General features: G+C 61.0%; 100 protein-coding genes, 1 tRNA gene and 6 pseudogenes (1 of these 107 running past the window's edge). 54 read left to right on the forward strand and 53 right to left on the reverse strand.

Features of this window, described 5'->3' with window-relative positions; translation table 11 throughout:
- The 3 genes from MCB86_RS09600 to MCB86_RS09610 form a co-directional block, all read left to right on the forward strand.
- The coding region (locus tag MCB86_RS09600) for a hypothetical protein (protein ID WP_239610729.1) at window positions 1-319 on the forward strand (319 nt) is incomplete at its 5' end.
- Window positions 320-386: 67 nt separating this feature from the next.
- The gene (locus MCB86_RS09605) at window positions 387-1,667 is read left to right on the forward strand and encodes a hypothetical protein (RefSeq protein ID WP_239610730.1); all 1,281 of its coding nucleotides are present in this window, start codon (window positions 387-389) and stop codon (window positions 1,665-1,667) included.
- Entirely contained in the window at window positions 1,664-2,680 is a 1,017-nt protein-coding gene (locus MCB86_RS09610; RefSeq protein WP_239610731.1) for a tyrosine-type recombinase/integrase, read from the forward strand. The genes MCB86_RS09605 and MCB86_RS09610 overlap by 4 nt, the downstream gene beginning before the upstream one ends.
- Before the next feature lie 24 nt (window positions 2,681-2,704).
- Here MCB86_RS09610 and MCB86_RS09615 read toward each other — a convergent pair.
- From MCB86_RS09615 to MCB86_RS09635, 5 genes are all read right to left on the reverse strand, one after another.
- Window positions 2,705-2,780 (reverse strand) — tRNA-Thr (locus tag MCB86_RS09615).
- 92 nt (window positions 2,781-2,872) lie between these two features.
- Window positions 2,873-3,682, reverse strand: coding sequence for a DUF3618 domain-containing protein (locus tag MCB86_RS09620; protein ID WP_239610732.1), 810 nt, complete (start codon window positions 3,680-3,682; stop codon window positions 2,873-2,875).
- Window positions 3,679-4,122: a phage holin family protein gene (locus tag MCB86_RS09625; protein WP_045161241.1), complete on the reverse strand. Its 444-nt coding sequence runs from the start codon at window positions 4,120-4,122 to the stop codon at window positions 3,679-3,681. The genes MCB86_RS09620 and MCB86_RS09625 overlap by 4 nt, the downstream gene beginning before the upstream one ends.
- Window positions 4,119-4,940, reverse strand: a complete 822-nt coding sequence (locus MCB86_RS09630) for a hypothetical protein (protein ID WP_239610733.1) — start codon at window positions 4,938-4,940, stop codon at window positions 4,119-4,121. Before MCB86_RS09630 ends, MCB86_RS09625 begins: the two co-directional genes overlap by 4 nt.
- A gap of 448 nt (window positions 4,941-5,388) precedes the next feature.
- On the reverse strand, window positions 5,389-7,521 hold the full coding sequence (locus MCB86_RS09635) for a glycoside hydrolase family 5 protein (protein WP_239610734.1): 2,133 nt from the start codon (window positions 7,519-7,521) through the stop codon (window positions 5,389-5,391).
- Window positions 7,522-8,041: 520 nt separating this feature from the next.
- Here MCB86_RS09635 and MCB86_RS09640 point away from each other — a divergent pair.
- Both MCB86_RS09640 and MCB86_RS09645 read left to right on the forward strand, forming a co-directional pair.
- On the forward strand, window positions 8,042-8,257 hold the full coding sequence (locus MCB86_RS09640; RefSeq protein ID WP_239610735.1) for a DUF2945 domain-containing protein: 216 nt from the start codon (window positions 8,042-8,044) through the stop codon (window positions 8,255-8,257).
- Window positions 8,254-8,829, forward strand: coding sequence for a DUF488 domain-containing protein (locus MCB86_RS09645; protein ID WP_239610736.1), 576 nt, complete (start codon window positions 8,254-8,256; stop codon window positions 8,827-8,829). Before MCB86_RS09640 ends, MCB86_RS09645 begins: the two co-directional genes overlap by 4 nt.
- A gap of 594 nt (window positions 8,830-9,423) precedes the next feature.
- Here MCB86_RS09645 and MCB86_RS09650 read toward each other — a convergent pair.
- Window positions 9,424-10,218 carry a WecB/TagA/CpsF family glycosyltransferase gene (locus MCB86_RS09650; protein WP_230623580.1) on the reverse strand — a complete coding sequence of 265 codons (795 nt, stop codon included), beginning with the start codon at window positions 10,216-10,218 and terminating at the stop codon, window positions 9,424-9,426.
- Window positions 10,219-10,399: 181 nt separating this feature from the next.
- Between MCB86_RS09650 and MCB86_RS09655 the strand changes: the two genes are divergently transcribed.
- Window positions 10,400-11,446, forward strand: coding sequence for a glycoside hydrolase family 5 protein (locus MCB86_RS09655; RefSeq protein WP_045161234.1), 1,047 nt, complete (start codon window positions 10,400-10,402; stop codon window positions 11,444-11,446).
- A 52-nt stretch (window positions 11,447-11,498) separates the two neighbouring features.
- Here MCB86_RS09655 and MCB86_RS09660 read toward each other — a convergent pair whose 3' ends face one another.
- From MCB86_RS09660 to MCB86_RS09730, 15 genes are all read right to left on the reverse strand, one after another.
- Window positions 11,499-12,479: a phosphoribosyltransferase family protein gene (locus MCB86_RS09660; RefSeq protein WP_045161233.1), complete on the reverse strand. Its 981-nt coding sequence runs from the start codon at window positions 12,477-12,479 to the stop codon at window positions 11,499-11,501.
- Between the two features lie 60 nt (window positions 12,480-12,539).
- Complete coding sequence (locus tag MCB86_RS09665) at window positions 12,540-13,304, reverse strand: glycosyltransferase (protein WP_045161232.1); 765 nt, start codon at window positions 13,302-13,304, stop codon at window positions 12,540-12,542.
- Window positions 13,267-14,511: a hypothetical protein gene (locus MCB86_RS09670; protein ID WP_045161231.1), complete on the reverse strand. Its 1,245-nt coding sequence runs from the start codon at window positions 14,509-14,511 to the stop codon at window positions 13,267-13,269. Before MCB86_RS09670 ends, MCB86_RS09665 begins: the two co-directional genes overlap by 38 nt.
- A 291-nt stretch (window positions 14,512-14,802) precedes the next feature.
- On the reverse strand, window positions 14,803-15,771 hold the full coding sequence (locus MCB86_RS09675) for a GDP-L-fucose synthase (protein ID WP_045161230.1): 969 nt from the start codon (window positions 15,769-15,771) through the stop codon (window positions 14,803-14,805).
- A gap of 2 nt (window positions 15,772-15,773) precedes the next feature.
- The gene (gene gmd / locus MCB86_RS09680; RefSeq protein WP_045161229.1) at window positions 15,774-16,898 is read right to left on the reverse strand and encodes a GDP-mannose 4,6-dehydratase; all 1,125 of its coding nucleotides are present in this window, start codon (window positions 16,896-16,898) and stop codon (window positions 15,774-15,776) included.
- 171 nt (window positions 16,899-17,069) lie between these two features.
- Window positions 17,070-18,299, reverse strand: coding sequence for a glycosyltransferase family 4 protein (locus tag MCB86_RS09685; protein WP_239610737.1), 1,230 nt, complete (start codon window positions 18,297-18,299; stop codon window positions 17,070-17,072).
- Between the two features lies 1 nt (window position 18,300).
- Window positions 18,301-19,692: a lipopolysaccharide biosynthesis protein gene (locus MCB86_RS09690; protein WP_239610738.1), complete on the reverse strand. Its 1,392-nt coding sequence runs from the start codon at window positions 19,690-19,692 to the stop codon at window positions 18,301-18,303.
- A 14-nt stretch (window positions 19,693-19,706) separates the two neighbouring features.
- Window positions 19,707-21,053, reverse strand: a complete 1,347-nt coding sequence (locus MCB86_RS09695) for a UDP-glucose/GDP-mannose dehydrogenase family protein (RefSeq protein WP_045161226.1) — start codon at window positions 21,051-21,053, stop codon at window positions 19,707-19,709.
- A gap of 155 nt (window positions 21,054-21,208) precedes the next feature.
- Entirely contained in the window at window positions 21,209-23,407 is a 2,199-nt protein-coding gene (locus MCB86_RS09700; protein WP_045161225.1) for a polysaccharide biosynthesis tyrosine autokinase, read from the reverse strand.
- The gene (locus tag MCB86_RS09705) at window positions 23,407-23,940 is read right to left on the reverse strand and encodes a polysaccharide biosynthesis/export family protein (RefSeq protein WP_045161224.1); all 534 of its coding nucleotides are present in this window, start codon (window positions 23,938-23,940) and stop codon (window positions 23,407-23,409) included. The genes MCB86_RS09700 and MCB86_RS09705 overlap by 1 nt, the downstream gene beginning before the upstream one ends.
- A 42-nt stretch (window positions 23,941-23,982) precedes the next feature.
- A complete protein-coding gene (locus tag MCB86_RS09710; RefSeq protein WP_239610739.1) occupies window positions 23,983-25,140 on the reverse strand; it encodes an outer membrane beta-barrel protein in 1,158 nt (385 codons plus the stop codon).
- 311 nt (window positions 25,141-25,451) lie between these two features.
- The gene (rfaH, locus tag MCB86_RS09715) at window positions 25,452-25,982 is read right to left on the reverse strand and encodes a transcription/translation regulatory transformer protein RfaH (RefSeq protein WP_230623578.1); all 531 of its coding nucleotides are present in this window, start codon (window positions 25,980-25,982) and stop codon (window positions 25,452-25,454) included.
- A gap of 332 nt (window positions 25,983-26,314) precedes the next feature.
- Entirely contained in the window at window positions 26,315-27,151 is an 837-nt protein-coding gene (locus MCB86_RS09720; protein ID WP_239610740.1) for a S1-like domain-containing RNA-binding protein, read from the reverse strand.
- A 154-nt stretch (window positions 27,152-27,305) separates the two neighbouring features.
- On the reverse strand, window positions 27,306-29,639 hold the full coding sequence (locus tag MCB86_RS09725; RefSeq protein ID WP_239610741.1) for a glucose/quinate/shikimate family membrane-bound PQQ-dependent dehydrogenase: 2,334 nt from the start codon (window positions 29,637-29,639) through the stop codon (window positions 27,306-27,308).
- A 171-nt stretch (window positions 29,640-29,810) separates the two neighbouring features.
- A complete protein-coding gene (locus MCB86_RS09730) occupies window positions 29,811-30,959 on the reverse strand; it encodes a PQQ-dependent sugar dehydrogenase (RefSeq protein WP_275589471.1) in 1,149 nt (382 codons plus the stop codon).
- 149 nt (window positions 30,960-31,108) lie between these two features.
- Here MCB86_RS09730 and MCB86_RS09735 point away from each other — a divergent pair, with 149 nt between their 5' ends.
- The 5 genes from MCB86_RS09735 to MCB86_RS09755 all read left to right on the forward strand — a co-directional run bounded on the left by MCB86_RS09735 (window position 31,109) and on the right by MCB86_RS09755 (window position 34,671).
- Window positions 31,109-31,288 (forward strand): hypothetical protein, encoded by a 180-nt coding sequence (locus tag MCB86_RS09735; RefSeq protein ID WP_025240851.1) that lies wholly within the window; start codon window positions 31,109-31,111, stop codon window positions 31,286-31,288.
- Between the two features lie 106 nt (window positions 31,289-31,394).
- Window positions 31,395-32,117 carry an RNA pseudouridine synthase gene (locus MCB86_RS09740; protein ID WP_045161218.1) on the forward strand — a complete coding sequence of 241 codons (723 nt, stop codon included), beginning with the start codon at window positions 31,395-31,397 and terminating at the stop codon, window positions 32,115-32,117.
- 146 nt (window positions 32,118-32,263) lie between these two features.
- Window positions 32,264-33,025, forward strand: a complete 762-nt coding sequence (locus tag MCB86_RS09745; protein WP_239610742.1) for a transporter substrate-binding domain-containing protein — start codon at window positions 32,264-32,266, stop codon at window positions 33,023-33,025.
- 78 nt (window positions 33,026-33,103) lie between these two features.
- The gene (locus MCB86_RS09750) at window positions 33,104-33,637 is read left to right on the forward strand and encodes a hypothetical protein (protein ID WP_239610743.1); all 534 of its coding nucleotides are present in this window, start codon (window positions 33,104-33,106) and stop codon (window positions 33,635-33,637) included.
- Window positions 33,638-33,795: 158 nt separating this feature from the next.
- Window positions 33,796-34,671: a DUF6279 family lipoprotein gene (locus tag MCB86_RS09755; protein WP_239610744.1), complete on the forward strand. Its 876-nt coding sequence runs from the start codon at window positions 33,796-33,798 to the stop codon at window positions 34,669-34,671.
- A gap of 46 nt (window positions 34,672-34,717) precedes the next feature.
- Here the strand turns inward: MCB86_RS09755 and MCB86_RS09760 are convergent, their stop codons facing one another.
- The 4 genes from MCB86_RS09760 to MCB86_RS09775 all read right to left on the reverse strand — a co-directional run bounded on the left by MCB86_RS09760 (window position 34,718) and on the right by MCB86_RS09775 (window position 37,781).
- Complete coding sequence (locus tag MCB86_RS09760) at window positions 34,718-35,689, reverse strand: SDR family oxidoreductase (RefSeq protein ID WP_239610745.1); 972 nt, start codon at window positions 35,687-35,689, stop codon at window positions 34,718-34,720.
- 80 nt (window positions 35,690-35,769) lie between these two features.
- Complete coding sequence (locus MCB86_RS09765; protein ID WP_239610746.1) at window positions 35,770-36,594, reverse strand: aldo/keto reductase; 825 nt, start codon at window positions 36,592-36,594, stop codon at window positions 35,770-35,772.
- On the reverse strand, window positions 36,594-37,055 hold the full coding sequence (locus MCB86_RS09770; RefSeq protein WP_239610747.1) for a VOC family protein: 462 nt from the start codon (window positions 37,053-37,055) through the stop codon (window positions 36,594-36,596). The genes MCB86_RS09765 and MCB86_RS09770 overlap by 1 nt, the downstream gene beginning before the upstream one ends.
- A 90-nt stretch (window positions 37,056-37,145) precedes the next feature.
- Complete coding sequence (locus MCB86_RS09775) at window positions 37,146-37,781, reverse strand: LysE family translocator (RefSeq protein ID WP_045161210.1); 636 nt, start codon at window positions 37,779-37,781, stop codon at window positions 37,146-37,148.
- Between the two features lie 235 nt (window positions 37,782-38,016).
- On the opposite strand from MCB86_RS09775, the gene MCB86_RS09780 reads away from it, so the two are divergent.
- From MCB86_RS09780 to MCB86_RS09805, 6 genes are all read left to right on the forward strand, one after another.
- A complete protein-coding gene (locus tag MCB86_RS09780) occupies window positions 38,017-38,667 on the forward strand; it encodes a response regulator transcription factor (RefSeq protein WP_239610748.1) in 651 nt (216 codons plus the stop codon).
- Window positions 38,664-39,047 carry a curli production assembly/transport protein CsgE gene (gene csgE / locus MCB86_RS09785; protein ID WP_045161207.1) on the forward strand — a complete coding sequence of 128 codons (384 nt, stop codon included), beginning with the start codon at window positions 38,664-38,666 and terminating at the stop codon, window positions 39,045-39,047. The genes MCB86_RS09780 and csgE overlap by 4 nt, the downstream gene beginning before the upstream one ends.
- Complete coding sequence (locus MCB86_RS09790; protein WP_045161205.1) at window positions 39,044-39,457, forward strand: curli assembly protein CsgF; 414 nt, start codon at window positions 39,044-39,046, stop codon at window positions 39,455-39,457. The genes csgE and MCB86_RS09790 overlap by 4 nt, the downstream gene beginning before the upstream one ends.
- A gap of 19 nt (window positions 39,458-39,476) precedes the next feature.
- Entirely contained in the window at window positions 39,477-40,313 is an 837-nt protein-coding gene (locus MCB86_RS09795) for a CsgG/HfaB family protein (protein WP_080890562.1), read from the forward strand.
- Window positions 40,314-40,446: 133 nt separating this feature from the next.
- Window positions 40,447-40,923: a curli production assembly protein CsgB gene (locus MCB86_RS09800; protein WP_239610749.1), complete on the forward strand. Its 477-nt coding sequence runs from the start codon at window positions 40,447-40,449 to the stop codon at window positions 40,921-40,923.
- A 50-nt stretch (window positions 40,924-40,973) separates the two neighbouring features.
- A complete protein-coding gene (locus tag MCB86_RS09805; protein ID WP_239610750.1) occupies window positions 40,974-42,248 on the forward strand; it encodes a hypothetical protein in 1,275 nt (424 codons plus the stop codon).
- 105 nt (window positions 42,249-42,353) lie between these two features.
- Here the strand turns inward: MCB86_RS09805 and MCB86_RS09810 are convergent, their stop codons facing one another.
- The 4 genes from MCB86_RS09810 to MCB86_RS09825 all read right to left on the reverse strand — a co-directional run bounded on the left by MCB86_RS09810 (window position 42,354) and on the right by MCB86_RS09825 (window position 50,220).
- A complete protein-coding gene (locus tag MCB86_RS09810) occupies window positions 42,354-44,684 on the reverse strand; it encodes a PAS domain S-box protein (protein ID WP_345772243.1) in 2,331 nt (776 codons plus the stop codon).
- A gap of 169 nt (window positions 44,685-44,853) precedes the next feature.
- Window positions 44,854-45,813 (reverse strand): class I SAM-dependent methyltransferase, encoded by a 960-nt coding sequence (locus MCB86_RS09815; protein WP_239610752.1) that lies wholly within the window; start codon window positions 45,811-45,813, stop codon window positions 44,854-44,856.
- Window positions 45,814-45,951: 138 nt separating this feature from the next.
- Entirely contained in the window at window positions 45,952-47,907 is a 1,956-nt protein-coding gene (locus MCB86_RS09820) for a DNA topoisomerase III (RefSeq protein ID WP_239610753.1), read from the reverse strand.
- 315 nt (window positions 47,908-48,222) lie between these two features.
- The gene (locus MCB86_RS09825) at window positions 48,223-50,220 is read right to left on the reverse strand and encodes a TonB-dependent receptor (RefSeq protein ID WP_239610754.1); all 1,998 of its coding nucleotides are present in this window, start codon (window positions 50,218-50,220) and stop codon (window positions 48,223-48,225) included.
- 541 nt (window positions 50,221-50,761) lie between these two features.
- Here MCB86_RS09825 and MCB86_RS09830 point away from each other — a divergent pair.
- On the forward strand, window positions 50,762-52,921 hold the full coding sequence (locus MCB86_RS09830) for a PQQ-dependent dehydrogenase, methanol/ethanol family (RefSeq protein WP_239610755.1): 2,160 nt from the start codon (window positions 50,762-50,764) through the stop codon (window positions 52,919-52,921).
- 16 nt (window positions 52,922-52,937) lie between these two features.
- Complete coding sequence (gene aldA, locus MCB86_RS09835; protein ID WP_045161194.1) at window positions 52,938-54,374, forward strand: aldehyde dehydrogenase; 1,437 nt, start codon at window positions 52,938-52,940, stop codon at window positions 54,372-54,374.
- A 138-nt stretch (window positions 54,375-54,512) separates the two neighbouring features.
- Here the strand turns inward: aldA and MCB86_RS09840 are convergent, their stop codons facing one another.
- From MCB86_RS09840 to MCB86_RS09860, 5 genes are all read right to left on the reverse strand, one after another.
- Window positions 54,513-56,426, reverse strand: coding sequence for a sigma-54-dependent Fis family transcriptional regulator (locus tag MCB86_RS09840; RefSeq protein WP_045161193.1), 1,914 nt, complete (start codon window positions 56,424-56,426; stop codon window positions 54,513-54,515).
- A 216-nt stretch (window positions 56,427-56,642) separates the two neighbouring features.
- Window positions 56,643-57,512: an AraC family transcriptional regulator gene (locus MCB86_RS09845; protein ID WP_239611579.1), complete on the reverse strand. Its 870-nt coding sequence runs from the start codon at window positions 57,510-57,512 to the stop codon at window positions 56,643-56,645.
- Window positions 57,513-57,665: 153 nt separating this feature from the next.
- Window positions 57,666-58,082 carry a nuclear transport factor 2 family protein gene (locus tag MCB86_RS09850; RefSeq protein WP_239610756.1) on the reverse strand — a complete coding sequence of 139 codons (417 nt, stop codon included), beginning with the start codon at window positions 58,080-58,082 and terminating at the stop codon, window positions 57,666-57,668.
- 63 nt (window positions 58,083-58,145) lie between these two features.
- Window positions 58,146-58,745 carry an NAD(P)H:quinone oxidoreductase gene (gene wrbA, locus MCB86_RS09855; RefSeq protein ID WP_239610757.1) on the reverse strand — a complete coding sequence of 200 codons (600 nt, stop codon included), beginning with the start codon at window positions 58,743-58,745 and terminating at the stop codon, window positions 58,146-58,148.
- A gap of 110 nt (window positions 58,746-58,855) precedes the next feature.
- The gene (locus MCB86_RS09860; RefSeq protein ID WP_239610758.1) at window positions 58,856-59,776 is read right to left on the reverse strand and encodes a LysR family transcriptional regulator; all 921 of its coding nucleotides are present in this window, start codon (window positions 59,774-59,776) and stop codon (window positions 58,856-58,858) included.
- Between the two features lie 100 nt (window positions 59,777-59,876).
- On the opposite strand from MCB86_RS09860, the gene MCB86_RS09865 reads away from it, so the two are divergent.
- The 5 genes from MCB86_RS09865 to MCB86_RS09885 all read left to right on the forward strand — a co-directional run bounded on the left by MCB86_RS09865 (window position 59,877) and on the right by MCB86_RS09885 (window position 63,432).
- Complete coding sequence (locus MCB86_RS09865; protein ID WP_239610759.1) at window positions 59,877-60,800, forward strand: pirin family protein; 924 nt, start codon at window positions 59,877-59,879, stop codon at window positions 60,798-60,800.
- A 171-nt stretch (window positions 60,801-60,971) separates the two neighbouring features.
- Window positions 60,972-61,736, forward strand: a complete 765-nt coding sequence (locus tag MCB86_RS09870) for an SDR family oxidoreductase (RefSeq protein WP_239610760.1) — start codon at window positions 60,972-60,974, stop codon at window positions 61,734-61,736.
- A 214-nt stretch (window positions 61,737-61,950) separates the two neighbouring features.
- On the forward strand, window positions 61,951-62,124 hold the full coding sequence (locus MCB86_RS09875) for a hypothetical protein (protein ID WP_239610761.1): 174 nt from the start codon (window positions 61,951-61,953) through the stop codon (window positions 62,122-62,124).
- 25 nt (window positions 62,125-62,149) lie between these two features.
- Complete coding sequence (locus MCB86_RS09880; RefSeq protein WP_239610762.1) at window positions 62,150-62,407, forward strand: Atu4866 domain-containing protein; 258 nt, start codon at window positions 62,150-62,152, stop codon at window positions 62,405-62,407.
- 107 nt (window positions 62,408-62,514) lie between these two features.
- Window positions 62,515-63,432 (forward strand): AraC family transcriptional regulator, encoded by a 918-nt coding sequence (locus tag MCB86_RS09885; protein WP_239610763.1) that lies wholly within the window; start codon window positions 62,515-62,517, stop codon window positions 63,430-63,432.
- A 230-nt stretch (window positions 63,433-63,662) separates the two neighbouring features.
- Here MCB86_RS09885 and MCB86_RS09890 read toward each other — a convergent pair.
- Window positions 63,663-63,854: pseudogene (locus MCB86_RS09890) on the reverse strand (MFS transporter); the annotation flags it as partial.
- On the opposite strand from MCB86_RS09890, the pseudogene MCB86_RS09895 reads away from it, so the two are divergent.
- Window positions 63,853-63,948 (forward strand): annotated as a pseudogene (locus tag MCB86_RS09895) (integrase); the annotation flags it as partial. The pseudogenes MCB86_RS09890 and MCB86_RS09895 overlap by 2 nt on opposite strands.
- On the opposite strand, the gene MCB86_RS09900 reads toward MCB86_RS09895, so the two are convergent.
- From MCB86_RS09900 to MCB86_RS09910, 3 genes are read right to left on the reverse strand one after another with little or no spacing between them, the layout of a single operon-like run.
- On the reverse strand, window positions 63,948-64,868 hold the full coding sequence (locus MCB86_RS09900; protein WP_239610764.1) for an EamA family transporter: 921 nt from the start codon (window positions 64,866-64,868) through the stop codon (window positions 63,948-63,950). The pseudogene MCB86_RS09895 and the gene MCB86_RS09900 overlap by 1 nt on opposite strands.
- Complete coding sequence (locus tag MCB86_RS09905) at window positions 64,865-65,596, reverse strand: hypothetical protein (protein WP_239610765.1); 732 nt, start codon at window positions 65,594-65,596, stop codon at window positions 64,865-64,867. The genes MCB86_RS09900 and MCB86_RS09905 overlap by 4 nt, the downstream gene beginning before the upstream one ends.
- 11 nt (window positions 65,597-65,607) lie before the next feature.
- The gene (locus MCB86_RS09910) at window positions 65,608-66,984 is read right to left on the reverse strand and encodes a saccharopine dehydrogenase C-terminal domain-containing protein (protein ID WP_239610766.1); all 1,377 of its coding nucleotides are present in this window, start codon (window positions 66,982-66,984) and stop codon (window positions 65,608-65,610) included.
- Between the two features lie 511 nt (window positions 66,985-67,495).
- Between MCB86_RS09910 and MCB86_RS09915 the strand changes: the two genes are divergently transcribed.
- Window positions 67,496-67,735 carry a hypothetical protein gene (locus MCB86_RS09915; protein ID WP_239611609.1) on the forward strand — a complete coding sequence of 80 codons (240 nt, stop codon included), beginning with the start codon at window positions 67,496-67,498 and terminating at the stop codon, window positions 67,733-67,735.
- On the opposite strand, the pseudogene MCB86_RS09920 reads toward MCB86_RS09915, so the two are convergent.
- Window positions 67,723-68,054, reverse strand: a pseudogene (locus MCB86_RS09920) (IS30 family transposase); the annotation flags it as partial. The gene MCB86_RS09915 and the pseudogene MCB86_RS09920 sit on opposite strands and share 13 nt — an antisense overlap.
- Before the next feature lie 48 nt (window positions 68,055-68,102).
- Between MCB86_RS09920 and MCB86_RS09925 the strand changes: the two are divergent.
- The 3 genes and pseudogenes from MCB86_RS09925 to MCB86_RS09935 all read left to right on the forward strand — a co-directional run.
- Window positions 68,103-68,382: pseudogene (locus tag MCB86_RS09925) on the forward strand (IS3 family transposase); the annotation flags it as partial.
- 261 nt (window positions 68,383-68,643) lie between these two features.
- The gene (locus MCB86_RS09930) at window positions 68,644-70,098 is read left to right on the forward strand and encodes an MBL fold metallo-hydrolase (protein ID WP_239610767.1); all 1,455 of its coding nucleotides are present in this window, start codon (window positions 68,644-68,646) and stop codon (window positions 70,096-70,098) included.
- 146 nt (window positions 70,099-70,244) lie between these two features.
- Complete coding sequence (locus MCB86_RS09935; protein WP_239610768.1) at window positions 70,245-70,637, forward strand: VOC family protein; 393 nt, start codon at window positions 70,245-70,247, stop codon at window positions 70,635-70,637.
- A 141-nt stretch (window positions 70,638-70,778) separates the two neighbouring features.
- Here the strand turns inward: MCB86_RS09935 and MCB86_RS23025 are convergent.
- Window positions 70,779-72,088 (reverse strand): annotated as a pseudogene (locus tag MCB86_RS23025) (AarF/ABC1/UbiB kinase family protein).
- Between the two features lie 438 nt (window positions 72,089-72,526).
- Between MCB86_RS23025 and MCB86_RS09950 the strand changes: the two are divergent.
- From MCB86_RS09950 to MCB86_RS09965, 4 genes are all read left to right on the forward strand, one after another.
- Window positions 72,527-74,050 carry an ATPase domain-containing protein gene (locus tag MCB86_RS09950; protein ID WP_045161075.1) on the forward strand — a complete coding sequence of 508 codons (1,524 nt, stop codon included), beginning with the start codon at window positions 72,527-72,529 and terminating at the stop codon, window positions 74,048-74,050.
- Window positions 74,037-75,755, forward strand: coding sequence for a response regulator (locus MCB86_RS09955; RefSeq protein WP_239610771.1), 1,719 nt, complete (start codon window positions 74,037-74,039; stop codon window positions 75,753-75,755). Before MCB86_RS09950 ends, MCB86_RS09955 begins: the two co-directional genes overlap by 14 nt.
- Window positions 75,756-75,892: 137 nt before the next feature.
- Window positions 75,893-77,398, forward strand: a complete 1,506-nt coding sequence (locus MCB86_RS09960; protein WP_239610772.1) for a sialate O-acetylesterase — start codon at window positions 75,893-75,895, stop codon at window positions 77,396-77,398.
- 344 nt (window positions 77,399-77,742) lie between these two features.
- Entirely contained in the window at window positions 77,743-79,944 is a 2,202-nt protein-coding gene (locus MCB86_RS09965) for an OsmC domain/YcaO domain-containing protein (protein ID WP_239610773.1), read from the forward strand.
- Window positions 79,945-79,974: 30 nt separating this feature from the next.
- Here the strand turns inward: MCB86_RS09965 and MCB86_RS09970 are convergent, their stop codons facing one another.
- Window positions 79,975-80,895 carry an AraC family transcriptional regulator gene (locus MCB86_RS09970; RefSeq protein ID WP_045161071.1) on the reverse strand — a complete coding sequence of 307 codons (921 nt, stop codon included), beginning with the start codon at window positions 80,893-80,895 and terminating at the stop codon, window positions 79,975-79,977.
- A gap of 292 nt (window positions 80,896-81,187) precedes the next feature.
- Entirely contained in the window at window positions 81,188-81,640 is a 453-nt protein-coding gene (locus MCB86_RS09975) for a PA2169 family four-helix-bundle protein (protein ID WP_045161070.1), read from the reverse strand.
- A 305-nt stretch (window positions 81,641-81,945) separates the two neighbouring features.
- On the opposite strand from MCB86_RS09975, the gene MCB86_RS09980 reads away from it, so the two are divergent.
- The 3 genes from MCB86_RS09980 to MCB86_RS09990 are packed head-to-tail and all read left to right on the forward strand — an operon-like array spanning window position 81,946 to window position 86,098.
- On the forward strand, window positions 81,946-83,523 hold the full coding sequence (locus tag MCB86_RS09980) for an MFS transporter (RefSeq protein ID WP_239610774.1): 1,578 nt from the start codon (window positions 81,946-81,948) through the stop codon (window positions 83,521-83,523).
- A complete protein-coding gene (locus MCB86_RS09985; RefSeq protein WP_239610775.1) occupies window positions 83,520-84,704 on the forward strand; it encodes an HlyD family secretion protein in 1,185 nt (394 codons plus the stop codon). The genes MCB86_RS09980 and MCB86_RS09985 overlap by 4 nt, the downstream gene beginning before the upstream one ends.
- Window positions 84,701-86,098, forward strand: coding sequence for an efflux transporter outer membrane subunit (locus MCB86_RS09990; protein ID WP_239610776.1), 1,398 nt, complete (start codon window positions 84,701-84,703; stop codon window positions 86,096-86,098). The genes MCB86_RS09985 and MCB86_RS09990 overlap by 4 nt, the downstream gene beginning before the upstream one ends.
- Window positions 86,099-86,111: 13 nt before the next feature.
- Here the strand turns inward: MCB86_RS09990 and MCB86_RS09995 are convergent, their stop codons facing one another.
- The 5 genes from MCB86_RS09995 to MCB86_RS10015 all read right to left on the reverse strand — a co-directional run bounded on the left by MCB86_RS09995 (window position 86,112) and on the right by MCB86_RS10015 (window position 91,401).
- On the reverse strand, window positions 86,112-87,500 hold the full coding sequence (locus tag MCB86_RS09995) for a PepSY-associated TM helix domain-containing protein (RefSeq protein ID WP_239610777.1): 1,389 nt from the start codon (window positions 87,498-87,500) through the stop codon (window positions 86,112-86,114).
- A 123-nt stretch (window positions 87,501-87,623) separates the two neighbouring features.
- The gene (locus tag MCB86_RS10000; RefSeq protein ID WP_045161066.1) at window positions 87,624-88,040 is read right to left on the reverse strand and encodes a hypothetical protein; all 417 of its coding nucleotides are present in this window, start codon (window positions 88,038-88,040) and stop codon (window positions 87,624-87,626) included.
- Window positions 88,041-88,168: 128 nt separating this feature from the next.
- Window positions 88,169-89,404 carry an EAL domain-containing protein gene (locus MCB86_RS10005; RefSeq protein ID WP_045161065.1) on the reverse strand — a complete coding sequence of 412 codons (1,236 nt, stop codon included), beginning with the start codon at window positions 89,402-89,404 and terminating at the stop codon, window positions 88,169-88,171.
- Window positions 89,405-89,519: 115 nt separating this feature from the next.
- Window positions 89,520-90,362 (reverse strand): exodeoxyribonuclease III, encoded by an 843-nt coding sequence (xth, locus tag MCB86_RS10010; RefSeq protein ID WP_045161064.1) that lies wholly within the window; start codon window positions 90,360-90,362, stop codon window positions 89,520-89,522.
- A gap of 130 nt (window positions 90,363-90,492) precedes the next feature.
- The gene (locus tag MCB86_RS10015; protein ID WP_045161063.1) at window positions 90,493-91,401 is read right to left on the reverse strand and encodes a LysR family transcriptional regulator; all 909 of its coding nucleotides are present in this window, start codon (window positions 91,399-91,401) and stop codon (window positions 90,493-90,495) included.
- Between the two features lie 115 nt (window positions 91,402-91,516).
- Between MCB86_RS10015 and gcl the strand changes: the two genes are divergently transcribed.
- The 6 genes from gcl (at window position 91,517) to MCB86_RS10045 (ending at window position 99,230) form a co-directional block, all read left to right on the forward strand.
- Window positions 91,517-93,298: a glyoxylate carboligase gene (gene gcl / locus MCB86_RS10020; protein ID WP_239610778.1), complete on the forward strand. Its 1,782-nt coding sequence runs from the start codon at window positions 91,517-91,519 to the stop codon at window positions 93,296-93,298.
- A gap of 173 nt (window positions 93,299-93,471) precedes the next feature.
- Complete coding sequence (hyi, locus tag MCB86_RS10025; RefSeq protein WP_239610779.1) at window positions 93,472-94,269, forward strand: hydroxypyruvate isomerase; 798 nt, start codon at window positions 93,472-93,474, stop codon at window positions 94,267-94,269.
- Between the two features lie 36 nt (window positions 94,270-94,305).
- The gene (locus tag MCB86_RS10030; protein ID WP_239610780.1) at window positions 94,306-95,196 is read left to right on the forward strand and encodes a 2-hydroxy-3-oxopropionate reductase; all 891 of its coding nucleotides are present in this window, start codon (window positions 94,306-94,308) and stop codon (window positions 95,194-95,196) included.
- Window positions 95,197-95,507: 311 nt separating this feature from the next.
- A complete protein-coding gene (locus MCB86_RS10035) occupies window positions 95,508-96,779 on the forward strand; it encodes a glycerate kinase (RefSeq protein ID WP_239610781.1) in 1,272 nt (423 codons plus the stop codon).
- A 64-nt stretch (window positions 96,780-96,843) separates the two neighbouring features.
- The gene (gene pyk, locus MCB86_RS10040; protein WP_239610782.1) at window positions 96,844-98,259 is read left to right on the forward strand and encodes a pyruvate kinase; all 1,416 of its coding nucleotides are present in this window, start codon (window positions 96,844-96,846) and stop codon (window positions 98,257-98,259) included.
- Window positions 98,260-98,342: 83 nt separating this feature from the next.
- The gene (locus MCB86_RS10045) at window positions 98,343-99,230 is read left to right on the forward strand and encodes an urea transporter (protein WP_239610783.1); all 888 of its coding nucleotides are present in this window, start codon (window positions 98,343-98,345) and stop codon (window positions 99,228-99,230) included.
- Between the two features lie 2 nt (window positions 99,231-99,232).
- Here the strand turns inward: MCB86_RS10045 and MCB86_RS10050 are convergent, their stop codons facing one another.
- Complete coding sequence (locus MCB86_RS10050) at window positions 99,233-99,457, reverse strand: DUF2188 domain-containing protein (protein ID WP_045161056.1); 225 nt, start codon at window positions 99,455-99,457, stop codon at window positions 99,233-99,235.
- 285 nt (window positions 99,458-99,742) lie between these two features.
- Between MCB86_RS10050 and hmpA the strand changes: the two genes are divergently transcribed.
- The 5 genes and pseudogenes from hmpA (at window position 99,743) to pncB (ending at window position 103,215) form a co-directional block, all read left to right on the forward strand.
- On the forward strand, window positions 99,743-100,921 hold the full coding sequence (gene hmpA / locus MCB86_RS10055; RefSeq protein WP_239610784.1) for an NO-inducible flavohemoprotein: 1,179 nt from the start codon (window positions 99,743-99,745) through the stop codon (window positions 100,919-100,921).
- Window positions 100,922-101,036: 115 nt separating this feature from the next.
- Window positions 101,037-101,216, forward strand: coding sequence for a hypothetical protein (locus MCB86_RS10060; protein WP_272867636.1), 180 nt, complete (start codon window positions 101,037-101,039; stop codon window positions 101,214-101,216).
- A 227-nt stretch (window positions 101,217-101,443) separates the two neighbouring features.
- Window positions 101,444-101,611, forward strand: a pseudogene (locus MCB86_RS10065) (general stress protein); the annotation flags it as partial.
- Between the two features lie 187 nt (window positions 101,612-101,798).
- Window positions 101,799-101,978, forward strand: a complete 180-nt coding sequence (locus MCB86_RS10070; RefSeq protein WP_080890551.1) for a hypothetical protein — start codon at window positions 101,799-101,801, stop codon at window positions 101,976-101,978.
- A gap of 28 nt (window positions 101,979-102,006) precedes the next feature.
- A complete protein-coding gene (pncB, locus tag MCB86_RS10075) occupies window positions 102,007-103,215 on the forward strand; it encodes a nicotinate phosphoribosyltransferase (RefSeq protein ID WP_239610785.1) in 1,209 nt (402 codons plus the stop codon).
- Here the strand turns inward: pncB and MCB86_RS10080 are convergent.
- The gene (locus MCB86_RS10080) at window positions 103,212-104,399 is read right to left on the reverse strand and encodes a GGDEF domain-containing protein (protein WP_239610786.1); all 1,188 of its coding nucleotides are present in this window, start codon (window positions 104,397-104,399) and stop codon (window positions 103,212-103,214) included. The two genes, pncB and MCB86_RS10080, sit on opposite strands and share 4 nt — an antisense overlap.
- 331 nt (window positions 104,400-104,730) lie before the next feature.
- Here MCB86_RS10080 and MCB86_RS10085 point away from each other — a divergent pair, with 331 nt between their 5' ends.
- Complete coding sequence (locus MCB86_RS10085) at window positions 104,731-106,671, forward strand: autotransporter domain-containing SGNH/GDSL hydrolase family protein (RefSeq protein ID WP_239610787.1); 1,941 nt, start codon at window positions 104,731-104,733, stop codon at window positions 106,669-106,671.
- Between the two features lie 68 nt (window positions 106,672-106,739).
- On the opposite strand, the gene MCB86_RS10090 is transcribed toward MCB86_RS10085, so the two are convergent.
- Window positions 106,740-107,672 (reverse strand): ATPase, encoded by a 933-nt coding sequence (locus MCB86_RS10090; RefSeq protein ID WP_239610788.1) that lies wholly within the window; start codon window positions 107,670-107,672, stop codon window positions 106,740-106,742.
- 370 nt (window positions 107,673-108,042) lie between these two features.
- On the opposite strand from MCB86_RS10090, the gene MCB86_RS10095 reads away from it, so the two are divergent.
- Entirely contained in the window at window positions 108,043-108,324 is a 282-nt protein-coding gene (locus MCB86_RS10095) for a hypothetical protein (protein ID WP_239610789.1), read from the forward strand.
- Window positions 108,325-108,330: 6 nt separating this feature from the next.
- Here MCB86_RS10095 and MCB86_RS10100 read toward each other — a convergent pair whose 3' ends face one another.
- Window positions 108,331-109,218, reverse strand: a complete 888-nt coding sequence (locus tag MCB86_RS10100; protein WP_239610790.1) for a LysR family transcriptional regulator ArgP — start codon at window positions 109,216-109,218, stop codon at window positions 108,331-108,333.
- 95 nt (window positions 109,219-109,313) lie between these two features.
- On the opposite strand from MCB86_RS10100, the gene MCB86_RS10105 reads away from it, so the two are divergent.
- From MCB86_RS10105 to MCB86_RS10115, 3 genes are all read left to right on the forward strand, one after another.
- Window positions 109,314-109,916 carry a LysE/ArgO family amino acid transporter gene (locus tag MCB86_RS10105; RefSeq protein WP_239610791.1) on the forward strand — a complete coding sequence of 201 codons (603 nt, stop codon included), beginning with the start codon at window positions 109,314-109,316 and terminating at the stop codon, window positions 109,914-109,916.
- A gap of 361 nt (window positions 109,917-110,277) precedes the next feature.
- Complete coding sequence (locus MCB86_RS10110; RefSeq protein WP_045161045.1) at window positions 110,278-110,859, forward strand: Fe-Mn family superoxide dismutase; 582 nt, start codon at window positions 110,278-110,280, stop codon at window positions 110,857-110,859.
- A 184-nt stretch (window positions 110,860-111,043) separates the two neighbouring features.
- Window positions 111,044-111,727 (forward strand): SDR family oxidoreductase, encoded by a 684-nt coding sequence (locus MCB86_RS10115; protein WP_239610792.1) that lies wholly within the window; start codon window positions 111,044-111,046, stop codon window positions 111,725-111,727.
- Window positions 111,728-111,826: 99 nt separating this feature from the next.
- On the opposite strand, the gene dcd is transcribed toward MCB86_RS10115, so the two are convergent.
- Window positions 111,827-112,393, reverse strand: a complete 567-nt coding sequence (dcd, locus tag MCB86_RS10120; RefSeq protein WP_045161043.1) for a dCTP deaminase — start codon at window positions 112,391-112,393, stop codon at window positions 111,827-111,829.
- 317 nt (window positions 112,394-112,710) lie between these two features.
- Between dcd and MCB86_RS10125 the strand changes: the two genes are divergently transcribed.
- Entirely contained in the window at window positions 112,711-112,920 is a 210-nt protein-coding gene (locus MCB86_RS10125; protein ID WP_003282211.1) for a cold-shock protein, read from the forward strand.
- A gap of 110 nt (window positions 112,921-113,030) precedes the next feature.
- On the opposite strand, the gene apbC is transcribed toward MCB86_RS10125, so the two are convergent.
- Window positions 113,031-114,125, reverse strand: a complete 1,095-nt coding sequence (apbC, locus tag MCB86_RS10130; protein ID WP_045161041.1) for an iron-sulfur cluster carrier protein ApbC — start codon at window positions 114,123-114,125, stop codon at window positions 113,031-113,033.
- A gap of 192 nt (window positions 114,126-114,317) precedes the next feature.
- Between apbC and metG the strand changes: the two genes are divergently transcribed.
- On the forward strand, window positions 114,318-115,343 hold the 5' portion of the coding sequence (metG, locus tag MCB86_RS10135; protein ID WP_045161040.1) for a methionine--tRNA ligase. The gene runs 1,017 nt beyond the window's last position; 1,026 of the gene's 2,043 nt are visible here — the first part of the coding sequence; it begins with the start codon at window positions 114,318-114,320; its stop codon lies off the right edge, out of view.

Genomic DNA, 115,343 nt, shown 5'->3' on the forward strand with positions numbered 1-115,343 from the left:
AGCGCCCTTGGTGTGCTTTGCTTTCGCCCGCCTCCCTCACGCCTTCGCCGCGCTGCTGGCCGAGCGCCCGCGCCTGTTGCTTCTACTACTGATCGGCCTCATGCCCTGGAGCGCCTGGGTCGCCGCGCTGCCGCCCAACGGCCAACCCGCTCAGCTCGCCCCTCCCTATGAACGCGCCTGCCCTAGTGATCCGTTCGATCACATCTCTGACCCAATGAACTGGATTGAGAAACCTTGGTGCGCGCTGGCCGAGCACTCTCACACGCGCGGAGGCACGAGGCGCGTGAGCGTGCGCAGCCAGCGCGCGCCGCCGCGCTGACGTCCTTGTAACACGTCAGATAACCAGTTGTGGATTCAGTGGCAAAAGCTCAATAAAGGTAAATCCGATGCAAGTTAAAGATTTCATCCGCGTTGACCGAACCACCGGCGAGGAAAGCAGCAACGGCCGACTGTTTCTGGACATTGGCTATACGGGCTTCAAGGACCTGTCAGGCGTTCGCCTGCTGCGCTGCGGCGTCGATACGGTCCGCCAGCTGTACCGCGGGCTGATCCGTCCGGAGATCATGGCGCTGTTCGAGAAGCCGGGCGCGATGGTCGAGTTTGCCGGGGAAATCTGGCACTCGGGCCGTGTAGGCCGGGACTCGGGCTACCAGTACAAGCTGCAGAACGCTGACCTGGGCTTCATCCTGCTCATCAAGAACTTCAACGCCAAGCTGGAGCACATCGGGCCGCACCTGAAAATCGAGGTATCACCGCACGCCATCGACGCGCTGTCGCCGGAACGGCTGCAAGAGCGGATGGACTACTACGCCGCCGCCGTGATGACGCACCGCGAACGTAACCAGTGTGCCGTCCACCTCGCCCTGGACCTGCAAGGCTGGAAGCCTCCGGTCGATCTGGTGGCACGTCTGCATTGCCGGGCCAGGACGCACCGGGATATCTCGGGCATCAGCCAGGTCGAGTGGGCCACCAAGTCGAGCGTCTACGGGCGCGGGGAAACGTCGATGTTCGGCTCGGCTGGTGGCGTGCAGCTCTGCATCTACAACAAGACCGAGCAGGCCCGCGCGACGGACAAGCTCGACTTCTGGGAAAGCGTCTGGCGGCGTCGGGATTCGTTCGATGCGGCGGACCCGGACAACTACGATCCAACCCAGGACGTGTGGCGGGTGGAGCTGCGCTACCACCATTCGGTCATCCAGCAGTTCGCCAGTGGCTCGATTGACGTGAAGACCGGCGAAGCCATCGACACGGACTCCTTCGCCTCCTTCTCGGCCCATCTGGACGGCCTGTGGCGATACGGCCTGCGCCAGTTCAAGCTCATTGCTCGCCCTGGCTACTACGAACCGATCTGGACGCTGATGCGCGATGACGTGCGGGTGGATGTAGCCGTGGATTCGCTGGTGGATGACACCGAATACAAGCGCTACTACAAGACCTCTCGAGGCTTCTCAGGCAAGAACGTGGAGCTGTTCCTGGGAAACTTCGTAAGCCTGCTAGCAAGGGAGCGGGTGGGCGCAAAAAAGGCGTTTGAGACGCTGCAGCAATGGGACTGCTGGCCGGTGATCCGCGATCATTACGCCGCCAAGGAAATGACCGAGCGTGACCTGTACAAGCACATCAAGGCACTGCTCGAGGAGCGCCACGTTCGCTGGGGGCGTGCTGTTTGATCACCAAGGGACCAACCGGCTGGGACGTGGATTTCTGGCTGGATAGAACAGCCGGCATCCGCAAGCGCAAGCGTGGCTTCCGCACCAAGAGCGAGGCTGAACGCTGGGTAGTCGATATGCGCCGGGAGTACAGCCACCGAGGCCGCGACCCGGGCGAACGCCTCGCCGATCTGGTGCAGGTCTGGTACGAACTGCATGGCGCGACACTCAAGGATCAGAAGCGCTACGGGCGCACCCTGGCGATAGTCGAAGCCCTTGGCAATCCGATTGCCTCCAGCTTCACCGCCCTGGATTTCAGCCGCTACCGGGCCGAACGCCTCAAGAGCTGCACCCCGGCAACGGTGAACCATGAACATCGCTACCTGAAAGCCGTGTTCAACGAGCTGATCCGCCTGGGCGTCTGGCATGAAGCCAATCCGATCGCCAAGCTGCGGCAACTGCGGGTCGATGAAACCGAGCTGACCTATCTCACCCTGGACGAATGCCGGTTGGTGCTGAATGAATGCGCCGCGTCGACCAACAGCCACACCCTGCCGGTCGCCAAGCTCTGTCTGGCTACTGGTGCTCGATGGGATGAAGCGGAGTCGATCACCCGAAGCCAGCTGCTGAACGGGCAAGTCCGCTTCGCCAGGACGAAGAATGGCCGCGTGCGGACCATCCCCGTGCCGGATGATCTGGTGGACCTGATGCTTGAGCGTGGCTACCCAGGGTCGGGTCGGCTGTTCAGCTCCTGTCGATCGGCGTTCCGCAAAGCCTACGAACGCACCGACCTGCACACACCCGGCCAGCTGACCCACATCCTGCGGCACACCTTTGCCAGCCACTACATGATGCAGGGCGGCAACATCCTCACCCTGCAACGAATCCTGGGCCACGGCGATATCAAGATGACGATGCGGTACTCGCACTTAGCGCCCGATCACTTCGCTACCGCCCTCACTCATTCGCCGTTCGCATTGCTGAGACAAGAACGGGACACTTGTGAGACACCAGCCCAAATGAAAAAGGGCTAGCCGAAGCTAACCCTTTGATTTCATTGGTGCCGGTGAGAGGAGTCGAACCCCCGACCTTCGCATTACGAATGCGCTGCTCTACCTACTGAGCTACACCGGCATGGAGCGGCGCATTATCGGTTTTCGCCGGTGCGGACTCAAGGCCCGCACCGGTGAAAACGTGCCGCATTCGCTATGCGGTGTCGTGCGGTGTCATAGACCGGCAGATGTGGAGCCGGTCGAAGTCGCCGTGCCGGAGGGCGATCGGCTGGCCTCGCCGTTGCTGGCGCCCTGCTTGACCTGGGTAGCCACCTCTTCGCCCTTGGCAGATACCTTTTGGTATCCCTCCTCGGCCTTGTGGCGGAGCCGATCGGTCACGCGATCGCTCATCTCACCCAGCGCCTCATCTTCACGTCGCGTCGGTGGCACCGAGGCCGCTAGCAGCGCCCCCAGGGCGATACCGATGGCCCCCAGTGCCAGGGGTTGCTCTTGAAGCAAATGATTGAAACCGCCACGCGCCCGGTCGGCCCCGCCCCGCAACCGCTCTGAGGCATGGCGCTTGGAATCACTGGCTCGAGTACGGGCGTTACCGAGTGACTCGGATACGCTGTGGCTCATCTGACTGGCCTTGTCCTTTATCCCCGAGCCCTGCTCTTTGAGGCTCGCGGTCTTGGCGGAAAGCTTTTCACCCATCGAGGGCCCGGTTGATCCATTGCCATAGCCGGTCGTGGTCACGTTCGAATGCGGCTGGCGATTCTGTCCCGCCATCATCCAGAGCAGGCCTATGGATGTCAGCACTGTTGGTACCGGGTTGGCCTTGACCGTATTGCTCAAATTGGAGAAGAACTCGCCGCTGCCGCCCTTCATGTAGCCCAATGCGGTGTCGATGAGCTCGCCCGGGGATAATTTGCTTTCCAACGCATGGACGATATTGCCGATTTCGGCACGCTGCTGGTCGATTTCGCGCTCCAGCTCTGCGGGATCCTTTTGTGCTTCGACATCTATCTGGTTACGTGTGCTCATGATGTATGCCCCTTCACGGCTTCTTTATCCTTGTTAACCGAATGAATAGTGCGCTCGGGCTTGAACGAGGATGCCTCGAACTTCTTCTTGCCGGCGGACACCATGATCAAACCGATCACCACCACCACTCCGCCAACGATCAACGCGGCGAGCCAGGGCTCCATAACTTTGCTCAGTCCATAGACGGCCGACATCAACAGGACGATGAATCCACCGAGCAGGACGGCCCCACCGGTCGCGACGCTCGCGGCGCCGGCCTTGGTGGCGCGAATGGATTCGCTCAGCTCGGCTTTCGCCAGCGCCAGCTCTTTGGTGATCAGAGACGGCACTTCGTGAGTCAGCTGCCGCAGCAGGCCGCCTACAGAGCTATCGCTTTCGGTGCGTAGACCAGGTTCAGGCGTATGCACAGTGGTTGAGGTTGTCTTACGTGCTTCGCTCATGGGAAAAGCCCTCCGTCAGTACCTTTGCCGTCACGGCTGGAAGTGGAACCGAGGCCAGTCCCCGACGTGGAGCCCAAGCCATTGCTACTCGCCCCGGTGCCCGCACCGGTTCCAATACCTGCACCTGTTCCCGTCGTGGAGGTCGTGGAGCGGGAAGCACTAGTTGCAGACGAAACGCCGGCGTTACTGACGCTACCGATGGTTCCAGGCTCGCCGGTATTCAGGCGATCATTAAGCTCTTCCTGATCGGAGCGATACCCATCGCGGGAGGAGCCGTACTGACTTCCCGAGGAAAACGAGGTGGAACTGTCACGATGGCCGTAATCGCCCTGGGCAGCTCGCTTGCTGGATGCGCGGGCAAAACGGGTCAAACCGAATCCCAGCGCGACGCTGCCGGCAATGAACAGACCCGGATTGTTCCGTGCCAACTGATTCACGTCCTGGAACAGCTCGTCCACGCTCTTGCCGCGTAGATCGTCGGAGAGCTTGACCATGCTTTGCGCCATGCTGGAAACGTAGTTGGACAGCCCCAGACGATCCTGCCCTTCCAATTCCTCAGCGGCGGCCTTGGCGCTTTGAGCAACCTTCTCGAGCTCGTCGGCGGCTGTTTCGCGGTAGCCTTCGAGCTGGCTTTTGCCTTGAGTTTTCACCTGATCGGCGGCTTGCCTGGCTTTGGCTTTGGCATCCTCGGCGACATGCCCGGTCGACGCGCTAGAAGTCGACTGACCATTGGTGGAGTTGGATGTCGCAGAAGCGGTATCGGGGCCGGTCTTGGATAGGCCACCGTAACCAGTGATTTCTTCGTCGGGTGTAGTCATTTGATTCACCTTTTATATGGCTTGGCCGGAAGACCACGGTCCGTAGGAACACAGCAACTGCGGGGAACCGCAAACTGTGTAATTTCGGTGCGCACATATAAGGTGACCGGGGCGCTATTTTCGAGTTCCATTATTTCGGCGCGCCATTAATAGCGCGCCTTGGTTGTGAAAGAATGGCAGGAAGCCCGATCCTCGGCACGCTTGATTAGTGGCAAGTTGCCTTCGTACCCCCATAAACCGGCGTCGTTATTGAACTTAAGCGGAACGGTATAACTAACAAGCGAAACGGACGATCTATCGTTAACAAAATGCCCATTAGCCGAGTTTACCGGTTGAAACTAACAGGAAACGAAACTGCAGCCGACGAGCAGCACCGCGATGATGTCTTCAAATAGTTGAAGGCAAAAAAAAAACGGGCCCGAGGGCCCGTCTTTTATACCGGTCGCCGTTACAGCGGGCCGATGGTGGAGCAAGTCTTCTTCGCAGCGGCATGCTTTTGCAGCGGAGCCAGCTGTGGACGGTGCTTACCGCTCGCGACGTCCAGTGCCATGATGTTCTCACCCCAGCGAGGACCGGCTGCCCAGTAGGTGCTCGGGATGCAATTCTCGGCAAGGTACGCCAGCAGCTTGTCGGTGGCGACTACAGCAGACGGAGAGAAGTCCGGGATGCCATGCTCGCCAAGGTAGCCGCGCAGCTTGTTGGCCTTCAGCCACTCGACCCACGGCTTGACTCGCTCTACACCCAGCATCGGGGCGAAGGTTTCGGAGCGCTTGGTGTAGGTGCCCGAGTAGTCGAAGTCGAGATACTGGTGAGCTTCGTAAACCAGGTTGTTCTTCGGATCACGCATCCACGGATCGTTGATCAGCTGGGTGTTGTACTTCTGCCAATGGAAGGCGCTTGAGTAGCGATCACCAGCGATCATGATCCACTTGGTCGGATCGATCTTACGGATTGCCTGCCCAGCGGCTTGCGCAGTTTGCGGCCACAGGTTGTTACCGGTGTTGTACGGCTCGTTCATCAGACCGTAGCCATACAGGGCCGGGTGCTTGGATACCTGCACCGCGATCTTGCGCCAAGTTTCAGCGAACTGCGCCCGCGGAACTTCCGGCGAGTTGATGACTTTGCCGTAGTAACGGTAGTAGTTGTGCATATCAAGGATGACCTTGATGCCGTATTTCTGAGCGTAATCCAGGGACTGCTTGATGCGCGCCAATTCAGCGGCATCCAGTTCGGTACCCAGCTTGGGCTGGATTCGCTCCCAGAGGAAGCCCAGACGCACCAGTTTGAAGCCAAGACCAGCGTGACGCTTGTAATAGGACTCGTCGGCGTAGGTGTAGCCCTTGTTGTAGATGCCCGGAACATTCGCCGGGTCGAACACGCCCGAACCAAAGTTCACGCCGACCAGATCGATACCGCTACCGTCGCTGACCACCGGAGTGGTGGGCGCCGGAGCAGGCGTTGGTGCCGGTGCCGGAGCAGGCGACGAGGTACCAGGAGCCGTCGGCGTAGTCGTGCCGCCGGTGCTGGACACCACGCTGATGGTCTTCGGATAGCCAACGGCGCTGGCGGACAGCGTTGTGCCGCTCAGCATGACGGAGAGGTGGGCGCCCACGTCATAGACGGCGGCAACCTGACGTACCTGGCCGTCTGCCAGTTTTACCGATGCACCTTTAACGAACGAGGCCTTGTTGGCAGCGGTGTCTGGGATCGAGAAGCCAGCGGCCTTGCGATAGATACCGTTTTCCCAATCCGAGTTGGTGAAGCTGTTCAACCCGGCGCTGTACGTCGTGCCGGACGCAGGGGCAGTCGGCGCGGGGGCGGGCGCCGGAGCAGGTGCCGGCTGGGTTACGGAAGGCGAAGTGGTGCCGGTGGCCGCCGCCACACTGACGGACTTCGGATAGCCGACGGCGCTGCCAGACAGCGCGGAGCCGCCCATCATGATCGACAGGTTGGCACCCGTGTCATAGACCGCAGTGATCTTGCGTACCTGGCCATCCGCCAGCTTCGCCGATGCACCGACAACGAACGCAGCTTTGTTGGCAGCGGTATCCGGGATGGAGAAACCGGGCGACCGGCGATAGATCCCGCGATCCCAATCAGTGCTGGTGAAGTTGTTCAGGGCGACCGAGAGCGTGCTGCTAGGGGCAGTCGCTGCCGGAGCCGTTGTAGCAGGAGCTGCTGCGGAGGCAACCACGGTGCTGACTGTGCGCGGTGCGCCGACCTTGGCGCCGTCGAGCAGACCACCGTCAACGTAAATACTGATGTTGCTACCGACGACGTAGACCTTGGTGATCTTGCGTACTTGGCCATCGGCAAACTTGATCTGGACGCCCGGCTTGAACGCGGCGATAGCGGCAGAGCTCGCCGGCACGGAAAGAGCCGCGGTCCGGCGCCACACACCGTTGAGAAAATCGGTGCTGGTGAAGGTATTGATCTTTGAAGTGAAAGCGGTCGTGGAAGAGGCACTTACCGTGATGTCAGCAGCCGCTTCGCCAGTGAAAACAACAGCGCCGAATACGGCAGCAAGAGCGATGGAACGAACAAGTGCCTTAGGGGCACCAGTAATTACATTGATAGACATTCAGTCTCTCCGGAACTTAATACTTCTAAAAGCCGAAGCCTTTAAAAAAGTGGCGGGAGTTTTAATTAAGTCGTACAGGCGCTTACTGGGGCAGATGCATCACTTCGCGCAACCGGACGAACCGCGTTACAACGAACGCCGGATTACCAGTAGGGGAACCCGGCAATCCGTTGCGTGGCGCCTTTATAATAGGTTTCCAAAACGATTCAAAATTTTTTTGACGGATTTAGATCGCCAACTCTCCGCCACATTTTTGACCGGCCATTAATCCGCTATTAGAAGCTGTCTTTTTGCCATTACCCTCAATAGCGCTTAAGCCGCTTTAAACCGTTACGCTAATTGCCTGACGGCGTCATTTTTTTGAATTAACCAGGTCACAGAATGAGAAATCGGCTATGGATTTAGCCGACGAACGGTCGGAGCAAGGAAGCGCCACTTCCGGTCCGCTTATAAGAGAGGAAGAGTTATTTCCGCTCGTGTTATTCCTTGTCAGCCCACCTGACAGAGTCGGGAGCCGTTCATGACGCAGCAGAAATTCAAGATTGGCGACCACGTGCGCTGGAATTCCGAGGCGGGGTATGTGACGGGACGCATCGTCAAAGTGCATACACAGGACACCGACTACAAAGGCCATAGGCGACGGGCCAGCCCGGATGAACCGCAATACGAGATCAAGAGCGACAAGACGGATCACGTGGCGATGCACAAGGGCGGCGCGCTGGGCAAGATCGAATGATCCCGACCCAGCCGCGCCAGATCTGGACGATTGGCCACTCCACGCGTACACCCGAGGCGCTTATCGCGGTGCTGGAGCACTACGGCATCCGCGCGGTCGCGGACGTCCGTCGCTTTCCCGGATCGAAGCGTTGGCCACAATTCATGTCGGCGAATCTCGAAGCCGTGCTCCACGAACACGAGATTGCCTATGAGTGGATCGAGCAATTGGGTGGCAGACGTCGGGCCCCGCCGGGGCTGTGTTCCAGCGCGTGGCGCAACGCGTCCTTTCGGGGCTACGCCGAGCATTTGAAAACCGACGAGTTCGCCACTGGCCTCCAGCGACTCTTACACCTGGCGGATGGACGACCCACCGCGATGATGTGTGCAGAAGTGCTCTGGTGGCGCTGCCACCGCGCCATGGTGTCGGATGTCTTGAAGCTACGAGGAATAGAGGTACTGCACATCCAGGACGCTCAACGAATGACGCCGCATCCCTATACCTCGCCAGCAAGACTGGAGAACGGCAAGCTGACCTATGACGAAGACGTCGGCGTGCCATTGAAGAAGGACGGGCCGGGCGTTAGACACTAGCGCTGGCAGCCCAAAAGGAGGGAGAGGCAAACAAGCAGGCGGTTGACCGAACGACGGCTTCGCGTCGTCAACCACGAGCGGATCGATACCGAGTCTTATCTGGAAGCAGCGGAAGCGGGGCCGCTGCGCGGTACGACCAGGGCACTGATAGATCTGGTAGGCCGGCCCGGCTCTGCTGGCAATCGCTGCGGCGGAGCGCTCAAGGCCTACAGGTGAAAGCGGTAATCGCGCTGTTCAGGCAGTCCTGTACGAGGTGCTGCTGATCTGAGTGTTGCGCCGACGCGCGCCCCACCATCGCCCGCGCTCAAGTCCAGCAGAGCGCCGTCGGGTCGATTGCAAAAATCATGTTGGGAATATTGGGGATGAAGCCACTCGGGCTTCTGACTGGCCAGGTTTTGGGCACTGGCGCGGAGATATTGACTCTCGCGTTACCGATGAATCTGCTGGGCGCTCGACGAGCAAGACGTACCACGCGGGGATCGTCTCGATCGACGCAAGCTGATGACATTAACGGTGTCCCACGCTAATCGCGGTCCGTTTTGCCACCTATCGGCTGCTGCCGCCCTCTCCTCCTTGCCAGGCGGCAGCAATCGGTTAGGGTTCGCGCTTGAGGGCACTCCAGCCACCGACGCGCCGCGTGCTCGAGAAGGCGTTACGCGACAGGTAATAGAAGAACAGCGGGATCCCCACGGCGTAACGCTTGAACAAGCGACGGGGCTCGATGAGCATGCGGAACGCCCACTCCAGCCCAAACCGGCGAAAAAGCATCGGTGCGCGTGGAAAGCGCTGCGCCGAAAAATCAAGGATCGCGCCACCACAGATCAGCAGTGCACGGGTATTCATCGCCTTTTGCAGATGCAGCGCCACATGCTCCTGCTTGGGCATGCCCATGGCCAACACGATGATCGGAAAGCGCCCGGGCACGTGGTGCTGCCGAAAGAACTCCAGGTACTCCTCGGAACGCTTGAAGCCGTCGATCGCATAGAACCTGCGGTCGCCGAACAGTTTGCGCGCGCCATCGCTCAGCCAAGGCTCACAAGTCCCCATGGCGAACAGCTCGTAACGATCTTCGGAGTCTCCTACCAGATCTTCGATCAGCTCTGGAATGAAGTCGGATCCGTTGAGGTTGGCTTTCGGGTCGAGCCCATTGAACAAGCAGGCGATCTTGATACCGATGCCGTCGCGCAGCAAATAGTTGACCTGAAGAAAGCTGTGCAGGACCGAGGAATGGCGCTGAGCGATGTTGTAGCCGTGCTGATTGAGAAACCCCAGGATGGTCGGCGACTCGCGCTTCTTCAACTCGGAGATAAAAGGGCCGGTATCTGTTTCGTCCAATAGTTTCAGCTTCCCTATCAAAGGATCCATCCTTTTGGTGAGGGGATTTTTCATAAATAGCTTCTCTGTCTGCAAATCAAATGAAAGTCGTCGAGACGCACTGCAGCAGCCGGATGGGGGTGCGTGCAGAACGGAAGATTCGTCTGGAAAAAAACTGAACAATGCCTGGCTCTGCCGGACAAACGAAGCAGCCGCTCCCGCGGTATCTTCCCAAAGGGTAAAAAGAGGTAGTCAGATGTTAAGGACACGTAGCGTTTCGAAACGATCAAAAGGAATACTCCTCGGACTCGCACTTGTGCTCGGGAGTGCCGCAAGCGAGGCAGAAAATATCGATCTGATCGGACTGAATATTGGCGGTGCCGCATTTTCTGGCAATGTCATCCCTGGGAAATATAAAACAAATTATTTCTTCCCAGCTCCTGGCTATCTTTCGAAGTGGAAGGCCAAGGGCATCATGACCATTCGCTTTCCCATCATGTGGGAACGCCTGCAGCATGAATTGAACGCGGAACTTGACGAAGATTATGCACAGCTGATCGAAGAGACATTGCAACAAGCCGCTGATAACGACATGCGGGTCATCCTCGACATTCACAACTACGCCCGCTATCAGAAACAGATCATTGGAACCGAAGCTGTACCGATATCGGCTTACGCGGATCTGTTGGAACGCATTGCCAAGCGTTGGAAGGATCACCCAGGGCTTTATGCCTACGACATCATGAACGAACCACACGGCGCCGACGAATATTGGCCGGCCGCAGCCCAAGCCGGTATCGACGCCATCAGAAAACATGACAAGGCGCGGCCCTTGTTTATCGAGGGCAACTTCTGGTCCAGCAGTTTTCGCTGGCAGAAATTCAATGATCCGCTGTTGCAACTGAAAGACCCCTCCGACAAGTTGATATTTTCCGCCCATCTGTATCTTGATAAACACGGTAGCGGACAATACAAGGAACCGCTGGAGAAAGACTTCGACACCATGCTCGGCGTCAAACGCGTCAAACCCTTTATCGATTGGTTGATCGAGCATGGCAAGCAAGGTCATATCGGTGAGTTTGGTGTTCCTTCCGATGACCCCCGCCTATTGGAAGCGATGGATAACTTGCTGGCATACCTGCAGCAACACTGCATCCCGATGACATACTGGGCGGCCGGTTCGTCCTGGGGCAAATACAAGTTGTCCGTCGAACCGAAGGACGGTCAGGACCGTCCGCAGTGGGAAGTGCTCAGCAAGTACGTCAACCAGGGAGATTGCAGCCAAATCGGCCCCAAACACTGAGCAGCACCAGCGCTCGTTCCGGCCGCACCCAGGTGCGATCGAAACGGGCGCATCAGCTCTTCGACGAGGGTGCGACCGGTACCCACTTGCCAAGAATCGATCTAGCCTTGCCGACCAGCTTCGCCTTCAGGCTGTAGCTCTTGCGCAATGCATTGGACTTGAGGTTATAGACCTGGCCAGGCACGTACATCTCATTGGTCTCGATGCAGTACACCGGTTTGCCACTGAGCTTCATGATCTCGACCGCCTGCCTGACTTCGCTCTCGACGAATAGCCGCGTCAACGGTTGTTTGGCATAAACCTCCGCCTTGAACTTGTGATGGATATTCAATCGGCGGCGCTCTTCAGCAGTGGGTAGGTCGAGCATGTGCAAGGTGCCGTATTGCACACCGTTGCGCTCCAGCCACGCCTCCGTTTCGGCACGGTATTTTTCAAGCCGACTGGTCACCAGATGCGCAACCTTGACCGAAGGGATGAAGAGCGGGCGCGTGCAACCTAGAAACTGCAGGTAGTTCGGTCCGTCATCGTTCTCCTCCAAGGTCGGATCGACGCAGAGCACCCCATCTATATCCAGACATGCCTGGGCCAGGAACGGATGGTGCATCACGTTCCATTCAAACATCCGCGGCTGCTCTACGAGTTCTAGATGTACATCTACGAGATTCCGATTATGTCGTTCGGCAAACGCGGCCATGGTCACCACGCTGCCCTTATAAGCGGAGCGTACCTGCACCAACGCGGCCTGCATGGAGTTGCCCGATGAGATGCTATCGTCCACAAGCAGGATTTTTCTTGCATCCCATGGCTTCGTCAGGTCGGCGTGTTTGTAGGTGCGGGTATTGCCTTTCTTCAGATCATCATTGCGCAGAAACGAATAGAGGTCCGTCAATGGCAGGTTCTGCTTCAGCGCGATGACGCTGGCGACCAGCGTCCCGCTTCGGGGGATACCGACCACTAGATCGACATCGTTTGGAATCTTGCTGGCACACTCAGTGCTGAGCCGCGATAGGTCATTCAGGCTTCGGTAATTCATCGAACACTCTCCTGTGCCTTTTCTTGGTCCATCTCCTCGATGGGAAACCCGTCTACTTCTTCAACGCCCCAATGACGAACGCAGTTGTTTGGTATGAGTATGTACGTAATGCAGCACATAGAGCGCCAAGGCGTTGGGTTTGGAAAAATTGAGAAAGCGCGTTCTGATATGCATGTCTTCACGAATCGCCTCAAAGCGTCGCTTGTGCGATACACCCGTGGTATCGAAGATGCACAGCGGAAACGACAGTTGCAGAACTTCGCTTTGCAAGTCCAGCCCCTGCAGGAATTCAAGCAACAAGCAGTAGTCTGCTGACAACTTGTAATCGAGCCTGAATTCGAACTGGCGCAGTCGCTCATTCTCGAAGTACATGGTCTGATGGCTGGCCGGCAAACCCAGCGGCGCGCGTTCGATGGGACGTGCGCTGGTGAGTTTCAAGTCGCCGCTGGCTTCCTTGCGATAGAAGTCACCATAGATGAACTTCGGTACGGCGGTCGTTTTCGACAACTCGCCATTGATACGTTCGAGTACCGATGGGTCGGCAAGCGAGTCGCCGCTGTTGAGGAACAGCGTATAGCCGGACGTCTCGACTGCACGCAGACGCCCTTTGTTCATCGCATCGTAAATACCCTTGTCCGGCTCGATGGTTATTTCCGCCTGATCGTCGTCAAGACTTTTCAACCATTCGCCGCTCCCATCTTTGGAGGCGCCGTCGATAACAATCCAGCGAAAGTTCCGGTAGGTCTGGCTGGTTAGGCTCCGATAGGTCTCCTTCAGGCCATCCAGATTATTCCAGTTTATAGTTACGATACTGAAACTGACCATAATTCACCTGTTCAAGATTTGCCGTAAGGGGGGTGTCCGCTGTTTTAAGCTTGGCGTAATAAAGGAAAAACGCCGCCGCCATCCCATACACATCACCAGAAAATGTCAGTGCATTGGAAAGCGCAATATTCAACATGCTGACCACAAAGGATAGTTGCAGGGCTGCCAGCAAAGGCCCCTTGTTCGAGCATTGGCGCATTATCCAGATGAAGCCGCCATAGAAGACCAAGGCGACGATAGGCGCCAGGAACCCGTACCGATAATAGACGCCGAATATTCCGACATCGGCGAGATAAAAATGTGAGTTATAAATTCGCGAGAACCCGCCTTGCCATTGCAGAGACAGCGCACCCATGCCGAAATAGTTGTTGGCGCTGATGGCATCCAGAATGATCGAAACGGTTCTCTCCCGCACGCCAGGCCCCGCTGTGGCGTCGAAGAGCAAGGCATCGAATCGGGCGTATTGTTCGTGATAGAACTCAGGGACCAACAGGTATGACACCACCAGGATCGTCACGCCGAGCACACTCATCTTCATCAGCGAATCGATGCGCTTACGGAATATCCACATACCCGCCAAGGCCCAGACCACCATGGTCTGCCGAGTCTGCATGACCAGCCAGAGATAGGCCACGAAGTAGAGAAGAACCAGTAGCCTGCCGATCGTGACCCGATCCTTCATGCTGTACATCAGCATGAACGCCGAGATGGTGACTACGGGCGCACCGATACGGAAGCGATTCGGACGCAACAGGTCCTCGTACTGCGTCCAATCATCGACGGTGAAGGAAGCCACCTTGTTCTGCGGAATAATTCCCAGATAGTAGGCAAAGCCCAGGGTGGCGCAGAACAGGCCGACGTAAAGAAAGTACTTTCCCAGCTCCTCCTCGGTCGGAGACGCCTTGATCAACAGGAACAGGGTCGGGAAGAACACCAAGTATTGAAAGAAACGACGCTCTTCCAGCAAGCCATACGCCATGGGTTGACCGAAGTTCAGGTTGGCGAGCACCGCGGAGATAACCGGCAGCAGGCAGCCCATGAAGATGATCCACAGGCTGGTCTTTGACTGGTAGACCCACTTCCATGCTACGAACAGGCAGGCTGTTGCGGCCAGAACCAGTAGCAGAAACAGCTCCTGGAAGTACGGAATTCCGGCCCGCTTGTCATCCGTCAGGAAGAAGCAGGTGGAGTTCAGCAACAGGAGCATGAACAGCAGATTCTTGTACGCCAGAACTTTCCTTAACAAGCGGCTTTCCCCATTTTCCAGATGTGACGTGGCGAACACAGAACCGAGCCGGTCCGGTTTGACGACTTCTAGATAGGCGGTTCACCACGGCGGAGGAATCATGTGCCATGGATGGACAACAACAGCGGCAAAAAAGTCCGCTGTTGCTCAAGCCAAATGCGCCGCATTGCTTCTCCGGCGCTATCGCCCGCCTGTCTCTTCCCCGCTCATCGCGCCAAAAAATCCTGCGTGGCAGGCCATGGCCCTAATCGATCAGTGACGAACCAGATGCTGATTTTCGACGAACCAGCGATATGCATCGCGCAGACCGTCTTCCAGGCTGATGCTCGACTGCCAACCGAGCGCCTTGAGACGCGAGACGTCCATGAGCTTGCGCGGGGTGCCGTCCGGTTTGGTGCTGTCGAATTTGAGCTCGCCCTGGTACTCAGTGACCCGAGCAATGGTTTCGGCGAGCTCGCGGATGCTGCAGTCCACCCCAGTACCCACGTTGATGTGCGACAGCATCGGCTGGGTATGGGCCTGATAGGTCTCGTCATCCAGTTCCATGACGTGCACGCAGGCTGCGGCCATGTCGTCGACATGGAGGAACTCGCGCTGCGGCTTGCCGCTGCCCCAGATCACGACTTCGTTATCGCCGCGCTGCGTCGCCTCGTGGAAGCGCTTGAGCAATGCCGGCACCACATGGCTGTTTTCCGGATGGAAATTGTCGTTCGGACCGTAGAGGTTGGTTGGCATCACGCTGCGATAGTCACGGCCGTACTGGCGGTTGTAGCTCTCGCACAGTTTGATGCCAGCAATCTTCGCCACCGCGTAGGGCTCGTTGGTCGGTTCTAACACGCCGGTCACCAACGCCTCTTCCTTCATCGGCTGCTCGGCGAACTTGGGATAGATGCACGACGAGCCGAGGAACAGCAACTTATTGACGTCGTTGCAATGCGCGGCATGAATGATGTTCGCTTCGACCATGAGGTTCTGGTAGATGAACTCGGCCGGATAGGTGTTGTTGGCATGAATGCCACCCACCTTGGCCGAGGCCATGTAAACCTGATCGATCTTGTTCTCTGCAAAAAAGGCGTTCACCGCCGCCTGGTCGACCAGATCCAACTCCTCACGCCCACGCGTGATGAGATTGCGGTATCCCAGCGATTGCAGGCGACGGACAATCGCGGAGCCCACCATGCCGCGATGTCCCGCAACGAAAATACGTGCGTCACGATTCATATTCAGTTCTCCAATGTCACTGGAATGTCGAAGCCGTGCTCTTTGAGCAGGGCATGGCGCTGGGCGACTTTCAGATCCTCGCGGACCATCTCGGCGCACATTTCCTGCACGCTGATTTCCGGGGTCCAGCCAAGTTTGTTCTTGGCGTTGCTCGGGTCGCCGAGCAGGGTCTCCACTTCCGCCGGGCGGAAGTAGCGCGGATCGATGCGAACGATGACGTCACCCACGTTAAGCGCCGGTGCCTTGTCCCCTTCGATGCCGGCAACGATGGCGCGCTCGTCTACGCCGCTGCCTTCGAAGCGCAGCTGGACACCCAGCTCAGCGGCCGACCAACGAATGAATTCGCGCACCGAGTACTGCACGCCGGTAGCGATGACGAAGTCTTCCGCCTGCTCCTGCTGCAGCATCATCCACTGCATGCGTACGTAATCCTTGGCATGGCCCCAATCGCGTAGCGCGTCGAGGTTGCCCATGTGCAAGCACTTCTCCAGTCCCTGGGCGATGTTTGCCAGGCCGCGGGTGATCTTGCGGGTCACGAAGGTTTCGCCGCGGCGTGGCGACTCGTGGTTGAAGAGAATGCCGTTGCAGGCATACATACCGTAGGCTTCGCGGTAGTTGACCGTGATCCAGTAGGCGTACAGCTTGGCCACTGCATAAGGCGAACGCGGATAGAACGGCGTGGTTTCCTTCTGCGGAATCTCCTGCACCAAGCCGTACAGCTCGGAGGTCGAGGCCTGGTAGAAGCGGGTTTTCTTTTCCAGGCCCAGCAGGCGAATGGCTTCCAGAATGCGCAACGCGCCCATGCCGTCGACATCCGCCGTGTATTCAGGCGATTCGAAGCTGACGGCGACGTGCGATTGCGCACCCAGGTTGTACACCTCGTCGGGCTGCACTTCCTGGATGATGCGAGTCAGATTGGACGAGTCGGTCAGGTCGCCGTAGTGCAGAACCAGGTTCTGGTGCTCGACATGAGGGTCCTGATAGATGTGATCGACCCGCTGAGTATTGAACAACGAGGCGCGGCGCTTGATGCCATGGACCTCGTAGCCCTTTTCCAGCAGAAACTCGGCGAGGTAGGAACCGTCCTGCCCAGTAATCCCGGTGATCAGTGCGCGTTTCTTTTCCATTTCAGAGTACCTGTAGGTTCCAGATGACAAGAGGAGTGGTGTGTGATGCTGGGCGGCCAAAGCAGGCGCGACCAAGCGCCCTGTCCCGCCGAACAGCAGCTTTAAATTGATTGTTGGCAGCCGAAGTTAACGAAGCGTTACTGCCCTGCCCGCCTCGGACGGACGGACCGCTCATGCGAGCATTTCCTCGTACAGCGCCCGGTACTGCCGAGCGATGACCGGACTGTCGAAGGTGCTGACGATCTTTTCTCTCGCATTGGCCGCGAGCTGTGGATAGTCGGCCTCGCCCGTGACCCACTCGACGCCCTCGGCGAGCCCCCTGGCTTCGAAGGGCGCGGCCTTATAGCCGTCGTGTTGGTGAGTCACGATATCTTTCGGGCCGGTGGCGTCGAAGCACACCACGGGGGTCCCACAACCCATGGCTTCGGCGAGGGTCTTGCCGAACGCTTCCATCAGGCTTGGCGCAATGAAGACATCGGCCGCCGAATACAGCAGGCGCAGCGAGATGCTGTCGTGCAGGTAGCCAAACGAGGTGTAGTCGAAGCCCAAGCCGTCGGCGATGGACTGGTCCAGCTTGCCGAAAAAGCACAGGTGGTACTTGGCCGGGTCGAGATGCTTGAGCATCTCCAGGTATTTGCCGAAGCCCTTGTAGATGTCCTTGGCGCTGGTACAGCCGGTGAGGATGATCTTCTTCTCGGTATTCAGCCCTAGCAACTGCCTGGCCAGGGGTTTATCCAGCGGGAAGAACTCGTTGGCATCGACGTTGTTGTGAATGGTGCGTACGTCGAAATCGCGGAACAGCAGGCTCTGCCTGGCCTGCTCGGAGACCCAGTCGCTGATGCCGATCATCTTCATCGATTTGGGCAGATACTTGCGCTTGCGGTTGAGCACGAAGCGCGACAGGTCCCTGTCGGAGGTGCTACCGAGTTGATCGCAGCTGCCGCAGCCGGTAATGAACTTCTCGCAGCCCATGGCGTAGTGACAGCCACCCGTCATCGGCCACATGTCGCGCATGGTCCAGACCACCGGCTTGCGCAGCTTGGCCAGGTGCTTCATGTCGACGAAGCCGCCATTGATCCAGTGCAGATGCACCACGTCGGCCTCGCGGCATTCGGTGCTGTCGGTGAAATCGGCGCCCATCACCCCGGCGCTGAACATGCCCGACTGGCGTCCACGGTAGAAGCTGGCGAATGCCTGGTCCGCCTGGCTCCTGGCGATACTGATGATTTTGTCTTTCTTGCTGCGGCTGACGGACACCACCGAGGTATCGCCATGAGTAATCTGGCTGTTGGTGTAGACGAGAGAATCGACACCCAGCGAGCGCAACCCCTGGTGCAACCAGTACGCACCGCGGGCAGCACCTCCGGTCAATTCGCCAGCGACCAAATGTAATACCTTCATATCAATCGAAACTCTCTTCCGAGTACTGGGCTTTCGGGTGCTGGGCCGCATACCACCGGCGCGAGGCGACCAGCACGATCACCATCAGCGACGAGTAGATGATGATGCTGGCGACGGCGAACGCCTGAACGGTGGCCAGCGCATTGCCGATCAGCAGCGCCCCGCCGAATAGCGAAAGCACGCGCAAGCTGGTGCTGAATATCTCGAACAGAAGGAACCGGCCTTGCAGGGACAGCGCCGGCACCGCCACCACGCAGGGGCGCGAGACGAAGATCACGTACTCGGCCAGCGCCAACCAGCGGGCGTACTCGCCCGCGACGTGCCACTGTTCACCGAACACCAGCGCAAACATCCAAGGCCCGAACACCGCCACCAGCGAAAATGGCACCAAGCCCACCAGTCCCAGCGCGCTGGTCGCCTTCAGCAACATCGCCGTGACCGGCTCACGGTCATGGATTGCGCGGCTGATGCGCGGGTAATAGACGTCGGCGACCGACTTGCCGATCAAGTTGGTCGGCATGGTCAGCGCCTGCTTGCACAGGGCGAAGAAACCGGCCGCGGCCGGGCCGAAATAAGCGGCCAGCACCAGCGTTGGCAGATGCTGCGAGACAGCGTTGATCAGCATCACCGGTGCGCGATACTTGGGAAAGTCACTGTGCCGACGAGCCAGCTCCAGCATGCCCGGGTCGCCCTGCTCGGTTTCGTCGGCGTGGTTGTCCCGATGGGGCTTCGCACGCAGCATCGCCAGACCCAGCATTGCCGCGTGCAGGGCCTGCTGCAGCGCGGTGGTGCAAACCAATACCGGTGCCGACGACTGCACCAGGCCGGCCAGCGTGCGCATCGAATTGAACAGCAACGAGTGCCCCACCGCCACGCTCGCAGTGATACGGAAACGTTGTGTGCGAAACAGCCATTGCTGACAGATCTCCAACGCCGCACCGCAGAACATTACGAACGGGATGAGCAGCAGGTACGGCTGGATGATCTGAATTTCCAGCGCGGCCGCCAGCCGATCGCCGAATACCAGCAGCGCCAGGGCGACCACCGTCGCCAATGCCAGGGCGATTGCCAACGCCAGACGCACCAGCCCGCGGGCATCGCCATCACGCTTGGGCAGCACGATGGCGATCGGGTAGGTCAGCGCCGCGACCGGAATCAGCATCATGGTGACGCTGAGGAAGGTCCCCAGGACGCCGTAAGCTTCCGGTCCATAGATGCGGGTGATCACCGGCATGAACGCCAACGTGATCGCCTGCGCACCGGCGGTGCCGGTTACCACGGTGACGATGTTGCGTAGCAACTTGCTTCGCATGCTGGCGTGCAACAGCGCGGCTAGCCTTTCACGAATGGGAGCAGGACCGCGCCGCACGCTGGGCTGATCGATGGCGTTCACTCGCTGCCCCTTGCTCAGGCCAGGACCGGCTGACGGCCGACGCCGTAGTAGCCAAAACCTTCGCGCTTGACCTGCTCGCGGTCGTACTGGTTACGGCCGTCGATGATCAGCGGAGTGTTCAGCAGGCGCTTCAAGGCGCGGAAATCCGGGCGACGGAAAGGTTTCCATTCGGTAACCAGGCACAGCGCGTCGGCATCGATTGCAGCCTCGTACTGACCTTCGACGATCTGCAAACGGCCATCGGCGAACCAGCTTTCCGGAAACTCACGGCGCGCGGTCTCGCGTGCGACCGGATCGAAAGCCCGCACCTTGGCACCGGCATTGATCAGGCTGTTGATCAGCACCACGCTCGGCGCTTCGCGCATGTCGTCGGTGCCGGGCTTGAATGCCAGGCCCCAGACCGCGAAGGTGCGACCGCTCAGGTCGCCATTGAAATGGGTAGAAATCTTGTTGAACAGCGAGTGCTTCTGCTGGTCGTTGCGCGACTCGACGGCCCGCAGCAACTCGGGCTCGAAGTCGTTCTGGTGGGCAATGTTGATCAGTGCCTTGACGTCCTTCGGGAAACACGACCCGCCATAGCCGCAACCGGCATAGATGAAGTGATAGCCGATGCGCTCGTCCGAACCGATCCCCAGGCGCACGTTCTCGACGTCCACGTCGAGGCGCTCGCAGAGACTCGCGATTTCGTTCATGAACGAGATCTTGGTCGCCAGCATCGCGTTGGCGGCGTACTTGGTCATTTCCGCATCACGGATGCCCATGAATATGGTGCGCGGGCGATTTCGGATGAAGGGCGCGTAAAGCGCGCTCATGACCTGGCGGGCATGCTCGTTGTCGGCACCGATGACGATCCGGTCCGGGTGCATGAAGTCGTTGACCGCGGCGCCTTCCTTAAGGAATTCCGGGTTCGAGACCACAGAGAATTCGATATCGACGCCGCGCGCCTCGAGGCGTTCGGACACCGCTGCACGTACCAGATCCGCGGTACCGACCGGCACGGTGGACTTGTTCACCACGATGGCCGGCGCGCTCAGCGTATCGCCAATCTGCCGTGCAACTTCCAGCACGTAGCGCAGATCCGCCGAGCCATCTTCGCCAGGCGGGGTGCCAACAGCGATGAAGAAAACTTCCGATTGCTCGACGGCCTCGCCCAGCGAGGTCGTGAAGTGCAGCCGCCCAGCCGCATGATTCTCGGTGACGATCTCTTCGAGACCCGGCTCGTAGATCGGCAGAATGCCCTGCTTGAGGTTATCGATCTTGGACTTGTCGACGTCGACGCAGTAGACCGTGTTGCCCATCTCCGCAATACAGGCACCGGTAACCAGCCCCACGTAGCCGCTTCCAACGACGGTGATGTTCATAACAGGATCCTCGATTCAGACATTGATACAGGCGTGCCTCGGCGCGACCCTACAGGTGGCCGGAGGCGCAAATTCGTTTGCTGGGCAGATAATCAATCCGAGTCAGGTTCACCGCTAGCGGAACCTGACTCGGTGACGGATGGCGCGAACTGGCTTTAGACCGTCTGCTCGCTGTATCCGTAATGGTCGTAGTAGCCACGGAACTGACCGTTCTTCTTGGCTTTCTCGATATCGACATGATTGAGCACCACGCCCGTGATCGGCGCGTTACTGTTCTGCAGCTGGCTAACGCCCTTCTGCACGTGCGGGATCAGGGTGCTGTCGGATTTGACGACGTAGATCACCGCGTCGGCCAAGGTCGACAGGACGGCCGCATCGCTCACCGCCTGGCTCGGCGGCGAGTCGATGATGATGCGGTCGTAGCGACCCTTGACCACTTCAAGCAACTTGGCGAAGCGTGGCGAAGATAGCAGTTCCAGCGGGTTGGACGGCACCGACCCGGCCGCGATCATGTCGACATTGCCGACGGAATGGATGCACTCCTCGAGCTTGGCATTGCCGCCGATGAGGTTGACCAAGCCCGGCGTACCCGGCTTGAAATCGAATGCCTTGTCGAGCGTCGCGCGGCGCAGGTCAGCATCGATCAACAGCACGCGATGCAACTGCCCCATGGCGAACGCCAGGTTGGCCGAAACCGAGCTCTTGCCCTCGTCCGGCGCCGTAGAAGTCACTACCAATACCTGACGCGGCTGGTTAGCCTCGCTCAGCAGCAGGTTGGTACGAATGGTCCGCACGGCCTCGCAGAAGCGCTTGTCGCTGCTGCGCTCGAACAGATGGCTGACCTCCTTGCGCATCTTGCGTGGCACTTGCGGAACAATGCCCATGACCGGCAGGCCCAGCTTGGTCTCGACCTCTTCGGAGCTCTTGAAGGTGTTGTCGAGGATTTCCCGAATGATCGCCTGCGCGATTCCCACCACCAGCGCCAGGAACAATGCCACGACCATGATCAGCTTCTTGTTCGGTGCACTGGGCTCGGTCGGCGGGATGGCCGCATCGACGATGCGAGCGTTGGTCGAGCTCAGATCCGAGGTCGCGGTGGTTTCCTGCAGACGGGTCATGAAGGTGTCGTACAACGCGCGGTCGCTTTCGACCTGGCGCTGCAGGTCACGCACCTTGAATTCCTTGCGGGAAATGTCCTGGATTCGGCCCTTGTTCTCGTCGAACGAGGCACGCAGCGAATTCTCGTTGGCCACGGCCAGCTGATAGTTACGCTCGATGCTCGCCACTACCTGCTCAACCTGTTGCTTGAGGCTCGCAGTGGCGGCGTTGAGATCCGAGCGTGCCGAAGCCATCGCCGGATGGCGGTCCCCATAGCGACGCGAAAGATCTTCCACACGCGAACGGGCATGCGCCTGGTCAGCTTTGAACTGCTGGATCAGCGGATGGCCAAGCACGGCAGGCACACTGGCCAGACGCTCCCAGCCCTGGCTGCGCATGGACTCGACTTGACGATACTGGCTCTCGGCTTCGGCGCGCTGACGGCGGGCATCGATCATGCGGTCGCCAGTCAATGAAAGCTCGTTCGCACTGATGGTACCGACACCGTCCAGATCGACCAGCCCTTCAGCGTCCAGGTAGGCCTGGAGACGGTCTTCCGAATCCTGAAGCTTCTGACGCAGGGAAACCAAGCGCTCATTCATCCAGCTGGCAGCCGTCATCGACATGTCGACCTTGGCCTCCAGTTGCGCTTCGATGTATGCCTGCGCCAATTGATTGGTCGCTTGCGCAGCGGTCAGACGGTCGGCCATCGCAATGGATAGATAGACCAACTGGCTCTTGCCTTCGACCCACACAGTCGTGCGATCCATGAAGGTCTGGGTCGCGTAATCGATGATCTGGGCCTCGGTGAGCGGCTCAGGCTCTTCGCCTGTCAGCGCATCGACGATGCCCGAGAAATCCACCAGCGGCCCAGGCTGCTGACGCAGGTCGAACTCGGGATGCTCGGTCAGGTTCAGGTCCCGAACCACACGCTCGGCAACGCCACGGCTCTGCATCAGGCTCAGCTGGGTCTGCAAATACTCACTGAGTTCAACCGGCGTATCGGCCGCCGGCTGGAACGACAACACCGGCGTGCCTTTCGTCTCGATGAGTACCGAAGTGACGGCCTTGTAGATCGGGGTCACCCGCGAGAGGAGGAAAAACGTCAGCAACGCGACGATGGCCACCAACAGGACAATGCCCCATTTACGCGACCAGATCGCATGCCAGATTTTCTTCAGGTCTATGAAGTCGCTATCGGCTGCAGGCCCTACGGGACGCTGCCACGGTCGATCCGGGCGAACTGGGCTATTCATCAGAAGAATCCTTCGTCGATGTTGATCGTATCGCCGGGGCGAACCAGGGTGTCCATGGTGGCTTTCTCTTCAGCGCGGCTGCCTTCGGACCCCCGCACAATGGTCATGCGTTTGGTCGAGGCGCGCTCGGTAAGGCCGCCGGCCAGCGCGATCGCCCGATCCAGCGTAAGGCCGGGCTGGTAGGGATAACCGCCGGGAAGCTTGACCTCGCCGGCGATATAGAACTCGCGGTAGTTGACCACCGATACCGAGACACGCGGGTCGATCAGGTAGCCGTCCTTGAGTTTTTCCACCAACAGGCTGCGCACGTCACTCGGCGTCTTGCCGTTGGCGTCGACTTCACCGATGAAGGGAAAGGTGAAGGTGCCGGCATCGGTCAGGCGTATTTCTTCGAAAGAAAGGTCCGGCTCTCCGTGAACGCTGATACGAATCACATCGCCTGAGCCCAGCTGATATTGGGCGGCGCTGGCTGCGGCGCTGAACACCAGCAGCAACAGGACGGAAAAGAATTTATACATGTTCGGGATGCGCATGATCGGCTCCTCCTTAGGCACTGGTTAACATCCTTCCCGGCCTCAAAGGCTCAGGTCGAAGCTCAACAGGTAAACGTTTCGGTCGTAGGTTTCCGAGCTCAGGTTGGAGTCGTTTTCCGTTCTGAGATAGGACAGGGTCACATCGACCCAGCGATCCGGTGACCAGATCACGCCGGCACCGTAAGACGTTCGTTCATCATTTCGACCGATCCCTTCGTAGTCACGATCGGAGAAGCGGTACTTCAGTTCGGTCGCGATACGCGAGGTCCACTCGTGTTCCCAGGTCGCCAGGGTGGTCCAGTCGTTGATAGTGCTGGCCCCGTCATCTCCTTCATCGAAGGCGCGCCGTGAGGTCAGGTTGAACACCGAATAGGTGCGCGGCTTCCAGGTGACGCCGGCTTCCCACATCGGACTGGTGAAATCCTCGCGCTGATCACTGTCGAAATCCTTGCGCTCGGCGCCGAGCTTGAAGCTACCGGAGGTCTTGGAAGTGGCATCCCAGGTCGCGCCACCAAGCAGCGCGATGTTGGTGCTGTCACGCAGCGCACTGGCGAGTTTGTAGTCATGATCGGTGTGCCGAACCTCGACCAGCGAGCGCGTGCTGGCGCCCAGGCGATGGAACCAGATGGAGTTGAACATCAGGCTGTCGCGTTCTTCGGATGCGTTGATGTTGCCGCTGTTGTGGTAACGAAGCTGCTCGTAGTTGGTCCCGAACTCGAGCTGATTGCGCGCCGTCCGGGCGCCGAAGCGATAAGCCGCGCGAGCGATGGCCCGGCTGTACTTGTCGTTCTCGGTCGCGTCTTCGGTATCGGCGGTCTCCTCTACCTTGTGATAGGCCAGCCCCCAGCTCAGACGATGGCGGGAGGTGAACTCCATGACGCTTCTGAGCTTTAGATGGTGGTCGGTATTGCTGGCTTCCGAATCCGAATGAAAGATGTCGTGGTTCAGGGAGTACTCGAGTTCATATTCGCTGTTGCGGTTTCCCGTCCCCAGCAAAAAAGTCGGATTGATTCCAGTCACCCAGGACGCCTGCTCGTTGTCTGACAGCCCGCGATAGTTGTCGTCGTAGCTCTCACGGACAATCAGGGTCGGGGTGAACTCGAAGCCGCCAATGCGTATATCTTGCGGCTCGTTGACCGCCCAACTATCGGTAGCGACAAGGCACAGTAGCGATACACCTGGAAGCGTGATGTTCCTCATATGGAATCCCTTCTCGGAGATAAATTGTTGTTCATACCGACTCCGGCCACGACGCTGGCTTATGTGAGCAGGCATAGACACGCAACAGACCGCAAATATCCCGGACAGTTGCAGAATCGATGAGCGGCGCCTCCATCCAGGCCTTTCCCAGCACACCCTGAAGCCGGTTCGAAGCTGGATTCAGGCACGCTACCGCCCCAGGGCTGGAGTCCCTGTAGCAGTTTGCCAGCAGCCACAACCACAGCCGCAGGCCGCCTCGACCAGCGAATCCAATGGCAGGCGAAACAAAAATTTCGGTGTTTTGTTTTTTATTAGAGCGACGAAACCGCGCGCCGCTGGACGGGCTGAACGCTCGCCAGACTTACCTGGATCCGCTGCTGGCGATTGAGCACGTTCAACAACAGCATCACCCGCTCCTCGCCTTCCATGGAAAGGAAGATGGCTTCCATTTCGGCAAACCCACCGACGTTGACCTGCACTCGATCACCAGGCACCAACGCAGGCCTGGGGCCTATCGCTGCACAGCGTTGCCGGAGGTGATCGACAATGGCGTCCTGCACCTGACAAGGCTGACCACAGAACGCGACGACGCGATTGACGCCCCGCGTGGAGCGTAGCGATAGCCAGCTGTCTTCGGCGCCCATGCGAATGAACACGTACCCGGGGAACAATGGCTGTTGCTGCTCGCGCAGCTTGCCGGCGCAGATCGCTTGCACCGTGAATACCGGTGCGAAGCATTCGAAGCCCTGGCGCATGAGATGCTCCTGAGCCCGCCCGTCCTGGCGCGGCTTGCACTGCAGCAGATACCAGGCCTTCGCCGGCGTTTCGGTATGTCTATCCACAGCGTCTCCGAGCGCGCTAAACATCCGCTGAGGAACCATCGGCGATCCCCCACAAGCCTCTGGATCACCAGACGCCCTTTCTGGACATGATTCGCTCCAAGGGAGTTCCGCTTTGTTACACCCGGCAACACTTAGACGGGACAAGCGGTCGCGCCAAGAAGCCGTGCCGGACGAGACTTGGCCGGAATGCCGTCTAACTCGGGGGTTTCACGAGGTCCGTTGAGGCGCGACTGGCGAGACCAGCAGAAGAAAACCGGACCGCTTGTATGCGGTCGGGCTTACAGACATCGCGAGGAGAATGGAGTGACCAAGCGGCGGCCAGATCAACAGAATCAGGCGCGCTCGATCCGATCAGGGTGGATGACGATTCGGCCCTGCTTGTAGAGACCACCGATGGCCTTCTTGAAATTGCCCTTGCTGACGCCGAACAACCGAGCAATCTCGTCGGCCGCCGTTTTGTCGCCGACCGGCAGGCTGCCCTGATTTTCCTGAAGCTTTTGCAGAATCAGCGCCTGCAAGGCGTCACCGGCTTCACTGCCCACCGGCTGGAGGCTCAGGCTGATTTTGCCGTCCGCGCGGACTTCCTTTATATAGCCCTTCTCGCGCATGCCGCCGCGCAGGAACTTGAAGGCTTCGTTCTTGTGGATCAGGCCCCAGTGCTTGCCGTTGATGATCGCCTTGTAACCCAGATCGGTCGGCTCCACCACCAGCAGATCCACCGCCTCGCCAACGCTGTAGCGCGGCGGCGTCTTGTCGAGATAGCGGTCCAGTCGCGCGGTGGCCGTGATGCGTTTGGTGTGCTTGTCGAGATAGACGTGAACGACGCAATAATCGCCCTCTTTCAGCGGACGCTTTTCCTCGGAATGCGGCAGCAGCAGGTCCTTGGGCAGTCCCCAATCGAGGAACAGCCCGACCCGATTGATCTCGACGACCTTGAGGCTGGCGAACTCACCCACCTGGACCTTGGGCTTCTCAGTGGTCGCGATGAGCTTGTCTTCGCTGTCGAGGTAGATGAACACGTTCAGCCAATCATCGACTTCGGTCGGGACGTTCTTGGGAATGTAACGATTGGGCAACAGAATCTCGCCGTCCGGCCCGCCGTCCAGGTACAGGCCGAAACCGGTGTGCTTGACGATCTGCATGCTGTTGAAGCGCCCGATTGCAGCCATGGTGAACAATCCTGTGAGTCGAAGGCGGCGATTCTAACAGGCCGCAGGATGCGAGCGCGCCACGACGGCCTGCCGAATCGCCCCGTGAATGACAAGCGAGGCCCAGCCACCGGGTGCTGATCGGGCCCCGCTCTGACCAGATTCGCCACACCGGCTATCGTGGCAAGGCATAGGCTATGACCGAGTCACCGGCCTTGGTCCCGAGGGAGCCATGGCCGCCAGCGACCACTACCACCATCTGCCGGCCTGAGCGACTCAGATAGGTCATTGGCGTTGCCTGTCCGCCTGCTGGCAACCGCCACTTGCCCAGCTCCTTGCCGGTGGTGACGTCATAGGCGCGCAGGTAGTAATCCAGCGTGCCGCTCAGGAACGCCACCCCACCGGCCGTGAGCATCGGTCCGCCGAGACTTGGCACACCCATCTTGAACGGTAGGGGAATAGGCGCCCGATCCCGCACGGTGCCGTTCTTGCGCATCCAGTGGGTCTTGCCGGTGCGCAGATCAGCGCCGGCGACATACCCCCAAGGCGGCGCGATGCAAGGCAGGCCGATCGGCGAAACGAAGGGTTTGAGCTCAACCGCGAAGGGCGCGCCGAAATTCTCGTTGAGATGCGGCTCACTATCGGAAACATAGGTCCTGCGGTCGTTCTCACGTGGAATCAAGGTCGAGGTGAACGGCAGATAGGCCGGCGTACTGAACACCATCTGTCTAACCGGATCGACCGCTACGCCACCCCAGTTGAAGACGCCGAAGTTACCCGGATGCACCAAGGTGCCCTGGGTCGATGGCGGCGTATAGCGGCCCTCGTAGCGCAGCGAGTGGAACTGGATATGACACATCATCTGATCGATGAAGGTGGCCCCCCAGAGATCCTTGCCCTGCAGCACGGGCGGCTCGTAGGACAGCGCCGACACCGGCTGGGTCGGAGCGGCCCAGTCCCCTTCGGCGGCGCCCTGCGGCGCAGGCACTTCACGGACCGGTAGAATCGGTTCACCGGTGCGGCGATCCAGCACATAGATGTCGCCCTGCTTGGTCGGTGCGACCAGCGCCGGGACCGGTCCATTGTCCGTATCGATATCGACCAGACTCGGTTGCGCCGGTACGTCCATGTCCCAGAGATCGTGATGCACCGTCTGGAATACCCAGCGCAGCTCGCCGGTATCGAGATCGAGGGCAACGATCGAGGAGGAGAAACGCTCGCTGTTCTCGCTACGATTGCCACCCCACTGGTCCGGCACCTGATTGCCCAGCGGCACGTAGACCAACCCCAACGCCTCGTCGGCGCTGGAAATGCTCCAGCTGTTCGGTGTGCTTTCGCTGTAGGTTTCGCCCTCGGCGATCGGCTGGGTCTGTTGCGGATTACCCGGGTCCCAGTTCCACTTCAGCTCGCCCGTAATGGCATCGTAGGCACGTACCACACCGGACGGTTCGGTGGTCGAAACGTTGTCGTTGACCGCGCCGCCGATGATCACCAGACCGTTGGCGACCACCGGCGGCGAGGTGGAGTAATAAAAGCCCTCTCTCACGTTCGGCATGTTCGCCCATAGATTCACCGCGCCATTGCGACCGAATTCCGGGCATACCCGGCCTGTTTTGGCATCCAGCGCGATCAGCCGTGCGTCTGCGGTCGGCATGAACAGCCGCTGCCGACAGGCCTGCTCGCCAGCGGGCGCATCACTGATGTGATAGGACAGCCCACGACAGGTGAGATGCTGACGATTGACCGAGTCCGGGACCTGTGGATCGAAGCGCCAACGCTCCTGCCCGGTGTCGGCGTCCAGAGCGATGACGAAATTATGCGGCGTGCAGATATATAGACTGTCATCGATCTTCAGCGGGGTGACTTCATAGGTGGTTTCCTCCGGATCGCTGGGGCGGCGACGATCGCCGGTATTGAACTCCCAGATCTTCTCCAGCCGATCGACATTGCTCGGCGTTAGCTGCGCCAGCGGGGAATAACGCTTGCCATGCTGGGTACGGCCGTAGGCATGCCATTCACCGTCGGCGACAGCGGGGCCCTCGCCGGCAGGTGCTGCCGCCAGCGGTTGCGGCAGCATGCCCCTGATGTCGTGGCTGTCGCTGGAGATCGCTTGCACCGCTGCGGCGCCCCAGAGCAGAACCGCCAACATCAGCGGCAGCGCACTGCCACCCCAGGCTCGCGCACCGAAATGCTGCCAACCCAACCGCTGGGCGACCCAAGGCATCAACAACCACAAACCCAGCGGCGCGACGATGCTGCCGCGTGGCGCCAGCTGCCACCAGTCGAAGCCCACCTCGTAGAGCGCCCAACCCAAGGCGCCAAACATCACCAGCGCGTAGACCCACAACGCAGCACGACGTCTAGCCAGCAGCAACATGCCGGTCAGCAAAAAGCCCACCGCAAGCACCGCGAAATACCAGGTCCCGCCAAGCGTGATGATTTTCCAACCACCAACGGCGAGCACCAAGCCCAGGATGATGCACAAGACAGCACTGATGACGACCGCCACTCTTTCCTCCTATCCGTGTGTCAGGCCTGGAGATGGCGATACGACGATCCTGTCGCGAGCCTCTCCTGCAGACGGCCAAGATGCAGCCGGCGATCCGGAATCGTCCGGCACTACAGTGGACCGGCGGTCGGCGAGAACGCTCCATGGCAAAACCGAATCAGGGTATCCGCTTCACTTCGCGCTCAGCCCGACCCGTAAGAGTTTTCCGCTTGGCGAGTCGGTCAGCAGGTATAGGAAGCCATCAGGGCCCAAGCGGACATCACGTATTCGTGCACCCATGTCCTTCAGCAATCGCTCGTCGTGGGTGACCTTGTCGCCATCGAGTTGCAAACGGATCAGCGACTGGTCCACCAGCGCGCCGATGAACAGGTTGCGCTGCCATTCGGGGAAGCGTTGTGCATCGTAGAACGCCATGCCGCTGATCGCCGGCGAGCGTTTCCATACGTGATGCGGTGGCTCGGTCCCCGCCGCTTTCTCCCCCTTGGCTTCGGGAATCGGTTGGCCGCCGTAGTTGATGCCGTAGGTCGCCAGCGGCCAACCATAGTTGAGCCCTGGCTTTGGAATGTTGATCTCATCGCCACCGCGTGGACCGTGTTCGTGAGTCCAGAGCTCACCCGTCCAGGGGTTGATCGCGGCGCCCTGCTGATTGCGATGGCCGTAGGACCAGATCTCCGGACGAGCGTCCTGGGTGGTCACGAAGGGGTTATCGTCCGGAACCTTGCCGTCGGGGTAGATCCGCACCAGCTTGCCCTGAAGCTTGTCGAGATCCTGGGCGGTGGGCCGCTGGTTGTTTTCACCCAGCGCGATGAAAAGATGGCCCTCATCATCGAAAACCAGCCGTGAGCCGAAATGAATACCTGTGGACAGCTTCGGCTGCTGCCGGAAGATCACGGTGAAGCCTTCCAAGGCGTTCAGATCATCTGTCAACCGGCCGCGCCCCACGGTCGTGCCGGCTTTACCGTTCTCTCCCGCCTCGGCATAGCTGAGATAGACCAGCCGATCCTGCCGAAAATCGGGAGACAAGCGCACGTCCAGCAACCCACCCTGCCCGCGCGCATAGACGTCCGGCACGCCAGCGAGCGGCTCGGATAACCGCCCGTCACGCTCGATGACGCGTAGCCTGCCAGGCCGCTCGGTGACCAACATGCCTTTGCCGTCCGGAAGAAAAGCCACGGCCCAGGGGTGCTCCAGATCACTGGCGACGGTTTCCACCGTGACGCGGCCTCGCTCGCTGTCGAAATATTCCATTTCAGCGAGAATTGGCATGGAACAGGTCAAGACGAAACAGCCTGCAAGGCCGATGCGGATATAGCGCAACATGGTTAACTCTCCGAACGTGACGGCAATCATTCAATGAAGACCATGGACGAAGAAAAACGCTTCAGCCAATTGGTACCCATGAAAATCGAACAAAAATTAGCCAGATCTGTATAATGTCCGGTTCGACTGACCAAAGGAACCAGATGACGATGGCCTCCAAGACTACATCCGCCAAACGCAAGCCCGAACCCGCCAGCGAAACCAGCCAGTCTTTGGCCGCTCAGATGGCCGCCTTCCTGAAGGCCGGTGGCGAAGTTCAGAAGATCCCCAACGGCGTCAGCGGCCAGACCCAAGGCCCATCGCGGCAAATCACCATCAGCAAGAAATAAAAAGCCAAGCAGCAACCCGCAACACCTGACCGACAAGCGAGCTTCCGCTGTCATTGCCGTACCGCAGTGGCTCGCTAGGTTTCCCACCGCGACATCCGAGATATCCATGACCGACCCTGTACGCTTGTCCAAACGCCTCGCCGAGCAACTGGGCTGTTCCCGGCGCGAGGCCGAGCTGTATATCGAGGGCGGCTGGGTCAGCGTCGATGGTCAAATCATCGAAGCCCCCTATTTCAAGGTCGACGACCAGCAGATCGAGCTCCTGCCCGGCGCGGTCGCGGCCGAAGTGCCGCCGGTCACGTTGCTGCTGCACAAGCCAGCCGGCCAACCCACCGCCACGGACCCCGCCAGTGCCCAGGTGCAGCTCGCCAAGGCCAGTCACTGGTCTGGCGACGATGCACGTTTCTTGCCGCGCGACCGTCATCTTGCTCGTCAGACCGCCTTGCTAGCGCTCGAGCCGGATGCCAGTGGACTGGTCGTGTTCAGTCAGCAGCGCGAAGTGATCCGCAAGCTGGCCGATCCCCGGGACAGGCTGGAGCAGGAGTACATCGTCGAAGTGGCCGGCGAACCCGAGGAAGGCGGCCTGGCGCTGCTGGCCAAAGGCATTGGCCATCGCGGCAGGGTCCTGCCCAAAGCCAAGGCCAGCTGGCAGAACGAGACTCGCCTGCGCATCGTGCTCAAGGCACCGCAAGCCGGCGATTTGCGCCAGCTGTGCGAAGCCATCGGCGTGCAAATGCTCAGTTGCAAGCGCATCCGCATCGGGCGCCTGTCGATGGCTAAGCTCCCGATCGGCGAATGGCGCTTTCTCGGCGAGCACGAGCGCTTCTAGTAGCAGCCCGTCTGGTATAGCGCCGGCTGCTCGCGCCTTTTGGCCGCTCAGCTATGCTGGTGGAATGGAAACGGACAGAAGCCACCCACGGGTCGCAACATCGAGCCTTGGCCAACCGCTTCGCCACCCCGTCGTAAAGGTTCGCCATGCAGAGACTCGTTCTGGTGCTCATGTTCGTTCTGTTGCCCCTGATCTGTCGGGCGCAACAGCGAATCGAAGTGTGGACCTATCATTTATCGCCGCCTTTCATCCTCGACAACGCTCAGGGCCTTTCGCACGCATTCGTCGACTTGCTCAACAAGGATCTAGGCAATCGCAACCGATTTCGCTTCGAACTGGTGCAATTACCGCGCAAACGTGTGGATGTGCACCTCGTCCGAAAGCGCCCCGGCGTCCTGCTCTGGGCCACGCCAAGCTTCTTCACTGACGCGCAAAAAGCCAATGGGAAATGGTCGCAACCTTTGCTGATTGACCAACAGGATTTCGTCTCACTACCTGATGCCCCCTTTGAATACGAAGGCCCCGAGTCGCTGCACGGCCTCGTCCTGGGGGGCGTGCTGGGGCATCGATACGCGGAATTGGATGAAGACATCGCTAGCGGTGCGATCCCCCGCCAGGATGTTCAGACAGACCAGCAAAATATTCAGAAGCTCCTCTCGGGGCGCATCAACACCTTGCTGATCCCGCGTTCAACCCTGCTCTACTACCGCAAAGAGCAACAGCTCAGGGATCTATATGTTTCGGCCACCCCGTTGTACAAATTCGCGCGACACCTGCTCATCAACGGCGCACCTGGCAAGGCCGTCGTCGACTACCTAGACAACTTCCTCGCCACCTTGCCGACCAATCCCGAGTGGCAGATCCTCCTGTTTGAGTACGGCCTCAAGCCCATCGCCAGTGAAAGCTGAAACAGGCTGAACAGAACGGGAACTTGCAGGTCAGAACACGCGCTGACCCACCTAAATAATCAAGAGAACAAGGCAGCAATGAAGAATGCACTGATGATCGGACTGCTCTTGGCCCTGGGTGGCTGTGCCTCTCAGCCCTGTGATCAGACCGACAGCGGCTGCCGCGCGGAGCGGCTGCTCTATCAGAATGATCTGTTGCAGGCGAAAATCCTTATCGCCATCGGCGACGAAGGGGGCTACGAGCTCGCCGATGCTCTGCTCCAGCGCAGCGCCCGTCTTGATGAGCGCGGTGAGATCGAGTTTTATCAGGCCTTGCTGATGATTCGTCAGGGCCCGCAGCCGGCCGAGGTGCTGCGCCTGCTCGAAAAAGCGCGAGCCAAAGGCCATCCGCATGCCATCGCGCTGCTTTACAAGATCTACCAGGAGCCCTATTTGCTCGAGGAGCGCGACACGGCCAAGGCAGAGCAGTACCGTCAGGCTTATTCGGAACTGGATGTTGCGCAAAGCGGCTACCCTTCCTTCGACAAGGCTCTGGAGCTGGTCTCCGAACTGATCGAACCGCCACCGCCGATACCCGAGCGAATCGACCCCTGCGCCAACCGGTGCCCGTAACCGACCATCGGGACGCAGCCACCGCCCCTCTGCTCCCGTTCACCGCCCGTCACAACCGGCATCCGCGCTGCTGCGTCAGTCCGAACTGCCGCGGCGCTCCGCTGTTCTACTGAACAAGCGATATCGCCGTTTTGGCTGATGGCAAAACGAGGGCTCCGATGCATATCCGTCAGGCGTGTGGCCGTAAGGCCTTGTTGTTACTGATCACCGTCTGCGTGGTCCTGGCCGGCTGCAGCCGCATGAACCTTGCCTACCGCAACCTACATCTGCTGATTCCCTGGTCACTCAACGACTACCTGGACATGAATCGCGACCAGCAGCAGCGCTTGCGGGCCCAGCTGCGCGACCATCTGAGCTGGCACTGCCGTACCCAGCTACCCGCGTATCTCAAGGCGATCGAGCGCCTCCAGAACCAGGTTGGTCAAGGCGACATTAACGAAGCCAGGCTGCGGGCTCACTACCAGAGCGCGAAACAGGCGATTCAAACCATTGCCGTGGAAATCACCCCGACCACGACGCAAATGTTGCGCGACCTCGATGACGAGCAGATCAGCGAACTCAGCGAGGCCTTTGCGAAAGATCGCCGCGAACGTGAGAAGAAGTATCTGCAGCCTCCACTGGAGCAGCAGATCCGCGAACGCGCGCAGCGCATGACTGAGCGCGTCGAGCAATGGTTGGGCAGCGTCAACGCGGTGCAACGGCAGCGCATCCTCGCCTGGGCGCACACGCTCGGCGACCAAAATCGATTCTGGCTGGCCAACCGTGCGCAATGGCAGCAAGCGCTGAGCGAAGCACTCGCCAAACGCCACGAAGAGGGCTTCGACAACCGCATCGCGAAGCTACTGCAAGACCGCGAATCCTTCTGGACGACAGACTATCGAGACGCTTTCGCCCGCACCGAGCAGGCGGCCTTCCACCTTGTCAACGATCTCTACGCCCTATCCGACACCGATCAGCGGCGCCATCTCGAGGCGCAGCTGGGAGATCTGCACAAGGATCTGAGTTCGCTGGACTGCTTGTCCGAGTCTCGCTGACCTTCGTCCTCAGCAGCCGCTCAGGCCAGCCATTGGCCGGATCGAATCAGCGCTTGCGACAGCACAGCAGCAGCCCGACCATACCCGCCGCAACTCCACCCACCATCAGCAAGGTGTGCTGACGGGAATGGTTGCTCCGCCAGCCGCCATCGACTCGCCGTTGGCCCAGGGCGGGATGGAACAGGTTGCCTGACGACGGCGCCACCCGATCGGCGCGACGCAGTGCACCGCCGGTCAACAGGCCCGACAATCGATCGAAGCCCGGGACGATGAAGTGGGCGAAGCGCAGCACCGTCGCCATCGCGCCGACCGAGGTGGTATGACGTGGATGCAGCGCCAGACTGACCATCGCGTCGGCCACCTGACGGGGATCACAGAGTGGAGGTGGCGGCTGCAGCGAACGCCCGGCATAGTTGCCGCCGTCGCGGAAACCGGGCGTATCGACCACCGAGGGATACACATCGCACACATGAATGCCGGGCCACTGCGCGAGCTCGCCGCGCAGTGCATGGGAAAATCCGCGCAGGCCGAACTTGCTGGCCGAATAGGCCACCGCAAACGGCTGCGGCACCCAGCTACCGACCGACAGGGTATTGATCAGAACACCACCGTTCTGCTGTTTGAAATAGGGCAACACCACGTGCGCGCCCCGCAAGTAGCCAATCAGATCGGTCTGCACCACCTGTTCGTGAGCATCCAGCGGCGTCTCGTCAAACGCACCAACCGCGCCGACGCCGGCGTTGTTGATCCAGACATCGATGCGACCCTGACCGAACTCGGCGGCAGCGTTGGCTAACTGCTCCACGGAGTCGCTGAGCGTCATGTCGGTGGGCACTACAAGCGCTTCACCGCCAAGCGCCCGGCATTCTTCGGCCGCCTCCTGCAATGCTTCGTCGTCACGCGCGGCCAACACCACGCGGGCTCGCTGGCGGGCGAAAGCCTGCGCAGTGGCGCGGCCGATACCGCTGGACGCACCGGTTATGACCACCAGCGCACCTTCGAGTCTGGACCCACTCATGCTCATTCCTCCGAATTTGCTGTCGTTCATAGCTGACAGCCACGGCGAGGCAAACATTCCCTACGTCGAAGGAACCAGAGTCAAACCATCTGCAGCGGCTGTCGGCGAGCCGGTGGTGGAAAGGCGCTATCGAGGATGGCCAGGTCCTCGGCCGTCAATTTCAGCTCAGCGGCCGAGGCGTTGGAATGTAGGTGACTGGGGTTGGCCGATTTGGGTATTACCAGCACACCGGGCTGGCGCAAGGCCCAGGCCAGCACAACCTGAGCGGGCTGCGCACCGTGTCGACGCGCGACATCGATGACAGCCGGATGGCGCAGCAGAGCACCGCCCTGCCCCAACGGACAATAGGCCATGACGGGCATGCCCTGGGCCTGACACCAGGGCAGCAGATCGAATTCGATTCCCCGCTCGTCTGGGTTGTAGAGGACCTGATTGGTCGCACATGCGGGCGCGGCCAGCTCGTGCATGTCGTCCAGATCGAAGTTCGACACGCCCCAGCGGCGGATCTTGCCTTGCTCCTTGAGCCGCTCGAACGCCTCGACGGTTTCCGCCAACGGGTACTGACCGCGCCAATGCAGCAGATACAGGTCGATGCATTCGGTGCCCAGCCGGCGCAGGCTACGTTCGCAGGCCTCCGGCACGCCTTTGCGACTGGCATTGTGCGGATAGACCTTGCTGACTAGAAAAACCCGCTCGCGGCGGTTGCGGATCGCCTCGCCGACCACTTCTTCCGCGCCGCCCTCGCCGTACATCTCCGCGGTATCGATGAGCGTCATGCCCAGCTCGATGCCGAGGCGCAGCGCGGCCACCTCGTTGCCGCGTTCGGCCGGATCCTCACCCATGTGCCAGGTGCCCTGACCGATCACCGGGACCACACCGCCGTCGGCCAGTTTCAGGGTTCGCATCAGCCGTTCTCCCGTGCGCCCTGCTCAGCAACCGGTGCCGCCCACGGATCGTAGGTACCGAAGTTCCAAAGATGTCCTTCTAGGTCGCGGCAGCTGAAACCGCGACCGCCATAGTCTTCGTCCTTCAATTCGATCACGATCTCCGCACCCGCCGCCTTGGCCTTGGTGTAAAGGGCGTCGGCGCTGTTGACGACGACATAGATGCTTTGCGTGGAAACGCCGCCGACCTCATCCGGCTGCCTGACCAGACGACCGTATTGCGAATCGCTCACCGGGCCCAGCATCAGCATGCCGCTGCCGAAACTGAGCTGGGCGTGAATGATGCCCACCTGCGCATCCTCGACCACACTCTGGCGCTCGAAATCGAACACCCGGCACAGCCATTCCAGCGCCGTGGGGACATCACGATAACGCAGGCAGGGAATCAGGTTGGATGTGGTGTTCTTGCTGTACAGGGACATGAAAGCTCCTTCCGATAGCCGTGGCAGCGCTGTCGAAAAACGCACCGCATACCATTCAGACCGATACCGGGCCGGACGTTCCCCACTGGTTTATGCGCGCTCGGCAAGGCCTAGACGAATGCCCAGACCAATCAACACCGAGCCGAGTACCCGGTCGAGCCATTGGCTCAAACGGCGGTTGCCGCGCAACGCCGAGCTCGCTCGGGCCGCCAGCAACACCAGGGCGCATTCGATAATGATCGCCACCAGCACCACCAGTACGCCCAATACCAGTAACTGCAGGGCTATCGCGCCTTCATTCGGCCGTACGAACTGTGGCAGGAACGCCATGAAGAAAATCGCCGCTTTCGGATTCAGGATATCCACCAGGATGCCCTGGCGATAAGCCTGCCAAGCGGTGATCCGCGCGGCGGGCTTGAGCTTGAGCGACGAGCTGGCGCTGGCAGAGCGCAACGCCTGGATACCGAGGTACAACAGGTAAGCGGCGCCGACATATTTGACGACGGCAAACGCCAGCGCCGACGTCGCCAGAATCGCTGAGAGGCCCAGAGCGGCCGCAGCGACATGAACCAGCGCGCCGCTGCACACACCGCACGCCGAGGCTACGCCGACGCGTCGCCCGCTGGACAGCGTACGCGACAGAACGAACAGCAGATCGGGCCCTGGCGACAGGTTCAGCACCAGAGCGGCCGAGAGAAAAACCAACCAGAACGCTGGGTCCGACATGCCCGCTCCCTTTGCCGTCACGATAAAGAGAATGAATGTAGCCCGGCGGATGAGTGTCTTCCAGTTCCATTTAGCCTCGAACGACATGCGCTTCGTCGGAAAACCGCCACTCCAGCTCACTTTTGACTTTTTATTGTCACTGGGCTGAACTATTTTTTCAGCGGTAATGTCAAAGCGCCAGGCCCGGTGAGGAATCCGGGCGCTACTCGTAGCCATTCAGCAAAGGATATGCCCCATGATCGATGAAGCCCGTCTGGCGCTCGTCGCCTCGCCAGCTCGTCTCGTTCTGCTGACCAACTGTGAAATGTTGGACAACTCGCTTCCCCAATATCTGCTCGACTGCCCTCAGCTGCGGCTGACGCGCAGCACTACGCTTCGTCCCGGACTGGGCGACGTGGACCTGACGCTGGTCGACGTTGGCAGCTTTTCGGATGCAGATTGTCTACGCCTGCTTCGGCAATTGCGCGACACCCCTACCGCGCTGATAAACACCCAGATGGAGCAGGCGCGCCGCTTGCTGGAACTGCATCCTTGGATCAGAGGTGTGTTCTACCCGAACACCAGCCGCGGCAATTTCAGCCGTGGGGTCAGCGTCATTCTCGAGGGCGGCGACTGGCTACCCCGCGCGCTGATGGAAAAAATGCTCGGTCGCTATCGTGAATTGACCCACGTTTCACGCGGCATCGACGAGCTGTCAGTACGCGAAAAGCAAATCCTCGCACTCGCTGGCAAAGGTCTCTCGAACTCGGAAATTGCCGAGCGCCTGCATCTGAGCACGCACACCATCAAAAGCCATATTCATAACGCGTTGGGCAAGCTGGGCGCGTCCAACCGCGCACAGGGCGCATCGCTGGTCATGGGGCACGTCAACGAGGCTGGTATATGAAAGCCGCGTGCCTGAGTCTGATGCTGCTGGTCGGTATCCAGGCCCATGCCGACGAGGCCGAGCTCCAGGGCTTTATCACCAACAACACGATTTCCCGGTCCGGCCAGGAGTTCTATCGCAAATTCTGCGAGCGCCTGAACGACACCAGCACGCTGGATTTCAACCTGGCGGTCAAGGAGCGACCGTCGGCGCGCTGGGGCGTTCTGGTCTGGGTCGAACAGAACAACCAGCCGCTCTACCGTCGATTCCTGCAACCGAACGTCAGCGACATGGAGCAAACCGCCTATGACGCAGCGGATTTCGTACTACAAGAGATAAACCGTAGGAAAGTCGAAGCATTGTTCGAAGACACCATTGACCTTGCGAAGGATGAGTTATGAACCGGTCACCACAAAAAATCACCGGCATGCTTCTGGCAGGCTTCTTTCTCAGCACCGGCGTTACTGCTACCGAACTGGTCTACACGCCGGTCAACCCATCTTTTGGCGGCAGCCCGCTGAACGGTGCCTGGTTGCTAGGCAATGCCCAGGCCCAGAACGACACCAAGGACCCGGATGCGCTCGACCGTTCCTCACTGAACGGCACCTCGGCCCTCGACCGTTTCACCAGCCAGCTCGAATCCCGCCTGCTTTCCGATCTGCTGGGTGACGTCAGGGATGGCAAGACCGGTTCGATCACGACTGATGATTTCATCGTCAATATCGTCAACGACGACATCGGCAACCTGATCGTGAAAATCACCGACCGATTGACCGGCGAAGTGTCCGAAATCGTCATCGGGCAAAACTAACCAGGGAGAGCAAAAGGCCATGAGAAGCCTATTCGTAGCCATCGGGATGATGGCCGTTTTACAGGGTTGCTCGGTGCGCGAGCCCATGTCGGCAGACCAGGAAACGCCGACCCTGACCCCCCGCACCTCGACCTATCAGGATCTGCTCGAACTGCCGCGCCCAAGGGGACCGTTGGTGGCCGCCGTGTATGGCTTCCGCGACCAGACCGGACAGTACAAGCCAAGCCCGGCCAGCTCCTTTTCCACTGCCGTCACCCAAGGCGCCGCCAGCATGTTGGTCGACGCCATGCAGGCCAGCGGCTGGTTCATCGTGCTGGAGCGCGAGGGCCTGCAGAACGTACTGACCGAGCGCAAGATCATTCGCGCCTCACAGGCCAAACCGGACGTGGCGCCGAACATTCAATCGGAGTTGCCGTCGCTGTTGGCGGCCAACATTCTCATGGAAGGCGCCATCGTCGCCTACGAAACCAACGTGCGTAGCGGTGGGCAGGGCGCCCGCTACCTGGGCATCGGCGTATCGCAGGAATACCGGGTCGATCAGGTCACGGTCAATCTACGCGCCATCGACGTGCGCAGCGGTCAGGTGCTATCCAACGTGATGACCACCAAGACCATTTATTCGATCGGGCGCAGCGCCAACGTCTACAAATTCATCGAGTTCAAGGAGCTGCTCGAAGCCGAGGCCGGCTACACCACCAACGAGCCGGCGCAGCTCTGCGTGTTGTCGGCGATCGAAGCAGCAGTCGCTCACCTGATCGCTCAAGGTGTCGATCGGCGGCTCTGGCAGACTGCCGACAACACACCCGAGGTCAAGGCGGAACTGGCGAAATACCTCACCATTCCGGCGAAGATCTAGTGACTTTTCCCGTTTCGTCCGCGCCGCGAAACGGGAAACTCGAAACAAACGCAACGGTTTCACCCGTTCGATGGATTTGCCGAATCGCGGTTTAGGACAGGATGGCCTATCGCCATTCAACCAAGGATGACTGATGGACCTCGTGCAAAGGATTGCCCGCAACGCGCTGGTGCCGCTGCTCTTCGCAGCGCTCACCTGCCCCGCCCTTCAGGCCGCCGGAATCACCTCATCACGTGATTTGGCACCCAACGAGTTCGCCTTCCGTCAGGCTCACACCATCGCACTGGCGCAGCCAGAAGCCAGCGGGGCAACTGGCAACCTCGCCTTCGTCACCCAGGTCGGCGACAACCTGACCGGGGACATCACTCAGATCGGCAATGCACTGGAGGCCTTCATCCTCCAGAGCGGCTATGCGCATGAGGCATTCATCGTGCAGCACGGCAGCCACAACCAGGGATTGATTGTTCAGGACGGTACCGGCAACCAGGCCCGTATTGAACAGTACGGCGCGTACAACAACGCGCTGATCGAGCAGACCGGCACCGGGCATCGTAGTCGCGTCACGCAGAATGGCCAGGGTCTGAACCTAGTGGTACGCCAGTACCGCTGAGCAGAGCATCACCAGGAAGTACCGCTGAAAACATTCATGGAGAGACAATAATGTTCAAGATAAACCCCCTTGTAGCTGCCCTTCTTACCGTCGCCGCCAGCCAGGCGTTCGCCGTCGATAACACCTCCGAACAACGCCAGAACGGCATCGACAACCTCGCCCAGGTAGAGCAGAACGGCGGCAGTTCGAACATGGCCACGCAACTGCAGAGCGGCTTAGGCAATGACGCGATGACCGAGCAGAACGCCTCGCACTCGTCGTCGACCCTGCAAACGCAGATCGCCAACTTCCATCAGGCAAACATCAACCAGACGCTCGCCGTGCACAGTAGCGCGGTGCAATGGCAGAACGGCAACGCCAACGATGCCAGCGCCAACCAGACCGGCACCTGGAACAGCGATATCGAACAGCGCCAGCATGGCCACGCCAACAGTGCTGACAGCCAGCAGACCGGCACTCACGACACCGACGCCGTTACCAAGCAACAGGGCAACCACAACGTTGCCTCCAGCTACCAGGCCGTGACCCATGGCAGCGAGTCTGCTCTGTATCAGGATGGCGGCCTCAACGACGCGAGCATCAACCAGTCTTTCAGCGCCAACGACCGCGCCATGATCGATCAAAAAGGCGACGAGAACTCCGCCGCGATCGTCCAGAACTGGAGCGCTGGCTCGGTCGCCGAAGTCGAGCAGGTCGGCAATCTCAACGAGGCATACGTGCGCCAGACGGGCACCCGCCATGAGGCTTACACCTACACCGGTGGCGACAACAACAACCTGAACGTGAATCAGCGCGGCGGCTACCAGAACGCCTTCGTCTACCAGCTGGGTAACGAAAACAACGTTGACGTCGCCCAGCGCGGCAACGGCAATACCGCCACCGCAGAGCAGCAGGGCTTTGGCAACGTGACGGTAATCGATCAGGACGGTCGCAACCAGATGGCCTCGGTTGACCAAAGCGGCAACTACAATAACGCTACGGCCGACCAGCAGGGCAAGGGCAACGAGCTGGCCTTCACGCAATCGGGCCTGCTCAACAGGCTCACCGCAGTACAGGACGGTGAAGGCAACCGCATCACCGGCTCCAGCAGCATCGCTGCCAATGACGTCGATATCGTCCAGGACGGCGATTTCAACCTGGCCAATGTCAACCAGTTTGGCAGCAATCACGACACGACCATTTCCCAGTACGGCGAAAGCCATCTGGCTACGGTCACGCAGAACGGTGCTGGAAACGAGGCTCTGGTGGTTCAGAGCGGCATGGGCAACAACGCGCTGATCAGCCAGGCCGGGTTCAACAACATGGCGGTCGTCAACCAACACTGACGTCTGCAGCACTGCGCAACGGTCGGCCTTGCGCCGGCCGTTGCGCATTGCCAAGCACAACGACCTTGAGCAGAACGTCGCCAGCCTGGGCGCGGACGAAACAGCTCAGCGGTCGGCGCGCAGCTCCGCAACGCGTGCCGCCAGCGTATCGATCGAGAACGGTTTGGTCACAATGCGCATCCCGGGCTCCAACTGACCGCTGCCCATCACAGCGCTTTCCGCGTAGCCGGTTATGAAAAGCACATTCAGCAGAGGATCTCGTTGCCGAGCGGCGTCGGCGAGCTGGCGTCCGTTCATCCCGCCAGGCAGTCCAACGTCAGTGACCAGCAGCGCAATCGGCGCGCCACTCTGAAGCATGCGCAGCCCCTCGTTGCCATCAGCGGCCTGCAGCACCCGATACCCCAGCTCTTGCAGTATTTCCACCACTAGCATGCGCACGGCGGGCTCATCATCCACTACCAGCACGATCTCATCAGTGCCGCCGCCCACCCGCCGTGGCGCCTCCAGTTCGGCGGAGTCATGAGCCTCAACATTACCGAGCGCCACGTGCGGAAGAAACAGACAGATGCGGGTGCCCCGATCCGGCTCGGAGTGTATCTTCACCTGGCCGCCCGATTGCCGGGTAAAGCCGTAGACCATCGACAGCCCCAGGCCTGTGCCCATCCCCAACGGCTTTGTGGTGAAAAACGGATCGAACGCCTGCGACACGACCTCCTTGGACATGCCGACACCCGTGTCCGTTACGCATACGCGCACGTATTGCCCAGGTGGCACATCGAGTTCCAACGCCGATTGCTCATCCAGTAGTTCGTTGCAGGTTTCGAGGGTCAGCGTGCCGCCGTCGGGCATCGCATCCCGCGAGTTGATGCCGAGGTTGAGCAATGCATTTTCCAGCTGATTGCGATCCACCAGTGTCGGCCACAGATCGCTGGCCACCTGCGTGTCCAGTTTGATTGACGGCCCGACCGTGCGGCTGAGGAGTTCTCGCAGATCCCTGACCAACTCTCCGACATCGGTCGCCATAGGATCGAGCGTCTGGCGACGAGAGAATGCCAGCAACCGATGCGTCAGCGCGGCGGCTCGGCGAGTCGCGGTCTGCGCCACCGCTACGTACTGCTCGAGCGAATCGAAGCGCCCCTGCTCGATGCGCTTCTCGAGCAGTTCCAGACTGCCACCGATCCCGGTCAACAGGTTGTTGAAATCGTGTGCCAGACCTCCAGTCAGCTGGCCGACCGCTTCCATCTTCTGGCTTTGCCGCAGTTGCGCTTCTGCCAGTTCAAGTGCCTGCGCCTGCTCCTTCAGTGTGGTGACGTCGCGCCCCACTGCGTTGATGACCGCATCAGCCGGTCGCAACGACCAACTGATCCAGCGATAGCTGTCGTCACTGCACCGATAGCGGTTTTCGAAATGTACGAAAGACTGCCCTTGCGAGGAGCGCCGCATCGTCTCCAGCGTGCTGGAGACGTCGTCCGGATGAACGAAATCAAGGATGTTGGCACCGAGCAGCTGAGCTTCGCTCCACCCGAGTAACTGCTCCCAGGCCGGGTTGACGGCCATGATGAGCCCGTCGAAGCGACAGCGGATCATCACGTCGCTGGACAATTCCCAGAGCTGATTGCGGTCCTTGGTTCGGGTGGCAACTTCCTCGCGCAGGGACTCCATCAGCGCCTGCAGCGCCAGTTCAGCGGAGCGACGCCCGGAAACATCATTGAACAATATCGCGACACGGTGTTCGGAAGGTTCGCCAACCGGCATCGCCTGGACTTCGTACCAGCGTTGCAAGGCATCGGCGTTGTTCTCGAAACGCACCGGACGGCGGCTCAGAGCAACCTCGCCATAGATGTCAAACCAGTGCTGCTCATGGGCAGGCGCCAGATCGGTCATCCACTTGCCGACCGCGTCGGCCAGTCCGGTCTGGCGCTCGAACGCCGGATTGGTCTCAAGAAAGCGATAGTCGATAGGCCGCCCCTCGACATCGAATTTCATCTCGATAACGCAGAACCCCGCATCGATTGCGTCGAACAGGGTGCGATAACGTCTGTCGCTGTCGGCCAGGCGTTGCGCGACCTCATCCTCTGCCGTGCAATCGTGAAGGACCTTCAGAAAGCCCAGGTGCCTGCCCTCGCAGAGCAAGGGCGTGAGCGTGCCTGCACCCCGTAGGCGAGAGCCGTCGGCACGGGTATACCAACGATCGTGGCTGGTCTTACCCTCTGCCAGCGCGCGCTGCATCAGCTCATGCAGCGAATCCGCGGAGCGCTCTTCGCAGCTGAACAGTCGATCGAATGCCTTCCCGCGCATGTCCCGCGCGGTCCAGCCGAAGATGCGCTCGGCGCCGGTACTCCAAGCCGTAATCACCCCCTGCGGATCGGTCGTAAGCATGGCGCAGTCGCAAGCGGCATCGAAGACTGCCTGTATTTGCTGCCCTGAATCAGTAATGACATTGACTCCTACAACTGATCGAACCTGTCCATAGGCCCGTCGCCCCGTTCATGGATAGAGCCGTTTGCAACTTTAACCAATAGGTGAGTGAGCCCTCCAGCGAAGACTGGAGAGCGGATGTTTCGACCCCGTACGACCTTTATCGTCGCAGCCCGGCGGAAACGGATTATGTCTGCCCGGCCGGAGGCACGGAACGGCTGAAGACCAGCGCCTTCAAACCACTCTCGGGGCTGACGTCGGGGTATTCGGGGGGGTTCTCCAAACGTTCCTGAAATACCAACTCGGGCGCCTCGGCGGCAACGCCGTCGATGAGGAAATCCGGCCCGGTATCAGGGTCGTTGATGCAAGCCAGCACCATACCAGTGGGCGTCAGCAGCTCAGGCAGGCGTCGAAGAATCTTCCGATAGTCCCGGTCCAGCGCAAAGCTGCCTTTCTGGAACGAGGGTGGATCGACGATCACCAGATCGTAAGGCCCGCTCTTCTTGACCTTGCCCCAGGACTTGAACAGCTCGTGACCGAGAAAGCTCACCCGGCTCAGCTCATGCTGGTTTAGCCGATGATTGTCGCGTCCTCGGCTCAGGGCCGCTCTGGCCATGTCCAGATTGACCACATGCTCGGCGTCACCGGCGATGGCCGCCACGGAGAATCCACAGGTATAGGCGAACAGATTGAGCACGCGCTTGCCCCGCGCCTGCTGTTGAACCCAACGTCGGCCGTAGCGCATGTCGAGAAACAGCCCGTTGTTCTGCTTGATGCCCAGGTCGAGCTTGTACCGCAGCCCGTTCTCGCTGATCAGCCACTCCTCGATCGGTTCACCGAGCAGCTGCTGCATATGGCTGTCGGGCAGGTAGCGGTGCTGCAGCAACAGGGTATGCGCCCCACTCGATTGCCAGGGTAGCGCCTCGGTCAGCGAAGACAACATCCCTATCAATGCCTCCAGCTCATCAGGGGCTGGCTCGCGAAACAACGAGACCAGCACCACGCCCTGCAGCCAATCGACCGTGACGTGCTCCAGGCCGGCCCAGCAGCGCCCACGCCCATGAAATAGCCGACGGGTTTCGTCTGGTAGCTGCGTGAGGGCGTGGCTGAGGTGCTGCTGAAGGGTGGCGAGGGCGTCAGGTTGCATTGGGCACATCGTCCAGGAAAAAAGGCTCGCGCATTCTAAACGCGAACCGGCACGCCTGCTGGGGTGGTGGACAATCAGGTGACACATCGATAGCTGACCATGTCAGGCGAGACGATGGTGATCCGCGCCACGCTGTTCCTAACCGTCATGCGGGATTGGTGACCTCACAGCGCGACGCGCCTTGCGCGGCGCTTTGCGGCCCGCACCCTTGCGCTTTTTCCAGGGCGCACCGCGACCGGCTGGGGCGGCGGGCCCGCTGATGGTCAGTCGCACGCCCTTGCACCGTTCGACCTGCTTGCTCATCCAAGCCGATTGTTTACTGACGAACTCTTCGAGGTTCATCTCCCCGCTCTGGACCATGTCCAACGCCTGCTCCCAGATTGCCGTGGTGCCGGGGTCGGCGATAGCGCGCGGCACCGCATCGATCAGGCTGAAGGCCGCCGGTGTTGCCGCCAACGCCTTGCCCTGTTTGGTCAGGTAGCCGCGCTCGAGCAAGCCCTGGATGATTCCTGCACGCGTCGCCTCGGTGCCGATGCCGGTGGTGTCCTTGAGCTTCTGTTTCAGCTTGGGATTGTCCACCAGCTTGGCGACGTTCTTCATCGCCTTGATCAAGTCACCTTCGGTGAAGGGCTTGGGCGGCTGCGTCCAGAGATCCTTGAAGATCAGGTCGTGGATCGCGCATGTCTGCCCCTCCCGCAACGATGGCAGCGTCTGCGGCGCTGGCGCCTCACGACCGCGACTGGCCGCCGCCAGCGCCTCGGGCAAGGCGCGCTTCCAGCCCGGTTCGACGATCTGCTTGCCGACCGCCCGCAGTGTCTGGCCGCCGCAGTCAAAATCGGCCTGGGTGCGATCGTATTCGTGCGCGGGCAGGAACTGCGCCAGATAGCGCGCACGGATCAGCGTATAGACCGCCCGTGGCTTGCCCGCCAGCCGCTCGAATGCGCGGGCCGCTGCCGTGGGGATGATCCCGTGGTGCGCGCCGACCTTGGCGTCGTTCCAGGCGCGCGACTTGCGCCGGGGTTCGAGGTGTGGCGCGAGTTCGCCGAGCGACGGATCGGCCTGCGTCAATGCGGCCAGGATGCCCGGCGCTTCGCTGTGCTGGCTCAGCGGCAGGTAGCCGCAATCACTGCGCGGATAGGTGATCAGCTTGTGGGTTTCGTAGAGCGCCTGGGCGATATCCAGCGTTTCCTGAGCACCCAGGCCGAGCTTCTTCGAGCAGATTTCCTGCAGGGTGCCGAGATCGAACGGCAGCGGCGCGGCTTCGCGCATGCGTTCGGTCTTGAGCCGCTGCACCCGGGCGCTGCCAGTTGCACGCATGGCCTCGCCCGCTCGCTGCGCCAGCGCCTGGTCGAGGCAACGCCCCTGGTCATCGCTGTGCTCCTCCGGCGCGCGCCACTGCGCGGTAAAGGGAGCCGGTTCGTCACCCAAAAGCTGCACCTCGATGGCCCAGAATGGCTGCGGCACGAAGTCGGCAATGCTGCGGTCACGGTCGACCACCAGGCGCAGCGTCGGCGTCTGCACCCGGCCAACCGGCAGCACGCCCTGATAGCCGGATTGCCGCCCAAGCAGGGTAAACAGTCGACTCATGTTCATGCCGATCAACCAGTCCGCCCGCGAACGCCCGAGCGCCGATTGATAGAGATTGAAGGTATCGGCGCCCGCGCGCAGCGCGCCGAGGGCCTTGCGGATGGAAGCGTCGTCCAGTGCCGAGAGCCACAGCCGTTGAACCGGCCCTCGATAGCGACAATGCTCGACCAACTCACGGGCGATCATCTCACCCTCACGGTCGGCGTCGGTGGCGATCACCAACTCCTGCGCCTCGCCCAGCAGGCGTTTGACCGCCTTGTACTGGCTCGCCGTCTTGGGCTTGACCAACATCTTCCAGCGCTCAGGAACGATAGGCAGATCGGCCAGCGCCCAGCGCTTGTAACGCGCGTCGTAACTGTCCGGCGGTGCGGTTTCCAGCAGATGGCCGATGCACCAGGTCACGGTGACACCGGCACCCACCCAACAGCCATTGCCACGCCGTGTGGCGCCGAGCACCTGGGCAATGTCCTTGGCTTGGGAGGGTTTTTCACAGAGAAACAGCCGCATCAGGTCGTCACCCGTTCGCTTTGCAATGGCCGATAGCATGCGCAGAGGCGGAGCGGCAGGCAAGATTTATCTGTATGGATATACAGATAAATCTGTTGGATGACGGAAGGCAGCAGGCTGGCTTCGCCCATTAGCAGCCTCGGAACCCATGCAGCACACAACTATCGCTTCCGGCCTAGCCAGCCCCCCGGCGCCAGACAGCCCTTTGAAGGAACCGGATCAAGCGATGCCGCTTGATTCGCGGAGCAGCGGCTGGGGCTGTGCTTCCATTGCGGCGTGCGCCCTCGATCAGCGCAGCGCAACAACCGCAAGCTATCAAAACGTCAGTTTCGCACCGGCATAAATAGTCCGCCCTGGGGCAGGCTCATAGTAGCGACCGAAGTTATCGTTGATGCGCAGGTTGTCGTAGTAATCGCGGTCCAACAGGTTGTCGACGCCGAGATAGGGCTCCCACCGCTGATCGCCCCACGCCAGTCGCCAGCCCAAGCGGGCGTTGGCTACCGCATAGCCGGCCACGCGGTCGACGTTGGCATTGTCCGCGTATTGATGGTCGTAGGCATTGACGTTGACCCGCGCATACCAGTCGTCGCGTTCATAGCTGACCTCGGCGAACAGGGTCTGCCCTGGAATTCCCGGGATGCGGTTGCCGTCGTAACCCTGGAACTGCTCGAAACGGTAACGGTTGTAGCTCCAGGCACCCGTCAAGCGCCAGTAGCGCCCCACCAGCCAGTCCCCGCTGAGCTCGACCCCGTCGCGGCTGGACCGGCCCGCGTTGGTGTAGAAGGTACGCCCGTCGACTTCCGGAACCAGTTCATCTTCGATGCGCATGCTGTAGAGCACCGCTTCGTAGCGCAACCCCGGGTGCTCGCCCTTGAAGCCTATCTCGCGGTTGACCGACTGCGCCGCACCGAGGGACGGATTGAAGCCACCCCCGTTTGGGTTGGCCATTTCATTGATCGTCGGCGTTTCGAACGAGGTCGCGTAACGCACGTACGCCACATGATGGGCGTCCAATTGACGGCTCAGCCCCAGGCTGTAGTTCCAGTCGTCCAGGTTGCGCTCGCCCGAGGCATCGCCGTCGCTCAGGTAACGGTCCTTCGCTTCGAGCCGCACGCTGTCATAGCGCACGCCTGCGGTGAGCAACCAGGCATCGCCCAGATTCACCTGATCCTCGATAAACACACCCCGGCTGTCCGCTGTTTCGCGCTGGCGCTGAGTAAGGGCGCCGCTGATGCCACCAGGCAAGTTGTCGTTTCGGGAGCGCTCGTCGCGTTGGCTCTCCAGGTCCATTCCGACGGTCAGCTGATGCGGCAGACCCGCCAGTTCACGGTGAAAGGTGCGCTGCGCGCCCACCCCGGCGAACCAGCGGTCATAGGCTGTCTGACCGTTGTCCCGCAGCGGAAGACTGTTGCTGAACTCACGCTGGCCGTAATAGCTGCGCAACTGGTACGTATCGTCGCCGGCGGCCTGCCCATCCCAAACCAGCGAGACGCGCTGCTGCTCGACAGTCTCGTCGGAATCGAACTGCAGGCTCTGCGGCCGCGCCTGGGAACGGTCCGCCCGGACCTGATCCAGCGTCAGGCCACCGGGGTCTTCGGCTCGGTTGTCGATCGCATGCAGGGTGAGCCCCAGCGTGCCGCCCTCCCCCTGCCAACGCAGCTTGCCAGTGAGGTGGTTGGTTTCGGCAGTCCCGTGCGTGCGGTAGCCATCGAGTTGCGTGGCGTTGACGGCGAGCAAGGCGCCCAGCGATCCGGCGCTGCCGCTGGTTTCCGCGCGCATGCGGCGATAGCCCAGTTCGCCGCCGGTCACCTCGACCTGAGTGAGCGGCGTGTCGCCCGGTTGTCGCGTCTGGATCGCCAGGACGCCACCGGCGGCATTGCCGTAAATGGTCGACGAGGGGCCGCGAATCACCTCGATGCGCTCGACCAGCGAGGTATCCAGCCCGTCCATCTCGGTCTGCCCGTCAGGCATGGTCAGCGGCACACCGTCGACGAGCACCCGCACGCCGCGCACGCCAAAACTGGAGCGGGAACCAAAGCCACGAATGGACAAGCGCATGCCTTGCGCCAGGTTGTAGCGGCTCTGCGATAACGCGCCTGGAACGGGGCCCAGCAGGCTATCGAGGCTGAGCAACTGTTCGCCCGGATGGTCCTGCGCCGTCACGGCTGACACCGCCATCGGCAGCGTAAACCAGTCGGATTCCGCCCGTGGCGAACTCACCATCAAGGGGTCAAGCGTAAGCGGTTCACTTGTTTGCGCGAGCAATGGCCCGGTTACCAACGAGAGCGATCCGGCAAGAAAAAATCGGTACATGGTTAAACCTTGTTGTTAGGTGTTTTGCTGCCGCTGGCCTCTGTTGCCAGGCGAACGGCTCACGAGCCATGAACGCCCTCAGGACGAAGGATTGCAGTCTTAAGCCCAGGCGCACCGGAGCGCGTTTTTAAACTACAGAAACGCCCTGATGCGGAAAACCCTGCAAATGCCTGCGCGTCATCAAGGCAATGCACATGCCAAGCGAGCCTGAAGACATACCGTTTTGCCGTTTGCGCCGCCGAAACAGCCCTACGGCTGCTTTACAGCCGTCCAGTAACCCGTTTCGAATCGCCGCCGCGTTGCCCAGCCTGCTACCGCCGCGCCTGCCGACGCCGCAACCCTGTCGCAGAAACGCGACAGTTGCTGCAGCGGTGCAACGGCCCGGTTGCGACAGTCCGCTTCAGCCGCGGCGACACGTGACCGCGCCAGGCAGCACCACGCCTGGCCTTGCAGCCAAATCGCAACGGCTGGCACAGCGGTTGCTCTCCCGAGAAGACCTGCCCCACAGGGCAGCTAAACCAATAACAAGAGAGAGCCTGCGATGAAGCACCTGGATCCCTACCTGGGCCGACGGCCCACCACCCTGCTTGGCGCCACCAGTTTGGCCGCCCTGCTGTCCCTGCCGCTGCACGCTGCCGAAGTCGACGGCAAACGCATCGCCAATGCCGACGCCGAACCCGGTAACTGGATGAGCCATGGGCGCGACTACGGCGAGCAGCGCTACAGCCCGCTGAAGAAGATCACCGATGACAACGTCGGCGAACTCGGCCTGGCCTGGAGCTACAAGCTGGACATCGACCGCGGCGTGGAAGCCACGCCCATTGTGGTCGACGGCGTGATGTACACCACCGGCCCCTTCTCCATCGTCTATGCGCTCGACGCGCGCACCGGCAAGGAAATCTGGAAGTACGATCCCAAGTCCGACCGCTCCCGCGCGGGTGAGGCCTGCTGCGATGCGATCAACCGCGGTGTCGCCGTGTGGAAGGGCAAGGTCTACGTCGGCGTGCTCGACGGCCGCCTGGAAGCCATCGATGCCAAGACTGGCGAGCGCGTCTGGTCGGTCGATACCCGCTACGACAAGGCCCGCAGCTATTCCATCACTGGCGCGCCACGTGTGGTCAACGGCAAGGTGGTGATCGGCAACGGCGGCGCTGAGTTCGGCGTGCGCGGCTATGTCACCGCCTACGATGCCGAGACCGGTGATCAGGCCTGGCGCTTCTTCACCGTGCCGGGCGATCCGGACAAGCCGGCCGAAGGCAAGGGCATGGAAATCGCCAAGAAGACCTGGCACGGTCGCGCCTTCGTCGAACAGGGCGGTGGCGGCACCGCCTGGGACTCTTTCGCCTACGACCCGGAGCTGAACCTACTCTACATCGGTGTCGGCAATGGCTCGCTGTGGGATCCGATCTGGCGCAGCGAGGGCAAGGGCGACAACCTGTTCCTGTCGTCGATCGTCGCGGTCAACGCCGATACCGGCGAGTACGTCTGGCACTACCAGACCACCCCGGGCGATGCCTGGGACTACACCGCGACCCAGCACATGATCTTGGCCGACCTCGAGATCAAGGGAAAACAGCGCAAGGTGCTCATGCAGGCGCCGAAGAACGGCTTCTTCTACGTCATCGACCGCGCCACGGGCGAACTCCTGTCTGCCGAGAACATCGTGCCGATCAACTGGGCCAAGGGTGTGGATCTGAAGACCGGCAGGCCCATCGTCGACGACGAAGCCGCCGCCTACTGGAAGGGCGAGAAAAAGGCCAAGCTGGTCCAGCCGGGCTTCTGGGGCGCGCATGACTGGCACCCGATGTCCTACAGCCCAGATACCGGGCTGGTCTACATCCCCGCGCACATCATGTCGGCCTGGTACGAGCACGTGCCGGATGCGCCGGCGCGCAACAAGTTCAAGAGCATGTACCAGCTGGGCCTGAAGACCGGGATGATGCCCGAGGATCCGGAAGGCCTGGGCAAGTACGCCGACACCTGGTCCGGCAAGCTGATCGCCTGGGACCCGGTCAAGCAGCAACAAGCCTGGGAAGTGCCCTACGTCACCATCTTCAACGGCGGCACCCTGAGCACCGCGGGCAACCTGGTGTTCGAAGGCAGCGCCGACGGCCGCGTCATCGCCTACGCCGCCGACACCGGCAAGAAACTCTGGGAGCAACCGGCTGCCAGCGGCGTGATGGCGGCGCCCATCACCTACAGCGTGGACGGCGAGCAGTACGTGACCTTCATGGCGGGCTGGGGCGGTGCCTTCTCCACTTTTGCCGGCGCCCTCTCGCTGCGTGCCGGTGTGCAGCCGTACGCCCAGGTGCTGACCTACAAGCTCGGCGGTACGGCCGAACTGCAGGAACCCGCGCCGCGTGAGGATGCACCCAAGCCACCGCCTTTGACGGCCGATGCGGCTACGGTCGAGGCCGGCGCCAAGCTGTACGACGGCTACTGCTCGCAATGCCACGGTATCCACGCGGTCAGCGGCGGCGTGCTGCCGGACCTGCGCATGCTCGCCCCGGAAAAGCATGAGCAGTTCCTCGGCATTCTCCACGGCGCGCGCATTCCCGATGGCATGCCGTCGTTTGCCGAGGCGTTCAGCATGGACCAGATGGGCCAGATCCACCAGTACCTGATCAAGCGTGCCCACGACCGCGTGGAGCACGGCCCGAACGACCTGCCGCAGCCGACCCAGAAAACGGCCAGCAACTGACCCTCAGGAGACCGACATGACTGATCCAATCACCTACCAGAACTATATCGACGGCGCCTTCGTCGCCTGTGACAACCTCATCGAGGTGCGCAACCCGGCCACCGGTGCGGTGCTTTCCCGCGTGCCGGAATCCGACGCTGCCACCGCCGAACGCGCCATTGCCGCAGCCCGTGCTGCGCAAAAGGGCTGGGCGCAGAAGCCGGCCATCGAACGCGCCGGATACCTGCGCGCCATCGCCAGCAAGATTCGCCAGAACGCCGAGCGCCTGGCCCGCGTCATCACCGAGGAAGGCGGCAAGATCCAGAGCCTGGCGCTGGTGGAAGTCAACTTCACCGCCGACTACCTCGACTACATGGCCGAGTGGGCGCGGCGTATCGAGGGCGAGATCATCACCAGCGACCGTCCGGGCGAGAACATCTTCCTGTTCCGCAAACCGCTGGGCGTGGTGGCCGGCATCCTGCCGTGGAACTTCCCGTTCTTCCTGATCGCCCGGAAGATGGCGCCCGCGCTGGTGACCGGCAACACCATCGTCATCAAGCCCAGCGAGGAGACGCCAAACAACTGCTTCGAATTCGCCAAGCTGGTGGCCGAGACCGACCTGCCCAAGGGTGTGTTCAACGTGGTCTGCGGCAGCGGTGCCGGCGTCGGCAGCGCGCTGACCACCAGCGACAAGATCGACATGATCAGCTTTACCGGCAGCGTCGGCACCGGCCAGCGGATCATGGCCGCCGCGGCGCAGAACGTCACCAAGCTCAACCTGGAGCTGGGCGGCAAGGCGCCGGCGATCGTGATGAACGACGCCGACCTGGACCTCGCCATCACCGCCATCCGCGCCTCGCGCATCATCAACACCGGGCAGGTCTGCAACTGCGCCGAGCGCGTCTACGTGCAGCGCGGCGTGGCCGAGCAGTTCATCGAGCGCATCGCCGGCGCCCTGGCCGAAACGCGCTACGGCGACCCCATCGCCCAAGCGGATGTGGAAATGGGCCCGCTGATCAACGAGGCCGGGCTGCGCAAGGTCGAGCAGATGGTGCGTACCGCACAGAGCCAAGGCGCACAGGTGATCACCGGCGGCGCCGTGGCGGACCTGGGCAAGGGCTTTCACTACCAGCCGACGCTGCTCGCCAACTGCTCGCACGACATGGAGATCATGCGCCAGGAAGTCTTCGGCCCGGTACTGCCGGTGCAGATCATCGACGACCTGGACGAAGCCATCGCCCTGGCCAACGACTGCGAGTACGGCCTGACCTCCTCGATCTATACCCGCGACCTCTCCACCGCGATGAGGGCTGCGGCTGGTCTGGACTTCGGCGAAACCTACATCAACCGAGAGAACTTCGAGGCGATGCAAGGCTTTCACGCCGGGGTGCGCAAGTCCGGCATCGGTGGCGCCGACGGCAAGCACGGCCTGTACGAGTACACCCATACTCACGCGGTTTATCTGCAAAGCTGAGTGACTTGAGCTGACCAAGAACCCCGCCCCGGCGGGGTTCTTTTTTATGCGATCGAGCGATGACTAGCGCCTGACCCTAGGGTGGACCGAGGGGCGCTCCGCTTCAATCCACCGAAAACACCGAGTCACCTACGAGCATCATTTGCGCAGCGCGGTGAGACCGTAACGGTGCAGCTTGCGATAAAAGGTGGCGCGGTTGATGCCGAGGGAGCGAGCGGCCGACGTGACATTGCCGCCGTGCTGTTCGAGTGTCGCTTGCAGATGGGCCGCTTCGGCAGCGTCTCGGGTCGTCTCCAGCGACTGCGCAACGGGTGCCCGCTCCGCAGGCACCGACATGATCTCCGGCGGCAGACAATCGAGACCGATTATCCCGTCGTCCGCCAACGCGACCGCACAGCGCAGCACGTTGATCAGCTGGCGCACGTTGCCAGGCCACCCATAAGCGGCCAGACGCTCCATCGCCTCGGCGGTCAGCTCGACGTACTCATTCCCGGCCTCACGTTGCAGAACGCGGCGGATAAGCCCCGCGCGATCCGCCCGGTCGCGCAAGGCGGGCAGCCTGACCGTCAACCCGTTGAGTCGGTAATAGAGGTCCTCACGAAACTCGCCCGCAGCCACCATGGTGGGCAGGTCGCGATGCGTCGCGCACACCAGTTGCACGTTCAACGACACCGGTGTTGCGGCGCCCAGCGGCACCAGCTCCCGCTCGGCCAGCACGCGCAGCAGCCGCGTCTGCAGATGCGCCGGCATATCGCCGATCTCGTCGAGGAACAGCGTCCCGCCATTGGCTTGTTCCAGCTTGCCTTTCATCCCCTGACGGCTAGCGCCTGTAAAGGTACCGGCGCGATAGCCGAACAGCTCGCTCTCGATCAGCGACTCCGGGATCGCCGCGCAATTGAGCGCAACGAAGGGCCCCCTGGCGCGCGCGCTGGCGTGATGGATCGCCCGTGCAAAGGCTTCCTTGCCGGTGCCGGTCTCACCGGTCAGCAACAGCGGAATATCGCGATCGAGCACACGCCGCAGCTTCTGGACGGAGCGTTGCAGACCTGAGTCCTCCCCGGCCAAGTGTTCAAGCGTCGGCTCTGCCGGAACGACGCTCAGGCCACGCTCGTTCCTGGCGCGCCGCGCGGCGGTGGCCGGCATACGCAGCGTGACCTCCAGTGCAGGCCCGCCGGCCAGCCGTAGATTCGCGGCGCGCCGGCCACCCTGCGTCAGGGTTATCAGCTCATCCAGGGACGTCGACAAGACATCCTGAACCGCCACCCCCAGCAGCGCGCTCCCTTGGTCGGCGGCCACAAAAGCCGCTCGGTTGGCTCCGAGAATTCGGCCCGCCGCATCGAGCGCCAACAACCGCTCGTTGCCCAGGTCGCCGACATCACCGCCCAAGGTCAGCATTGCGTAACTGGCATAGCGCTGGCGGAAGCTCGCGTTCTCGATGAGTCGCGCGTACAGGCTCACCAACTGCAGTGTCAGATACTGCGCCTGCTTCGGCCCACCACTGTTGAGGCAGGAGGCATTGAGACACCCCAGCAACGCACCCTGAGGATCGAACAGCGGCGCCACCGAGCAACTCAACATGGCGTTGCTGCTGAGAAAATGCTCGTCCCGGTGGATGATCAGCGGCTGGCCCGCGGCCAGCCCGGTACCGATACCGTTGGTCCCTACCAGCGACTCGTCCCAGCAACTGCCGACCACCAGCCCCGAGTCCGCATAGGGGCTGTATTCCCCAGGCAGCCGCGCATCGAGCGTGATACCGCGGCGATCACTGAGCAGTACCGCAAACCCCGCTGGGTTCAGGCGCCGCGAGAGCCCTTCCATGCCCTGGCTCGCAATGGCCAGAAAGTCATGGTGCTCTTCTTGATGCAGGCGGATCTCGTGATGTCCAAGCTGAACGTGAGAAGCGGATCGAGCGGGATCGAGCCCGTGCTCATGCACGCTGCGGTACCACGATTCCGCTATCAACCGATCCGGATTGGATCCTCGGTCGGCGAAATGCGTGGCGACGAATGCGGAGAGTTCGGTTGGAAGCTCTGATGGCGGACGCGCGATCATGCGGGACTCCAAACAAGGCGCCGAGTCGGGCCATGCATAATTGTTCGTATCGGCCGCCGCAGCAGCCAAAACCAAGCCTAGCACGGCCGCTCCAGACAGGGCTGTCTGCCTGCCCGGTTGAGGTAATTAAGGTGACAGCTTCGGGAGTTGAACTTCGCAACCCCGCGCAGCTGAGGTGCTCCTTTCGGTGCAGAGGGGTAACGATTGAGAGAGCGATCACGCCTGGCGATAGGCGCTGGGCGTGACGCCTACCTCGCGGCGAAACACCTGGGAGAAATGGCTGGGACTCGAGTAACCGACTTCCAACCCGACGTCGATGATGCTGCGGTCCGTCTCCAGCAGCAGATTCCGGGCGCGGCTCATGCGCAAGCGAATGAAGTACTGCGAGGGTGACAGCCCGGTGGCACGCTTGAACATCCGACTGAAGTGGTACTCGCTCAGCTCCGCGACCTGCGCCAGCTTCACGAGACTGAATTCGTCAGCAAGGCCCTCGTTCATCGCCTCGATGACCCGGCGCAGCTTGTAGGCCTGCAGCGCATTGCTGCGCCGCGCGCCGCGGCGCGGGTCTAGGTAGCGGCGCACTAGATGCACGGCCAGCGCCTGGGCCAGACTGTGGGTGAACAAGGGGCTGGGTTGGCGCTCGTCGATGAGCTCTTGGCGCAGCTGCTCCAGCATCACGCTGATCCGTTCATCCTGCGCACCGGAAATATCGAGGAAGGTTACCGGGTCGGCGTGTTCGCCTAACACGTCGCTCGCGGCGTGATCGATCAGCGGCAGGCCGAGATACAAGTGCATCACTTCAAAAGTGTCGCAGCCTTGCGTCTGCCAGCGCATCTCGTAGGGCTCGGCGGTATTGGTGAGAAAGAAGTCACCGGCCTTGACGCTGGACGCCTGCCATGCCCCGCCAAGGTCACGCTCTTCGACGCGGGCCGCACCCTCCAGCACCCACACCAGAAGCGGCTCGACCACCGCGGGCACCAGAATCGGTTCGACGATGCTGCGATGGCTGAACCGCAACACCACCACGTCCTGCAACTGCGGGCGCGGCGGCGAGGCCTGCGGCGCACCCGGCAGGTAATGCAGCATCGATTGGCCCGTGATGCGCTGGGCATCGCTGGAAGCGGTGTTTTGGGGATCGGCTTGGCGCACAGGATGCTCCCTCGACAGAGCCCTCTGGCGAGGGCTGGCATCGATAGGTTAGCGCAGCGGTCTTGGCCTTGAGCAAGGCCGCTCGGTCGCTCAGCTGACCAACACAGGGATGGGCGCATCCAGGGCAAGGGCCGCCCGGACCGGGTCGAAGTATTCGCGGATAAACGCAAGCTTACCGTCTTCGACGCGTACGAACAGCACGTAGTCCTGCTCGTAGATGCGCCCCGTCGGTTTGATCAGGCCCTCGGCTTTCACCTCGGCGCTGGCTTCCAGCGGGTTCGCGCCAGGGTGAATCCGTAGGTCATGAAAGCGGAAGTTATCCACCGCACCGATGAACCAGCCCACATGGCCAAGCACCTGATCGCGCCCGTCGAGGCGCGCCGGGTGGCCGAGTGTGGGCGCAAACGGCAACTCCCACACCAGATCATCAGCGATCAGGGTCTTCCAACGTTCAGGATCATCGACGAAGGTTTCGAAATGCAGGCGAAGCAGCTGTTCGGCGGTCATGGTGTTTGCTCGTATCCAGGAGAAAGGGCAGAAAGGGCTTGCCAAAGGGCAAGCCCTGAACGATCAGCCGAACAGCTTGATGGCCGTCTTGGCAATCAGCTCGCCCTGGTGGCGGGCACCGTCCAGCTCGATATCGCTGGGCTGACGCGAGCCGTCGCCGCCGGTAACGGTGGTCGCGCCGTAGGGTGCACCGCCCACCACTTCGGAAACGCTCATCTGGCCCTGGTGGCTGTACGGCAGGCCGACGATGGTCATGCCGAAGTGCAGCAGGTTGGTGATGATCGAGAACAGCGTGGTTTCCTGACCGCCATGCTGGGTGGCGCTCGCCGTGAAAGCGCCGCCCACCTTGCCATTGAGCGCACCGCGCGCCCAAAGCCCGCCGGCCTGATCGAGGAAGGCGGCCATCTGGCTGCTGATGCGGCCGAAACGGGTGCCGGTACCGACGATGATGGCGTCGTACTGTTCGAGCTCGGCGACCGTCGCAACCGGTGTGGCCTGGTCCAGTTTGAAGTGGGCACCGCGGGCGATTTCTTCCGGGACCGTCTCCGGGACGCGCTTGACGTCCACTTGTGCACCGGCCACTCGTGCGCCCTCGGCTACGGCGTTGGCCATTGTTTCGAGATGCCCGTAGGACGAGTAATAAAGAACCAGAACCTTAGCCATGAGATGCCTCCATTGAGCAAGTGCCAGCGGCCGTGTTGCCGCGATGGAGGCAATGTCTCATGGCGCTACGATCGAAGATAGAAGACTAATTTCGAGAGTTAGGTTCGACTTTATCGAATAGTTAAAGCCCGTTCGGATACCTGCGCTTTGAACCGTTCTATCAACCAGTTCGCTGCCGGGCCGGGCGGTGTGTCGGTGCGGTAGATGACATCGAAGGTGTAGTCGCCGACGAAGCAGTCGGGCAGGTCGAGTTGCACGAGGCGGCCGCTGGCCAGGTCATCGCGAACCATGTCGATCGGCATGTTGCCCCAGCCGATGCCTTCTCGAAGCAGCATGTGTTTGGCGCCTAGGTCCGCCAGTCGCCAGGTGCGCGTGCCGACCACGGCGAACTCCTGATCCTCGGTGAGCCGGGAGCGGTCGGTCAGGACCAGTTGCACGTGCGTGCGCCCAGCGCCCGGCGCGTGCGGGCCCGATTGCGCCAGCGGGTGGTCGGGCGCGGCCACCGGAACCAGCGCCACCTTGCCTACGCCGATACGTTCGATGCCGTCGATGCTGGCGGTCAGCGGTCCGCTCACGCCCAACGTGGCGCCGCGGTCGAGCACGCGTTGCGTCACCCCGCCAAGGGCTTCGATATGCAGGTGCAGCGACACGGTGGGAAATTCCTCGCGAAAGGCTTTTAGCGCATCGACCACCCGTTCGCGGGGCAACATCACGTCGAGCACCAGATGCACCTCGGCTTCCAGACCGTGCAACAGCCCACGGACCTTGGCTCTCAGCCCGTCGATGCCGCTATAGATGGTGCGGGCTTCGGCCAGCACCGTTCGGCCGGCGTCGGTCAATTGCGGTTTGCGGGTGGTTTTGCGGTCAAACAGGCTGACGCCCAGCTGCATTTCCAGATTGGCGATGGAGTAGCTCACAACCGACGTGGCGCGGTGCAACTTGCGCGCCGCGCCAGCAAAGCTGCCGACATCGACCACGGTGAGAAACACGCGCAGTTGATCGAGCGTTGGGGTGCCTGGGTCTGAAATCATTTCTAATCCCTCGAACGTTTTGATGCATATTATCCGGGTTTTTCAGATAAGCCAGCAGGGCTAGAGTGACCTCACCTTCACTAATTCAACGAGACCGGCCATGACCCTGCAAACCTCCGCCACCGGCGCCATCGAGCAAATCATTCTTCCCAACGTCCGCGACATCGGCGGGTTCGATGTGCGCCGTGCGCTGCCTTCCGTGCAGCGGCGGATGGTCGGGCCGTTCATCTTTCTCGACAGCTTCGGGCCGGTGGTCTTCGGGCCGGGAGAAGGCATGGACACCCGCGCGCATCCGCACATTGGCTTGTCGACCATCAGCTACCTGCTGCAAGGTGAAATGCTGCACCGCGACAGCGCCGGGCATGTTCAGCAATTGCGTGCAGGGGAAATCAACCTGATGACGGCCGGGTGCGGCATCGTCCACTCCGAGCGATCCAGCGATCCGGTCTGGGCCAGCGGTGGCGGGCTCATGGGCTTCCAGGTCTGGGTCGCGCTGCCCGAGTCGCATGAGGAGGCCGAGCCTGGCTTCCAGCATCTGCTGGCCGAGCGTATTCCGCATATCGACGGTGACGGCGCTTCGCTGAGTCTGCTGGCCGGTTCGCTGGACGGCCTCAAGTCGTCCACCCGGACCGTCTCGGATCTGTTCTACGCCGATCTCCAACTGCAAGCGGGCGCACGTTATCGCCTGTCGGCCGAGCATATCGAGCGCGCGCTGTATGTCGTCAGTGGCGAGGTCGAAGTGGTGGGGCAGCCGGGGCGATTCGGGGCCGAGCGCCTGGTCGTGCTGCGCCCGGACAGCGAAGTGGTGCTGCATGCCATCGGACCCGCCCGACTTCTGCTGCTTGGTGGCGAGCCACTGGAAGGTCGTCGGCACATTTATTGGAATTTCGTGTCGAGCCGACCCGAGCGCATCCAACAAGCGGCCGAAGACTGGCGGGCGCGGCGCTTCCCTGATGTGCCGGGCGATATGGATTTCATTCCGCTGCCAGACGATTCCCAGGTGCGCTGGCGTTTCAAGACGTGATCTGCGCCGGCTGACCCATGTTCTACGTCGGCGCAAAACCCCGACAGCCCCGGCAAACCTGCGAAAGCCCGCCCCAGCGCATTGCGAGACAGTGAAGCTGTCGATAACGACAGCGCCTCACGGGCGCCGAGCCGGCGAATGTCTCCTCGGCTCGCAACGCAGGAGAGCACCATGACTGATTTCACGCACAGCATTCCTCACGAAGTCGAAGGCAAAGTTGCGCTGGTCACCGGCGCCGCCAGTGGCATCGGCAAGGCGATCGCCCTGTTGCTGCATGCACGTGGCGCCAAGGTCGTTGCCGAAGACCTGAACCCCGCCGTCGAAGATCTCGCCCGTCCCGGGCTGGTCCCGCTGGTGGCCGACATCAGCGAAGACGGCGCCGCGGAGCGCGCGGTCGGTCTGGCTATCGAGCAGTTCGGCCGGCTGGACATCCTGGTCAATAACGCAGGGATCATCATCAACAAGCTGGTCGTCGACATGACTCGCGAAGACTGGGAGCGCATCCAGGCGGTCAATGCCACCGCGGCATTCCTGCATTGCCGCGAGGCGGTCAAGGCAATGATGCCCAACAACTCCGGGGCCATTGTCAACATCGCCTCCTATGCGTCCTACTTCGCCTTTCCGACCATCGCCGCCTACACCGCGTCCAAGGGCGCGCTGGCCCAACTGACCCGCACGCTGGCGCTCGAAGCCATCGAGCATGGCATTCGCGTCAATGCCATCGGCGTTGGCGACGTGGTCACCAACATCCTCAACGATGTCGTTGAAGACGGCCCGGGTTTCCTGGCCCAGCACGGTGAAGCCGCGCCTATCGGCCGTGCTGCGCAGCCTGAGGAAATTGCCGAGATCGTTGCCTTTCTCGCCTCGGATCGCGCGAGTTTCATGGTCGGCTCGGTCGTCATGGCCGACGGCGGCATGACCGTCAAAGCCGGCTGATCGAGTTGCACAAGCAGCGGCCGGCCGGATGGGGCAAGTGAAGCCGTGAATCGACAGGGACGTCGGCAACGCCATACAGGATCAGGCAAACGCGCGACACGTTCGACATAACGGCCCAACGGCCACTCTCCCTAATCTGGACTCACGAAACGGATGACACCAAACGGCCCGGACAGGCCATCCGTACCCGCTATTCGACTTGTAGGTCATCACCATGAAAAACATCAGCCAACTGTTGATCGGTACCGCCCTGAGCGCCTTCATCGTCTCCACCGCGAACCTGGTCCCGGTCGGCCTGGCCGTCGCTGAAGATGGTGCCGAGCGTAACCCAGGATTTCGCGTCGCCGAAGACGGCTCGGAGCGCACCGCCATCAGCCGCCTCGGCTGATGGCTCCGCAGATGGAGCGCCTGACATGCAAAGCACGCAACCTTCTGTCGCAACTCACCCTTATGCCGGCATGTGGATTACCGCTGATGGATACATTCGCCACGAGTTGCTGCCCAACGGGCGCTACGACGAGGCACGAGGGAATCGCAAGAGCGCCTATCAGGGACGCTACGAGGTGGAAGGCGACTACATCCGTTACCGGGACGACACGGGCTTCACCGCGGACGGGGAATTTCGCGATGGCATTCTCTACCACGCCGGTATGGTGCTCTACCGCAGGTAATAGCCAGCCCGGCGTCTTGACCGGGCTTCTCTCGTCTCGCCGGCATACGGATTCGTGGCATCAGTGATTGGCTTTGCTAACCTTTGACCACTCTCGAGGGCCTTCACATGGATACGAACAACGATTCCGACCTCCAGAACACCGCAGCCTACCGCGCCGAACTGATACGGATACTGACGCGGCGGATCCCCAGCCCCGGCACCTACGAAACAGCCATCGCACCGCTGCACGTCATTCGCATGGACGCGCCGTCCGAGCTCATCCACACCGTGCACCGACCCGCGCTCTGCCTGATCGTTCAAGGGCGCAAGGATGTCGGCCTGGGTGATGAACAGTACCGTTACGACCCCCTCAACTATCTGGTGGTATCGGTCACCTTGCCCGTCTCTGGACGCGTGATCGAAGCGAGCCCTGAAGCGCCTTACATCTGTATTCGGCTTGATTTCGATCCGGCTGAAATCGCCCAGCTGATCGCCGAAGCGCCGCCCGCTGGCGTGCCGGACGAGCCGAGCCGCGGCCTGTTCCTCGACCGCATCGATGCTCCGTTGCTCGACACCATGCTGCGCCTGGTGCGCCTGCTCGATACGCCACGGGACATCGGCATGCTCGCGCCGCTGGCCTTGCGCGAGCTCTATTACCGCTTGCTGCGCGGTAGCCAGGGGCGTCGGCTCTACGAAATTGCGATCGGTGATACGCAGACGCACCGGGTGACGCGAGCGATCGACTGGCTAAACAAGCACTACACCGAACCCCTGAGGATCGACGAGCTTGCCCGTGTGGCAAATCTCGGCAATTCGACACTGCATCACCGCTTCAAGGCGGTCACCGCCATGAGCCCGCTGCAGTACCAGAAGCAGCTGCGCCTGCAGGAGGCGCGCCGGCTGATGATCAGCGAAGGGCTCGACGTTTCCAGCGCTTGCTACCGCGTCGGCTACGAAAGCCCCTCGCAATTCAGCCGCGAGTACAGCCGTCAGTTCGGCTCACCGCCGTCAAAGGATGTCAGCCGGTTACTGCGCAGCGCTTGATGCTACCTACCACTAACTGTTGGGATTGGTTTCAGCCCGTTACAACTGCCGCTATTGGCCGAGAAGCAGCTAGTTAGCGAACGGCAGCCGTCGGCCGATTCTATTGAAAAAGTAGCTTCAGCGGCCGGCCGGTCAGATGTGCCTGCTGTCGAAGTGGCTGCTGTCGAAGTGGCTGCAAGCCACTTAAAGTTGCCTTTCGGCGTTTCACTGAGCGTCCTTGCTCAGGTTTGAGGGGTTGGCGCGAAGGCCGTCAGCAGCGAGGCGATGCCGAACGCCACCAGGCCGGTGAGCAGCACGCGGCGGTAGCCGATGCGGTCGGCCATGGTGCCCATGGGCACCAGTAGGCCCGCCATCAGCAGCGGGTAGATATCGATGATCCACAGCACCTCGGTGGCCGAGGCGCCGAGCGCCAGGGTCAGCGAGCAATGGCTAGGGCACGTCAACATTAGCACGACACGTGCATATGATCGCCGTCAGCACCGACCAAAAGACTCACCGACATACAGAGTAAAGTACTATGCTTGTGCCGGTTGGGCCATCGAAATTATTGAAACACCTGCCACAATCACAACGATTGAGAATAACTTCCGGATAAAACCGCCTGGCGCGATATCTTCGGTAAATAGTTTCGGAAAGAATTTGGTGACAATGTAGCCAAGGATCAAAACGAACAGCGGATGGATGCTGACTATGACAGCGACAAGTGCCGCTCCTCCACCAACAGCGAGTGCGGCCATGAAAAATACATACCCCCCAACGTCAAAGAGGTTTGTAAGTCCAAAGACGCAGAACTGATGCAAGCTCAGCTTTGATAGATCATTAAGTATCAAGGCTCGCCAGGCAGGCCACAAGAGAAGCAGAGCGCCACCGAGAGAGTATCCAGCGAAATTGAAAATCAAAACTGTTTCAAGTGATTTTGATATCAAAAGAAAATCAGATATCAGAGTTGAAATGGCACCGAAAAGCGCGGAAACCAGCAGAACCACTACATGCCTAGACTGACCAAGCCCTCGTACTGTCTGCCGAGACACGGAGAGCAAAAGTATCCCCGCTATGATTAAAAAGAACCCAAAAATTTGCCATTCAGAAGGTACGGAATGGAAAAATAACACAGACGCTATCAGCACAAAAACAGGCTCGGACTGATGAATTGGGATGACTGCTGAAACATCCATTTGTTCAAGGGAGTAGCTATAAGAAAAATACTGACCAAATATTGCCAATCCTGACAATAGATTGAACACAACGAACCAAAGCTCAACATCTTGAGGGAGAAACACCAGATAGATTACAGCCGCAAAGAAAATGTTCCCTATGCTCAACAGGAACACGAATGGTATATAGTGTGAGGTGATATTATTAATTGCGAACTTATCGACGATATTCGAAAGACTCCATAATACCGGCGCCATTAAGGCCAGGTACAACCATGTCATTGATCAGCTCCCAACTTACTGATAATCGTATTTTTACTATACGACAACAGCTCGCCTGAAAAATCATCCGTGTCGTGGTCAAATATAAAGGTATTGTTATACCCAAACCCGTCAGCTGTTTCGAACTTAATAATTTCGTCAAGTATCCCTGCCGCCTCCACGAACCTGTCTGAATGATGCGCCCTCAGCAGCTTCATAGCATTACCGTAATGTGCCGCCTCGTCGCGCGCTGCATTTCTGATCCATATAGACAAGCACTGCGGACCAAGCGTGTCAAAAAAAGAAAAATCCTGCTTGTAAGCTCTTGTGCTCGTTACTTCATCAAAAGCAATGGAAAGCAATATAGTGAACTCGTCTACAAGGAAGCCATCTATTAGATCAAAGCTGGGTTCACGCGAGCCTATTTTCCGATCTATATCACTCTCCTCCATATCAAAAAGGACACTGTTGATTCTGCGCAAGCCCCGGTAGTGGTTCTGTTCATCAAGATGCCATAGACATACAAACTCGATAAAGTCATCTGACAGCGCTAGGTCTTTCCGGTCCAGAAGGTATCTTAGAAAATACTTGGAATCGTACTCTGAACTCATGTCATGCCAGAAATGCACTTTGCGTTTGGCAATATCTTCTTCTGTTGCTGTGATGGAGGACGGGATGAGGCCCTTAAGTAGTTCTACCGAAGACCAGTCGTAACTTTTCAATCCGATAGCTGATTTCACGTAGCTCATGTAAGGGCCCCTTAGGCAAGGAAATTTTCAAATTGCCAAGCATCGTTGCTCTTCCGAGGGAAGAGGCCTTGATCATCCTTGATGGGTGACCAATCGGTGTATACCCCGACAACTTCACCAAGGTAGGGACGCGCGTAATCAAGTATGGCTTCGAAATCTATTTCATCAGCTTCCACAATTCCTTGTTGCGGATTGGCCAATGCCCACTTAATGCCAGACACAACGCCAGCAACCACTTGTAGTGACGTCGCCGAACAAAGCCCGTCTATTTTCTTCGCTTCGTGATTACTCAGCGTTGAACCCAGCCAATAAGCATTGTTGGCATGTCCCATTAGCAGTACGCCAAGGAAGTCAGCACCGGAAGCTATTTCCGTGCCGGAGAGTACTCGTTTACTTTCTTGAGGCTGCCACGATCGTCCGTTAAATTCATGGAGCGATAGGATAGCGTCACCGCAGGGGTGGTAGGCATAGTGAACAGTTGGACGGTACATGACCTCGCCATTTTCTATATGCGTTAAATAGTCAGCGATGGATATCGACTCGTTGTGTGTTATGAGAAAGCCTAGGCAGGGACCCTGTGCTGGCGTCCATGTTTTTACCCTGACGCTTGCGCCAGGTTTGTTAAGATAAATAGCACAGCGTGATCCGTTATGATGTTCCTGAGCATCTAGGGGTAGACCATCCTCATGCGTTCCCCAGCCAAGCTCAGCTGGCTGGCATCCCTCACTAATGAATCCGTCTACCGACCAAGTATTTACGAATTCATTCGGGCGTTTAGGCTCTAATGGAAGCTGGGTATCATGCTCTGCGATATGGATGGTGCGGATACTGAGTTTCGAGGCGAGCGCTGCCCAATCTTGCTGGGTGCGGGGCACTTCTTCGTCGTCGGGTATCAACGTTGACTTTAGGTTATGGAGGGCTTTCTTAATGAAGTGCGAGACGATTCCAGGATTTGCTCCGTGCGCGATAACCGCAGTGGGGCCTGTTGGAAATTGTTTCCTTAGGGCTAGCATCTCCTCTCGCAATGCATAATTTGTCCGGCCGGATGCTTCGATAGACGGGTCAACATAATGGCCGCCCCATGGCTCAATGCAAGTATCTATATACAGAGCTCCCCGCTCTTGGCAGTAGGCAACAAGGTCTGTGCTGGAGACATCAACTGATAGATTTATAACGAACGTTTCGGAATCTACCGTTGAAAGTAGTTCTTTATAGTTATCCTTTGTCACTGCAGATTGAACAAAGGTCAAACCGCTTATACAGCCTGGTGCTGATGGATTTTTTGGGTCAATGATCATTATCTTTGAGAAGACCTGACCCAGCTCCTTTGTCAGGATCGGCAGTAATGCGGTAGCTATAGATCCGTATCCTACAATAATTACTTTCAAAATTATTGGCCTCGCATATGGTTGTCAGGAATTTTCCAATCGCTGATAGTTACGGCGCTTCGAGCGACCACAGCGATGATGCCGACATATTAACGTAAAGACGTGGATAGTCGGCAGAGGGACTACTAACAGACAGACTGAGGAACAGTTTTATATTAATCTTTTATTGTGAACTTTTGATGAAGTACTGACGCGATTTCGGCTCCACAGAAGAGACTTAGCGACCGGGGATAGAATCTCGGAATATTTTCGTACTTCGCAAGCGTAAAATTCGCTGGAGTACCATGACTTTTAGTCATAGTGAAGCGCGAGGGATAGGAGATACTTAACTGCTGCTCGGACGAGCAGGACACCGGCACGAGTGGGAGCCGGTCACTCATACCGGCTCTTGCGCTGGTTGTTGGTGCAAAAACAGCTTCAGATAGGGCAGGATAGGTGGCGCACGACAGTTAGTCGCTAAGATCCAGCAGTGGCTGGCGCATGCGAACATCGGCACAGCGCGGATCTACGATTGAAGGCAGATACGGTCAGAGGACTTGCCTATCACCGTCAGGATCGGCAGATGGTTATTCGAGCGGTGGAGATGACGATTTGGCAACGCCAGGGTAACTGGTCGATGATTCCGCATTCGGATCGAGGCAGCCAAGGCGGATTCAACCGGTCGTCGCAACACAGGATTGTTGAACAGATTTTAGATACTCATTCAGAGCTTCAGCGGGTGTTTTCCAGCCGAGTGTTTATGGCTTCGTGAGAGATGCGCATGGATTCATCGTCCGGAAAATCGATCTGGAGCCGGTTGGCAATCTGTTCGGGCGGCCAGCCATTGACCCATTTACGGTCATTGCGATGTGGTTATTTCGACCTTTGAAGGGAGCTTGTCGAGGCCCGGCGATTCCGCCCCGATGACGAAACCAGCGAGTGCCTACTACGGATGAGACGCCAACGGCCTGTGCTGCCTTTTCGCTTGTGATGCCGGTTGCGATCTGCACCCAAAACAGCCGCTCGATCTCATTACGAAGTGACGGCGCGCCTGGCGAACGCATCGCTCCCCGGCCCGTCAATTTCTGCATCCCTCCTGCGGGTCGTCCCATAAACATTACGACCGGTTGAATCCGCCCCAATTCACCAGTGGTGACTACCAGCGCTTTGTGAATCGCAACACGCTAGTCTGCGCGTGAGTGCCGTCGGGCATTGCGGCGACAACGCGGCCTGTGAAGGCTTCTTCGGTCAACTCAAACGGGAGCGCGTTGCCCATCAGTTGTATCGAACACGTGATGAAGCGCGGGCAGAATTATTCGATTACATCGAACGATTTATAACCCACGCATGCGTCGTAGAGTCGCCAGGCAAGACCTGAAGTTTTCAGACCTTTCAAAACCGTCCGTGGAAATGGGGTAGAACCCCCCACTCCATCAGCGAAACCTAGGTCCGCTTCTGGCCGAAAGCGGCCGCGACCCCAAGCCGCGGCCGCAAGTAGAGAGGACACCCGGCGAACGGTACAACCGTATCCACTCTCGCACCGTAACCGAGCTCCCGCTCGGCGGTCGCCGGAAACTGTTCAACCCCGCCGGCGGCCAAATGCTTCATTAGCAAAAGCGGCTCGTACCGCTTTCCCTGCCTCGACTCATTGTCGGGGCATCCGCTGGTGAAGGAATTCCGATGAAGCATCCGAAACTCATCCATCACGGCGCTCATGAAGGCGTCACCGGGTCGTGCCATCAGTTGTGGATGGATGACAGCTGTAGCGTCCTTATCGATTGCGGCCAGTTTCAAGGGCAGGATGCAAATTCAGATGACGATGAGCTGGCGCTGGATTTCTCCATCGAGGGCATCAAGGCGTTGATCGTGACCCACGTGCACATCGACCACGTGGGACGGATTCCGAACCTCCTGGCGGCGGGGTTCAGCGGGCCGATCCTGTGCAGCGAGCCGTCCGCCCGGCTGTTGCCGATCGTGCTGGAGGACGCCTTTCGCCTGTCCACCAGCCGTGATCAGGCGCAACTGGAGCGTTATATCAAGGTAGTCGAGCAGCGCATCATCGCCCTGCCCTACGGCCACTGGTTCACCCTGAACGAGACGGATAGCGGCGGCTGCCGGGTACGCTTGCAGCCGGCCGGGCATGTGTTGGGGTCGGCTTATGTCGAGCTGGAACTAAGTGACGCCGAGGGCCCGGCAGAGCGGGTGGTATTCAGCGGTGACCTGGGCGCTCCGCATTCACCGCTGCTACCTGACCTGGTGCCGCCCGAACGCGCGGACCTGCTGATTATGGAAAGCACTTATGGCGACCGCCGGCATGAAGACCGCGTGCATCGGCGCGAACGGCTGCAGGCGGTCATCGAGCGGGCCCTGGCCGACGAGGGCACCGTGCTCATCCCCTCGTTCAGCATTGGCCGAACTCAGGAGCTGCTGTACGAGCTGGAAGAGATCCTCCATGAGCGGAGCGAGTTGGTAGAAGCGGACAGGACGGTGGGCGAATCCGGGCGGCAAGCGCAGGAAGGCGATCCCGATATCGACTGGCCGCAGATTCCGATCATTCTCGACTCGCCGTTGGCCAGCCGATTCACCGCAACCTACAAGGAGCTGCAGGCATTCTGGGACGAAGATGCTCGCGATCGTATGAAGGAAGGCCGCAAGCCGCTGTCGTTCAAGCAGCTCATCACCGTCGACAGCCACGACGAGCATATGCGCATCGTCGAGCACCTCACCCAGACCGCACGGCCCGCAATCGTCATCGCGGGCAATGGGATGTGCTCGGGCGGGCGGATCGTCAACTACTTGAAAGCGATGCTGGGCGATCCGCGCCACAATGTGGTGTTCGTCGGTTATCAGGGCAAGGGCACGCCGGGGCGCGACATCCAGACCCATGGACCGGATGGTGGTTTCGTCGATCTGGACGGACAGCGCATCGACATCCGCGCCGGTATCGACAGCGTCGGTGGCTATTCCGCACACGCCGATCAAGCTGACCTGGTCGGCTTCGTCACCCGGATGACGGAATGGCCGAAGGAAATCCGCCTCATCCACGGCGAAGACCAGGCCAAGCAGCGACTGGCCGATGTGCTGCGGGCTCGGTACCGGGAAGTCGGAAAGAACGGGGAGATCGCCATCCCCTAGGTTGCCGCCCCTGGCGCGCATGCCTGTAGTACCGGTATGGATGTGTCGGAGCGCCCCGTGCACAGCGGGATCCGTCCTTTGACGGCTCGCTTGTTACCGGTGCTAGAGTGCGTGTTTGCATCATCCAACCACGTAGCGAGGGGTCCATGCTCAATCATGTAATGGTCGGTTCGAATGATATTGAACGGTCGAAGCGGTTCTACGACGCAGTGCTCGGTGTGCTCGGCGCAGGCGAACCGCTCCGCAATACCGCTCCTTCCGGGCACACTCGCCTTTTCTACCATCACGACGGGAGCCTGTTCGGTGTCACCGAGCCCATCAACGGTGAACCAGCGACGGTAGCCAATGGCGGCACGATTGGCTTCAAATGCAACTCACCCGAGCAGGTCCAGGCGTTTCACGACGTAGCCGTCGCGCATGGCGGCACCACCTGTGAAGAGCCGCCGGGGCTGCGTGAAGGCAGCCTCGGCGCGATGCACCTGGGCTATGTACGCGATCCTGACGGAAACAAACTGTGCGCGATCTACCGCGCCCCGTAACCGCTTGTTCAGCGCCGTGCGGCCATGGTGCGGCGCTGAATGAAAGTCGATGCGTCGCAGCCCGTTGCGGCGCATCCACCTGTTTGCCTTCTGGCCGCAATCGGGCCTGGTTGAATGGTCGAATCCGATTTCATTGAGCGCTTAGACCGGTTTGTCGGGTTGTACGACGGCACGCCATTGCGCGATGCGGCTCGCCAGCAGATCAGCGACTGGCAGGCAGGCGCCGAGCCGGTAGAGGTTCCAGTAATGCCCCTCCAGCGTGCGGTTGACCAGCAGCGTACCGGACGCCGGCTGCAGACTGCCGAGCGCAGACATCAGCAACGGCGAGAGTTCGACCAGTTGCTGATGCAGGGACGCGCCGCGAAAATCCCATTGCGCTCCGGGTTGCAGTAACGGATGCAGCAGGAGATGAATGCGGCGATACAGGCCATGCGGCGGGGCGCTGCCTGGCTGGCGCCCACCGAGAGCCTGGAAGCCCGCCTCCAGCGCCTCGCTGGATGGGCCGCGCAAGGCATCGAAGATCTGTACATAAGCGCGCAGCAAGCGCATCGGCAGCGGGACGACACTGCCGAAATCGTAAATCACCAGTTCCCCGGCCTCGGTCCAGGCAAGATTGCCCGGATGCGGGTCGGCGTGCAGTTGTCCGAGGCCGAATGCCTGCTCGGCGAGCCAGTCGCAGAGGGCTTCGGCCAGTCGCTGACGAATCTCGGCGGATGCCTGGTCGACCTCATTCATCGAGCGCCCCGGCAGCTCTTCCAGCACCAGCACACCAGGGCGGCACAGCGCCACGACAGAAAACGGAATGCGCACGCCGGGCCAGTCCGCGAAGTGCTGGCGAAAGCGCTCAAGATTGTCGCGCTCGGCACCGTAATCGAGTTCCTGGTCGATCGCGCGTTGCAGCTCGCGGTAGACCGACTCGAGCCGCGCCGAGGGCGTGCCGAATAGCCGCCCCAGCGGCATCAGCCGGCGCAGCTGCCGCAGGTCGGCATCGCAAATCGCACGATGCCCGGGTACTGGATCTTCATGATCAGCGCTCGCCCCTGCCGGTCACGCGCACGGTGCACTTGCCCCAGCGACGCCGCCGCGGCGGGTTGCGCCTCGATGGTGTCGAACAGCTCATACAACCGGCCGTGGTAAAGGCGCTGCAGGTGGGATTCGAGCGGGGCGAACGGCAGTGACGGGACCTGATTCTGCAGCCGGGACAGCGCCGCGCTGATCGGTGGCGGCAGCACATCCTGCCATTGCGATGCCTGCTGACCGAGCTTGAGCACCGGGCCCTTCATCTGCCCCAGCGTATCGCCCAGCAGCTCACCGACCGGCGCCCAGTCGATACTCGCCTTACCCGACGTGATGCGCTGCACCACGAGATTGCCAGCGATCCGCGCGCCGGTGCCACCCAGGAGCAGCAACCGGCCGAGAGCCGAGGCCGATGGACGTGAGGGTCGTGACATCCGGGCCACCTGATCAAACAAAGCCCGATCATGGGCCAGCCGGTCAGGCGATCCAAGCGCCAATGATTACGATCTGTTGCATCGGCGCAGCGCAGGCGGTGCACTCGCACCTTACAAGCGAAACGACATCCGAACGGCTCTACGACGTGGCCTAGCGCCTATGACAGCGTTCCGGTGATGACCGCTAACGGCAGGGGGAAGGGGAACGGTGCGACGAAAGCCCAGTCGGATTAGAGGACGGTGCCCCTCGGTTATCGCCTGCCGGCAGCATCTATGCGAAGCTTCGTCAGAGCCATCGGCGAACCGATTGAAGGGGCTTTTTGCCCGACCGCCACGCGGCATTTACGGGCGTGTTCCAGCTGCTTCATTGCCATACGTCACGAAGCTTGGAACAAGGACACGCAGCCTCCGCCTGGAGCCCTGCGTAAGGAGTATGGAATGACCGATTCCTTTGATCAGTTGCCGACGACCGATGACGAATGCCCTCGTATCTCGACTGGCAGCGCAGGCCTCGACGACATCCTCGGTGGGGGACTGGACCCTAATCGAATGTATCTCTACGAGGGCAGCCCAGGCTCCGGCAAGACCACTATCGCTCTGCAGTTTCTTCTCGAAGGTGTACGCCATGGCGAGCGAGTGCTCTACATAACGCTCTCGGAAACCAAGAAGGAACTGGAACTCGTCGCCAAGCGTCACGGCTGGACGCTCGATGGTATAGATGTTTTCGAGCTGGTGACGCCCGAAGACGCCCTCGACCCCGAGCTCGAACTGACCGTGCTGCATCCGGCCGAGATGGAGCTGAGCGAGACCACCAAACAGGTCTTCGACCGCGTCAGCGCAACCAACCCGACCCGGGTTATTTTCGACAGCCTGTCCGAAATGCGTCTGCTGGCGCAGAGCCCGCTGCGCTATCGCCGACAAGTCCTGGCGCTCAAGCACTTCTTCACCACGCGCCGTTGCACGGTGATCCTGCTCGATGACCAGACCTCCGAAAGCGGCGATCTGCAACTCCACTCGATTTCACACGGGGTGGTGATGCTGGAGCAGTTGGCCATTGATTACGGCGCGGAGCGTAGACGCCTGCGGGTGATCAAGATGCGCGGCATCAAATTCCGGGGCGGCTACCACGACTTCACGATCAAGACCGGCGGCCTGGCGATCTACCCGCGCCTGATCGCCGCCGAACACCACTCGCCGTTCGTCGGCGAATTCACCTCGAGCGGCAACGACGAACTGGACAAGATGCTGGGCGGCGGTCTGGAACGTGGCACCAACGCATTGCTGATCGGAGCGGCCGGCGTCGGTAAATCCTCGGTGGCACTGGGTTTTGCCGCAGCGGCCTGCAAGCGCGGCGAGCACGTGGCGTTTTTCATCTTCGACGAGGGCATCGGCACGCTGCTGGCGCGCGCTCGAGCGCTCGGCCTGGATCTCGAACCCTGGATCGAACGCGGTCTGCTGCACCTGCAACAGATCGATCCCGCCGAGCTGTCGCCCGGCGAGTTCACCGCCGCCGTGAGGCACAGCGTCGAGGAGCAAGGGGCGCAACTGGTGATACTGGATAGCCTCAACGGCTACCTGAACGCCATGCCCGATGGCCGTTTCTTGATCCTGCAAATGCACGAGCTGCTGAGCTATCTGGGTCAGAAAGGTGTGATCAGCGTGATGGTGCTCGCTCAGCACGGCCTGGTGGGACCGATGGATACGCCCATCGATATCAGCTATCTCAGTGATGCGGTTATCATGCTGCGCTACTTCGAGCATGCCGGCGTCGTCCGGCGCGCGATGTCTGTGGTTAAAAAGCGCAGCGGACGCCACGAAAACAGCATCCGGGAGTTTCGCCTTGGCGCTTCCGGCATCAAGGTCGGACTGCCGCTCGTGCACTTCAGCGGCATATTCTTGGGCACGCCGACGTACACCGGCGATGCCAGCCCTCTCATGAAAGACGAGCATGACGACGCCTAAGCGAGAAAGCCCATTAGTAGTCGTCTTCGCACCCATCGGCAGGGACGGCCCGGCAACGGCCGACCTGCTGCGCCGCAGCGGGATGGCTGCCGATGTCTGCCACAGCGTCGCCGAGGTGCTGGAGCGCGCCGAACACGATGCCGACGCGGTGTTCATCGCCGAAGAGGCCTTGTTCGGCCAGGACCTTAAGGCCCTGGGTGCGTGGGTCGATGCACAACCGGCCTGGTCCGACTTTCCGTTCGTGGTGTTGACCAGCAAGCACCGACAGCCGGCGGTCAGTGCCTGGCGGCAACGCCTGGTCGCGGCGTTGCGCAACGTCTCTCTGCTCGAACGCCCGGTGCAAAGCATCACCCTCACCAGCGCCGTCCAGGCGGCCATACGCGGCCGCCTTCGCCAGTACGAGGTCCGCGCATTGATCGAGGCCCGCGAGCAGGCCTCGCATGAGCTCGAAGCGCTGGTGGTCGAACGTACCCGGGCACTGGAGCAGGCCAACGTCGAGCTGCGCACGCAAATGGTGGAACGTGCCCACATCGAAGAAACATTGCGTCAAACGCAGAAGATCGAGGCCATCGGGCAGCTCACCGGCGGCATCGCACATGATTTCAACAATCTGCTGATGGTTATCGCTGGCGGCCTCGACATGCTCGATCGCCGCTCCGATCCAGATCGCCGCCAGCGTCTGATGGACGGCATGCGCCAGGCCGCACAGCGTGGCGCCGCCCTGACCCGCCAGCTACTGGCCTTCTCGCGGCGGCAGTCGCTGGCACCCGAGGCGGTCGATCTGGCCCATCGCATCAGCCGGATGCGCGAGCTGCTCGACCGCAGCCTGCGTGGCGATGTGCACGTCGAGGTGCAGTTCGCCGCCGATCTGTGGCCAGTGGAAGTCGATCCCGGCGAGCTGGAGCTGGTAATCCTCAACCTGGCGGTCAATGCCCGCGATGCCATGCCTGAAGGCGGCACGATCCTGTTGCAGGCCTCGAATGCACCAGACGAGCAGGTGCTGGGCCAGCGAGGCGATTTTGTCCGCCTGGCGGTGATCGATTCGGGCACCGGTATCCCGGACGATGTACGCGGACGTGTATTCGACCCCTTCTTCACCACCAAGGAAATCGGCAAGGGCTCCGGCCTCGGCCTGGCGCAGGTCTATGGTTTCGCCCGGCAGTCTGGCGGCACGGTTTGGATCGATACCGAGTGTGAACGGGGCACCAGCGTGGTGCTGCTACTGCCCCGTGCGACATCCGTCCCGGACGCACCTGGCCAGGCAGGCATGCAAGTGGAGGTCGCGGCGCAGGTCTCGGCCGGCAATGTCTTGCTGGTCGACGATGACGAAGCGGTCGCGGCACTGGTCGGCGAAATGCTCCAACACCTGGGGTTCACCGTGACCCTCGCCACCAGTGCCGCGGCGGCGCTGGGCGCCCTGGCAAACGGACGCAAGGTGGATATCGTCTTCTCCGACGTGATGATGCCCGGCGGTATGAACGGCGTGGAGCTGGCACGAGAGATCCGTACGAAACACCGCGACATTCCGGTGCTGCTCACCAGCGGCTACGCCGAAGCCGCGAAAAAAACCGCCGATGAGGAAGGTGTCTACGTACTGGCCAAACCCTATCGACTGGAAGAACTCGCGCAGGCGATCAAAGACGCGATGGACAATGCCCCCGCGCCACGGCACGCCCCTCAGCCGCTCGCCTCATCACGTCACTGAACGAAACGTCGAAATACCGCCTCGGCGAGCCGAAGCCGAACTAAGCACAGCCTTCACCGTCGAACGCCAATTCCGAAACGACCCGGTCCGAACCTGTTTGGCACAGGGCCTGGTTGCAGTTCAACAAAGGAAATGGCATGCCTGCACAGCTCCTCACCGCCTGGCCCTTCACTTACGCAACGGTCGCCGCCGTACTGTTGAGCACCTCTGCGTCATCGCTGGCCGACGACGCCTCTCTGGCGACCCGCGACGCGCAGAACAAGCGTTTCAGCGAGCAGCTCATGGCATCCCCCAATCATCGCGCACCGGCGCCGACGGCCAGATACAACCACATCGTCACTTACGGTCAGTCCCTGGCCTCGGCCGCCGAAGGCTGGCCGGCGCTGTCGAAACAGCCGAAGTACGACAATCTGATGCTGGGCGACTCGGTGCGTTCGGCGACATTCAGCGGCGATCGATTCGTACCGGTCGGCGAATTCGCGTTCAAGCCGCTCAGGGCCGTTGTCCAGCTCAAGCGCGATCCGAAGGTCATCCTCGATGGCCGGTCGGTGGCGAGACTGGACGAGCATGCGCAGGAGGAAGGCGAATCCGTGGAAGTCGGCGCGTTGAATATGGCCCGCCGCCTCTATCTCGTAAAGCACGGCGTCGCAGCCGACCCCGAGCACCTGTTCGTGGCCAGCAACGCGTCCACCTCCGGGCGCTCCATCGCGCAGCTGTCCAAGGTCGGCGGCACCCACGAGTATCGACGGGTGCTGCAGGCGGTCGACCAGGCCAAGCAGATCGCTGACGCGCAAGGCGCCAGCTACCGCCTCAGCGCCTTCTTCTGGCTGCAGGGTGAATACGACTACTCGCAGACCCAGGGTGGCATCAACGACAAGGCTTACTACAAGAAGATGCTGCGCCAGCTGCGCGACGACCTGAACGCCGATACCGCGCAGGCGATCGCCGGACAGCAGCGGATGCCGGCGTTCATCAGCTACCAGACCGATGCCAAATCGTCGGTGGTCAATGGCAGCCTCGACATCGGCATGGCGCAGTGGGAACTGGCGCAGGAGGAGCCGAACTGGTACCTCGCCGGGCCGGTTTATCCCTACGTGGACAAGGGCACTCACCTGTCGGCCAATGGTTATCGCTGGTTCGGCCAGATGCTCGGCAAGGTCTATCACCAGGTGGTGATAGAGGGCCGCAATTGGCAACCGCTGTCGCCGCGCGGCGCCACTTACGAAGATCGCGAAATACTCATTGACTTCCATGTGCCGTCCCCGCCGCTGGTATTCGACCAACCCTATCTCGGCCATCAGGCACGGCCGATCGAGAACCGCGGCTTCATCCTGATCGACGAGCAGGGCGAGGTGCCGATCGAAGCCGTGGAGATCGTCGCCGACACGGTTGTGCGCCTGAATGCCGGCCGCGATCTGGTCGGCACGCCGCGCATCCGCTATGCCAGCCATGCGGTTGGAGGCGCCGGTGAATTACGCGACAGCGACCCGAGCCAGGCCGACGCCCGCTACGAATACTTGCCGGACGAAGGCATGCCGCGCGAAGCCAACATCGCCGCACTGGTGGACAAACCCTATCCGCTGCACAACTGGAGTATCGCGTTCGAGTTGCAGGCGGGCAAAAGGCACGCCTCGTCACGCTGAGCCCAAGTGCTGGAGATGACTGCGACAGACGGGCAGCAGCGGTGTCCCCGTCACGTCCGTCGCGGCGAAAATGGGCGCGCTCAGGCCTTTCTTTGAGCCTCTTGCTGCTTTCGCCAGGTAGCAAGCGTACGGCTTTCCCACTGACGGAAGGCACGAAAGAACGAGTTCTAATCCTCGTAGCCATTTGGGACGACGAGGTCGTGGCGGGTCACTACCGTGCATTCGTGTTAGCGCTGATATTCGGGGAGCGAGAGGCTGCACAGACCGCCAGGCTGGAAAATCACGCACGCAAGGCTGATAAACCGGATAATGGGCGGCCAAATCGTGTTGTTCTGGTATCGCCCATGGAAATCAAAGTTAACTTTCTCGACAACCTCAGGCTTGAAGCCAAGTTCGATGATTTCTCGGTGGTAGCCGATCAACCGATTCGCTACAAGGGCGACGGCTCAGCGCCAGGCCCGTTCGATTATTTCCTGGCCTCTTCCGCGCTGTGTGCGGCTTACTTCGTCAAGTTGTACTGCCAGACGCGCGGCATCCCGACCGAAAACATCCGCCTTTCGCAGAACAACATCGTCGATCCGGAAAACCGCTATAAGCAGATCTTCAAGATTCAGGTCGAGCTTCCGGCGGACATCTCCGACAAGGACCGTCAGGGCATCCTGCGTTCCATCGAGCGGTGCACGGTCAAAAAGGTGGTGCAGACTGGGCCGGAGTTCGTCATCGAGCAAGTGGACAATCTCGATGCAGACGCCCAGGCGCTGCTGCTACCCGACACCGCGGCCGACGCGAGCACCTACATCGCCGGTAAGGATCTGCCACTCGAGCAGACCATCGCCAACATGTCAGAGATTCTGGCCGGCCTCGGGATGAAGATCGAAATCGCGTCGTGGCGCAATATCGTACCCAACGTGTGGTCGCTGCATATTCGCGATGCGCATTCGCCGATGTGCTTCACCAACGGTAAAGGCGCGACCAAGGAAAGCGCGTTGGCGTCGGCGTTGGGCGAGTTCATCGAGCGGCTCAACTGCAACTTCTTCTACAACGACCAGTTCTGGGGCGAAGACATCGCCCATGCCGATTTCGTGCACTACCCCGACGAGCGCTGGTTCAAGCCGGGCCGCAAAGATGCGTTGCCGGCAGAAATACTCGATACGTACTGCCGGGAGATCTACAACCCTGATGGCGAGCTGCGCGGCTCACACCTGTACGACACCAATTCGGGCAACGTCGAGCGCGGCATCTGCTCGTTGCCCTTTGTGCGCCAGTCGGACGGCGAAGTGGTGTACTTCCCCTCCAACCTGATCGAAAACCTGTTTCTCAGCAACGGCATGAGCGCCGGCAATACCTTGGCCGAAGCGCAGGTACAGTGCCTGTCGGAAATTTTCGAGCGCGCGGTCAAACGCGAGATCCTCGAAGGCGAAATCGCCCTGCCTGATGTCCCCCAGGAAGTGCTGGCGAAATACCCCGCAATCCTGGCAGGCATCCAGGGGCTGGAGGAGCAGGGTTTTCCGGTGCTGGTCAAGGACGCGTCGCTGGGCGGGGAATATCCGGTGATGTGCGTCACCCTGATGAACCCGCGCACCGGCGGTGTCTTCGCCTCGTTCGGGGCGCACCCGAGTTTCGAGGTGGCGCTGGAGCGGAGCCTCACCGAACTGTTGCAGGGCCGCAGCTTCGAAGGTTTGAACGACCTGCCCCAGCCGACCTTTGAAAGCCAGGCTGTGATGGAGCCGAACAACTTTGTCGAACACTTCATCGATTCCAGCGGTGTGGTGTCGTGGCGCTTCTTCAGCGCCAAGGCTGATTTCGAGTTCATCGAGTGGGACTTTTCCGGGCATGGCGAAGATTCCAACGCCGAGGAGGCCTCCACGCTGTTCGGGATTCTCGAAGGCATGGGCAAGGAAGCGTACATGGCCGTGTATGACCAGCTAGGCGCAACGGCCTGCCGGATTCTTGTGCCCGGCTATTCGGAAATCTACCCGGTAGAAGATCTGGTCTGGGACAACACCAACAAAGCACTGTTTTTCCGTGAAGACATCCTTAACCTGCACCGGCTGGACGATGCCAGCCTGAAAGCACTGGTCGAGCGTCTCGAAGACAGTGAACTGGATGATTACACCGACATCACCACACTGATCGGGATCGAATTTGACGAGAACACAGCATGGGGCAAGCTGACGATTCTCGAACTGAAGCTTTTGACCCATCTCGCCCTGAACCAGCTCGAAGAGGCAAAGGAGCTGGTCGAAGCCTTCCTGCAGTTCAATGACAACACGGTCGAGCGTGGGCTGTTCTATCAGGCCGTGAACGTGGTGCTCGAAGTGGCCCTGGATGACGAGATGCAGCTGGATGACTACGAAGCCAACTTCCGTCGCCTGTTCGGCCACGAGCGGATGGACGCCGCGATGGGCTCGGTCGACGGCAGCGTGCGCTTCTTCGGCCTGACGCCCACCAGCACCAAGCTGGAAGGACTCGATCGCCACCTGCGCCTGATCGACAGCTACAAGAAGCTGCACGCGGCACGCGGCAAGGTGGCGGCGCTGCGCTGAATGCTGGGGCTGGCGAACGCCTCGCGCTGATCAGGCGATGCTGCGCAAACGCGCCATATCCTTGACCGGCGAGGCGCCGAACAGCCGGCTGTATTCGCGACTGAACTGCGAAGGGCTTTCGTAGCCGACCCGATAGCCGGCTGCCGAGACTTCCAGACCTTCGGTCATCAGCAAGCGCCGGGCCTCCTGCAAGCGAAGCTGTTTTTGATACTGCAGCGGGCTCATGGCGGTCAGCGCCTTGAAGCGATGATGCAGGCTGGAACTGCTGAGGTTGACCCGGCTCGCCAGCTCATCGATGCGCAGCGGCTCGACGTAGTTGTGGTTGAGCCATTCGATGGCGCGATTGACCCGGTGCGACTGGCTGCCCTGCAGCGCTATGTCCCGCAAGTGCCGACCTTGCGGTCCGCAGAGCAACCGATAGAAGATTTCGCGCAAGGCCAACGGTGCCAGCACCGGAATGTCCTTCGGGTTGCCAAGCAGGCGGACCAACCGCAGGGTGGCATCGAGCAGCGGCGCATCGATGCGGTCCAGATACAGGCCGCGCCCGTCCGGCTCGCTGCTCGCCATGAGCGGCTCGGCCTCGCTGATCAGCCCGGCGATCAACGGGGGGTCGATATCCAGGCGGATGCAAATATAAGGCTCCGCGCTCGAGGCCCGTACCACACAACCGGCCACCGGCAACGTCACCGACACCACCAGGTAATGCAGTGGGTCATAGCAATACAGTTCATCGGCCAGACGCACTTCTTTGCCGCCCTGAACGATGATGCACAACGCCGGCTTGTGTACGCCATAGGTCATCTCGCCGGGTGTCTCGCAACGGATCAGGTGCAGCGGTTCGATGATGGTCGGATGCATGCCGTCACCGCTGACGAAGCCATCGACCAGCCGCGCCAGTTCGGCACGCTGGGCACCGGTGTCATCGGCCGGAGGAGTGATGAATGAATTCATGGCAGCCGGCTCTCAGGAAAACGAAGGGGTTTAGCTTAGCAGCTCGCAACGAAATTGCTGCCGGTGGGCAGCAGACGAGCCGGAGGCTAGCAAGCCGAACCGAATCGCCGTGCAGCCCGGGCTGGGACAGTCATTCCCGATGTTTAACGAACGTGAGGCGTGGCGACGGCACCAGCGGGTCGAAACAAGGCGTAGTCGCCTCCGGGCACCAGGCAGATAAGCAAACGCCCCGAATGGTCGGGGCGTTGTCGGACTCGGGAGCCGTGTCGATCAGGTTGATCGGCGCGCCGGATCAGCTGCGCGCGCGTTCTGCGTCACGCAGCGCCTTCACCTGGTCATGATTGCGCTGCACGCCTTGAAACTGGCGCTCCACAACCGCACGGATATCGACCGGCAGGTCTTTCTCCAGCGCTTTGCGATAGCTCTTGAGTGCTACGTCTTCACCTCGTTCGCACTCGTTCAGAATCGCTTCGTCGCTGTGACCGGTAATCGCGGACTTCAGATCGACCCAGCGCCGGTGCATATCGCCCGCCGTGCTGGTGGAGGTTTCCGGATCGCCGCCCAGGGACCTGACCAGTTGCTGCAGCTCGGCGGCAGCCGTCGCGCAGTCCTGCGCACGTTGGGTCATGGTGGTTTTCAGCTGCGGATTCTTCAGGTCTTCGGCGCATTCGCGGAAGCCTTTCTCACCGTCCTTGCTGGTTTCGATGAGGTCGTTGAGTACGGAAATGGTGTCGTTGGTGTCCATTTGAAGGTCCTCCTGAGGCTCAGTTAAAGGCCGGTAACAACACGGCCAACCTGTTGAGTCGACTGCCGCGTTTCGGCAAAGGTTCAGCCGCCCCGCCCAGTGACCGGCCCGCCGCACAGGGCGATTTTTCATCGCGACCAACGGAGCGGCACGGGTAGAATCAATCATTTCGCGCCCGCGGCTGTCCTAAAGGATGTCCGCCGGCTCGGCAGACGCCCGTGCATGCCCCTAGCCGTCGAGTTCTGCAAAACATGCCGCAATACCTCGCACCCGTTCCTCGCTGGGAACCCCATGAACGCCCGTCGATGCCCGGATCCCCGGCGATCCTGCTGCATCCGATGCCGGTGCGCATCGCCTATGCCTGCGTCGCCGTACTGGTGGGCCTCACGGGCGGCCTGGGCAACGCGTTGTTCATCGCCAATCTGCCGAGCATCCAGGGCGATCTCGGTCTGACGCCCTCCGAGGCGGCCTGGTTGCCAGCGGCCTACTTCATGGTCAACGTCTCCGCCAACCTGCTGATGATCAAATTTCGCCAGCAGTACGGCCTGCGCCGTTTCGCCGAGATCGGGCTGGCGCTCTACGCGGCGCTGAGCATCGCCCACGTATTCGTCGAAGGGCTCGAAATGGCCATCTTCGTGCGCGCGGCCAGCGGCCTGGCCGCGGCCACGACCTCGTCGCTGGGGCTGTTCTACATGCTCCAGGCGTTTCGCAAGGCGGACTTGCCGAAGGCGGTGATCCTCGGCTTCGGCATTTCCCAGCTGGGCACGCCGCTGGCCTGGCTGATGTCGCCGGCCTTGCTGATTCTTGGCGAATGGCATCGCCTCTACGTGTTCGAAAGCGGTCTGGCGCTGTGCTCGCTGGCGGCGGTGGTCGTGCTCAAGCTGCCGTTGGGCGAGCGCATCAAGGTCTTCGAACCGCTGGACTTCCTGACCTTCGCCCTGCTCGCCCCCGCCCTGGCGTTGATCGCGGCGGTGCTGGCGCAGGGCCGGATCCTTTGGTGGACCGAGCAGCCGTGGCTGGGCTACGCCCTGATCGCTGCGCTGCTGCTGATGTGCGCGGCCTTCATGATCGAACATCACCGGCGCAATCCGCTGCTGCACACCCGCTGGCTGGGTACCGCCGAGATGCTGCGTTTCGCCTTCGGTGCGCTGATGCTGCGACTGCTGCTGTCCGAACAGACCTATGGCGCGGTTGGCCTGCTGCAGACCCTCGGCATGGGCACCGAGCAACTGCAGCCGTTGTATGCGGTGATTCTGCTGGGGCTGATCATGGGCATTGCCGGCAGTGCGATGACCTTCAGCCCGGCCATGGCCTTCCCGCAGATCCTGCTGTCGATCGTGCTGATCGCCATCGCCAGCTTTCTCGACATCGACGCCACCAACCTGACCCGCCCGCACGACATGTTTCTCAGCCAGGGCCTGCTGGCATTCGCCAGCGGCATGTTTCTCGGGCCGCTGCTGATCACCGGTATCGGTCGGGCGCTGCGCAACGGGCCGAACTATCTGGTGACTTTCATCGTCTTGTTCACCATGACCCAGAGCTTGGGCGGCCTGGCAGCCCCAGCGCTGTTCGGCACCTACCAGGTGATGCGCGAGAAATACCATTCCAGCCATCTGACCGAGCAGGTGGTGCCCGGCGACCCTCGGGTCGCGGGCCGATTGCAGGCCCAGAACCAGGCGCTGACACCACGCCAGACCGACCCTCGACTACGCCAGGCGCAAAGCGCCGCGCAGCTGAGTCAGGCGGCCACGCGGGAAGCCAATGTGCTGGCCTTCAATGATGTATTCCGGCTGATCGGCATGCTCTCCATCGGCGTGTTCGGCTGGACGCTCTATCGCACCCTGCGCATCGCGCAGCAGAACAGGAACGCCGCCTCTCCATGAGCGAACGCACCCAAACCGAGGATCAGCAAAACCTCAAGACGGCTCAGCCTCCCCAACCTTCGGCGGCCGCTACCGATGCCGGCCCGACGCCGGACGATCCGCCAAAGACCATCAAACCGAGTCGACGCTCGGTCATCCTGATGCTGCTGGTGGCATTGATCGGCGTGCTGGCGATTCTCTACGCCTGGCAACTGTGGCCGTTCAGTGGACAGGTGGCGGTGACCGAGAATGCCTACGTGCGCGGGCAGATCACCGTGCTCGCCCCGCAGGTCAACGGCTACGTCACCGAGGTAGTGGTGCAGGACTTCGAGCAGGTCGCACAGGGCCAGCCACTGGTACGTATCGACGACCGCCAGTATCGCCAGACCGTCGAGCAGCGCCGCGCCGAGCTCGCCGCGCGACGCTTCGAACTGGAGAACCTGGAACAGACCCTGGCCTCGAATCAGGCGACGCTGGCGTCACGCCGCGCCGAACTGTCTGCCGCCGAAGCCGAACGGCTACGCGCCCTCGCGGATGAAAAGCGCGTCAACGAGCTGGCCAAGCGTGGCTCGGTCTCCATCCGCGAACGCGACCAGATCCGCGCCGGCGCCCGTGCCGCCGCGGCCAAGGTGCAGCAGGCGCAGGCGGCTATCGCCATTGCCGAGCAGACCTTGAAAGCCAGCGAAGTGTCCCGTGGTGGTTTGCAGGCGCAGGTGGAGATCGCCGAGGCCACATTGAAGCGGGCACAAATCGACCTCGATAACACGGAGATCCAGGCGCCGCGCGACGGCCAGGTCAGCGAGATCACGGTACGCCAGGGCCAATACGTGACGGCTGGCTCGCAGCTGCTCTACCTGGTGCCGGAGCAGCTCTGGGTGATCGCCAACTACAAGGAAACCCAGACCTTCGCCATGCGCCCCGGCCAACCCGTGAAAATCGAGGTCGACGCGCTGGACGGCGCACACCTGAACGGTCGCGTGCAGCGTCTGGCGCCGGCCACCGGTTCGGAATTCAGCATTCTGCGACCGGACAACGCCACCGGCAATTTCACCAAGGTGGTCCAGCGCTTGCCGGTGCGCATCTCCATCGATCCGGACCAGCCGCTCGCGCAACGCCTGCGACCGGGGCTGTCGGTGATTACCCATGTGGACACCGGCGGCACTACGGCGCAGGAGCGATCCACCGCGGACGGCGAGCAATGATTCGTCCTTCCCGTGTTTTGCGCCAATGGTCGTCCTGCGTACTCCTGGTCGCGCTGACCGGCTGCATGCCACCGCGCCAGCCGCCGCCAACCGAGGCGAACGTCGCCCCGCCTGCACAGTGGCGCGACGCTCCCGGCCGCAAAACGGAAATTTCAGCGAACTGGTGGGCGGCGTTCGGCGACTCTCAGCTGACGGCCCTGGTCGAGGCGGCGCTGGCCAACAACACCGATGTGCTGAGCGCCGCTTCTCGCGTCGAACAGGCGCGCGAACAGATCCGACTATCACGCGCCGCCTTGCTGCCGACGCTCGACGCTGCCTTGGGCGCGCAGCGCACCCGCGAACTGAGCGTTCTTGGAATCGCCCACACCACCGCGCGGCAGCCCTCGCTTCAGGTGTCCTATGAAGTGGATATTTGGGGCCGGTTGCGGCGTCTGCGCGACGCCGCAAGGTTGCAATATCAGGCCAGCGAGGCCGAACGCGATGCCGTGCGTCTGGCAGTCGCCGCCACCACCGCACGCGCCTATGTTTCGCTGCTGTCGCTGGACCGCCAGTTGTACGTGACTCGCGAGACGGTCGACTCCCGGCAGCAGGCGCTGCGCGTCGCCGAAGACCGCGCCAGCCTCGGTTACACCTCGCAGTTGGAACTGAGCCAGGCACAATCGGAATACGAAGCCGCGGCGCAGTTGCTCCCTCAATTGCAACAGGCGATCCGCGAACAGGAACATGCGCTGCGCCTGCTGATCGGTGAGCTGCCGGGGCCGGCGCAACGCGGCGAGGCGTTCACGGCCTTGCACTCCCCTCCCGTGCCGCAGGCACTTCCCTCGGAATTGCTGAGGCGACGGCCGGATATCCATCAGGCCGAGCTGCTGCTGGCCGCCAGCGATATCAACCTGCAAGCCCAGCGCGACCGCTTCCTGCCACAGGTACAACTCTCGGCGAGCATCGGCCTGCTGTTCGTCAATTCGCTGGATTACGACCCGGTCCGCGTCTGGGACCTCGGCGCCAGTGTGCTCGCGCCGATCTTCAATGCCGGACGCCTTGAAGCGGGTGTCAACATCGCCACCGCCCAGCGCGATCAGGCCGCCTTCGCCTACCGCGCGGCCGCGCTCCAGGCATTTTCCGACGTAGAGGACAGCCTTTCAGCGGTGGGCAATCTGCAGCAGCAGATCGAACGCGTCGAGGCGCGGCGCGCGGTGCTGGAGCGTTCGCTGACCTACGCCGAGGATCGCTACCGTGCCGGCTATTCGTCTTACATCGAGACGCTCGACGCCCAACGCAACCTGTTCAACACCGAACTCACCGCGGTGCAGCTGCGCGAAAACCAGATCAACACGCTCATCGGCCTCTATCAGGTGCTCGGCGGGGGCTGGCAGCAGCCCGCCGCCGAACACTGATCGTTCAGCCCGGCTAACGCGCGGCCTCGCGGTCGATGCGCCGCCTGCCGCCGAGGGCCAGCTCAGCGAGGAGAAACAGCAGCAGGCTGCCACCCAACACCGGCAGGCAATAGCCGAACAGCACCGCGAGCGTCACGGTCGTCATCCGGGCGGCCGGTGAAAGATCGCGCAGCGCCTGCAGCAGCCCGGCGCTACGCACCGGCGCACGGCGACGCCACCCCATCAGGTAACCCCAGCTCACCAGCGTGATCAGACCGAGCGCAGTGACCGCGAGCAGCAGCTGGTTGGGCAGGCCGAACAGCACGCCCATGTGGGCATCTATTCCCCAACGGGTCAGCTTGGCCGCCAGCGGGAAGGTGGCGAAGTCGATGCGATCGGTGATGGTCAACGAACGTGGATCGACCGCAACCGCATCGACCTGCGTCGGCCAACTGCGGTCGATCTCGGTCACCGTCCAGGCTCGATCAGGGCCCGCCGCCGGAACGATTTCCAGCTTGCAGGCATCGATCCCGGCGCGGCGCGCGACGGCCAGCACGGCGTCGAACAGCGCGGGGTCGCCAGGTGCGGCCGAAGCCATCGGCATCCCGGCGTGATGAGCATGTTCGCTCGCGGGGGCTGACGCCTGGCCGGTTAGCGCGGTGGAGACGCTCGGCGTGGACATCCCGAGCGCAGCCCGGGCGATGCCGATATTGTCCCCGGCCCAGCGCGACCAGGTCAGTCCGGTGGCGGAGAAGAACAGCAAGCCCACCAGCAAGCACAGCCCCAGCGTGGCGTGCCAGCGCCGCAGCCGTTGCGTGCTGGCCACGCGCGACGTGCGATTACGCTGACGGCGGATCGTCCAGAGTGCCAGCCCACCCAGCGCCGCAACCCATAGCCAGGACGCCGCCAGCTCACTGTAGAGCCGCCCCGCCTCCCCCAGTAACAGGTTGCGATGAAAACCATCGATCCAGGTTCGCAACGGCAGTACGCCAGAGGTGCCGTAAACGAGCAGATCGCCACGGATCTCGGCCGTTACCGGGTCGATGAATACGGCGCGGCTTTCCGACGGTGCCAGTCCTGGGGCGTTGAACATCACCCGCGTGGTGGTGCCGGGTTGCGGTGCCGGGCGCACCGCCGACAGTGTCGCGGCCGAACCGACGTGGGCCTGGGCGATTTCCACCTGGCGCGCCAGGGGCAGTGTCGGCCCCCGGTTATCGGTGAACAACTGCTGCGCATAGAGCCGGCTCTCCAGCTGTGGCGTCAGCGCATAAAACAAGCCGCTCAACGCCGCGACGAGGATAAATGGCCCAACCAGCAGGCCCACATGAAGATGCAAACGAATCAGCAACCCCAGCAAAGGTCGCTGCGCCACGGATACAAGGGGTGGGGCCTCGGGCCGGGCTCCGGAAATAGGTGATGACATGCAGATTCACTCGATCGAGAAGTTACGCCTGGCAGACCAACCCGGCACTCGGGTTGGCGAGACAGATCCACCGCCCGCGGTACTACGTCGCCTCAGGCGGGTTCAAAACAGTGCATATGACGATCAGGTGAACGGAGAGGCGCGGGGATTGAGGCTGGGCCAGCGGTAACGCGGTGACAGGGGCGGCGCCGTGACGAGCGCAAGAACGCCCATCCGCAACCGCCGTGGCTCGTGCAGCTCGGGCGTGCTGGCCGGAATCGCTGCCAGCGACGTCGCGCCCGCCGCGCAACAACAAGGCATGCCGAGATGATGAACAGGCGCCGGTGCGGGTTCGTCCTCAGACGACACCTGGCCGGCATGCAGCGCGTGGTCCCCGTGCGCAACCAGCGGACCAGAATCGTGCCGGCCGGGCTCGCTCATCGGGCAGTGCCCGGCCATGCCCGCTGCCCGCACACCGACGCCCATCAGCGGCATCGCGAACAGGTGCAGTAGTACCGCCAGAGCGGCTATCCAGAGCGGGGCGCGACGAGGACGATGCATGGGAAGAGTTGATGGCTCCAGCAACAAAGAAGCGCAGCGAATGAATTGGACTGGATTGTAGGTGCCCTGGTCGGGAAGTACCACGCCGCACTCGACTGGTTGCCCTCGGCGCGTAAGTGGCCCCGCTTTCAGCCTACCGGGTGCTCCAGCGGCAGCGGCATGCCCAGCAGGAAGCCCTGGGCCTTGGTCACCTTCAAGTCGCGCAGCACTTTCAGCTCCGCATCTGTTTCGACGCCTTCGGCGATGATCTTGCTGCCGGTCTGGTCGGCAAAGCGAATCAGCGCCGCGGCCATCGCGCAACAATCGCTGTCGCTGTCGACATTGCTGATCAGGCTCCGGTCGAGCTTGATGACGTCAGGCTTGAGCTTGAGGATGTGGCGGAGGCTGGCGTAGCCGGCTCCCGCGTCGTCGACCGCCAGACGCAGCCCGGCCTGACGGAGCGGTTCGAGCTGAGCGGCGATCAGCACATAGTCGACGATGGAGGTATGCTCGGTCACCTCCAGCATCAGACGATGCAGCGGTTGCCTGGCGAGCAAATCGATCACCGAACCGTCCAGCAACGCTTCCGGACAGACGTTCAGCGACAGGTAAACATCTTCTGGAATCAGCCGCAGGCCTTCGAGGGCGGTTTCCAGCAGCAGGGTTTCCAACTGGGTGCGCAGCCCGACTTCGCCGGCTTCCTCGAACCAAAGATCCGGTGAACGGTAGGGCTCGGCACGAAATCGCGCCAGCGCTTCGTAGCCAACGATCGTGTCGTCGGCCAGGTGGAAAATGGGTTGGTAGACCGTCCAGAAATCGCGGCGCGCGATAACCGCCTTGATGCGCTCGAGCTTGTCACGATGCAGCTGTTCGCGCTGTGCGTTGCGCTCGAGAAGGCCGCCGGCAAAGGTGGCGAACAAGCGCATGGTACTCAGATCGCTTTGGTCCAGGTGTTGATCCGCTTGCGTACTGAAGCAGCAGAAGGTGCCGTAGAGCGAGCCATCACTGAAGCGGATCGGTACGCTCATATGCGCCCCAATCGGTATCGTCTGAGTCTCCGGTAGCGCCAACGCTTCCTTGAGCTCGGCGGCATCGTGAATGAGCTCCGGCAGGCGGCCATCGACGATCCGCTGGCAATAGCTTTCTTCCAGAGGGCCGCCATCTCCGACCGTCAACGCCACCGCGCGAGGGTTCCCGTCGATATGGCGAAACACCCTCAGCCCTTCGCGAAATTCGCCAATGAAGGCGACTTCCATTCCTAGATGGCGACGGACCGTATACAAGGCCTCGGTCAGTATCTCGTCAACGGACAGACTGACCCGTTCATCCCGCGCTACCTGCTGTAGCAACTCGCTGCCGCCGACTAGTTCAGAATCCCGGTTCATCGATGGGTACTCCGTTCGCTCTTCCAGCGGAAGAGTCGTGGCGTTTGATGCTCAGGTACGGGGCTGGCACGCGCAGCAGAGCCCTGTCTTGAGCCTAGCGCTCATTCCGACGTTGCTAGGCGGAGGACGACGACCGGCGCTTGGCCGGTTTCTTTTTCTGCTCATTCGCGGCATCAGCTGCGGCCAGCTTGACCCAGGTCGGCGCATGATCACTGGCGTGGTCCTGATCGCGCACCCAACGATCGACACCGGCGTCAAGCATGCGTGGCGCCAGGTCGGCACTGAGCAGTAGATGGTCGATACGCAAGCCGGAGTTCTTTTGCCAGTGCTGTCGAAAGTAATCCCAGAAGGTGTAGACGCGCTCGTCCGGGTATTGCGCACGCAGCGCATCGGTCCAGCCCTGTGCCAGCAGGCGTCGATAGCACTCGCGGCTTTCCGGTTGCAGCAACGCGTCCTTGAGCCAGGAGCGCGGGTTGTAGATGTCCTCGTCGGTGGGCACCACGTTGTAGTCGCCCGCCAGCACCACTGGATGCCCATTGTCGAACAACCCCGCCGCATGCTCGATCAAGCGTTCGAACCAGGCCAGCTTGTAGTCGAATTTCGGCCCCGGCTGCGGATTGCCGTTGGGCAGGTAAAGACAGGCGACGATGATGCCGTGCGCCGCCGCCTCCAGATAGCGACTATGGCTGTCATCCGGATCACCCGGCAGACCGCGGCGGATCTCCAGCGGATCATCGCCGCGCGAGAGAATCGCCACACCATTCCAGGACTTTTGCCCATGCCAGATCGCGCCGTAGCCAGCCGCACGGATATCGTCGATGGGAAAGTCGGCGTCCTGCGCCTTCAGCTCCTGCAGGCAGACCACGTCAGGTTGCTCGCGCTCGAGCCAATCGAGCAGATTGGTGCGCCGGGCGCGGATGCCGTTGATGTTGAAGGTGGCAATTTTAAGGGAGTCCACGGGTAGCCTCGCGCCGATGGATGACCCTTGTTGTGACTCGCGGCGGCGTGGCGTGGTTCGCTGTGTCGTCTGGCACGATGATGGGTTTCCCCCATCAAAGCGCCATACGAACCTGCCTGTACACCTCGACTCAGCGGCTCTCCCAATACCCCGGCGCGTTGTAGATCGTCTTTAGGTAGTCGATGAAGAAACGCACCTTGGCCGGTAGATAACGCTGCTGCGGGTAGACCGCCTGGATGTCGTAGGCCGACAACGCGAACTCGTCGAGCACCGTCACCAGTTCGCCGCGCTTGAGCTCAGCCTGGATCTCCCAAGTCGAGCGCCAGCCGATGCCCAGGCCCTGCTTGACCCAGTCGAAAAGCAGCTCGCCATCGTTGCAATCGAGGTTGCCCGAGACCCGCACCGCGACCTGCTTGCCGTCACGCAGAAAGGTCCAGCCGCGCTGCTGGCCGCCCTGGAGGTTGAACGCCAGGCAATTGTGCCGCGCGAGATCTTCCAGGGTACGCGGCACGCCCTGGCGCTCGAAGTAGTCCGGTGCACCGCAGACCACGCGGCGATTGGGAAACAGCTTGATGGCGACGTAGTTGGGGTCGGTCACTTCGCCAATGCGGATGCCCATGTCATAGCCATGCCGGACCAGATCGACCACGCTGTCGGTGAAGTTGAACGACAGTTGCAGGTCCGGGTAGCGTGCCTGGAACGCCGGCGCGTGTGGGCCGATATGTCGGCGACCGAACGCGGCCGGTGCCGAAACCACCAGATGTCCGCGTACCGAAGTGCGATCGTTGCTGATGCTGGCGTCCGCTTCGTCGAAATCCTTGAGCAGCCCGCGGGCACGATCCAGGTACTGCTCGCCCAGATCGGTCAGCGCCAGCCCGCGCGTGGAGCGGTGCATCAGCTTTACGCCCAGGTGCCGCTCCAGCGCATCGAGCCGTCGGCCCATCACCACCGGCGTCACGCCTTCTTTCAATGCAGCCGCCGCGAAGCTGCCGTTCTCGGCCACCAGCACGAAGCTGTTCAGCATCGTATAGCGATCCATTCGATACTCCTGATATCGACAGAACTGAAGTTTCGGCCAATTCCGCCTTGGGTTCCAGCACTGCATGCTTGGCCACGTATAAAAACTATCGAGTCAAACGTAGGAGGAATGATCCATGGCCCGAATGAGAGCAATCGATGCCGCCGTTGCGGTATTGCGCAAGGAAGGCATCGACACCGCCTTCGGCATCCCCGGTGCCGCGATCAACCCGCTGTATTCCGCCCTGCGCGCCGACGGCAGCATCCGCCACATCCTCGCCCGCCACGTCGAAGGCGCCTCGCACATGGCCGAGGGTTACACCCGCACCAAGGCCGGCAACATCGGCGTCTGCATCGGCACTTCGGGCCCGGCCGGCACGGACATGATCACCGGCCTCTACTCCGCCTGGGCCGACTCGATCCCGATTCTCTGCATCACCGGGCAAGCGCCGCGTGCTCGTTTGTACAAGGAAGATTTCCAGGCTGTGGATATCGAGTCCATCGCCAAGCCGGTCACCAAATGGGCGGTGACCGTGCGTGAGCCGGCCCTGGTGCCGCGCGTATTCCAGCAGGCCTTCCACGTCATGCGTTCGGGCCGCCCTGGTCCGGTGCTGATCGACCTGCCGTTCGACGTGCAGATGGCCGAGATCGAATTCGACGTCGAGACTTACGAGCCGCTTTCGGTCTACAAGCCGGCAGCCAGCCGCAAGCAGATCGAGAAAGCCATCGACATGCTCTGCGCCGCCGAGCGCCCGCTGATCGTCGCCGGTGGCGGTATCTACAACGCCGGCGCCGAAGCGCTGCTGGTGGAGTTCGCCGAGACCGTTGGCGTGCCGGTGATCCCGACGTTGATGGGCTGGGGCTCGATCCCCGACGACCATCCGCTGATGGCCGGCATGTGCGGGCTGCAGACCAGCCACCGCTACGGCAACGCCAACATGCTGGCTTCGGACTTCGTGCTCGGCATCGGCAACCGCTGGGCCAACCGCCACACGGGTTCGGTCGAGGTCTACACCAAGGACCGCAAATTCGTACACGTTGATATCGAACCGACCCAGATCGGCCGGGTGTTCTCGCCGGACTTCGGCATCACTTCCGATGCGGGCGCCGCCCTGAAACTGTTCGTGGAAGTCGCCAAGGAGCGCAAGGCCGCGGGCAAGCTGCCGGATCGTAACGCCTGGGCCGCCGATTGCCAGGAGCGCAAGCGCACCCTACTGCGCAAGACCCACTTCGACTCGGTGCCGATGAAGCCGCAGCGTGTGTACCAGTGCATGAACAACGCGTTCGGCAAGGACGCCTGCTACGTCAGCACCATCGGCCTGTCGCAGATCGCCGCCGCGCAGTTCCTGCACGTGTACAAGCCGCGCCACTGGATCAACTGTGGCCAGGCTGGCCCGCTCGGCTGGACCATTCCGGCGGCGCTCGGTGTGGTCGCGGCGGACCCGACCCGCAAGGTGGTGGCGCTCTCTGGCGACTACGATTTCCAGTTCATGATCGAGGAGTTGGCGGTGGGCGCGCAGTTCAAGCTGCCCTACATCCACATTCTGGTGAACAACGCCTACCTCGGCCTGATCCGCCAGGCGCAGCGCGGCTTCGAGATGGATTACTGCGTGCAGCTGGGCTTCGAGAACATCAATGCCGACCAAAGCGGCATGGAAGGCTACGGCGTCGACCACGTCGCGGTGGTCGAGGGTCTGGGCTGCAAGGCGATCCGCGTGTTCAGGCAGGAAGACTTGCGCCCAGCCATCGAGCAGGCGCAGGCGTGGATGGCCGAGCACCAGGTGCCAGTGGTGATCGAGGTGATCCTCGAGCGCGTCACCAACATCGCCATGGGCACCGAGATCGACGCCATCAACGAATTCGAGCCGCTGGCCGAGGGCCGAGAAGACGCACCGACTGCGGTCGCGCTGCTGGATTGATTCAACCGTAACCAAACGCGTGGAAGACGCTTCGCGGTCTTCCATCCTACGAACACTTCGGTCCGTAGGGTGGATATCGCGAAGCATATCCACCGCAAACACAACACCCAGGGTGGCCACCACACCACCGCAATGCGAAACCGAATGTGATCCCTACAGATCAGGAGAAAACCATGCCCCGCTTTGCCGCCAACCTGTCGATGCTGTTCACCGAGCAGGACTTCATGGACCGCTTCGCCGCTGCCGCCCAGGCCGGCTTTTCCGGTGTCGAGTACCTGTTCCCCTATGACTTCCCTGCCGAGCAGATCAAGGCTCAGCTGGATGCCAACGGCCTGACCCAGGTGCTGTTCAACCTGCCGGCCGGCGACTGGGCCAAGGGCGACCGTGGCGTTGCTTGCGATCCAGCGCGAATCGAGGAATTCCGCGCCGGCGTCGACCAGGCCATCGCCTACGCCAAGGTGCTGGGCAACACCCAGGTCAACTGCCTGGCCGGTATCGCACCCAAGGGCGCCGATCTCGGCAAACTGGAGATGACCTTTATCGAGAACCTGCGCTACGCGGCGCAGAAGCTCGAAGCCGAAGGCATCCGCCTGGTCATGGAGATGATCAACACCCGCGACATCCCGCGCTTCTTTCTCAACAACACCTCGCAGGCGCTGGAGATCCGCGACAAGGTCGGCAGCGGCAACCTGTTTCTGCAGTACGACGTCTACCACATGCAAATCATGGAAGGAGACTTGGCGCGCACCATCGAAACCAACCTGGCGGCGATCAACCACGTGCAGCTGGCCGACAACCCGGGCCGTAACGAGCCGGGTACGGGCGAAATCAACTATCGCTTCCTGTTCGAGCATCTGGATCGCATCGGCTACCAGGGCTGGGTCGGCTGCGAGTACAAGCCGGCCACCACTACCGCTGCCGGCCTCGGCTGGCTGGCTCCTTACCAGAACAGCGTGCACAACGCCATCTGAACTGACCGAACACGAGAAGATTGAAGGAGAACACTCATGGCTAAGATTGGATTTATCGGCACCGGCATCATGGGCCTGCCCATGGCTCAGAACCTGCAAAAAGCTGGGCACAGCCTCTTTCTGTCCGAACACCACGACTCGGCACCTGCCGCGCTGGTCGAAGCGGGCGCCGTCGCCCTGGCGAACCCGAAGGAAGTCGCCCAGGAAGCCGAGTACATCATCATCATGGTTCCGGACACGCCACAGGTCGAAGACGTGCTGTTCCGCGAGAATGGTGTCGCCGACGGCGTCGGCCCGAACAAGTTGGTGATCGACATGAGCTCGATCTCTCCCAGCGCCACCAAGCAGTTCGCCGAGAAGATCAACGCCACTGGCGCCCGCTACCTGGACGCCCCGGTATCCGGCGGTGAAGTCGGCGCCAAGGCCGCGACCTTGTCGATCATGGTCGGCGGTAGCGAGGAGAGCTTCGCTCGCGCCCTGCCGCTGTTCCAGGCGATGGGCAAGAACATCACCCGGGTCGGTGAAAACGGTGACGGCCAGACGGCCAAAGTCGCCAACCAGATCATCGTCGCGCTGAACATCCAGGCGGTCGCCGAAGCTTTGCTGTTCGCGGCGAAGAACGGTGCCGATCCGGCCCGTGTCCGCGAGGCATTGATGGGTGGTTTTGCCAGCTCGAAGATTCTCGAAGTGCACGGCGAGCGTATGGTCAAGGGCACCTTCGATCCGGGCTTCCGCATCAGCCTGCACCAGAAGGATCTGAATCTCGCCCTGGCCGGCGCCCGCGAGCTGGGCCTGAACCTGCCCAACACCGCCAACGCTCAGCAAGTGTTCAGCACCTGTGCGGCGATCGGTGGCAGCGGCTGGGACCACTCGGCCTTGATCAAAGGCCTGGAACACATGGCCAACTTCTCGATCCGCAAGCAGTGATCGGGAAGCAACCGAGTTGAGTTGAGCCGCGTCATTCAGCGTTGGACCCAGACAGCAACGCTGAATGGCGCTGCGCTCAACGCCACTCAAAAGCGAAGTCGGTTGCCGTACTTGGAATCACGTCCCCACGACGCAACAAACCCTGTTCAGCACCTGCTTTGCTTGCCGCCTCCGGGCGGCGCCCCTTTCGACCCGCCCGGCAGAAGGAGTCACGGCCCGACTGCCGGGTAGGTCGATTCCAGACCTTAGCGCTTGCATTGTCGAGCACTAAGGTCTGGAATCGGCTCCAGACCCATTAGAAGGAGCAGTACATGAGCCTCGACCCGCAAGCCCTGCTGCGCGAGCTGTTCACCGCCGCCATCGACGCCGCCCACCCACGCCAGGTACTGGCCGATCACCTGCCGGCCGATCGCAGCGGACGTGCCATCGTCATTGGCGCTGGCAAGGCAGCGGCCGCCATGGCCGAAGCCATCGAAGCGGTATGGGAAGGCGAACTCTCCGGGCTGGTGGTGACACGGTATGGCCACGGTGCCGATTGCCGCAAGATTGAAGTGGTCGAGGCCGCCCACCCGGTGCCGGACGATGCCGGCGAGCGCGTCGCCCGCCGCGTGCTGGACATGGTCAGCAATCTCGAGGAAAGCGACCGGGTGATTTTCCTGCTCTCCGGCGGCGGCTCCTCACTGCTGGCACTGCCCGCCGAAGGCATCAGCCTGGCCGACAAGCAGGCGATCAACAAGGCGCTATTGCGCTCCGGTGCCCATATCGGCGAGATGAACTGCGTGCGCAAGCACCTCTCGGCGATCAAAGGCGGTCGTCTGGCCAAGGCCTGTTGGCCGGCGAGTGTCTATACCTATGCGATTTCCGATGTGCCGGGCGATGAAGCGACGGTGATCGCCTCCGGTCCCACCGTGGCGGACCCGACCACCTCGGCCGAAGCGCTGGCGATCCTGTCACGCTACGACATCGAGATTCCGGCGAATGTTCGTGCCTGGCTGGAAGACCCACGCTCCGAAACCGTCAAGCCCAACGATCCCTGCCTGTCGCGCAGCCACTTCCAGCTGATCGCCAAGCCGCAGCAGTCTCTCGACGCCGCGGCCGAGAAGGCTCGCGCCGCCGGCATCACCCCCCTGATCCTCGGCGACCTGGAAGGCGAATCGCGTGAAGTGGCCAAGGTTCACGGCGGCATCGCCCGCCAGGTGGTGCTGCACGGCCAGCCGATCGCCCCGCCCTGCGTGATCCTCTCCGGCGGGGAAACCACCGTGACGGTGCGCGGCAACGGTCGCGGTGGACGCAACGCCGAATTCCTCCTGAGCCTGACGGAAAACCTGCAGGGCCTGCCCGGCGTGTACGCGCTGGCCGGTGACACCGACGGCATCGACGGCTCGGAAGACAACGCCGGCGCGCTGATGACACCAGACAGCTACGCACGCGCCGAAGCCCTGGGTCTCAGCGCCGCGGACGAACTGGCCAACAACAATGGCTACGGTTATTTCCAGGCGCTCGACGCCCTGCTGGTGACCGGCCCGACCCGCACCAACGTCAACGATTTCCGCGCCATCCTTATCCTGCCGTCGCCCCGCTAGCGGGCGGCTGCTACGCACGTCTGTTACACGCGTTTCATAAAAACAACTGCCGATAGAGCCTGCCATGACACCCGACAAGAAGGTCAAGATCCTCGCCACCCTGGGCCCTGCCACCCGCAGCATCGATGACGTGCGCGAGCTGGTGGAGAACGGGGTCAACCTATTCCGTCTCAATTTCAGTCATGGCGAGCACGCCGACCATGCCGAGCGCTTCGCCTGGATTCGCGAGGTGGAGCGCCAGCTGAATCAGCCGATCGGCATCCTCATGGACCTGCAAGGCCCAAAGCTACGCGTCGGACGCTTCGCCGAAGGCAAGATACAGCTGACCCGCGGCCAGACGCTGCGCCTGGACCTCGACCCGACACCGGGTGACCGCACGCGGGTCAACCTGCCACACCCGGAAATCATCGATGCGCTGCAGCCAGGCATGAGCCTGCTGGTGGACGATGGCCGCCTGCGCCTGACGGTAGTTTCCAAGCACGCCGATGCCATCGACACACGAGTGATCGCCGGTGGCGAGCTGTCCGACCGCAAGGGCGTCAACGTGCCCGAAGCGGTACTGGAACTCAGCCCGCTGACCGAGAAGGATCGGCGCGATCTGGCCTTCGGCCTGGAGCTGGGTGTCGACTGGGTAGCGCTGTCGTTCGTCCAACGTCCGCAGGACATTCACGAAGCCCGCGAGCTGATCGGTGGCCGCGCCTTCCTCATGGCCAAGATCGAGAAGCCCTCGGCGGTGCAGCATCTGCGCGAAATTGCCCGCCTGAGCGACGCGATCATGGTGGCGCGCGGTGACCTGGGAGTCGAAGTACCGGCGGAAAATGTTCCTCGCATCCAGAAAAACATCGTCCGCACCTGCCGTCAGTTAGGCCGTCCGGTGGTGGTCGCTACACAGATGCTGGAGTCAATGCGCTTCTCTCCCGCCCCAACCCGAGCCGAAGTGACGGACGTCGCCAACGCCGTGGCTGAAGGTGCCGACGCGGTGATGCTCTCGGCCGAAACCGCATCCGGCGATTACCCACTCGAAGCGGTGAGCATGATGAGCAAAATCATCCGCCAGGTGGAGAGCGGTCCTGACTTCCAGGCCCAGCTCGACGTGCATCGGCCCAACGCCGAAGCCACGCTGCCGGATGCCATCAGCTGCGCCATCCGCCGTATCAGCGGCATCCTGCCGGTCGCGGTGCTGGTGAACTACACCGAGTCCGGCCGTTCGAGCCTGCGCGCCTCGCGCGAACGGCCGAGCACACCGATTCTCAGCCTGACGCCCAACGTGGCGACCGCACGCAAACTGACCGTGGCCTGGGGGGTCTATTCGGTAATCGATGCACCGATGCACGACATGGAGCACGTCTGCCTGAACGCCTTGGATATCGCTCGCGCACAGGGCATGGCCGGCACCGGCGACACCGTGGTGATCACCGCAGGCGTGCCCCTGGGGCAGCCGGGCACGACCAATTCTCTGCGAATCGAGACACTCAACTAACCGGTGCCCTCGCCTGCATCTGCCATGCAGGCGAGGCGCCAGCTGCCGCCCCAATCGCCCGCTTCGCGTATAGATATCCCACCATGCGCCGCATCCACCTGCCGCCTGCATTACATGCGCTGCTCAACGGCGTCAGCCAGATTTTTCTGCAGGCGAATCCGGTCTGCGGGTTGATGATCCTTGTCACTATCAGCCTGTACGCGCCTTCGCTGCTGCCCGGCGGCCTGCTCGGCCTGATCAGCGGAACCCTTACCGCCCGATGCCTGGCTTATGAACGCCAGGATATCGAGCTTGGCCTCTACGGCTACAACTCGACATTGCTGGGACTGCTGATCACCCTTGTGCTGGGACCGTCGGCACCCGCACTGCTACTGGTGGCCCTGGCCGGGGCGCTCTCCAGTCTGTTGCAGCGGCGCTTGCTGCAAACCATGCGCGAACGTGGAGGGCCAGCAGTGTTCACTCTGGCTTTCGTACTTTTCGGCTGGTTGGCCTTGGCCGGGGCCGGCATGCTCGGCTCGGTCGCCGACGCTCGAGCGCACGAATCCGGCTTGGATGGTTTGGTTGCCATAGGCGCCATGGCGAGCGGCATGGGTCAGGTGATGTTTCTCGGTGAGCCCGCGGCGGGGCTTTGCCTGCTACTGGCCGTATTGATCGCCGATCGACGCGCCGGGCTGTGGGCCTTATGTGGCTCGGCCGTCGGGGTATATGCCGCGTTGCTGACTGGCGTAACGGAATCGCAGGCGTTGGCCGGCTTGGCCGGCTATAACCCGGCGCTGGCAGCTCTGGCGCTGAGCCAGATGCACCGATCTGCGCTGATGCCAGCGCTGGGCATCGCGCTGGCCATAGGCTCCAAGCTGGTTTTCGATCAGCTGGGCCTGCCCGCGCTGACCATGCCTTTCATTCTCTCGTGCTGGACTGTGGCACTGGGCGTGCGACTGGCCCAGCACCGACTCGATATACGACTCGCCTGATTTTAACCCTTGGTCGCGCGAGGATCCTGGTCGCGGGGGTAGGTCCGCTCCTCTTCGATCTGGCCATCCTGAGTATGGATTTTCACCGAGGCGGTACGCAGCTTCATGTAGTCGCGGGTCTCGTTGATGATGTCTTCCTTGGTCGTGGCCTCGAGTAGCGCTCGCTTGTCTCCTTCCTCGCGCAGTACCCAGCGGTCGCCGTCGTGCATGATGTGGTAATTCTCCATACTTGCCTCCATAAGCCTGCTAATAGTCATTGCTATAGAACACCAGCGCGGCATAGCGGTTCGGTCAATGACTCGGGGCAAGAAAAAAATGGTAGTTATGACCGATAAGGGTTCCGCGAACCCTCTTAATAGGGGTTTAAATCACCCCTCCGCTACGCAAGCCCTTGATTCTGGTCAATTCCAAGCTGGAACGGTTATTGAAAGAGATAGGGCAACCTGTCCGTGCAGCGCTTGATTGCGCACCGTACATCAGAGACAGGCGTCCCAATCATCTGGAGCCTATCCATGCTTTGCGCTGAACAACGTGCCCTGATCAAAGCCACCGTCCCGCTGCTGGAAACCGGTGGTGAAGCGCTGACCAATCACTTCTACAAATTAATGCTGGCCGAACACCCCGAAGTACGTCCCTTGTTCAACCAGGCACACCAGGCCAGCGGCGACCAGCCCCGTGCCTTGGCCAATGGCGTGCTGATGTACGCCAAGCATATCGATCGTCTGGACCAGCTCGGCGGGTTGGTTTCCCAGGTCGTCAACAAGCATGTCGCTCTGCAAGTACTGCCGGAGCACTACCCCATTGTCGGTTCATGTCTGCTGCGCGCGATTCGCGAAGTGCTCGGCAAAGCGATAGCCACCGACGAGGTGATCGATGCCTGGGCCGCCGCCTATGGCCAGCTAGCCGACATTCTCATCGGCACTGAAGAACAGCTGTACAGCGCCACGGCCGATGCCCCCGGCGGCTGGCGCGGCGCGCGACGCTTCCTACTCGCCCGCAAAGTGGCCGAGAGCGCAGAGATCGTCTCGCTCTACTTGGAACCGGAAGATGGCGGTGCAGTGGTCAGGCACAAGCCCGGGCAATACATCGGCCTGCGCCTTCAAGTGGATGGTCAGGAGATTCGCCGCAACTATTCGCTGTCTGCCGCTAGCAACGGCCGCGACTACCGCATCAGCGTCAAGCGCGAGCCAGGTGGAGTGGCGTCCAATGCCTTGCATCGCATGGAAGAAGGCCAAAGCCTCGAGCTGTTTGCACCCGCTGGCGAGTTCACGCTGCAGCCCAGCGACAAGCCCCTCGTGCTCATCAGTGGCGGTGTAGGGATTACCCCGACGCTGGCAATGCTCGAGGAAGCCGTCGCCACCGAACGACCGATCCACTTCATCCATTGCACTCGCAATGCCGACAGCCACGCGTTCCGCCAGACGATCGACGCACTGGCCGAGCGGCATGGGCATCTCAAGCGCTTCTACTGCTATGACGAACATCAGGGCGAGGACAACCAGCCGGACGCTGTTGGTCTGATGACAGAGGAACGGCTGGATGCCTGGCTGCCTGCCGACCGCGATCTGGACGCCTATTTCCTCGGTCCAAAACCCTTCATGGCGGCGATTCGCCGGCAGTTGCGGACGCTGGGAGTACCGGAGCAGCAGACCCGCTACGAGTTTTTCGGCCCGGCTTCGGCGCTGGAGTGAGTTCGGGAGGGTCAGCCTGCCGCTGCCCCTCAAATCAGCCCATCGTCATGAGGGAATTCCGATGACCCTGCAACCCTTTGATCCGCATCGCCTGCTCGTTATCGCCAATCTCTGCATGACGATCGGCCTGGTATTGCTTCTGTCCGGCGTCGCTGGTGCGTACATGTTCGACCGCCATCTGCCGCTCGGTGCCGTGGTTGCCTGCCATGCACTGGTGATTCTCGGTCCCACCGCGCTCAAGATCGGCTATGTGATGCGCTTGCTCGCGCAGCGTCAACTGATACTGGCGGCGTGAAATCAATGTGGCAGCAAGTTCGATGTAACTTGCTGTACTAATAGCATTGCCGTTTCGCTTAACTTTGCACTCGACATAGTTCCAACTAGCCACGATAACCATTCGTCTGCCGTTTGTTCGCCAATGGAAACTCCTGAGACGAAACCGGGCTCTGAAACCATGAAGGCCGATGAGTTTATCGACCCTTTAGCGTCTGTATCCATTGAGGAGAAAAAGACATGCCAAACAAGAACCCCGGCAACTTTGCCAACGATCGCGAAAAAGCCTCGGAAGCTGGCAAGAAAGGTGGCCACAACAGTGGCGGCAACTTTGCCAACGACCGGGAAAAGGCCTCGGAAGCAGGCCGTAAAGGTGGACAGAACAGCCACGGCGGTGGACGCAACAGCAATAGCTGATTTGTCTCGCCATAAAAAGGCAAAGGTTAAACCCTTTGCCTTTTTTGTTTAAAACGTTTTCTTTTTAACTATTAAGTAAAAGTTAGCCGCGTGCTGTATTGCGACAATAAACCGACACACAGAGTACGACCCGATCACTACTTAGCATGAGAGTTAAATATAGACATTTCCGTGGGGAACCATAGGCATGGACGATGAAGAAAACGGAGCAGTGCCAACCAACCCTGGTGATCAAGCAGCGCCAGGCACGCCCGGTACCGGCGAAAATATTTGCCCTGCATGCAACGGCAGTGGTCGTGATGAGCCCGGGGAATGCCAAAACTGCGGCGGCACCGGTAAGGTGATCGAAGGTATCGGAGGAGCCTGATACCAACCCGCCGTCCTGGAGCAGCCCCATGAGCGTCAGCATTTTTTCCGACCGTATCGTCCAGAGCCTACTGGACACCGACTACTACAAGCTGACGATGATGCAGGCGGTGCTGCACCATTACCCCAATGCCGAAGTGGAATGGGCCTTCCGTAGCCGCTCTGAAGAAGATCTGGCGCCCTATCTGGACGACATCCGACAGCAAATAGAAGCGCTCGCCGAGCTTACATTCAGCCAGGACGAGCTCGCCTTCCTCGATGCGATTCCCTACATACAGCCGGATTTCATTCGCTTTCTAGGGCTGTTTCGCTTCGATCTGCGCTATGTGAGGGTCGAGCTCGAAGCCGGCGAACTGGTGGTTTACCTGCGCGGACCCTGGCTTCACGTAATTTTGTTCGAGGTCCCGCTGCTGGCCATCATCAGCGAGGTGCGCAATCGGACACGCTATCGGCACGTTACCCTGGAACAAACCGAAGCACGGCTAGATGAAAAACTCCAATGGTTGCGCGACGAAGCCACCCCTGAAGAGCTGGCAGGATTCAAGCTCGCCGACTTCGGTACCCGCCGACGCTTTTCCTTTGCGGTGCAGGCGATGGTCGTCGAACGGCTGAGAGAAGGCTTCCCCGGTCATTTCGTTGGCACCAGCAACGTCCATCTGGCCCGAATACTCGATCTCAAACCGATGGGCACCATGGCGCATGAATGGATCATGGCGCACCAGCAACTGGGGCCCAGGCTTATCGACAGCCAGAGCGCGGCGCTGGATTGCTGGGCTCGCGAATATCGCGGCGCGCTGGGCATCGCCATTACCGATTGCATCACCATGGACGCCTTCACCGCCGACTTCGATCTGTATCTGGCGAAGCTGTTCGACGGACTACGCCACGATTCGGGAGACCCCATCGAGTGGGCGGAAAAGGCCATCGCCCATTACCAACGCCTCGGCATCGACCCGATGACCCGACAGCTGGTGTTTTCCGATGGTCTCGATATTCCCAAGGCCCTTGGCATCTATCGCGCACTCGCCGGGCGCAGCAAGACCAGTTTCGGCATCGGCACCCAGCTGACCTGCGACATACCGGGCGTCGAACCGACCAACATGGTAATCAAGATGACCAGCTGCAACGGCCAGCCGGTGGCAAAGATCTCCGACTCTCCGGGCAAAACGATGTGCCGCGACGAGGCCTTCGTCTCCTACCTCAAGCATGTGTTCTCGGTAGACCAGCGCTCACCCTAAGAAAACGGCAACTCGGATTCATCCACGCCATCCATCCCGGAGCAGAGCCGGTTGCGGCCTGTGGTTTTCGCTCGGTACATCCGCTTGTCGGCAATGTCGAGCAGCTCTCGGGCACTTTCGGCGAAATCGACGCAGCGCTCGGACAGGCCAATACTGGCCGTCAGGGCATTGCCGTCAGGCCGCATTCCGAGACCGTTGCGAACCATGCGAACGAGCGCTAGGCGAGCGTGTTCCAGATCGGTGTCAGGCATGATCACAACGAACTCTTCACCGCCCCAACGCAACAAGGTGTCGGTGCTGCGCAGGCTGGCCAGCATGTGTTGGGTGCAGTCACGCAGCATGAGATCCCCGGCTTCGTGACCAAAGGTGTCGTTGATCGACTTGAAATGGTCGAGATCGATGAAGGCAACGGCAAGACCGGTGTCGTGGCGTCGCGCGGTATCCCATTGCAGCTGGAGGATCTCCTGCCCGCTACCACGGGAGAAGACGCCGGTGAGCGGATCACGAATCGCCTGACGTACCAGCGCGACCATGAACGCCAGTTGACTGAGGCTGGCGAGTGCCGCGACCGCAGCGATCAAGATCAGCAACCAGAAGCCGCCGGCGAAGGAAGGCCAGTTCAGTGTCGCCCACGATAGATAACCGGCCAACGCGTGCGCCAGGAGCAAGACGCAAGCCATGACAACATTCTCCACCAGGGTGAGCGGAAATATCGCCAGCCCAGCCATCAGCACGAAAGGTAGAAAGGCATAGCCTGTCGCCACCACCGCGGATAGCTGCGTGAGCTGATAGCCGCCAAGCAGTGTATGCGAAGCGATATAGAACGCAGTGGGGATGGCGAACAGCAGCGCCAAGGCGCGGTAGGCATCGAACAGATTACCGCTGGGTCGATAGAACAGCAGCAGGCACGCGAAGGCCGCACAGGCGAGCAGGCGGAACGTTGCCAGACCGAGCCACAACGGGTAGCTGAAGACCATCAGATCGATGATTCCCCACACCGGCGTCAAGACGGCGAAGAGGAACGCAAAGAGCCTGACGCGGTTGACGATCAGAGTCGCGCGACGCTGGGTCAGCAGCATCGAGTGGCGGTGAGGAACGATCAGTTTCATGAACTCGTCGGGCTTGAGCTCACCGGGCAGCAAGGACGCCAGGCGGCTCGACAACAAGTCGATCAAGGACGGCATTTCAGAATCACCGAATGGAGGTTGTTAAGGCCAGCCACGCCTGGGCATTAGCCGTCGGCAATGATATCACTTCGATATCACCGTGCGCGGCCCGAGTTGCTCACCCAGTTAACGGCCGACATCGCCAATACCAGAGAGCGGACTATGAAGTTCTATCCGCACAAGCCCAACCAATCGCGGACGCAGAGCCCAGTACTCCTTAAGAGGGACAAGGCCGCTGCGAAAAAAATGACGCTTTAGAGCGCTTATGTCGAATAACTGTCGGGATTAGTTTGGGTTACGGAGCTATAAGCCTCCCGACTGCCAATAAAAATAACTAGGAGTTGCCTCCGTGCAGAACACCCTCAAACCCCTTGCTCTCGCTATTTTGCTGGCCGGGACGTCCATTGCAGCCCAGGCGCAAACCAGCCCGTACAGCCAGTTCGTCAATTTTGGGGACTCCCTCAGCGATGCTGGCAACTTCCCAGATGCAGGTAGCCCGCTGCTGGGCGGAAATCCGACAGGCGGTCTGCGTTTCACCAACCGCACCGGCCCCGATTACACGGCAGACAACAGCGAATATGCCGGCCGGGTTGCTACTCAGCTACTCGCCAACCGCCTGGGTCTGCAGTCCTTGCCATCGACGCCGTTGCTGCCCGCCCTTCTGACCGGTAACCCGGACGGTACCAACTATGCGGTAGGGGGTTACCGTTCGGATCAGATTCTCGATTCGCTTGTCGGCTTCTCGACAGTTGCCGCTGCTGGGCTGCCTCCTCGCCGCCGCCTGGGCTATCTGGTGGACAATCCGCAGGTCGACCCGAACGGGCTGTACTACCTCAATGGCGGCGCCAACGACATTTTCCAACTGGTTCAGAATGGCTATCCGGTCACGATGGCACAGGCAGCCGCCAACATGGTAGCCGCCGTCGGCGCCCTACAGGCTGCCGGCGCCCGTTATATCGTCATCTCCGACCTTCCAGATGTCGGCAATACACCGCTGGGTAACAGCCTGCCGGGCTTGGGCAGCCTGCTGAACGGCCTGAGCGACAGCTTCAATGCCGAACTCGCGGCCGGGCTTCAGGCTCAAGGTGGCAACTACGTGCTGCTGAACAACCGCCTGCTGCTCTCGGAAGTGAGGGCCGACCTCGCCCGTTTCGGCTTTGATGCGACGATCGATCAGACCGCAGTCTGCTTCAGTGGCGACGGCTGCGCGAGCGACCCGACCTACGGTCTTACGGACCCGGTCAACAACACCAACCTCAACGCCGACCCGAGCCGCCTGCTGTTCAACGATGGCGTGCATCCGACCACCGCGGTTCACCAGATCGGCGCCGACTACATCTATTCGATTCTGTCCGCGCCTGCAGAGGTGTCGCTGCTGCCGGAAATGGGCCGCTCGGCTTTACGCAATCACCTGCAAATGCTGGATAACGAACTGGCTGCGCAACGCGGTAACTGGCAATCGATCGGGTCGTGGCGCACCTTCGTCCAGGGCGGTTACAACCGGCCGGAGTACGACGGTTTTGGCGGCGGAGACGGCGACAGCCCGACCCTGGCAATCGGCGTGACCAACCGGGTCAACGACAGCTGGCTGGCGGGGCTCAGCCTGGGGCTGGCGCAAAACACGCTAAACCTCGGCGAAGACGATTCGGATTACGCCATGCGCAGCTATCTGGCCAGTGCATTCGCCGGCTATCAGCAGGACCGATTCTTCGCGGATTTCAACGTCAGCGCCGGATATCTGGATTACGACGACCTGAAGCGCACCTTTGCCTTGGGGATAGCGGAACGTTCCGAGAAAGGCAGTACCGAAGGCGTGCTCTGGGGCGCGTCGGCCAAGACCGGCTTCAATCTAATGCAGATCGGCGATCCGCTGCAGTTCGGTCCATTTGTCGGCGCCAGCTATCAGAAAGTCGAAGTGGATGGTTACAGCGAGAAAGGCGCCAGCTCGACGGCCCTGAGTTACGAGGCCCAGGAGCTCGAGTCGCTGCGCCTATCGGTCGGCCTGTTCGGCAATTATGCCCTCACGCAGCGCACCCGCCTGTTTGCCGAAGTGGCCCGCGAAGTGGAACGAAAAGATGACGAGCGTGAAGACTTGCGCATGTCGCTGAACAGCGTGGAGAACAACAGCTTCGAGCTGCCAGGTGCCACGCCCACCGGCAGTCAGACTCGCTTCACTGTGGGCGTCGCCCACCAGCTGACGACGGGGCTGAGTCTGCGCGCCAATTACAACTACCAGGGCAATGACAACCGCAACCAGGGAATCGGCGTGTCACTGGCGCTGGATCTGTAAACCGTTACTCCTCGTTGGCTGATTTGCCCGGCCGCTGCTCATGCACAGCGGCTTTTTTTTGCCTCACGTTAGCGCTGGTCGATCTGCTGCTGCAGGTTGGCGATCTGGCCTTGCAAGCCATTGATGGTGCGGGTCACCTGAGCGCGGAACGAATCGAACTCCGACGTATTGACACCAGGCTTGGCTGCCGGCCGGTTATCCAGTTCGCTGCGCAGAACCAGCACATCCTGCTCGAGCCGGCTGATGGCCTGGCTGTCGCCGCCTTGCTGCTTCAGCGCGGCGATATCCTTGCTCAGCCCGTCGACCCGAGCGGGAAGCTTCTCCAACCCACCGACTTGGGTGGATAGCGTGCTCAAGTCATCCACCGAACCTTTCAGCCTCGCTACCGACGACTTGAGCGCCGCCTGCTCACTGGCGAGGCTCTTGATGGTTTCGGTTAGCGTTGCGGTGGTGGATTGATGGCCGCGCACGTCAGTGGCGACACGTTCGATGCGTATCCCCTGCTCGTCCAGGCGTTGATCCTGATTGCTCTGTTTGCCGGTCAGGCTCTGCTGCTGGGTAGTGATCGCTCGCTGCTGCTCAGCCAGATCCAGTGCCTGCTTTTCCAGCTGCTTGATCCGCAGTTTTAAAGCCTCGCCTTCGGTGGTGACGTTGGATTCCGTCGCAACGATCTTCCCAGAAATATCTTGCAGCCGGCCGGTGGCGTCTTCACTGATACGCGCAAAGCTCTCCTGGGTGGCCACCAGCTGCGCCTCGAGCCTGGAGACCTGCTGCTGGTTCCACCAGCCCAGCGCTACCAGCGAGGCGAACAGCGCGACGATCATGATCCACAGCGGAGCGGTGCTGACCGCACGACGCTTTTGCCTCGGCCGCGTGTCGTCCGGGTCGCGCTCAACGGGCTTGCTGATCGGCTCGAACTCCGGCGCAGGATAGGGGTTGCGGTCACGGCCGGCGGTCAGGCTGGGTACGTGGTCCAGTTCATCGTGAGCATCGTTGCGCATGGAGTACCTTTAAGTGGCGCGAAGCAAGAAACAACGCGCAGTATAACGATTCAACCGAGTCACTTCAGCGGCATCGTTTGCCATAAGTTGCATCGTCAACAGGCGTATCACGCTGCGATGGCTCAAGATCGTGCAGTCCAGGCGCAGCGTGTGGTTCGAGAGCGCCGGCACGTCGTGCTTCCGGCAATGATTCAACCGTTGCATAAGCCCGGCCACGCCTGGCCTCGGCAAAATTCCGTCCATGTCACGGCGGCAAAATCGAGAACTGGTACGCCTGTTGCTTCGTCAGCCATGCCAGCGGATAGCGCTTTCCGACACGGATGTCGGGCCAAGGATCCGGACGACGGCATGATCAGGAGAACGAATCATCATGGAGTTCAACAAGGCTGTGCTGGATTGCATGCAACATCTGCGACGTCGGTTGCGCGAGGAACAGCAACTGGATATCCGCCTGAGCCAACCCGACGTGATCCAGGCGATGTTGACCGCCTGTCTTTGCTCCAGTGACGAAACGACTCGCGATCTCGGCAAGCAGCTGGCGACCTACAGTGATATGCCTCCACCCGTCGTGACGAAGCCTTCACCTCCCGGGAGCCATGGGCGACATGAGCCGTCGGTGCGCATCTATCGTGGCCAGCGTGTCGTGAGCTGAACCCCATCAATCCACCAGCCATTGCCTCACCGAGCTTGTCAGCTGCTGCGTGAGTTCGGCGAGCAATGCACCGCCATTGCGCCAGTGGTGCCAGTAAAGCGGCACGTCGATGGGCATACCCCGGAACACATCGACCAACACGCCGCTGGCGAGTTCCCCACGCACCTGAAGTTCAGGCACCAGCCCCCAGCCGAGATCGCTCTTGAGCAAGCGCACGAAGCCCTCGGATGACGGGCACAGGTGATGGCTGAAGGCACCGACCAGCCCCAGCGAAGCCAGATAGCGATGTTGCAATTGATCATCGGGGCCGAACACGATCGCCGGTGCCCGCAGTAATGCGTCTGCCGACGCGCCATCCCCAAGATGTCGGGCAACGAATGCCGGACTGGCCAATGCGCGATAGCGCATGGCTCCGAGAAACTGACTGCGAGCCCCCGCCAGGGGCCGCTCCACCGCGCATACGCAAGCCGCCACCTCCCCCGCTCGCATACGCTTGAGACCCACGTCCTGGTCCTCCAATACATGGTCGAGCACCACGCCGTGCGTCGTACAGAACGGTGCCACCGCATCAGCCCACCAAGTCGAGAGGCTGTCGGCATTGAGGGCGATGCGCAGCCGCTCGGGCAATCGGCCTTCCGCCAGCGCCGGCACCTGGCCCTGAAGATCACGCTCCAGCAACCGCACCTGCTGCACATGATTGAGGAGCCGACGACCAATCTCGGTCGGCTGGGGTGGCGACGCGCGCAGCAGGACCGGTAGCCCGAGTCGTGCCTCCAGCAGCTTGATGCGTTGCGACACCGCCGACTGCGACAGCCCCAGCGCCTGAGCAGCTCGATCGAATCCGGCCTGCTCGACCACCGCTGCCAAAGCAGCCAAGAGCTTGTAATCGAGCATTAGAATTCCTTATACGCCATTACCATATTTCGTTTTCCTTATAATCCTACTCCACGGAGACTGCGAGCATTCTCTCAATGCAAAGGCAGAGCGTTATGTGGCAGAGCTACTTCAACGGTTTACTGGTCACGGCAGGCCTGATCATCGCCATCGGCGCCCAGAACGCGTTCGTACTGGCGCAGAGCTTGCGCCGGGAACACCATCTGTCTGTCGCGGCCCTTTGTATCCTCTGCGATATTCTGCTGGTTAGCATGGGGGTTTTCGGGCTCGCGGCGCTGCTGGCGCAAAGCCCCTTGCTGCTGCAGATCACGCGTTGGGGAGGCGTGATTTTCCTACTGTTTTACGGCGCAATGGCATTGCATCGCGCGGCACGCCCGCACGCTTTGCAGGAGGATGCCCAGCGTCGGCCGCGATCGCTGCAGAACGTTCTGCTCGCCGCGCTGGCCGTCACCCTGCTCAACCCACACGTCTACCTCGACACGGTGTTGCTGATTGGCTCGCTCGGTGCTCAACAACCCGAGCCAGGCGCCTATACGCTCGGCGCCGCGAGTGCATCTACTGTGTGGTTTCTGCTGCTCGCCCTTGGCGGCGCGTGGCTTGCGCCGTGGCTCGCACGACCGCTGACCTGGCGGCTAATCGATCTGGGTGTGGCGGGAATGATGTTTTTCGTCGCCGCGCAGCTGGTTGTTCTCGCCTGAGGAACACCGGCTTCTATCAGCGGTCCACGCAGAGGGCTTCAAGCAGCAACAAGCCCGCATAAGCCTCAACCAAGTGGCTCTGGCCTCCGCTTTCCCACACAGTTGGCGCGTGGTTTTGCCTCAGGGTGGGTGCTATGATCCTTGGTTCGCGGGCATGAAGTGGAACGCTTCAGTCCGCTATTACGGCCGCCCGTGAACGGCCGAAAGAATGCGCACGCATGTAGCTGGCGAAGGGAAAGACAGGCGTAAACGGACGAACATCGGTGCAGTAGTTTCTCCGTTCCGCGAGGCGCTGGTAGCCAGCGCAGACTGCCTCCTTCCGAGCCGCATCTATTCTCGACACCTGAGCAGGAGATACACCATGGCTTTCGAATTGCCGCCGCTTCCGTTTGAAAAAACCGCCCTCGAGCCGCACATTTCCGCCGAGACCTTCGAATATCACCACGGCAAGCATCACCAGGCCTACGTGACCAACCTGAACAACCTGATCCCAGGCACCGAGTTCGAAGGCAAGGATCTGGAAACCATCATCAAGACCTCATCCGGTGGCATCTTCAACAATGCCGCTCAGGTCTGGAACCACACCTTCTTCTGGAACTGCATGGCGCCGAACGCCGGTGGCCAGCCGACCGGCGCTCTGGCTGATGCCATCAACGCCTCCTTCGGCTCTTTCGACAAGTTCAAGGAAGAGTTCACCAAAACCGCCATCGGCACCTTCGGTTCCGGCTGGGCCTGGCTGGTGAAGAAGTCCGACGGCAGCCTCGGCCTGGCGAGCACCATCGGTGCCGGCAACCCGATGACCGCTGGCGACAAGCCGCTGCTGACCTGCGATGTCTGGGAACACGCCTATTACATCGACTACCGCAACGCGCGTCCGAAGTTCGTCGAAGCGTTCTGGAACATCGTCAACTGGGACTTCGTCGCGAAAAACTTCGCGGGCTGAGCCCCAGACTGCAGTATGGGACGGCCCGCCCGGCCCATGCTGCTCGCAACGAAAATGCCCGCATCACAGTGATGCGGGCATTTTCGTTTCAGGAGATAGCGATACGAGCCAGGCGGGCCGCACGGACGAACGCAGTGGCGACATCAGCTATGCTTGCTAGCCCGTCCTATTTTGGAGCTTTCCCATGCCCAATACAGTCCTGATCATCGGTGCATCACGCGGCCTCGGCCTGGGCCTGGTGGAACAGTTCTCCCGCGACGGATGGCAGGTGATTGCAACCGTTCGTGATCCACAGCGCGCAGAAGAGCTGAAGGCCGTCGAGGATATCCGTATCGAAACGCTGGATATCGACGATGCGGCCAGCGTCGACGCCCTCGCCCAACGATTGTCCGGCATCACACTGGACGTGCTCTATATCAACGCAGGCATCTCGGGCTCCCGCACGCTTTCGGCCGATACCGCCACTGACGAAGACGTCCGCCGGCTGTTTGTGACCAACGCGATCGCGCCGGTGCGACTGGCCCAGCGCATGCGCGCCCTGGTCGACCCGCGCATGGGCGTCATTACATTCATGAGTTCGATCATGGGCAGCGTTGAAACCGGTCCTGGAATGGGGATGCCGCTCTACGGTGCGAGCAAGGCGGCACTCAACCACCTGACCCGAACCTTCGTTGCAGAGCTTGGCGAAGATACGGGTCTTACGGTGCTTTCTATGCATCCGGGATGGGTGAAGACCGATATGGGCGGGGCGGAAGCGCCGCTGGACATCGAAACCAGCTGCCGCGGCATGGTCGAGCAGGTCAAGCGCGCCGCCGGACAACGCGGCCACCGCTTCATCGACTACCAAGGCGAAGCGCTGCCTTGGTGATGAACGGGGCGTGACGAGCCAGCCCTGGAATGAAAATGCGGATGGCAGCAACAGCTACCATCCGCATTCTTAAGAAGGAATCAGAGCATCCCGAACGGCTTACGCCTTGGGCAGCGTCACGCCTCGTTGACCCTGATATTTGCCACCGCGATCGCGGTAGGACGTCTCGCATTCTTCATCCGACTCCAGAAATAGCATCTGCGCTACGCCCTCGTTGGCATAGATCTTTGCCGGCAGCGTGGTGGTATTGGAAAACTCCAGGGTGACATGCCCTTCCCACTCGGGTTCCAACGGCGTCACGTTGACGATGATGCCGCAGCGGGCGTAGGTGCTTTTCCCCAAGCAGATGGTCAGCACGTTGCGCGGAATACGGAAATACTCGACGGTGCGGGCCAGCGCGAACGAGTTCGGCGGAATGATGCAGACGTCGCTCTTGATGTCCACGAAGCTCTTCTCGTCGAAGTTTTTCGGGTCGACAATTGCCGAATTGATGTTGGTGAAAATCTTGAATTCGTCGGCGCAGCGTACGTCGTAGCCATAGCTGGACACGCCATAGGAGATCAGGCGCTCGCTGCCCTCGCCGCGCATCTGACGCTCGACGTAGGGCTCGATCATGCCGTGCTCCTGGGCCATCCGGCGAATCCACTTGTCCGATTTGATGCTCATGGCGGGCGTCCTGATTTGGCTGGTGGGCGTTTAGATAAGGTGCGCATCTTACCGAGGCCATGAAGCCGGTTCAAAGGCCGCGACTCAGGACCTTGCGTCGCATCTCTGACGCTTTGGCCGGAAACTGAAAATAATGCTCGCATTGCGACAGAAATGGAGTATCTTTCATTGGCTGCTGCTGCATGTGTCACCGTGAATCGCTACATGTTTAGATTTCGATCCGATCATTGCTACGACTCCTAACTCCTTGCACACAGTCACCGTTCGGGGTATTTGCCCGTTCAAATTATCTCTACATCGTTCAAGGAGACATTCAAATGTCCAATCGCCAAACCGGTACCGTTAAGTGGTTCAATGATGAAAAAGGCTTCGGCTTCATCACTCCGCAATCCGGTGACGACCTCTTCGTACACTTCCGTGCCATCCAAGGCGACGGTTTCAAGAGCCTGAAAGAAGGCCAGCAAGTTTCCTTCGTCGCTACCCGCGGCCAGAAGGGCATGCAAGCTGAGGAAGTTCAGGTTATCTAACCTGAGGCTTCTCTGAAAAAGCCCCGCTTCGGCGGGGCTTTTTTATGCCTGCGATTCGTGAAACCTGACATCCAGAGACAGGCGGCGCCATGCGCCACCCGCTGATCATATCAATCGTCGGACACGGAAATGTTCGGCATCGATTGCGCGATGATCTGCCCGCTCTGGGAAATCCGCGCCCCTACGCTACGGGCCATCTGCTGATAAATCATCGCGATCTGGCTTTCCGGATCGGCGATGGCGGTCGGCTTGCCCGCATCAGCCTGGGTGCGAATGGCCATCGACAGTGGCAACGAGGCCAACAGCTCGACGTTGTACTGGGCAGCCAGCTTCTCACCGCCACCCTCACCAAACAGATGCTCGGCGTGCCCGCAATTCGAGCAGATGTGAATGGCCATATTCTCCACCACACCGAGCACCGGAATGTTCACCTTACGGAACATCTCCACGCCCTTCTTGGCGTCCAGCAGCGCCAGGTCCTGGGGTGTCGTAACGATAACGGCACCAACCACCGGCACCTTCTGCGCCAACGTCAACTGGATATCACCCGTACCCGGTGGCATATCCACAACGAGATAGTCGAGATCATTCCACGCCGTCTGGGTGATCAGTTGCAGCAGCGCACCGGATACCATCGGGCCGCGCCAGACCATCGGCGTCTTGTCGTCCGCAAGGAAGGCCATCGACATGACCTGTACACCGTGCGCCTCAAGCGGGATGAATGCTTTGCCATCGCGTATCTCAGGCCTGGTGCCTTCGGGAATGCCAAACATAATGCCCTGGCTCGGCCCGTAGATATCCGCATCCAGTACGCCTACACGCGCACCTTCACGCGCCAGCGCCAGTGCCAGGTTGGCAGCGGTAGTAGATTTACCCACACCGCCCTTACCTGACGCCACGGCGATGATGTTCTTCACATTGCCCAGCGCTTCCAGCTGATCCTGCGCCTTGTGCGATTGGATCATGCAATCGACCTTTACATCGGCGTGTGTCACACCTTCGAGCTGCTCGATGGCCATGGCCAACATCTGCGCCCATCCGCTGCGAAACAACCCGGCCGCATAACCGAGTTCAAGCCTTACGCTGACGCGATCGCCCTCGATATCGATCGAACGCAGGCAACCGGCCGCTACCGGGTCCTGGTTCAGGTTCGGGTCGGTGTACTGACGCAGTACGGCTTCCACAGCTTCGCGTGTGACGGTCATGACTACTCCCAAGAAAACCTAGTAAAACAGACGGGCATCTTACCCCGTGGCGCCGTATGGGCTCATCAACCGCGTCAACATGGCGCGGCACTCGGTATTCGACCAGCACCGGCCGCGCCAGTGCGGATGAAAAAAAAGCGCCGCACCTTTATAGTTACTGACTCACTTCGCAATCCCGACTGCAGATCTCCAATGTCCGAAGCTCGCCAGATCCTCGTTACCAGTGCCCTGCCCTACGCCAACGGTTCGATCCACCTTGGCCACATGCTCGAGTACATCCAGACGGACATGTGGGTGCGGTTTCAGAAACTGCGCGGCAACCAGTGCATTTATGTCTGCGCCGACGACGCCCACGGCTCGGCCATCATGCTGCGTGCCGAGAAGGAAGGCATCACCGCCGAACAGCTGATTGCTAATGTGCAGGCCGAGCACAGTGCAGATTTCGCCGATTTCCTGGTCAATTTCGACAACTTCCATTCGACCCACTCCGAAGAGAACCGTGAACTGTCCGAGATGATCTACACGCGTCTACGCGACGCCGGACATATCGCCACCCGCTCGGTGACCCAGTATTTCGATCCCGAGAAAGGCATGTTCCTCGCGGACCGCTTCATCAAGGGCACCTGCCCGAAGTGTGGCGCTGAGGACCAGTACGGCGACAACTGCGAGAAGTGCGGCGCGACCTACGAGCCCACCGAACTGAAAGATCCGCGCTCGGCCATTTCCGGCGCTACGCCGGTGCTGCGCGACTCCAAGCACTTCTTTTTCAAACTGCCCGACTTCGAGGCGATGCTCAAGCAGTGGACGCGCAGCGGCACCCTGCAAGACTCGGTGGCGAACAAGATCGCCGAGTGGCTCGATGCGGGCCTGCACGAATGGGATATTTCCCGCGACGCCCCCTACTTCGGTTTCGAAATCCCAGGCGAGCCCGGCAAGTACTTCTACGTCTGGCTGGATGCCCCGATCGGCTATATGGCCAGCTTCAAAAATCTCTGCGCGCGCCACCCGGAGCTAGACTTCGATGCCTTCTGGAGGAAGGATTCGACAACTGAGCTGTACCACTTCATCGGTAAGGACATCATCAATTTCCACACCCTATTCTGGCCCGCCATGCTCGAAGGCGCGGGGCTGCGCAAGCCAACCGCCGTCGCGGTGCACGGCTACCTGACGGTGAACGGTCAGAAAATGTCCAAATCACGCGGCACCTTCATCAAGGCG

Origin of the sequence: Pseudomonas sp. KSR10 (genome assembly GCF_022355455.1) — a bacterium.
In the GTDB taxonomy this organism is placed as follows: Bacteria; Pseudomonadota; Gammaproteobacteria; order Pseudomonadales; family Pseudomonadaceae; genus Stutzerimonas; species Stutzerimonas stutzeri_E.

Coding starts and splice junctions, on each gene's coding strand:
- MCB86_RS09605 (WP_239610730.1), top strand. CDS start 387: ATGCAAGTTAAAGATTTCATCCGCGTTGACCGAACCACCGGCGAGGAA.
- MCB86_RS09620 (WP_239610732.1), bottom strand. CDS start 3,682: ATGAGCACACGTAACCAGATAGATGTCGAAGCACAAAAGGATCCCGCA.
- MCB86_RS09625 (WP_045161241.1), bottom strand. CDS start 4,122: ATGAGCGAAGCACGTAAGACAACCTCAACCACTGTGCATACGCCTGAA.
- MCB86_RS09630 (WP_239610733.1), bottom strand. CDS start 4,940: ATGACTACACCCGACGAAGAAATCACTGGTTACGGTGGCCTATCCAAG.
- MCB86_RS09635 (WP_239610734.1), bottom strand. CDS start 7,521: ATGTCTATCAATGTAATTACTGGTGCCCCTAAGGCACTTGTTCGTTCC.
- MCB86_RS09640 (WP_239610735.1), top strand. CDS start 8,042: ATGACGCAGCAGAAATTCAAGATTGGCGACCACGTGCGCTGGAATTCC.
- MCB86_RS09645 (WP_239610736.1), top strand. CDS start 8,254: ATGATCCCGACCCAGCCGCGCCAGATCTGGACGATTGGCCACTCCACG.
- MCB86_RS09650 (WP_230623580.1), bottom strand. CDS start 10,218: ATGAAAAATCCCCTCACCAAAAGGATGGATCCTTTGATAGGGAAGCTG.
- MCB86_RS09655 (WP_045161234.1), top strand. CDS start 10,400: ATGTTAAGGACACGTAGCGTTTCGAAACGATCAAAAGGAATACTCCTC.
- MCB86_RS09660 (WP_045161233.1), bottom strand. CDS start 12,479: ATGAATTACCGAAGCCTGAATGACCTATCGCGGCTCAGCACTGAGTGT.
- MCB86_RS09665 (WP_045161232.1), bottom strand. CDS start 13,304: ATGGTCAGTTTCAGTATCGTAACTATAAACTGGAATAATCTGGATGGC.
- MCB86_RS09670 (WP_045161231.1), bottom strand. CDS start 14,511: ATGCTCCTGTTGCTGAACTCCACCTGCTTCTTCCTGACGGATGACAAG.
- MCB86_RS09675 (WP_045161230.1), bottom strand. CDS start 15,771: ATGAATCGTGACGCACGTATTTTCGTTGCGGGACATCGCGGCATGGTG.
- gmd (WP_045161229.1), bottom strand. CDS start 16,898: ATGGAAAAGAAACGCGCACTGATCACCGGGATTACTGGGCAGGACGGT.
- MCB86_RS09685 (WP_239610737.1), bottom strand. CDS start 18,299: ATGAAGGTATTACATTTGGTCGCTGGCGAATTGACCGGAGGTGCTGCC.
- MCB86_RS09695 (WP_045161226.1), bottom strand. CDS start 21,053: ATGAACATCACCGTCGTTGGAAGCGGCTACGTGGGGCTGGTTACCGGT.
- MCB86_RS09700 (WP_045161225.1), bottom strand. CDS start 23,407: ATGAATAGCCCAGTTCGCCCGGATCGACCGTGGCAGCGTCCCGTAGGG.
- MCB86_RS09705 (WP_045161224.1), bottom strand. CDS start 23,940: ATGCGCATCCCGAACATGTATAAATTCTTTTCCGTCCTGTTGCTGCTG.
- MCB86_RS09710 (WP_239610739.1), bottom strand. CDS start 25,140: ATGAGGAACATCACGCTTCCAGGTGTATCGCTACTGTGCCTTGTCGCT.
- MCB86_RS09720 (WP_239610740.1), bottom strand. CDS start 27,151: ATGGCTGCAATCGGGCGCTTCAACAGCATGCAGATCGTCAAGCACACC.
- MCB86_RS09730 (WP_275589471.1), bottom strand. CDS start 30,959: ATGTTGCGCTATATCCGCATCGGCCTTGCAGGCTGTTTCGTCTTGACC.
- MCB86_RS09735 (WP_025240851.1), top strand. CDS start 31,109: ATGGCCTCCAAGACTACATCCGCCAAACGCAAGCCCGAACCCGCCAGC.
- MCB86_RS09740 (WP_045161218.1), top strand. CDS start 31,395: ATGACCGACCCTGTACGCTTGTCCAAACGCCTCGCCGAGCAACTGGGC.
- MCB86_RS09745 (WP_239610742.1), top strand. CDS start 32,264: ATGCAGAGACTCGTTCTGGTGCTCATGTTCGTTCTGTTGCCCCTGATC.
- MCB86_RS09750 (WP_239610743.1), top strand. CDS start 33,104: ATGAAGAATGCACTGATGATCGGACTGCTCTTGGCCCTGGGTGGCTGT.
- MCB86_RS09755 (WP_239610744.1), top strand. CDS start 33,796: ATGCATATCCGTCAGGCGTGTGGCCGTAAGGCCTTGTTGTTACTGATC.
- MCB86_RS09760 (WP_239610745.1), bottom strand. CDS start 35,689: ATGAGTGGGTCCAGACTCGAAGGTGCGCTGGTGGTCATAACCGGTGCG.
- MCB86_RS09765 (WP_239610746.1), bottom strand. CDS start 36,594: ATGCGAACCCTGAAACTGGCCGACGGCGGTGTGGTCCCGGTGATCGGT.
- MCB86_RS09770 (WP_239610747.1), bottom strand. CDS start 37,055: ATGTCCCTGTACAGCAAGAACACCACATCCAACCTGATTCCCTGCCTG.
- MCB86_RS09775 (WP_045161210.1), bottom strand. CDS start 37,781: ATGTCGGACCCAGCGTTCTGGTTGGTTTTTCTCTCGGCCGCTCTGGTG.
- MCB86_RS09780 (WP_239610748.1), top strand. CDS start 38,017: ATGATCGATGAAGCCCGTCTGGCGCTCGTCGCCTCGCCAGCTCGTCTC.
- csgE (WP_045161207.1), top strand. CDS start 38,664: ATGAAAGCCGCGTGCCTGAGTCTGATGCTGCTGGTCGGTATCCAGGCC.
- MCB86_RS09790 (WP_045161205.1), top strand. CDS start 39,044: ATGAACCGGTCACCACAAAAAATCACCGGCATGCTTCTGGCAGGCTTC.
- MCB86_RS09795 (WP_080890562.1), top strand. CDS start 39,477: ATGAGAAGCCTATTCGTAGCCATCGGGATGATGGCCGTTTTACAGGGT.
- MCB86_RS09800 (WP_239610749.1), top strand. CDS start 40,447: ATGGACCTCGTGCAAAGGATTGCCCGCAACGCGCTGGTGCCGCTGCTC.
- MCB86_RS09805 (WP_239610750.1), top strand. CDS start 40,974: ATGTTCAAGATAAACCCCCTTGTAGCTGCCCTTCTTACCGTCGCCGCC.
- MCB86_RS09815 (WP_239610752.1), bottom strand. CDS start 45,813: ATGCAACCTGACGCCCTCGCCACCCTTCAGCAGCACCTCAGCCACGCC.
- MCB86_RS09820 (WP_239610753.1), bottom strand. CDS start 47,907: ATGCGGCTGTTTCTCTGTGAAAAACCCTCCCAAGCCAAGGACATTGCC.
- MCB86_RS09825 (WP_239610754.1), bottom strand. CDS start 50,220: ATGTACCGATTTTTTCTTGCCGGATCGCTCTCGTTGGTAACCGGGCCA.
- MCB86_RS09830 (WP_239610755.1), top strand. CDS start 50,762: ATGAAGCACCTGGATCCCTACCTGGGCCGACGGCCCACCACCCTGCTT.
- aldA (WP_045161194.1), top strand. CDS start 52,938: ATGACTGATCCAATCACCTACCAGAACTATATCGACGGCGCCTTCGTC.
- MCB86_RS09840 (WP_045161193.1), bottom strand. CDS start 56,426: ATGATCGCGCGTCCGCCATCAGAGCTTCCAACCGAACTCTCCGCATTC.
- MCB86_RS09845 (WP_239611579.1), bottom strand. CDS start 57,512: ATGCTGCATTACCTGCCGGGTGCGCCGCAGGCCTCGCCGCCGCGCCCG.
- MCB86_RS09850 (WP_239610756.1), bottom strand. CDS start 58,082: ATGACCGCCGAACAGCTGCTTCGCCTGCATTTCGAAACCTTCGTCGAT.
- wrbA (WP_239610757.1), bottom strand. CDS start 58,745: ATGGCTAAGGTTCTGGTTCTTTATTACTCGTCCTACGGGCATCTCGAA.
- MCB86_RS09860 (WP_239610758.1), bottom strand. CDS start 59,776: ATGATTTCAGACCCAGGCACCCCAACGCTCGATCAACTGCGCGTGTTT.
- MCB86_RS09865 (WP_239610759.1), top strand. CDS start 59,877: ATGACCCTGCAAACCTCCGCCACCGGCGCCATCGAGCAAATCATTCTT.
- MCB86_RS09870 (WP_239610760.1), top strand. CDS start 60,972: ATGACTGATTTCACGCACAGCATTCCTCACGAAGTCGAAGGCAAAGTT.
- MCB86_RS09875 (WP_239610761.1), top strand. CDS start 61,951: ATGAAAAACATCAGCCAACTGTTGATCGGTACCGCCCTGAGCGCCTTC.
- MCB86_RS09880 (WP_239610762.1), top strand. CDS start 62,150: ATGCAAAGCACGCAACCTTCTGTCGCAACTCACCCTTATGCCGGCATG.
- MCB86_RS09885 (WP_239610763.1), top strand. CDS start 62,515: ATGGATACGAACAACGATTCCGACCTCCAGAACACCGCAGCCTACCGC.
- MCB86_RS09900 (WP_239610764.1), bottom strand. CDS start 64,868: ATGACATGGTTGTACCTGGCCTTAATGGCGCCGGTATTATGGAGTCTT.
- MCB86_RS09905 (WP_239610765.1), bottom strand. CDS start 65,596: ATGAGCTACGTGAAATCAGCTATCGGATTGAAAAGTTACGACTGGTCT.
- MCB86_RS09930 (WP_239610767.1), top strand. CDS start 68,644: ATGAAGCATCCGAAACTCATCCATCACGGCGCTCATGAAGGCGTCACC.
- MCB86_RS09935 (WP_239610768.1), top strand. CDS start 70,245: ATGCTCAATCATGTAATGGTCGGTTCGAATGATATTGAACGGTCGAAG.
- MCB86_RS09950 (WP_045161075.1), top strand. CDS start 72,527: ATGACCGATTCCTTTGATCAGTTGCCGACGACCGATGACGAATGCCCT.
- MCB86_RS09955 (WP_239610771.1), top strand. CDS start 74,037: ATGACGACGCCTAAGCGAGAAAGCCCATTAGTAGTCGTCTTCGCACCC.
- MCB86_RS09960 (WP_239610772.1), top strand. CDS start 75,893: ATGCCTGCACAGCTCCTCACCGCCTGGCCCTTCACTTACGCAACGGTC.
- MCB86_RS09965 (WP_239610773.1), top strand. CDS start 77,743: ATGGAAATCAAAGTTAACTTTCTCGACAACCTCAGGCTTGAAGCCAAG.
- MCB86_RS09970 (WP_045161071.1), bottom strand. CDS start 80,895: ATGAATTCATTCATCACTCCTCCGGCCGATGACACCGGTGCCCAGCGT.
- MCB86_RS09975 (WP_045161070.1), bottom strand. CDS start 81,640: ATGGACACCAACGACACCATTTCCGTACTCAACGACCTCATCGAAACC.
- MCB86_RS09980 (WP_239610774.1), top strand. CDS start 81,946: ATGCCCGGATCCCCGGCGATCCTGCTGCATCCGATGCCGGTGCGCATC.
- MCB86_RS09985 (WP_239610775.1), top strand. CDS start 83,520: ATGAGCGAACGCACCCAAACCGAGGATCAGCAAAACCTCAAGACGGCT.
- MCB86_RS09990 (WP_239610776.1), top strand. CDS start 84,701: ATGATTCGTCCTTCCCGTGTTTTGCGCCAATGGTCGTCCTGCGTACTC.
- MCB86_RS09995 (WP_239610777.1), bottom strand. CDS start 87,500: ATGTCATCACCTATTTCCGGAGCCCGGCCCGAGGCCCCACCCCTTGTA.
- MCB86_RS10000 (WP_045161066.1), bottom strand. CDS start 88,040: ATGCATCGTCCTCGTCGCGCCCCGCTCTGGATAGCCGCTCTGGCGGTA.
- MCB86_RS10005 (WP_045161065.1), bottom strand. CDS start 89,404: ATGAACCGGGATTCTGAACTAGTCGGCGGCAGCGAGTTGCTACAGCAG.
- MCB86_RS10015 (WP_045161063.1), bottom strand. CDS start 91,401: ATGGATCGCTATACGATGCTGAACAGCTTCGTGCTGGTGGCCGAGAAC.
- gcl (WP_239610778.1), top strand. CDS start 91,517: ATGGCCCGAATGAGAGCAATCGATGCCGCCGTTGCGGTATTGCGCAAG.
- hyi (WP_239610779.1), top strand. CDS start 93,472: ATGCCCCGCTTTGCCGCCAACCTGTCGATGCTGTTCACCGAGCAGGAC.
- MCB86_RS10030 (WP_239610780.1), top strand. CDS start 94,306: ATGGCTAAGATTGGATTTATCGGCACCGGCATCATGGGCCTGCCCATG.
- MCB86_RS10035 (WP_239610781.1), top strand. CDS start 95,508: ATGAGCCTCGACCCGCAAGCCCTGCTGCGCGAGCTGTTCACCGCCGCC.
- pyk (WP_239610782.1), top strand. CDS start 96,844: ATGACACCCGACAAGAAGGTCAAGATCCTCGCCACCCTGGGCCCTGCC.
- MCB86_RS10045 (WP_239610783.1), top strand. CDS start 98,343: ATGCGCCGCATCCACCTGCCGCCTGCATTACATGCGCTGCTCAACGGC.
- MCB86_RS10050 (WP_045161056.1), bottom strand. CDS start 99,457: ATGGAGAATTACCACATCATGCACGACGGCGACCGCTGGGTACTGCGC.
- hmpA (WP_239610784.1), top strand. CDS start 99,743: ATGCTTTGCGCTGAACAACGTGCCCTGATCAAAGCCACCGTCCCGCTG.
- MCB86_RS10060 (WP_272867636.1), top strand. CDS start 101,037: ATGACGATCGGCCTGGTATTGCTTCTGTCCGGCGTCGCTGGTGCGTAC.
- MCB86_RS10070 (WP_080890551.1), top strand. CDS start 101,799: ATGGACGATGAAGAAAACGGAGCAGTGCCAACCAACCCTGGTGATCAA.
- pncB (WP_239610785.1), top strand. CDS start 102,007: ATGAGCGTCAGCATTTTTTCCGACCGTATCGTCCAGAGCCTACTGGAC.
- MCB86_RS10080 (WP_239610786.1), bottom strand. CDS start 104,399: ATGCCGTCCTTGATCGACTTGTTGTCGAGCCGCCTGGCGTCCTTGCTG.
- MCB86_RS10090 (WP_239610788.1), bottom strand. CDS start 107,672: ATGCGCAACGATGCTCACGATGAACTGGACCACGTACCCAGCCTGACC.
- MCB86_RS10095 (WP_239610789.1), top strand. CDS start 108,043: ATGGAGTTCAACAAGGCTGTGCTGGATTGCATGCAACATCTGCGACGT.
- MCB86_RS10100 (WP_239610790.1), bottom strand. CDS start 109,218: ATGCTCGATTACAAGCTCTTGGCTGCTTTGGCAGCGGTGGTCGAGCAG.
- MCB86_RS10105 (WP_239610791.1), top strand. CDS start 109,314: ATGTGGCAGAGCTACTTCAACGGTTTACTGGTCACGGCAGGCCTGATC.
- MCB86_RS10110 (WP_045161045.1), top strand. CDS start 110,278: ATGGCTTTCGAATTGCCGCCGCTTCCGTTTGAAAAAACCGCCCTCGAG.
- MCB86_RS10115 (WP_239610792.1), top strand. CDS start 111,044: ATGCCCAATACAGTCCTGATCATCGGTGCATCACGCGGCCTCGGCCTG.
- dcd (WP_045161043.1), bottom strand. CDS start 112,393: ATGAGCATCAAATCGGACAAGTGGATTCGCCGGATGGCCCAGGAGCAC.
- MCB86_RS10125 (WP_003282211.1), top strand. CDS start 112,711: ATGTCCAATCGCCAAACCGGTACCGTTAAGTGGTTCAATGATGAAAAA.
- apbC (WP_045161041.1), bottom strand. CDS start 114,125: ATGACCGTCACACGCGAAGCTGTGGAAGCCGTACTGCGTCAGTACACC.